The 112,475-nt window shown below is 65.4% G+C and carries 109 protein-coding genes, 4 tRNA genes and 15 pseudogenes (2 of these 128 cut by a window edge); 37 read left to right on the top strand and 91 right to left on the bottom strand.

Translation table 11 applies throughout. The annotated features are described in order from the left end of the window. The 8 genes and pseudogenes from N0A20_RS06465 to N0A20_RS06430 form a co-directional block, all read right to left on the bottom strand. Positions 1–593 carry the 5' portion of a hypothetical protein gene (locus N0A20_RS06465; protein WP_260583112.1) on the bottom strand. Its footprint begins 31 nt before the window's first position, so the window shows 593 of its 624 coding nt (coding positions 1–593); it begins with the start codon at positions 591–593; its stop codon lies off the left edge, out of view. Further along, a complete protein-coding gene (gene nuoF / locus N0A20_RS06460) occupies positions 590–1,882 on the bottom strand; it encodes an NADH-quinone oxidoreductase subunit NuoF (RefSeq protein WP_260583111.1) in 1,293 nt (430 codons plus the stop codon). The genes N0A20_RS06465 and nuoF overlap by 4 nt, the downstream gene beginning before the upstream one ends. Positions 1,883–2,006: 124 nt before the next feature. Further along, positions 2,007–2,675, bottom strand: coding sequence for a complex I 24 kDa subunit family protein (locus tag N0A20_RS06455; RefSeq protein WP_260583110.1), 669 nt, complete (start codon positions 2,673–2,675; stop codon positions 2,007–2,009). 17 nt (positions 2,676–2,692) lie between these two features. Beyond that, the gene (locus N0A20_RS06450; protein ID WP_260583109.1) at positions 2,693–3,016 is read right to left on the bottom strand and encodes a hypothetical protein; all 324 of its coding nucleotides are present in this window, start codon (positions 3,014–3,016) and stop codon (positions 2,693–2,695) included. Next, positions 3,013–4,230 carry an NADH-quinone oxidoreductase subunit D gene (locus N0A20_RS06445; protein ID WP_260583846.1) on the bottom strand — a complete coding sequence of 406 codons (1,218 nt, stop codon included), beginning with the start codon at positions 4,228–4,230 and terminating at the stop codon, positions 3,013–3,015. Before N0A20_RS06445 ends, N0A20_RS06450 begins: the two co-directional genes overlap by 4 nt. A 35-nt stretch (positions 4,231–4,265) precedes the next feature. Continuing rightward, positions 4,266–5,171, bottom strand: a complete 906-nt coding sequence (locus N0A20_RS06440; protein WP_260583108.1) for an NADH-quinone oxidoreductase subunit C — start codon at positions 5,169–5,171, stop codon at positions 4,266–4,268. Between the two features lie 117 nt (positions 5,172–5,288). After that, positions 5,289–5,822, bottom strand: coding sequence for a NuoB/complex I 20 kDa subunit family protein (locus N0A20_RS06435; protein WP_260583845.1), 534 nt, complete (start codon positions 5,820–5,822; stop codon positions 5,289–5,291). Positions 5,823–5,839: 17 nt separating this feature from the next. Beyond that, a pseudogene (locus N0A20_RS06430) lies at positions 5,840–6,215 on the bottom strand (NADH-quinone oxidoreductase subunit A). A 218-nt stretch (positions 6,216–6,433) separates the two neighbouring features. On the opposite strand from N0A20_RS06430, the gene N0A20_RS06425 reads away from it, so the two are divergent. Next, positions 6,434–6,889 carry a YbjN domain-containing protein gene (locus N0A20_RS06425; RefSeq protein WP_260583107.1) on the top strand — a complete coding sequence of 152 codons (456 nt, stop codon included), beginning with the start codon at positions 6,434–6,436 and terminating at the stop codon, positions 6,887–6,889. 7 nt (positions 6,890–6,896) lie between these two features. On the opposite strand, the pseudogene N0A20_RS06420 reads toward N0A20_RS06425, so the two are convergent. From N0A20_RS06420 to N0A20_RS06410, 3 genes and pseudogenes are all read right to left on the bottom strand, one after another. Beyond that, positions 6,897–7,716: pseudogene (locus N0A20_RS06420) on the bottom strand (inositol monophosphatase family protein). A 121-nt stretch (positions 7,717–7,837) separates the two neighbouring features. Beyond that, positions 7,838–8,401 (bottom strand): elongation factor P, encoded by a 564-nt coding sequence (gene efp / locus N0A20_RS06415; RefSeq protein ID WP_260583106.1) that lies wholly within the window; start codon positions 8,399–8,401, stop codon positions 7,838–7,840. Between the two features lie 113 nt (positions 8,402–8,514). Further along, a complete protein-coding gene (locus tag N0A20_RS06410; protein WP_260583105.1) occupies positions 8,515–10,473 on the bottom strand; it encodes an OPT family oligopeptide transporter in 1,959 nt (652 codons plus the stop codon). 160 nt (positions 10,474–10,633) lie between these two features. Between N0A20_RS06410 and N0A20_RS06405 the strand changes: the two genes are divergently transcribed. After that, complete coding sequence (locus N0A20_RS06405) at positions 10,634–10,804, top strand: hypothetical protein (RefSeq protein ID WP_260583104.1); 171 nt, start codon at positions 10,634–10,636, stop codon at positions 10,802–10,804. 3 nt (positions 10,805–10,807) lie between these two features. On the opposite strand, the gene N0A20_RS06400 is transcribed toward N0A20_RS06405, so the two are convergent. After that, positions 10,808–11,299 (bottom strand): M23 family metallopeptidase, encoded by a 492-nt coding sequence (locus N0A20_RS06400; protein WP_260583103.1) that lies wholly within the window; start codon positions 11,297–11,299, stop codon positions 10,808–10,810. 29 nt (positions 11,300–11,328) lie between these two features. Continuing rightward, complete coding sequence (thiE, locus tag N0A20_RS06395) at positions 11,329–11,964, bottom strand: thiamine phosphate synthase (RefSeq protein WP_260583102.1); 636 nt, start codon at positions 11,962–11,964, stop codon at positions 11,329–11,331. Between the two features lie 53 nt (positions 11,965–12,017). Here thiE and N0A20_RS06390 point away from each other — a divergent pair, with 53 nt between their 5' ends. Beyond that, positions 12,018–12,401, top strand: a complete 384-nt coding sequence (locus N0A20_RS06390; RefSeq protein ID WP_260583101.1) for a hypothetical protein — start codon at positions 12,018–12,020, stop codon at positions 12,399–12,401. A gap of 104 nt (positions 12,402–12,505) precedes the next feature. Here N0A20_RS06390 and N0A20_RS06385 read toward each other — a convergent pair whose 3' ends face one another. The 7 genes and pseudogenes from N0A20_RS06385 to N0A20_RS06355 form a co-directional block, all read right to left on the bottom strand. Further along, positions 12,506–13,045: an O-methyltransferase gene (locus N0A20_RS06385; protein ID WP_260583100.1), complete on the bottom strand. Its 540-nt coding sequence runs from the start codon at positions 13,043–13,045 to the stop codon at positions 12,506–12,508. A gap of 134 nt (positions 13,046–13,179) precedes the next feature. Beyond that, complete coding sequence (locus N0A20_RS06380) at positions 13,180–14,070, bottom strand: fructose bisphosphate aldolase (RefSeq protein WP_409574738.1); 891 nt, start codon at positions 14,068–14,070, stop codon at positions 13,180–13,182. 87 nt (positions 14,071–14,157) lie between these two features. After that, entirely contained in the window at positions 14,158–14,520 is a 363-nt protein-coding gene (locus N0A20_RS06375) for a hypothetical protein (protein WP_260583099.1), read from the bottom strand. 26 nt (positions 14,521–14,546) lie between these two features. Then, positions 14,547–15,743, bottom strand: coding sequence for a phosphoglycerate kinase (locus N0A20_RS06370; RefSeq protein ID WP_260583098.1), 1,197 nt, complete (start codon positions 15,741–15,743; stop codon positions 14,547–14,549). Positions 15,744–15,795: 52 nt separating this feature from the next. After that, positions 15,796–16,803, bottom strand: a complete 1,008-nt coding sequence (gene gap, locus N0A20_RS06365; RefSeq protein WP_260583097.1) for a type I glyceraldehyde-3-phosphate dehydrogenase — start codon at positions 16,801–16,803, stop codon at positions 15,796–15,798. Positions 16,804–16,839: 36 nt separating this feature from the next. After that, entirely contained in the window at positions 16,840–17,250 is a 411-nt protein-coding gene (locus N0A20_RS06360; protein WP_260583843.1) for a transketolase-like TK C-terminal-containing protein, read from the bottom strand. Between the two features lie 70 nt (positions 17,251–17,320). Then, positions 17,321–18,763, bottom strand: a pseudogene (locus N0A20_RS06355) (transketolase family protein); the annotation flags it as partial. 183 nt (positions 18,764–18,946) lie between these two features. On the opposite strand from N0A20_RS06355, the gene N0A20_RS06350 reads away from it, so the two are divergent. The 4 genes from N0A20_RS06350 (at position 18,947) to N0A20_RS20035 (ending at position 20,679) form a co-directional block, all read left to right on the top strand. Beyond that, positions 18,947–19,162 (top strand): hypothetical protein, encoded by a 216-nt coding sequence (locus N0A20_RS06350; RefSeq protein ID WP_260583096.1) that lies wholly within the window; start codon positions 18,947–18,949, stop codon positions 19,160–19,162. After that, positions 19,155–19,643 (top strand): cell division protein ZapA, encoded by a 489-nt coding sequence (locus tag N0A20_RS06345; RefSeq protein WP_260583095.1) that lies wholly within the window; start codon positions 19,155–19,157, stop codon positions 19,641–19,643. The genes N0A20_RS06350 and N0A20_RS06345 overlap by 8 nt, the downstream gene beginning before the upstream one ends. Before the next feature lie 220 nt (positions 19,644–19,863). Next, a complete protein-coding gene (locus N0A20_RS06340; RefSeq protein WP_260583094.1) occupies positions 19,864–20,457 on the top strand; it encodes a 5-formyltetrahydrofolate cyclo-ligase in 594 nt (197 codons plus the stop codon). A gap of 6 nt (positions 20,458–20,463) precedes the next feature. Continuing rightward, entirely contained in the window at positions 20,464–20,679 is a 216-nt protein-coding gene (locus N0A20_RS20035) for a DUF2842 domain-containing protein (RefSeq protein ID WP_312846638.1), read from the top strand. Positions 20,680–20,758: 79 nt separating this feature from the next. Here the strand turns inward: N0A20_RS20035 and N0A20_RS06330 are convergent. From N0A20_RS06330 to N0A20_RS06320, 3 genes are all read right to left on the bottom strand, one after another. After that, positions 20,759–20,836: transfer RNA gene (locus N0A20_RS06330), tRNA-Asp, on the bottom strand. A 43-nt stretch (positions 20,837–20,879) separates the two neighbouring features. Then, entirely contained in the window at positions 20,880–22,037 is a 1,158-nt protein-coding gene (locus tag N0A20_RS06325) for an AI-2E family transporter (RefSeq protein WP_260583841.1), read from the bottom strand. A gap of 72 nt (positions 22,038–22,109) precedes the next feature. Then, positions 22,110–22,277, bottom strand: a complete 168-nt coding sequence (locus N0A20_RS06320) for a hypothetical protein (RefSeq protein ID WP_260583093.1) — start codon at positions 22,275–22,277, stop codon at positions 22,110–22,112. Between N0A20_RS06320 and N0A20_RS06315 the strand changes: the two genes are divergently transcribed. From N0A20_RS06315 to N0A20_RS06300, 4 genes are all read left to right on the top strand, one after another. After that, positions 22,276–23,085 (top strand): hypothetical protein, encoded by an 810-nt coding sequence (locus N0A20_RS06315; RefSeq protein WP_260583092.1) that lies wholly within the window; start codon positions 22,276–22,278, stop codon positions 23,083–23,085. The two genes, N0A20_RS06320 and N0A20_RS06315, sit on opposite strands and share 2 nt — an antisense overlap. Beyond that, a complete protein-coding gene (locus N0A20_RS06310) occupies positions 23,082–23,282 on the top strand; it encodes a hypothetical protein (protein ID WP_260583091.1) in 201 nt (66 codons plus the stop codon). The genes N0A20_RS06315 and N0A20_RS06310 overlap by 4 nt, the downstream gene beginning before the upstream one ends. An 11-nt stretch (positions 23,283–23,293) precedes the next feature. Beyond that, positions 23,294–23,767: a hypothetical protein gene (locus N0A20_RS06305; RefSeq protein ID WP_260583090.1), complete on the top strand. Its 474-nt coding sequence runs from the start codon at positions 23,294–23,296 to the stop codon at positions 23,765–23,767. Between the two features lie 110 nt (positions 23,768–23,877). Continuing rightward, positions 23,878–24,891 carry a DUF11 domain-containing protein gene (locus N0A20_RS06300; protein WP_260583089.1) on the top strand — a complete coding sequence of 338 codons (1,014 nt, stop codon included), beginning with the start codon at positions 23,878–23,880 and terminating at the stop codon, positions 24,889–24,891. 272 nt (positions 24,892–25,163) lie between these two features. On the opposite strand, the gene N0A20_RS06295 is transcribed toward N0A20_RS06300, so the two are convergent. Further along, positions 25,164–25,634, bottom strand: a complete 471-nt coding sequence (locus N0A20_RS06295; protein WP_260583088.1) for a hypothetical protein — start codon at positions 25,632–25,634, stop codon at positions 25,164–25,166. A 56-nt stretch (positions 25,635–25,690) separates the two neighbouring features. Here N0A20_RS06295 and N0A20_RS06290 point away from each other — a divergent pair. Together N0A20_RS06290 and N0A20_RS06285 are read left to right on the top strand one after the other, a co-directional pair. After that, a pseudogene (locus tag N0A20_RS06290) lies at positions 25,691–26,119 on the top strand (hypothetical protein); the annotation flags it as partial. A gap of 61 nt (positions 26,120–26,180) precedes the next feature. Continuing rightward, the gene (locus N0A20_RS06285; RefSeq protein WP_260583087.1) at positions 26,181–30,065 is read left to right on the top strand and encodes a carboxypeptidase-like regulatory domain-containing protein; all 3,885 of its coding nucleotides are present in this window, start codon (positions 26,181–26,183) and stop codon (positions 30,063–30,065) included. Positions 30,066–30,177: 112 nt separating this feature from the next. Here the strand turns inward: N0A20_RS06285 and N0A20_RS06280 are convergent. The 4 genes and pseudogenes from N0A20_RS06280 to thyA form a co-directional block, all read right to left on the bottom strand. After that, positions 30,178–31,493 (bottom strand): annotated as a pseudogene (locus N0A20_RS06280) (dihydrolipoamide acetyltransferase family protein). Between the two features lie 4 nt (positions 31,494–31,497). Next, positions 31,498–32,502 (bottom strand): alpha-ketoacid dehydrogenase subunit beta, encoded by a 1,005-nt coding sequence (locus tag N0A20_RS06275; RefSeq protein WP_260583840.1) that lies wholly within the window; start codon positions 32,500–32,502, stop codon positions 31,498–31,500. Between the two features lie 32 nt (positions 32,503–32,534). Further along, a complete protein-coding gene (locus tag N0A20_RS06270) occupies positions 32,535–33,830 on the bottom strand; it encodes a 3-methyl-2-oxobutanoate dehydrogenase (2-methylpropanoyl-transferring) subunit alpha (protein WP_260583086.1) in 1,296 nt (431 codons plus the stop codon). 94 nt (positions 33,831–33,924) lie between these two features. Next, positions 33,925–34,818, bottom strand: a complete 894-nt coding sequence (gene thyA, locus N0A20_RS06265; protein ID WP_409574772.1) for a thymidylate synthase — start codon at positions 34,816–34,818, stop codon at positions 33,925–33,927. 170 nt (positions 34,819–34,988) lie between these two features. On the opposite strand from thyA, the gene N0A20_RS06260 reads away from it, so the two are divergent. Both N0A20_RS06260 and N0A20_RS06255 read left to right on the top strand, forming a co-directional pair. Then, positions 34,989–35,405 (top strand): JAB domain-containing protein, encoded by a 417-nt coding sequence (locus tag N0A20_RS06260; protein ID WP_260583084.1) that lies wholly within the window; start codon positions 34,989–34,991, stop codon positions 35,403–35,405. Positions 35,406–35,514: 109 nt separating this feature from the next. Continuing rightward, a tRNA-Pro gene (locus tag N0A20_RS06255) sits at positions 35,515–35,591 on the top strand. Positions 35,592–35,837: 246 nt separating this feature from the next. On the opposite strand, the gene N0A20_RS06250 is transcribed toward N0A20_RS06255, so the two are convergent. Beyond that, on the bottom strand, positions 35,838–36,572 hold the full coding sequence (locus tag N0A20_RS06250) for an N-formylglutamate amidohydrolase (protein WP_260583083.1): 735 nt from the start codon (positions 36,570–36,572) through the stop codon (positions 35,838–35,840). A 202-nt stretch (positions 36,573–36,774) separates the two neighbouring features. On the opposite strand from N0A20_RS06250, the gene cpdR reads away from it, so the two are divergent. Beyond that, a complete protein-coding gene (cpdR, locus tag N0A20_RS06245) occupies positions 36,775–37,152 on the top strand; it encodes a cell cycle two-component system response regulator CpdR (RefSeq protein WP_260583082.1) in 378 nt (125 codons plus the stop codon). A gap of 71 nt (positions 37,153–37,223) precedes the next feature. Further along, positions 37,224–37,298: transfer RNA gene (locus N0A20_RS06240), tRNA-Val, on the top strand. Between the two features lie 42 nt (positions 37,299–37,340). On the opposite strand, the gene N0A20_RS06235 is transcribed toward N0A20_RS06240, so the two are convergent. After that, a complete protein-coding gene (locus N0A20_RS06235) occupies positions 37,341–38,069 on the bottom strand; it encodes an FkbM family methyltransferase (RefSeq protein WP_260583839.1) in 729 nt (242 codons plus the stop codon). A gap of 86 nt (positions 38,070–38,155) precedes the next feature. Further along, positions 38,156–38,952, bottom strand: a pseudogene (locus N0A20_RS06230) (SDR family oxidoreductase). A gap of 100 nt (positions 38,953–39,052) precedes the next feature. On the opposite strand from N0A20_RS06230, the gene N0A20_RS06220 reads away from it, so the two are divergent. From N0A20_RS06220 to N0A20_RS06200, 5 genes are all read left to right on the top strand, one after another. Continuing rightward, positions 39,053–39,919 (top strand): alpha/beta fold hydrolase, encoded by an 867-nt coding sequence (locus N0A20_RS06220; RefSeq protein WP_260583080.1) that lies wholly within the window; start codon positions 39,053–39,055, stop codon positions 39,917–39,919. Between the two features lie 45 nt (positions 39,920–39,964). Beyond that, positions 39,965–40,492, top strand: a complete 528-nt coding sequence (locus tag N0A20_RS06215) for a hypothetical protein (protein ID WP_260583079.1) — start codon at positions 39,965–39,967, stop codon at positions 40,490–40,492. Further along, positions 40,476–40,673 carry an energy transducer TonB gene (locus N0A20_RS06210; RefSeq protein ID WP_260583078.1) on the top strand — a complete coding sequence of 66 codons (198 nt, stop codon included), beginning with the start codon at positions 40,476–40,478 and terminating at the stop codon, positions 40,671–40,673. The genes N0A20_RS06215 and N0A20_RS06210 overlap by 17 nt, the downstream gene beginning before the upstream one ends. Before the next feature lie 128 nt (positions 40,674–40,801). Beyond that, positions 40,802–43,165 carry a TonB-dependent receptor gene (locus N0A20_RS06205; RefSeq protein ID WP_260583077.1) on the top strand — a complete coding sequence of 788 codons (2,364 nt, stop codon included), beginning with the start codon at positions 40,802–40,804 and terminating at the stop codon, positions 43,163–43,165. Positions 43,166–43,266: 101 nt separating this feature from the next. After that, positions 43,267–43,950, top strand: a complete 684-nt coding sequence (locus N0A20_RS06200) for a Fe2+-dependent dioxygenase (RefSeq protein WP_260583076.1) — start codon at positions 43,267–43,269, stop codon at positions 43,948–43,950. On the opposite strand, the gene N0A20_RS06195 is transcribed toward N0A20_RS06200, so the two are convergent. The 8 genes and pseudogenes from N0A20_RS06195 to hutI form a co-directional block, all read right to left on the bottom strand. After that, complete coding sequence (locus N0A20_RS06195; RefSeq protein ID WP_260583838.1) at positions 43,947–44,891, bottom strand: FAD:protein FMN transferase; 945 nt, start codon at positions 44,889–44,891, stop codon at positions 43,947–43,949. The two genes, N0A20_RS06200 and N0A20_RS06195, sit on opposite strands and share 4 nt — an antisense overlap. An 11-nt stretch (positions 44,892–44,902) precedes the next feature. Then, positions 44,903–45,747, bottom strand: a pseudogene (locus N0A20_RS06190) (DUF4198 domain-containing protein). A 22-nt stretch (positions 45,748–45,769) separates the two neighbouring features. Then, the gene (locus N0A20_RS06185) at positions 45,770–46,207 is read right to left on the bottom strand and encodes a DUF2271 domain-containing protein (RefSeq protein WP_260583837.1); all 438 of its coding nucleotides are present in this window, start codon (positions 46,205–46,207) and stop codon (positions 45,770–45,772) included. A gap of 101 nt (positions 46,208–46,308) precedes the next feature. Beyond that, a pseudogene (locus N0A20_RS06180) lies at positions 46,309–46,951 on the bottom strand (PepSY-associated TM helix domain-containing protein). 98 nt (positions 46,952–47,049) lie between these two features. Then, positions 47,050–48,711 (bottom strand): urocanate hydratase, encoded by a 1,662-nt coding sequence (gene hutU, locus N0A20_RS06175; protein WP_260583075.1) that lies wholly within the window; start codon positions 48,709–48,711, stop codon positions 47,050–47,052. Next, complete coding sequence (gene hutG / locus N0A20_RS06170; RefSeq protein WP_260583074.1) at positions 48,708–49,511, bottom strand: N-formylglutamate deformylase; 804 nt, start codon at positions 49,509–49,511, stop codon at positions 48,708–48,710. Before hutG ends, hutU begins: the two co-directional genes overlap by 4 nt. Further along, positions 49,508–51,028 carry a histidine ammonia-lyase gene (gene hutH / locus N0A20_RS06165; protein WP_260583073.1) on the bottom strand — a complete coding sequence of 507 codons (1,521 nt, stop codon included), beginning with the start codon at positions 51,026–51,028 and terminating at the stop codon, positions 49,508–49,510. The genes hutG and hutH overlap by 4 nt, the downstream gene beginning before the upstream one ends. Beyond that, entirely contained in the window at positions 51,019–52,206 is a 1,188-nt protein-coding gene (gene hutI, locus N0A20_RS06160; RefSeq protein WP_260583072.1) for an imidazolonepropionase, read from the bottom strand. Before hutI ends, hutH begins: the two co-directional genes overlap by 10 nt. Before the next feature lie 66 nt (positions 52,207–52,272). On the opposite strand from hutI, the gene N0A20_RS06155 reads away from it, so the two are divergent. Next, the gene (locus N0A20_RS06155) at positions 52,273–54,279 is read left to right on the top strand and encodes a formimidoylglutamate deiminase (protein ID WP_409574737.1); all 2,007 of its coding nucleotides are present in this window, start codon (positions 52,273–52,275) and stop codon (positions 54,277–54,279) included. A 7-nt stretch (positions 54,280–54,286) separates the two neighbouring features. Here N0A20_RS06155 and N0A20_RS06145 read toward each other — a convergent pair whose 3' ends face one another. The 11 genes from N0A20_RS06145 to N0A20_RS06095 all read right to left on the bottom strand — a co-directional run bounded on the left by N0A20_RS06145 (position 54,287) and on the right by N0A20_RS06095 (position 67,114). After that, entirely contained in the window at positions 54,287–54,733 is a 447-nt protein-coding gene (locus N0A20_RS06145; protein WP_260583070.1) for a hypothetical protein, read from the bottom strand. Between the two features lie 155 nt (positions 54,734–54,888). After that, the gene (locus tag N0A20_RS06140) at positions 54,889–57,165 is read right to left on the bottom strand and encodes a glycoside hydrolase family 3 N-terminal domain-containing protein (protein ID WP_260583069.1); all 2,277 of its coding nucleotides are present in this window, start codon (positions 57,163–57,165) and stop codon (positions 54,889–54,891) included. Between the two features lie 197 nt (positions 57,166–57,362). Further along, on the bottom strand, positions 57,363–58,001 hold the full coding sequence (locus tag N0A20_RS06135; protein ID WP_260583068.1) for a hypothetical protein: 639 nt from the start codon (positions 57,999–58,001) through the stop codon (positions 57,363–57,365). Next, a complete protein-coding gene (locus N0A20_RS06130; RefSeq protein WP_260583067.1) occupies positions 57,916–58,452 on the bottom strand; it encodes an alpha/beta fold hydrolase in 537 nt (178 codons plus the stop codon). The genes N0A20_RS06135 and N0A20_RS06130 overlap by 86 nt, the downstream gene beginning before the upstream one ends. Before the next feature lie 98 nt (positions 58,453–58,550). Then, the gene (treF, locus tag N0A20_RS06125; RefSeq protein WP_260583066.1) at positions 58,551–60,074 is read right to left on the bottom strand and encodes an alpha,alpha-trehalase TreF; all 1,524 of its coding nucleotides are present in this window, start codon (positions 60,072–60,074) and stop codon (positions 58,551–58,553) included. Next, complete coding sequence (locus N0A20_RS06120; RefSeq protein WP_260583065.1) at positions 60,071–61,288, bottom strand: MFS transporter; 1,218 nt, start codon at positions 61,286–61,288, stop codon at positions 60,071–60,073. The genes treF and N0A20_RS06120 overlap by 4 nt, the downstream gene beginning before the upstream one ends. Next, positions 61,288–61,566 carry an alpha/beta hydrolase gene (locus N0A20_RS06115; protein WP_260583064.1) on the bottom strand — a complete coding sequence of 93 codons (279 nt, stop codon included), beginning with the start codon at positions 61,564–61,566 and terminating at the stop codon, positions 61,288–61,290. Before N0A20_RS06115 ends, N0A20_RS06120 begins: the two co-directional genes overlap by 1 nt. Continuing rightward, a complete protein-coding gene (locus N0A20_RS06110) occupies positions 61,455–62,321 on the bottom strand; it encodes an alpha/beta hydrolase (protein ID WP_260583063.1) in 867 nt (288 codons plus the stop codon). Before N0A20_RS06110 ends, N0A20_RS06115 begins: the two co-directional genes overlap by 112 nt. Further along, positions 62,318–63,289 carry an alpha/beta hydrolase gene (locus N0A20_RS06105; RefSeq protein WP_260583062.1) on the bottom strand — a complete coding sequence of 324 codons (972 nt, stop codon included), beginning with the start codon at positions 63,287–63,289 and terminating at the stop codon, positions 62,318–62,320. The genes N0A20_RS06110 and N0A20_RS06105 overlap by 4 nt, the downstream gene beginning before the upstream one ends. Then, positions 63,286–64,614, bottom strand: a complete 1,329-nt coding sequence (locus N0A20_RS06100) for a glycoside hydrolase family 1 protein (RefSeq protein WP_260583061.1) — start codon at positions 64,612–64,614, stop codon at positions 63,286–63,288. The genes N0A20_RS06105 and N0A20_RS06100 overlap by 4 nt, the downstream gene beginning before the upstream one ends. Positions 64,615–64,624: 10 nt before the next feature. Then, positions 64,625–67,114, bottom strand: a complete 2,490-nt coding sequence (locus N0A20_RS06095) for a TonB-dependent receptor (RefSeq protein WP_260583060.1) — start codon at positions 67,112–67,114, stop codon at positions 64,625–64,627. Positions 67,115–67,346: 232 nt separating this feature from the next. Between N0A20_RS06095 and N0A20_RS06090 the strand changes: the two genes are divergently transcribed. The 4 genes from N0A20_RS06090 (at position 67,347) to N0A20_RS06075 (ending at position 70,284) form a co-directional block, all read left to right on the top strand. After that, the gene (locus N0A20_RS06090; RefSeq protein WP_409574736.1) at positions 67,347–68,288 is read left to right on the top strand and encodes a substrate-binding domain-containing protein; all 942 of its coding nucleotides are present in this window, start codon (positions 67,347–67,349) and stop codon (positions 68,286–68,288) included. A 184-nt stretch (positions 68,289–68,472) separates the two neighbouring features. Beyond that, entirely contained in the window at positions 68,473–68,697 is a 225-nt protein-coding gene (locus N0A20_RS06085) for an epoxide hydrolase N-terminal domain-containing protein (protein ID WP_409574735.1), read from the top strand. 84 nt (positions 68,698–68,781) lie between these two features. Then, positions 68,782–69,699: an alpha/beta fold hydrolase gene (locus N0A20_RS06080; RefSeq protein WP_260583059.1), complete on the top strand. Its 918-nt coding sequence runs from the start codon at positions 68,782–68,784 to the stop codon at positions 69,697–69,699. 168 nt (positions 69,700–69,867) lie between these two features. Next, positions 69,868–70,284 carry a hypothetical protein gene (locus N0A20_RS06075; RefSeq protein WP_260583058.1) on the top strand — a complete coding sequence of 139 codons (417 nt, stop codon included), beginning with the start codon at positions 69,868–69,870 and terminating at the stop codon, positions 70,282–70,284. Between the two features lie 13 nt (positions 70,285–70,297). Here N0A20_RS06075 and N0A20_RS06070 read toward each other — a convergent pair. The 7 genes and pseudogenes from N0A20_RS06070 to N0A20_RS06045 form a co-directional block, all read right to left on the bottom strand. Further along, a pseudogene (locus tag N0A20_RS06070) lies at positions 70,298–71,579 on the bottom strand (glycoside hydrolase family 130 protein). Between the two features lie 9 nt (positions 71,580–71,588). After that, positions 71,589–72,617 (bottom strand): hypothetical protein, encoded by a 1,029-nt coding sequence (locus N0A20_RS06065; RefSeq protein ID WP_260583998.1) that lies wholly within the window; start codon positions 72,615–72,617, stop codon positions 71,589–71,591. Positions 72,618–72,780: 163 nt separating this feature from the next. Further along, positions 72,781–73,659 (bottom strand): annotated as a pseudogene (locus N0A20_RS06060) (glycosyltransferase); the annotation flags it as partial. Positions 73,660–74,034: 375 nt separating this feature from the next. Continuing rightward, positions 74,035–74,694, bottom strand: coding sequence for a hypothetical protein (locus tag N0A20_RS06055; RefSeq protein WP_260583057.1), 660 nt, complete (start codon positions 74,692–74,694; stop codon positions 74,035–74,037). Positions 74,695–74,800: 106 nt separating this feature from the next. Continuing rightward, complete coding sequence (locus N0A20_RS20575) at positions 74,801–75,103, bottom strand: uracil-DNA glycosylase family protein (protein WP_409574734.1); 303 nt, start codon at positions 75,101–75,103, stop codon at positions 74,801–74,803. Next, positions 75,019–76,221, bottom strand: coding sequence for a TIGR03915 family putative DNA repair protein (locus tag N0A20_RS06050; RefSeq protein ID WP_409574733.1), 1,203 nt, complete (start codon positions 76,219–76,221; stop codon positions 75,019–75,021). The genes N0A20_RS20575 and N0A20_RS06050 overlap by 85 nt, the downstream gene beginning before the upstream one ends. 8 nt (positions 76,222–76,229) lie before the next feature. After that, positions 76,230–77,480: a putative DNA modification/repair radical SAM protein gene (locus N0A20_RS06045; RefSeq protein ID WP_260583056.1), complete on the bottom strand. Its 1,251-nt coding sequence runs from the start codon at positions 77,478–77,480 to the stop codon at positions 76,230–76,232. Positions 77,481–77,685: 205 nt separating this feature from the next. Here N0A20_RS06045 and N0A20_RS06040 point away from each other — a divergent pair, with 205 nt between their 5' ends. Next, on the top strand, positions 77,686–78,690 hold the full coding sequence (locus tag N0A20_RS06040; protein ID WP_260583055.1) for an FAD/NAD(P)-binding protein: 1,005 nt from the start codon (positions 77,686–77,688) through the stop codon (positions 78,688–78,690). After that, positions 78,599–79,303 carry a hypothetical protein gene (locus N0A20_RS06035; RefSeq protein ID WP_260583054.1) on the top strand — a complete coding sequence of 235 codons (705 nt, stop codon included), beginning with the start codon at positions 78,599–78,601 and terminating at the stop codon, positions 79,301–79,303. Before N0A20_RS06040 ends, N0A20_RS06035 begins: the two co-directional genes overlap by 92 nt. 116 nt (positions 79,304–79,419) lie before the next feature. On the opposite strand, the gene N0A20_RS06030 is transcribed toward N0A20_RS06035, so the two are convergent. The 8 genes and pseudogenes from N0A20_RS06030 to N0A20_RS05995 form a co-directional block, all read right to left on the bottom strand. Continuing rightward, complete coding sequence (locus tag N0A20_RS06030; protein ID WP_260583053.1) at positions 79,420–80,040, bottom strand: hemerythrin domain-containing protein; 621 nt, start codon at positions 80,038–80,040, stop codon at positions 79,420–79,422. A gap of 11 nt (positions 80,041–80,051) precedes the next feature. After that, positions 80,052–82,200, bottom strand: a pseudogene (locus tag N0A20_RS06025) (catalase). 119 nt (positions 82,201–82,319) lie between these two features. Beyond that, entirely contained in the window at positions 82,320–82,589 is a 270-nt protein-coding gene (locus N0A20_RS06020; protein ID WP_260583052.1) for a GlsB/YeaQ/YmgE family stress response membrane protein, read from the bottom strand. A gap of 23 nt (positions 82,590–82,612) precedes the next feature. Next, positions 82,613–83,185, bottom strand: coding sequence for an opacity protein (locus tag N0A20_RS06015; RefSeq protein WP_260583051.1), 573 nt, complete (start codon positions 83,183–83,185; stop codon positions 82,613–82,615). Between the two features lie 76 nt (positions 83,186–83,261). Further along, the gene (locus N0A20_RS06010; RefSeq protein WP_260583050.1) at positions 83,262–83,618 is read right to left on the bottom strand and encodes a hypothetical protein; all 357 of its coding nucleotides are present in this window, start codon (positions 83,616–83,618) and stop codon (positions 83,262–83,264) included. 27 nt (positions 83,619–83,645) lie between these two features. Next, a complete protein-coding gene (locus N0A20_RS06005) occupies positions 83,646–83,891 on the bottom strand; it encodes a hypothetical protein (protein ID WP_260583049.1) in 246 nt (81 codons plus the stop codon). 63 nt (positions 83,892–83,954) lie between these two features. Beyond that, entirely contained in the window at positions 83,955–84,146 is a 192-nt protein-coding gene (locus tag N0A20_RS06000; RefSeq protein ID WP_260583048.1) for a CsbD family protein, read from the bottom strand. Between the two features lie 132 nt (positions 84,147–84,278). Then, positions 84,279–85,757 carry a helix-turn-helix transcriptional regulator gene (locus tag N0A20_RS05995; RefSeq protein ID WP_312846605.1) on the bottom strand — a complete coding sequence of 493 codons (1,479 nt, stop codon included), beginning with the start codon at positions 85,755–85,757 and terminating at the stop codon, positions 84,279–84,281. Between the two features lie 303 nt (positions 85,758–86,060). Here N0A20_RS05995 and N0A20_RS05990 point away from each other — a divergent pair, with 303 nt between their 5' ends. Next, entirely contained in the window at positions 86,061–86,387 is a 327-nt protein-coding gene (locus N0A20_RS05990; protein ID WP_260583997.1) for a hypothetical protein, read from the top strand. Between the two features lie 7 nt (positions 86,388–86,394). Here the strand turns inward: N0A20_RS05990 and N0A20_RS05985 are convergent. Continuing rightward, a tRNA-Ser gene (locus N0A20_RS05985) sits at positions 86,395–86,487 on the bottom strand. Between the two features lie 247 nt (positions 86,488–86,734). On the opposite strand from N0A20_RS05985, the pseudogene N0A20_RS05980 reads away from it, so the two are divergent. Further along, positions 86,735–87,506 (top strand): annotated as a pseudogene (locus N0A20_RS05980) (DUF1134 domain-containing protein). Between the two features lie 294 nt (positions 87,507–87,800). On the opposite strand, the gene N0A20_RS05975 reads toward N0A20_RS05980, so the two are convergent. The 4 genes and pseudogenes from N0A20_RS05975 to petA all read right to left on the bottom strand — a co-directional run bounded on the left by N0A20_RS05975 (position 87,801) and on the right by petA (position 91,073). Further along, complete coding sequence (locus N0A20_RS05975) at positions 87,801–88,355, bottom strand: adenine phosphoribosyltransferase (RefSeq protein ID WP_260583046.1); 555 nt, start codon at positions 88,353–88,355, stop codon at positions 87,801–87,803. Positions 88,356–88,379: 24 nt separating this feature from the next. Beyond that, positions 88,380–89,190: pseudogene (locus tag N0A20_RS05970) on the bottom strand (cytochrome c1). A gap of 31 nt (positions 89,191–89,221) precedes the next feature. After that, the gene (locus N0A20_RS05965; protein WP_260583045.1) at positions 89,222–90,502 is read right to left on the bottom strand and encodes a cytochrome b; all 1,281 of its coding nucleotides are present in this window, start codon (positions 90,500–90,502) and stop codon (positions 89,222–89,224) included. Between the two features lie 13 nt (positions 90,503–90,515). Beyond that, entirely contained in the window at positions 90,516–91,073 is a 558-nt protein-coding gene (petA, locus tag N0A20_RS05960) for a ubiquinol-cytochrome c reductase iron-sulfur subunit (protein ID WP_260583044.1), read from the bottom strand. 223 nt (positions 91,074–91,296) lie between these two features. Between petA and N0A20_RS05955 the strand changes: the two are divergent. Together N0A20_RS05955 and hemF are read left to right on the top strand one after the other, a co-directional pair. After that, positions 91,297–91,756, top strand: a pseudogene (locus N0A20_RS05955) (tRNA (cytidine(34)-2'-O)-methyltransferase). Beyond that, positions 91,753–92,613 (top strand): oxygen-dependent coproporphyrinogen oxidase, encoded by an 861-nt coding sequence (gene hemF / locus N0A20_RS05950; RefSeq protein ID WP_260583043.1) that lies wholly within the window; start codon positions 91,753–91,755, stop codon positions 92,611–92,613. Before N0A20_RS05955 ends, hemF begins: the two are co-directional and overlap by 4 nt. A gap of 55 nt (positions 92,614–92,668) precedes the next feature. Here the strand turns inward: hemF and N0A20_RS05945 are convergent, their stop codons facing one another. Further along, positions 92,669–93,550: a hypothetical protein gene (locus tag N0A20_RS05945; RefSeq protein WP_260583042.1), complete on the bottom strand. Its 882-nt coding sequence runs from the start codon at positions 93,548–93,550 to the stop codon at positions 92,669–92,671. A gap of 128 nt (positions 93,551–93,678) precedes the next feature. After that, entirely contained in the window at positions 93,679–94,323 is a 645-nt protein-coding gene (locus N0A20_RS05940; RefSeq protein WP_260583041.1) for a glycerophosphoryl diester phosphodiesterase membrane domain-containing protein, read from the bottom strand. Between the two features lie 304 nt (positions 94,324–94,627). On the opposite strand from N0A20_RS05940, the gene lipB reads away from it, so the two are divergent. Next, positions 94,628–95,281 (top strand): lipoyl(octanoyl) transferase LipB, encoded by a 654-nt coding sequence (gene lipB, locus N0A20_RS05935; RefSeq protein ID WP_260583040.1) that lies wholly within the window; start codon positions 94,628–94,630, stop codon positions 95,279–95,281. Between the two features lie 349 nt (positions 95,282–95,630). Here lipB and queE read toward each other — a convergent pair whose 3' ends face one another. The 8 genes and pseudogenes from queE to N0A20_RS05895 form a co-directional block, all read right to left on the bottom strand. Continuing rightward, positions 95,631–96,263 (bottom strand): 7-carboxy-7-deazaguanine synthase, encoded by a 633-nt coding sequence (gene queE / locus N0A20_RS05930; RefSeq protein WP_260583039.1) that lies wholly within the window; start codon positions 96,261–96,263, stop codon positions 95,631–95,633. Positions 96,264–96,265: 2 nt separating this feature from the next. Next, entirely contained in the window at positions 96,266–96,958 is a 693-nt protein-coding gene (gene queC, locus N0A20_RS05925) for a 7-cyano-7-deazaguanine synthase QueC (protein WP_260583038.1), read from the bottom strand. A 184-nt stretch (positions 96,959–97,142) separates the two neighbouring features. Next, on the bottom strand, positions 97,143–97,553 hold the full coding sequence (locus tag N0A20_RS05920; protein WP_260583037.1) for a hypothetical protein: 411 nt from the start codon (positions 97,551–97,553) through the stop codon (positions 97,143–97,145). A gap of 125 nt (positions 97,554–97,678) precedes the next feature. Next, positions 97,679–98,594: pseudogene (locus N0A20_RS05915) on the bottom strand (Hsp33 family molecular chaperone HslO). Continuing rightward, positions 98,591–99,517, bottom strand: a complete 927-nt coding sequence (gene argF / locus N0A20_RS05910; protein ID WP_260583835.1) for an ornithine carbamoyltransferase — start codon at positions 99,515–99,517, stop codon at positions 98,591–98,593. Before argF ends, N0A20_RS05915 begins: the two are co-directional and overlap by 4 nt. Beyond that, the gene (locus N0A20_RS05905) at positions 99,514–100,701 is read right to left on the bottom strand and encodes an aspartate aminotransferase family protein (protein ID WP_260583036.1); all 1,188 of its coding nucleotides are present in this window, start codon (positions 100,699–100,701) and stop codon (positions 99,514–99,516) included. The genes argF and N0A20_RS05905 overlap by 4 nt, the downstream gene beginning before the upstream one ends. 120 nt (positions 100,702–100,821) lie before the next feature. Then, entirely contained in the window at positions 100,822–101,808 is a 987-nt protein-coding gene (locus N0A20_RS05900; RefSeq protein WP_260583035.1) for an LLM class flavin-dependent oxidoreductase, read from the bottom strand. 136 nt (positions 101,809–101,944) lie between these two features. Beyond that, positions 101,945–102,397 carry an Lrp/AsnC family transcriptional regulator gene (locus tag N0A20_RS05895; RefSeq protein WP_260583033.1) on the bottom strand — a complete coding sequence of 151 codons (453 nt, stop codon included), beginning with the start codon at positions 102,395–102,397 and terminating at the stop codon, positions 101,945–101,947. 74 nt (positions 102,398–102,471) lie between these two features. Between N0A20_RS05895 and N0A20_RS05890 the strand changes: the two genes are divergently transcribed. Together N0A20_RS05890 and N0A20_RS05885 are read left to right on the top strand one after the other, a co-directional pair. Continuing rightward, positions 102,472–103,062 (top strand): LysE family translocator, encoded by a 591-nt coding sequence (locus N0A20_RS05890; protein WP_260583032.1) that lies wholly within the window; start codon positions 102,472–102,474, stop codon positions 103,060–103,062. Between the two features lie 49 nt (positions 103,063–103,111). Then, positions 103,112–104,128: an aldo/keto reductase gene (locus N0A20_RS05885; RefSeq protein ID WP_260583031.1), complete on the top strand. Its 1,017-nt coding sequence runs from the start codon at positions 103,112–103,114 to the stop codon at positions 104,126–104,128. 80 nt (positions 104,129–104,208) lie between these two features. On the opposite strand, the gene N0A20_RS05880 is transcribed toward N0A20_RS05885, so the two are convergent. From N0A20_RS05880 to N0A20_RS05860, 5 genes are all read right to left on the bottom strand, one after another. After that, complete coding sequence (locus tag N0A20_RS05880; protein WP_260583030.1) at positions 104,209–104,808, bottom strand: hypothetical protein; 600 nt, start codon at positions 104,806–104,808, stop codon at positions 104,209–104,211. A gap of 14 nt (positions 104,809–104,822) precedes the next feature. Further along, positions 104,823–105,059 (bottom strand): hypothetical protein, encoded by a 237-nt coding sequence (locus N0A20_RS05875; RefSeq protein WP_260583029.1) that lies wholly within the window; start codon positions 105,057–105,059, stop codon positions 104,823–104,825. Positions 105,060–105,069: 10 nt separating this feature from the next. After that, entirely contained in the window at positions 105,070–105,942 is an 873-nt protein-coding gene (locus N0A20_RS05870) for a dienelactone hydrolase family protein (RefSeq protein ID WP_260583028.1), read from the bottom strand. 292 nt (positions 105,943–106,234) lie between these two features. Next, a complete protein-coding gene (locus tag N0A20_RS05865) occupies positions 106,235–106,504 on the bottom strand; it encodes a hypothetical protein (RefSeq protein ID WP_260583027.1) in 270 nt (89 codons plus the stop codon). A gap of 23 nt (positions 106,505–106,527) precedes the next feature. Then, entirely contained in the window at positions 106,528–107,187 is a 660-nt protein-coding gene (locus N0A20_RS05860; protein WP_260583026.1) for an HAD family hydrolase, read from the bottom strand. Positions 107,188–107,246: 59 nt separating this feature from the next. Here N0A20_RS05860 and N0A20_RS05855 point away from each other — a divergent pair, with 59 nt between their 5' ends. Next, entirely contained in the window at positions 107,247–107,435 is a 189-nt protein-coding gene (locus tag N0A20_RS05855; RefSeq protein WP_260583025.1) for a hypothetical protein, read from the top strand. Between the two features lie 30 nt (positions 107,436–107,465). On the opposite strand, the gene N0A20_RS05850 is transcribed toward N0A20_RS05855, so the two are convergent. The 6 genes from N0A20_RS05850 to glmU all read right to left on the bottom strand — a co-directional run. Further along, on the bottom strand, positions 107,466–108,302 hold the full coding sequence (locus tag N0A20_RS05850; RefSeq protein ID WP_260583024.1) for a hypothetical protein: 837 nt from the start codon (positions 108,300–108,302) through the stop codon (positions 107,466–107,468). Positions 108,303–108,396: 94 nt separating this feature from the next. Continuing rightward, complete coding sequence (gene glmS / locus N0A20_RS05845) at positions 108,397–110,220, bottom strand: glutamine--fructose-6-phosphate transaminase (isomerizing) (protein ID WP_260583023.1); 1,824 nt, start codon at positions 110,218–110,220, stop codon at positions 108,397–108,399. Between the two features lie 18 nt (positions 110,221–110,238). After that, positions 110,239–110,499: a PIN domain-containing protein gene (locus N0A20_RS05840; protein ID WP_312846604.1), complete on the bottom strand. Its 261-nt coding sequence runs from the start codon at positions 110,497–110,499 to the stop codon at positions 110,239–110,241. A gap of 112 nt (positions 110,500–110,611) precedes the next feature. Then, positions 110,612–111,046: a ribbon-helix-helix domain-containing protein gene (locus N0A20_RS05835; protein WP_260583022.1), complete on the bottom strand. Its 435-nt coding sequence runs from the start codon at positions 111,044–111,046 to the stop codon at positions 110,612–110,614. A 31-nt stretch (positions 111,047–111,077) separates the two neighbouring features. Then, entirely contained in the window at positions 111,078–111,392 is a 315-nt protein-coding gene (locus tag N0A20_RS05830) for a hypothetical protein (RefSeq protein ID WP_260583021.1), read from the bottom strand. After that, positions 111,389–112,475 carry the 3' portion of a bifunctional UDP-N-acetylglucosamine diphosphorylase/glucosamine-1-phosphate N-acetyltransferase GlmU gene (glmU, locus tag N0A20_RS05825; RefSeq protein WP_260583020.1) on the bottom strand. 266 nt of this gene lie beyond the right edge of the window, so only the last 1,087 of its 1,353 coding nucleotides appear in the window; its start codon lies off the right edge, out of view — the gene reads right to left on this strand; the stop codon is at positions 111,389–111,391. Before glmU ends, N0A20_RS05830 begins: the two co-directional genes overlap by 4 nt.

The following is a 112,475-nucleotide window of genomic DNA, read 5'->3' as shown; positions in this document are numbered from 1 at the left end:
TGAAGAAGATTGTAGCTGAAGGTCAGGTCGCCAGCCTCGAAGGCGTCGAAACCGGCAAAGCAGGCGGTACCTGCGGCGGAATAGACGCCGTCGCGATATTTGGTGCGCAGGTGATCGCCGATCCCCTTGTAATCGGCAAGATCCGCGATGCTGGCGCGCACCGCGTCGGTATCGCGCTCCCAGATGCAGCTGGCGATGTAGCGGATGAGGGCGCCGCGGACATCCTGATAGGTCCATTCGCGCGGGAACAGCCCGGTGCCGTCGTTGAAACGCGGCTGCGCCGCAAAGGCATGGAATTTATCCATGCACGGCGACGGGTTCATTTCGATCGGCGTCTTGGTCAGGCTGTCCGCCCCCGCCGCGACCTGTTCGACGATGAAATCCGACGTCAGCTGCTTATTTTCTTCATAATAGCAATAGAGCGCCTGTGATTTAGCGTCGTAGAAATCGCTGCCGTCGAAGGTCGGCGTCCCCAGGATCTTGCGGACTTCCGGCGTAGACAGGACGGGCGCGTCCCCCAATTGCGCGTTGGCGGCGGTCAGCAGCAGCGTCATGGCTGTGACGGCGGCGACGATTTTGGACAGCAGCTTCACTCCGCCGCCTCCAGCGCGCCGCCGTTGTCGCGGATGCGGCGTTCGAGCTCGGGGCGGAAGTGGCGGATCAGGCCCTGGATCGGCCATGCCGCCGCGTCGCCCAATGCGCAGATGGTGTGGCCTTCCACCTGCTTGGTCACGTCGTGGAGCGTGTCGATTTCGCTGATATCGGCATCGCCGGTGCGCAGCCGTTCCATCACGCGCCACATCCAGCCGGTGCCTTCGCGGCACGGGGTGCACTGGCCGCAGCTCTCGTGCTTGTAGAAATAGCTGATGCGGCTGATCGCCTGGACGACGTCGGTCGACTTGTCCATCACGATCGCGGCGGCGGTGCCGAGACCCGATCCGAGCGCCTTCAGCCCGTCGAAATCCATCGGCGCGTCCATGATCTCGGCCGCCGGAACGAGCGGCACCGACGATCCGCCGGGGATCACCGCGAGCAGATTGTCCCAGCCGCCGCGGATGCCGCCGCAATGCTTTTCGATGAGGTCGCGGAAAGGAATGCCCATCTCTTCCTCGACGACGCACGGCCGCTCGACATGGCCGCTGATCTGGAAGAGCTTGGTGCCCTTGTTGTTCTCGCGCCCGAAGGAGGAGAACCAGGTCGCACCGCGCCGCAGGATCGTGGGGACGACCGCGATGCTCTCGACATTGTTGACCGTCGTCGGGCAGCCATAGAGGCCCGCGCCCGCCGGGAACGGCGGTTTCAGGCGCGGCTGGCCCTTCTTGCCCTCGAGGCTCTCGATCATCGCGGTTTCTTCGCCGCAAATATAGGCGCCGGCGCCGCGGTGGACGAAGACGTCGAAATCATAGCCCGACTTCGCCGCATTCTTGCCGAGCAGGCCGGCGTCATAAGCCTCCTGCACGGCGGCGAAGAGCGTTTCGGCCTCGCGGATGAACTCGCCGCGGATATAGATATAGGCCGCGCGCGCGCGCATCGCATAGCCGGCGATCAGCGCGCCCTCGATCAGCTTGTGCGGATCGTGGCGGATGATTTCGCGGTCCTTGCAGCTGCCGGGCTCGGATTCGTCGGCGTTGATGACGAGGAAGCTCGGGCGGTCGGCGCGCGGCTCCTTCGGCATGAAGCTCCACTTGAGCCCCGTGGGAAAGCCCGCGCCGCCGCGCCCGCGCAGGCCTGACGCCTTGATCTCCTCGATGATCGCGTCCTGACCGCGCTTCATCAGGTCTTTCGTCTTGTCCCAGTCGCCGCGCACCTGCGCCGATTTGAGGTTCCACGGCTGATAGCCGTAGAGGTTGGTGAAGATGCGATCCTTGTCGGCGAGGCTCATGCGACCCCTCCCGCATCGTCACCCCGGACTTGATCCGGGGTCCCGCTGCTTTCGACTGTGGCAGGGAAAAAGCGGGATGCCGGATCAAGTCCGGCATGACGAAGGAATGAGGCGTTGGTCACGGTCACCACTCCTTCCGATAGTCATGGTTGGCCTCGACCATTTCCTTCAGCGTCGATGGCCCACCTTCGGGCTCGCTGGTGTGACGCCTGGCGTTCTGGGTGCCGGTCTTGGGCTGCTTGCCCGCCGCCAGATCGTCGAGGATGCGCGTCATGCTGTCGTAATCGAGGTCTTCGTAATTATCGTCGTTGATCTGGACCATCGGCGCGTTGGTGCAGGTGCCCATGCACTCGACCTCGGTCAGCGTGAACAACCCGTCGGGCGTGGTCTTGCCCTTTGCCATGCCGCGGTTCTTGCACGCGGCCATGACATCGTCCGACCCGCGCAGCAGGCACGGCGTCGTCCCGCACACCTGCACATGATAGCGGCCGACCGGCGCGAGATTGTACATGGTGTAAAAGGTCGCGACTTCGTAGGCGCGGATGTAGGGCATATCGAGCTGCGCCGCGACATATTCGATCACCGGCACGGGCAGCCAGCCCTGCGTGTTCGTCTCCGCCCCGACCTGGCGCTGCGCGAGGTCGAGCAACGGCATCACCGCCGAACGCTGGCGCCCCGCGGGATAGCGCGCGATGACGGTCTTCGCCTTTTCGGCATTTTCGGCGGTCCAGGCAAACGCGCCCCAGCGCGCGCGGACTTCGGCCTCATCGGGGATTGGGGGTGCGTCAGCCATTTCCTTTTTCCAGCGGGCTAGTTTTCAACGGCTAGGCATTTCCAGCCTTCCATCGGTCCATCCATAACCGGACAAATATATTCGTAGGTCAGCGGTTTCTCGTCTGCATCCAACTTGCCGAAATAGAGCGCATCGAAGCCATCACCCGTGCACCCGTCACCGCAATCGAAGCCGACGCCATGATCGTCGACCCGCTGCAATCCGGTCTTCTGAAGATCAGAAATTGTCGGCGCATTTGCTTCGGCGACGGCCGCGATCTTCTGGCTATAGACGCTGTCATCCGACGGCGCGGAATTGCACCCTCCGACAACCAGCGCCAGAGCAAACAGAATCGCCCTCACCGGTCGCACTCCCCGAACACGACGTCGATCGCACCGATGATCGCGGTGGTATCGGCGAGCATGTGGCCCTTCGACATCATGTCCATCGCCTGCAGGTGCGAAAACGCCGTCGGACGGATCTTGCAGCGGTACGGCTTGTTGGTGCCGTCGCTGACCAGATAGACGCCGAATTCGCCCTTGGGGCTTTCGGTCGCGACATAGACTTCGCCCGCGGGAACGTGAAAACCCTCGGTATAGAGCTTGAAGTGATGGATCAGCGATTCCATCGAACTCTTCATCTCGGCGCGCTTGGGCGGCACGACCTTGCGGTCGAGGCTGGCGATCGGACCCGAGGGCATGTTGTTGATGCACTGCAGGATGATCCGCTGCGACTGATAGACTTCCTGCACGCGCACCATGAAGCGGTCGTAGCAGTCGCCGCGGGTGCCGACGGGAATGTCGAAGTCCATCTTCGCATAGGCGTCATAGGGCTGCGACTTGCGCAAATCCCACGCGATACCGCTACCGCGGATCATCGGGCCCGAGAAACCCCAGGCGAGCGCGTCTTCCTTGCTGACCGTCGCGATGTCGACGTTGCGCTGCTTGAAGATGCGGTTGTCGATGACCAGGCTCATCGCGTCGCCGAACAGCTTCGGCAGGCGCGTCTCGCACCATTGGCCGATGTCGTAGAGCAGCTTTTCGGGAACATCCTGATGGACGCCGCCCGGACGGAAGTAAGCGCTGTGCATGCGCGCACCCGACGCGCGCTCGAAGAAGTTGAGGCAATCCTCGCGCAGCTCGAAGATCCACAGGTTCGGGGTCATCGCACCGACGTCCATGACGTGCGACCCGATGTTGAGCATGTGGTTGCAGATGCGCGTCAGTTCGGCGAACAGGGTGCGCAGATATTGCGCGCGGTCGGGCACTTCGAGGTCGAGCAATTTCTCGATCGCCAGCACATAGCTGTGCTCCATGCCGAGCGGCGAGCAATAGTCGAGCCGGTCGAAATAGGGCAAAGCCTGCAGATAGGTCTTGTACTCGATCAGCTTCTCGGTGCCGCGATGGAGCAGGCCGACGTGCGGATCGACGCGCTCGATGATCTCGCCGTCGAGTTCCATCACCATGCGCAGCACGCCGTGCGCCGCGGGGTGCTGCGGGCCGAAATTGATCGTATAGTTGGTGACGACCTGATCGCCCGCCGTGTCGGCGGTATCGACCGGATAGCCCTCGAACATGTCGCTGCCGTGGTGCTTGACCTGAGGAGAGTCGGTCATGCGTCACCTCCTGCTTTGGGCTTGCGCGGCGCGCGCGGTTTGGCTGGAGCTTTTTCCGCCTTGGTCGTGGCAGGCGTCTTCGCGACCTTCGTCGCGCGCTTCGCACTTGCGCCATCGCGGCTCGTCTTTGCCGCTTTCGCATTGACCTTTGCGCCCGCGCCGGTCTGTCCGGCCTTTTCGGTGGTTTTCGGCGTCGGCGGCGGTGCCTTTTTTTCGGCCTTGTCGTCGGCGACCTTCACCTGCTGCGCGGTCATCGGGCTCGGCGCGCCCTTGCCCGGCCCTTCGCCCGTCCCGCCGGCTTTTTCGTCGCCGGGCAGCACATAGTCGGCGCCCTCCCAAGGGCTGAGGAAGTCGAAGTTGCGGAAATCCTGTGCGAGCTTCACCGGCTCGTACACGACGCGCTTGTCCTCTTCGGAATAGCGCAACTCGATATAGCCCGTCAGCGGGAAGTCCTTGCGCTGCGGGTGCCCCTGGAAACCATAGTCGGTCAGGATGCGGCGCAGGTCCGGATTGCCCGCGAACAGCACGCCGTACATGTCGAACACTTCGCGCTCGAGCCAGCCGGCGACCGGCCAGACGGGAACGATGCTGGGCACCGGCGTCGCCTCGTCGGTCGAGACGCGGACGCGCAGGCGATGGTTCTTCGTCACGCTGAGCAGATGATAGACGACCTCGAAGCGTTCGGCGCGGTCGGGATAGTCGACCCCGGCGATCTCCATCAGCTGCTGATAGTCGAGATTGTCGCGCAGCAGCACCATCACGCCAGCGATCGCCTCGCGACGCACAGTGATGCTGTCCTCGCCGACGAGGAAATCATGCGCAATCAGGTCGTTGCCGACGACCTTCTTCAGCGCGGCGGCGATGCCCTCGCGCGGCGCGACTAGAGGTGCGGGACTAGCCATTCCACTTCACCGTTTGTCCTGAGCTTGTCGGAGGACCGTTCTTTACCTTCGACACAGCGAGAAAGGACAGCCCTTCGACAAGCTCAGGGCGAACGGAATTAATGGCGATCATCAAACTCATCGTTCGATCGTCCCGGTGCGGCGAATCTTCCGCTGCAATTGCATCACGCCGTACAGCAGCGCCTCGGCGGTCGGAGGGCAACCGGGGACATAGATGTCGACGGGCACGATGCGGTCACAGCCGCGCACCACCGAATAACTGTAATGATAATAGCCGCCGCCGTTGGCGCAGCTGCCCATTGAAATGACATATTTCGGGTTCGACATCTGGTCGTAGACGCGGCGCAGCGCCGGCGCCATCTTGTTGCACAGCGTGCCCGCGACGATCATCACGTCGGACTGGCGCGGGGATGCACGTGGCGCGACGCCGAACCGCTCCATGTCGTAACGCGGCATGTTGACGTGGATCATCTCGACCGCGCAACAAGCGAGCCCGAAGGTCATCCACCAGAGCGAACCGGTGCGTGCCCAGTTGAACAGGTCCTCGGTCGAGGTGACAAGAAAGCCCTTGTCGCCGACTTCGCTGTTCAGGTCGTCGAAAAAGCCCGCATCGGGATCGGTCCCGGGCGCCACCGGCATCTGGCCGGGCATCAGGATGCTCGAATTGCTCATTCCCAATCCAGCGCCCCCTTCTTCCATGCATAGACAAGGCCGAGCGCGAGTTCGGCAAGGAAAATCATCATCGTCGCCCAGCTCGGCCCAGCCGATTTCCTTGAGGCTCACCGCCCAGGGAAAGAGGAAGGCCGCTTCGAGGTCGAAGATGATGAACAGGATGGCCACGAGATAAAAGCGCACGTCGAACTGGCTGCGCGCATCCTCGAACGCGGGAAAGCCGCATTCATATTCGGTCAGCTTCGCCGGATCGGGCTGGTGCGCGCCGGTCAGGCGCGCGACGCCCATCGGCAGGAACACGAAGGCCGCCGACAGGCCGACAGCCACGAACAGGAAGATCAGGATCGGCAGATAATGCGTCAGGTCGACCATGGGAGCTCGCAGTCTTTTTGGGACGCTTCAGCGCCCTGTTGTTGCGGGCGCTTTAGGCCAGCAAAGCCCGGCTCGCAAGCGCTGCGGGCAGGAAAATCGCCTGCCCCGTCCGCAAAGCGGCAAGCCGCGCTGGCGGCACCGGCAAAGAGCGTGGTAGAGCCCGCTTGGGACGCGTCGCGATCCGGAAATTTGGGGACGATATGCGAGGGATATGGGTTTTGGGAACGGCCGTTGCGGCATCGCTGACGCCGGTGCCCGCCGCCGCCGAACTGGTCGACGCCAAATCGCCCAAAAAGATCGCGGCTTTGCTCGAGTCGCAGGGCTGGCAAATCGAAGCCAGTGCGGACGCCAGACAGGACCCGGTCCTGAAAGCCAGCCGGCAGGGCGAGGTGTTCGCCGTCACCTTCCTCAACTGCGAGAACGGCGCGAATTGCCGGACGCTGCAACTGCTGATGGGCTTTGCCGATACCAAGCAGGTACCGCTCGACAAGCTCAACGAATGGAACCGCGACAGGAGGTTCGCGCGCGCCTATCGCGACGAGGAAGGCGATCCGGTGCTGGCGATGGACGTCGACCTCGATTTCCGCGGACTGCCGCGCGAGAATGTCGGCGAATTGTTCAAGACCTGGGCGGGGCTGATGGACAGCTTCCGCCGCCTTGTGCGCGGCAGTTAACCTGCCCTCAGGCGTTGCGGAGCGCGCCCGCGACGAGTTTCTGCAACTTCGAATGCACGGCGGCGCTGCCCGCGATGAACTCGCTGCGCTCGATCGCGCGATCGCCACCGCGAAAATCGCTGACGAAACCGCCGGCCTCGCGCACCAGCAAGATGCCGGCGGCGACGTCCCAGACCTGCAGGTCGCTTTCCCAGAAACCGTCGTAGCGCCCCGCCGCGACCCAGGCGAGGTCGAGGCTGGCGGCGCCGAAGCGGCGGATGCCCGCGACTTCGGGCGCGACCGCGCCGAACACGCGGCTCCACTGCGCCATGTCGCCATGGCCCATGAAGGGGATGCCGGTCGCGATCAGGCATTCGTTGAGGTGGCGGCGCGACGAGACACGGAGCCGCATGGTCGTGCAGCCAGGCGCCGCGGCCGCGCTCGGCCCAATAGCTTTCGTCGGTGACCGGGTGATAGATGAGGCACGAGGTGACGTCGCCCCAGCCGCCGCCGGGTTTCGGCTCCTGCACCGCGATCGAGATGGCGAAATGCGGGATCGCGTGGAGGAAGTTGGTCGTGCCGTCGAGCGGGTCGATGATGAAGCGCGGCTTGCCGGGTTCGCCGACGATCTCGCCCGCCTCTTCCATCAGGAACCCCCAGCCAGGACGGTCGCGGCCGAGTTCGTCATAGAGGGTGCGCTCGGCGGCCTGGTCGGCCTTCGACACGAAGTCGGCCGGGCCCTTCTGCGAGACCTGGAGATGCTCGATCTCGCCAAAGTCACGGCGCAGCTTGGCGCCGGCCTTGCGCGCGGCGCGTTCCATGACGGTGATGATGCCGGATACGGCCATAAAATAATCTCCCCCCTCCCGCTTGCGGGAGGGGTCGGGGGAGGGAATGTTTCCATCGGAGAGCTCCCGTCCCTCGACAGGCCCTCCCCTAGCCCCTCCCGCAAGCGGGAGGGGAACTCAATCAATCCGCGCGGCGGACATATTCGCGGTCGTAGACATGCACGACGATGCGGGTGCCGCTGGTGATGTGCGGCGGCACCATGACGCGCACGCCATTGTCGAGGATCGCGGGCTTGTAGGACGAGGACGCGGTCTGGCCCTTCACCACGGCGTCGGCCTCGACGATCGTGGCTTCGATATGCTCGGGCAGTTCGACCGAGATCGGGCGCTCTTCCCAGAGTTCCAGCACGACGTCCATGCCGTCCTGCAGGAATTCGTGGGCTTCGCCGACGACGTCCTTGGAAATGTTGATCTGTTCGAACGTATCCTTGTCCATGAACACCAGATCGTCGCCCTCGGCATAGAGGAACTGGAAGTCCTTGGTGTCGAGACGGACCTTTTCGACCGTGTCGGCGCTGCGGAAACGGTTGTTGAGCTTGCGGCCGTCGATCAGATTCTTGGCTTCGACCTGCATATAGGCGCCGCCCTTGCCCGGCTGGGTGTGCTGGATCTTGGTGACCTTCCAGATGCCGCCTTCATATTCGATAATATTGCCGGGACGGATTTCAACGCCGGTGATCTTCATCGCGCACACTCACAGTTCAAGGATGGAAAGAGCCGCCGAGCGCATCGCAACGCGCCGGTCACAGGAGCGCGCCCTTAGCCGCGAAGGCGGCGAAGGGCAAGCAGTGCGTGCGGTCAGGCGGTCGTGGTGACCATCTTGCGCGTCCGCGCATAGCTCAGCGCGATGAGCGCGGCGAACAGGCCGAGGCCGATGAAGATCGACGGCACATGAAATCCGTCGCCGACCACCGCAAGCGGCGCGTCGCTGTCGGTCGCATAGACGAGCCCCGCGTAGAAGACTCCGAACAGGCTTTCGCCGACGATCATGCCGGTCGCGGTCAGCACGCCCATGCGGTGCGCGAAGGCGGGGTTGGCGCGGCGTTCGGCCCAGCGGTCGTAGAACCAGCCGCCGACGGCACCGATCACCACGGGCAGGATCACCGCCATCGGCAGATAGATGCCGATGCCGATCGCCAGCGGCGGCAGGCGCAGCTTGCCCGCGCGGCCGAGCAGTTCGTCGACGAGGATGAAGCCGACGCCGGCGAGCGCGCCATAGCCGAGCATCGTCCAGTTGAGGTCGCCGCCAAGCACGCCCTTCGCGAGCGACGAGATCAGCCCCGCCTGCGGCGCCGCCAGCGCGTTCGGCCCGGCCCCCGGCACGCCGACGAAGCCGAGCGTCTCGTTGAGCACGTTGAGCACCGGCGGCACGACGAGCGAGCCGAAGAAGACGCCGATGATCAACGCCACCTGCTGCTTCCACGGCGTCGCGCCGACGAGCTGGCCGGTCTTGAGATCCTGCAGATTGTCGTTCGAGATCGTCGCGATGCCGAAGACGACGCCGGTGACGATCAGCGCATAGGCGACCATCGCCGCGCTCGCCTCCTCGCCGCCGCCGCGCCCGAGCAGGCCGACGAGCAGCAGCGACGAGGCGATGATCGCGAGAATGCCGATGCCCGACACCGGCGAGTTCGACGCGCCGATGAGGCCCGCCATATAGCCGGTGACCGACGCGATCATCAGCCCGACCACCACCACGAACACGAGCGCGCCCCCGACGAGGATCGCCGCCAACCCGGCGAGCGGACCGCCCGCGAGGATCGACCAGAGCAGCCAGGCGATCGGGATCAGGGTGAGCAGCGATCCGCCGAAAACCCAGCCGATCGGAATATCCTGTTCGCCGACCGCCAGTGCGGTTCCGGCGTGGCGTGCCCGGCTCGCCGCCATCGCCGATCGGATGCCGCCGATCACCGGTCCGGCGATCTTGATCAGCGTCCAGATCGCCGCGACCGCGATCACGCCCGCGCCGAAGAAGCGCACATCGGCGCGGAATACCGTATTCGCCAGCGTCTCGGCATCGCCCGGCCCGCCCTGCGTCAGGATCGGGAGCAATATCCACCAGCCGGTGATGAGACCGACAAGCTGCGCCATGCCGACCGAAAGCCCGACGAGATGACCGACGCCGAACAGCGCGAAGCCAAGGCCTCCCGCAATGCCTGTCGCTCCTGCCCCGACCTTGAACCAGCCCGCGACCTCGGCGGCGGCGACCTTCATCTGCGTCAGCAAGGTGAAGCCCGCGGCGACAAGGCTGTTCCAGAGCAGCGCGGACAAACCAGCCTTGTTCTCGGCCGCACCCTCGGCGCTGGCGGCGCCGACCTGCAGCACTTCGGCGGCGGCGCGCCCTTCGGGATAGGGCAGATCGGCATCGACGACGAGCGCGCGGCGCAGCGGCACCGAGAAAAGGACGCCCAATATGCCGCCGAGCATCGTGATCGCGGTGGTCTCCAGCAGCGGGAAGCCTTGCCAGTAACCGACCATGACGAGACCCGGCAGCACGAAGATGATCGCGGCGAGCGTGCCCGCGGCGCTCGCGATCGTCTGGACGATGTTGTTTTCAAGGATCGTCGCCCCGGTCATGAAGCGCAGCAGCGCCATCGAGATCACCGCGGCGGGGATCGAGGTCGCAAAGGTCAACCCGACCTTCAGCCCCAGATAGACGTTCGCGGCGGTGAACATCAGCGTCAGCAGGCCGCCGAGCAGGATCGCGCGCAGCGTCAGTTCGCGGACGCCGGTCTTGGGCATGGTGGCTTCGGTCATCAAAATCTCCCTCTGCGCTGTCTTGCGGCCCGCCGCGCCGGGCGCAAGCGAAAAGGCGACCGGCGAAGCGATTGGACCGAAACGCCAAAAGCGACGAAGCGAGAAACTTCTGACGCAACGATCCAATATGACCGCGCAAGATGGTGGCAGAGCGACCGCCATGATGACATGGACCCTTTCGGACGATATGCGCCCCTCGCGGCGCCCGCGAAACCGCCGCCGACGGCGCGGCGCGCCCTGTGCCGGATTGTTCGGCTGGCGCAAGGATGGCGACCCGCCACGCGGCAAGGACGACGATACCAAGGGAAAACCCAACGGTCCCGGCGGCTGACCGTCAGCGCCGCACGCGCTTTCCGGTGAGCAAAGGATAGGGATTGACCGGTTCGCCCGCGTTCCATGCGCTGCCCGGCACGGTCGACAGCATCTGGAAATGTAGGTGCGGAAAGGTGGGGTCGGCGTTGCCGCTCGTTCCGACGGTCGCGATCACCTGCCCGCGTTCGACGCGGTCGCCTTCGGACAGCCCGCGGCGATAGCCCTGCAGATGGGCGTAATAGAGCATCGTCCGGCCATCGTCGGACCGCTGATAGATGGTCAGCCCCCCGCGGTCGGAGGCGAAGAGCTTTTCGATCCGCCCGTCCATCGCGGCGAGCACCGGCGTCCCCACCGGCGCGGGGATGTCGATCGCGCGATGCGATCGCCCGCCGCTCCGCGCGCTGTTCCAGCTGTCGATCAGCTCGGACGGCTTGACGCCCTCGACCGGAATGGCGAGGACGACCTCGCCTGCTTCGCGCCCGTTCGCCGCCGCGGCCGCACCGATGGCGACCATCGCGGCAGCCGCCCGGAAGACCGCGCCATTCAACCCGCCAGCAGCGCGCCGAACCGCTTCACCGCAGCCGCCGGCCCTTCGGGATACGCCCAAACGCCGCCAGACACCGCCAGGAAATCGGCGCCCGCGGCAACCAGCTGCGCGCCATTGTCGACGGTGATCCCGCCGATCGCGACGCAAGGCAGCTCGAACATGCCCTGCCACCAGCTCAGGATTTCGGGGTCGGCGTGATGCTCGACGGTCTTGGTCGCGGTCGGAAAGAAGGCACCGAAGGCGACATAGTCGGCCCCCGCCTCCCCCGCTTCCATCGCGAGGTGGCGGCTGGCATGGCACGTCACGCCGATCTGCGCGTCGGGGCCGAGGATGCGGCGCGCCTCCTTCGGATCGCCATCCCCCTGCCCCAGATGCACGCCGTCGGCGCCGAGCCTCTTGGCGAGCGCGACATCGTCGTTGACGATGAAAGCGGTGTCGTGCGCGGCGCAGATCGCCTGCAAAGGTTCGGCGAGCCGCGCGGCCTCATGCTGGTCGAGCCCCTTGACCCGGAACTGAAACGCCGCGACCGGCGCGGCGCTCAGCGCCTCCTCCAGACGCGCAGGAAAATCGCCATCAACATCGAGCGGCGAGATGAGATAAAGCTGGCACGGGATACGGGTTGCTTGGGTCATGGCGGGTTCATAGCGACGCCGATAGGTCCTCGCAAATGCAGAACAGACGCCTCTTGGCCGCCCTTTCATTGGGTACCGCCTTCGCCCTCTCCGCCTGCGCCGCGACCGGCGGCGCCACTGCGCTGTCGGACGGCAGCAACGTCGCGCTCGGCCAGCGCGCGATGGTCGACGGCCCGATCGTCCAGCCGGTCGAAGTGCTGGAGGACAGCCGCTGCCCGATGAACGCTCGCTGCGTCTGGGCGGGCCGCGTGCGGGTAAAGATGATCTGGTGGCGCGGCAATGGCGAGAAGCAGGTGTTCGAGGTGACGCTGGGCGAAGCAACGCCGCTTGCCGACGGCGCGATCCGGCTGGAATCGGTGCGGCCGGAGAAGAGGACCGATGTGACGTTGAGCCCGCAGGATTATCGGTTCAGCTTCCGGTTCGATGGAGGAATTTAACCCGCTTCGTCATTGCGAGGAGCCGAAGGCGACGCGGCAATCCAGCATAGCGCACTCCGCTCTGGATTGCCTCGCTTCGCTCGCGATGACGAGGTTGGGACGATCTAGCGCACTCGCGCCAGCACGAAGCCGTCCCAGCCCTTAGCGCCAACGGTCTGCACCGCCGTGGCGTCAAGGCGCGGGTCGGTGCTCAGCATGTCGAACAGCGCCCGCGTGCCGACGATCCGCTCATCCCCGCTATTGGCGTCAAGGACCCCGCCCTCGCGCACGACATTGTCGACGACGATCGTCGTGCCCGGACGCCCGAGGCGGATCGCCTCCGACACATAGAGCGCGTTGCTCTGCTTGTTGGCGTCGATGAAGACGAAATCGAACGGTTCGCCCGTAGCCATTGCTGCGAGGCTGTCGGCGGCGGGGCCGGTGCGGATGGCGACCTTGTCGGATACCCCCGCCCGCTCCAGATTTTCCCGCGCGACCGCGGCGTGATGCGGTTCAAGCTCCAGCGTCACGAGTTGCCCGCCGTCGGGCAAGGCGCGCGCCAGCCAGATCGTCGAATAGCCGCCGAGCGTGCCGACTTCGAGGATGCGCCTGGCCCCCGCCATCTGCGCGAGCAGAAGCAGCATCTTGCCCAGCGCCGGCGACACGTCGATCGGCGGCAGTCCCCGTTTTTGATTGTTCGCGAGGGCGGCGGCAAGCGCGTCGCCGGCTGCCGAGCAATTTGTCGGCGATATAATCGTCGACGGCTTGCCACCCCCCAGTCATTTTAGGCGCCCCATCACTATGCGACCGAGGCCGCGTGAATTTCGTCGATCGCACCGCCGAGCGAGGCGTTGAATTCGTCGTCGCTCATCTGGTGGCGCAGGTCTTCGAGCAAAGCGCGGCTGAAGCTCGCGATGATGCCGGGATTCTTCGCGAGCTCGACGCAGGCTTCGGGGCGCGCGAAACCACCCGACAGTGCAACGACGCGCAGCACCTTGGGGTGATCGACCAGCGGCTGGAACAGCCCGGCCTCGGTCGGCAGCGACAGTTTGAGCATCACAGGTTCACCGGTCCAGGCGTCGAGCGCGGCCAGCGTTTCGTTCAGCAACAGGCGGTCGGCGGCATCGCGCTCAGCGCTCTTGATATTCACTTCGGGCTCGATGATCGGCACCAGCCCGTGCGCAGCGATGCGCGCCGCTTCGGCGAACTGCTGCTCGACGATCGCCTTCACGCCCGCCGGATTGGCCAGGTTGACGACGCTGCGCATTTTGGTGCCGAACACGCCCTTTGCCACCGCACGCTCGCACAGGCTTTCGAGTTCGGGGTTCGCCTTCATCAACTGGACGCCGTCGGCTTCGTCCTCAAGCCCCTTGTCGACCTTCAGGAAGGGTACCACGCCGCGTTCCCAGAGCAGCGCCGGCACCGGCTTGCCGCCGGCCTCTCCGTCCATCGTGCGCTCGAACAGGATCGCACCGATCACCTTTTCGCCGTTGAAGCAGGGCGCGGTGACGATGCGCGAGCGCATGTCGTGGATCAGCGCGAACATTTCCTCGTCGTTCGAAAAGGCATCCGCTTCGATGCCATAACCCTTCAAGGCCTTGGGTGTCGAACCGCCGCTCTGGTCGAGCGCGGCGATAAAGCCCTGCCCCGATTTGATCTGCTCCAGCATGGCGGCGTTGGCGGTCGTCATAACATCTCCGGTGGTTGCATACGTATGTCGCGGTGCGCATAGCCGCCCGGTCGGGGCGATGCAATGCGCGGGAAATCGGGCGAAAGCTCAGCAGCGCGTGAGCGTCGGCCCCTTGACGACCGTCGTCTTGCCGTCGCGCTTGTCGCGCGCATCGACGCGCACCGCCACACCGCCGTTGACCATGGCGCTGAGGTCGTCGTCACCGCACATCAGCCGGCGCATCTGCTCGATCGGCTGCAGGAAAGAGGTTTGCGGGTGGGCGTCGAGATCGCGGTCCATGATGAACACCTCGGTGCCCTGCTCATTCCCCTTGTACGACAGCGACCAGCCCTTGGGGATCGAGAATTCGGACATGTAGTATTCGGCGATCAGCGCGCCGGGAAAGGGCTCGGCGGCGGCGACCGGAACGGCGGCGCAAGCCATCATGAGTACAGCGACGATCTTCTTCATGTCCGAACACCCCCTTTGCTGGATAATCAGGCCCTGAGCGCATCGACGCCCGGCAGCGGCTTGCCTTCCATCCATTCGAGGAAGGCGCCGCCCGCGGTCGATACGAAGGTGAAATCGTCCGCCGCGCCCGCATGGTTGAGCGCCGCGACGGTGTCGCCGCCGCCCGCGACCGAGATGAGCGTGCCCTCGCGTGTCAGCGCCGCAGCGGTCTTCGCCAGCGCGACGGTCGCGGTGTCGAACGGCGGCGTCTCGAACGCGCCGAGCGGGCCGTTCCACACAAGCGTGCGGCAATTCTTGAGTACATCGGCGAGCGCTTCGGTCGCGGCGGGGCCGATGTCGAGGATCATCTCGTCGGCGGCGACTTCGTGGACGTTGACCGTGCGGGTCGGCGGATTGGCGGCGAACTGCTTCGCCACCACGACGTCATAGGGCAAATGGATGGTGCAGCCCGCCTTGTCGGCGGCGTCGAAGATCGCGTTGGCGGTCTCGACCAGATCATGCTCGCACAGCGATTTGCCGACATCGACCCCGCGCGCGGCGAGGAAGGTATTCGCCATGCCGCCGCCGATGATCAGATGATCGACCCGGCCGACGAGATTGCGCAGCACGTCGATCTTTGACGACACTTTCGCGCCGCCGACCACCGCCGCCACCGGGTGGACCGGATTGCCGAGCGCCGCATCGAGCGCCTTCAGCTCGGCCTCCATCGCGCGGCCGGCATAGGCGGGCAGCCGGTGGGCGATGCCCTCGGTCGAGCCATGCGCGCGGTGCGCGGCCGAGAAAGCATCGTTGACATAGAGATCGCCGATCTCGGCGAGCGCGTCGGCGAAGGCGGGGTCGTTGCTTTCCTCGCCCGCGTGAAAGCGGGTGTTTTCCAGCACCGCGACATCGCCCGCGGCGAGCACGGCAAGCCCCGCTTTCGCGCCTTCGCCGATACAGTCGGAGATGAACATCACCGAGTGGCCGAGCACGTCGGCGACGGCGTCGATCACCATGCTGAGCGACTGCGTCGAATTCTTCGCGCCCTTGGGACGCCCGAAATGCGCGAGCAGCAGGACGATCGCGCCCTTGTCGGACAATTCGCGGATCGTCGGCATCGCCGCCTCGATCCGCGTCTTGTCGCCGACCGCGCCGTCGATCATCGGGACATTGAGGTCGACGCGCACCAGCACGCGCTTTCCGGTGACGTCGCCGATGTCGTCGAGGGTCTTGAACGCGGCCATTTTAAACTCCGTTTCCCGAGTGTGCCCCTGCCTTCGCAGGGGCACAGGCAAATTACAGGAACTTGGCGATCACGCCTGCCGTGTCGACCATGCGGTTCGAGAAGCCCCATTCATTGTCGTACCAGCTGACGACGCGAACCAGCTTGCCTTCGAGAACCGCGGTTTCGAGGCTGTCGACGGTCGAACTCGCGGGGCAATGGTTATAGTCGATCGAGACCAGCGGCTCGTCCGAATAGGCCAGAACGCCCTTCAGCGCGCCTTCCGACGCATCTTTCAGGATCTTGTTCACTTCCTCGACGCTGGTGTCGCGCTTCGGGGTGAAGGTCAGGTCGATCAGGCTGACGTTGGGGGTCGGCACGCGGATCGCCGACCCGTCGAGCTTGCCCTTGAGTTCGGGCAGCACCTCGCCGACCGCGCGGGCGGCGCCCGTCGTCGTCGGGATGATCGACATGGCGGCGGCGCGCGCGCGGCGCATGTCGCTGTGGATCTGGTCGAGGATTTTCTGGTCGTTGGTATAGGCGTGGACCGTGGTCATCAGGCCGCGCTCGATGCCCAGCGTGTCGTTCAGGACCTTGGCGACCGGCGCGAGGCAATTGGTGGTGCAGCTCGCGTTCGAGACGATCTTGTGGTCGGCGGTCAGCTTGTCGTGGTTGACGCCGTAAACGACCGTCAGGTCGACGCCCTTGGCCGGGGCCGAGATCAGGACGCGCTTGGCGCCGGCGGCGAGGTGCTTGCCCGCGCTGTCGGCGTCGGTGAAGAAGCCGGTGCATTCGAGCGCGATATCGACGCCCAGTTCGGCGTGCGGCAGGTTGGCCGGATCGCGCTCGGCGGTGACCTTGATCGCCTTGCCGTTGACGATCATCGTGTCGCCTTCGGCCGAAACATCACCCGGGAACGGGCCGTGGACGCTGTCGCGCTTGAACAGCAGCGCATTGGCCTTGGCATCGGCCAGGTCATTGATCGCGACCAGTTCGAGACCGCTGTCGGGACGCTCGAGAATGGCGCGCGCCACGAGTCGACCGATGCGTCCGAAACCGTTGATTGCAACCTTCACTGCCATGTCGAAATTTCCTTTCTGCGTGCGGCGGCCCGGTCCTTAACTGCCGAGCTTTGCCAAAATCTGCGGAGCGATCGCATCGACGGTCAGGCCGAAATGCGCATAGAGGTCGTCGATCGGCGCCGAGGCGCCGAAGCTGTCGATGCCGAAACGCAGGCCGTCGCGGCCGGTATAGCGTTCCCAGCCGAAGGTCGTGCCCGCCTCGATCGAGACGATCAGCGCGTCGCACGGCAGGATCGCGTCGCGATAGGCGCCGTCCTGTTCGTCGAAGAGTTCGGTCGACACCATCGACACGACGTCGGCGCCATGGCCCGCCGCCTCGAGTTTCTCGGCAACGCCGATCGCCAGCGAGACTTCGGACCCGGTCGCGACGATCACGACCTTGCAGCCGCATGGCTGCCTCGCGAATGCGATAACCGCCTTTCGCGCAAAGGTTTTCCGTGACGTCATGACGCAGTGGCGGCAGATTCTGCCGCGTCAGCGCGAGGAGCGACGGACGGTCCTTCTGCGCCAGCGCCAGCGCCCAGCATTCGGCGGTCTCGACCGCGTCGGCGGGGCGCATGACGAGCAGGTTCGGCATCGCGCGGAGCGACTGGAGATGCTCGATCGGCTGGTGCGTCGGGCCGTCTTCGCCAAGCCCGATGCTGTCGTGGGTCATCACATAGACGACGCGCTGACGTTGCAGCGCCGACAGGCGGATCGCGGCGCGGCAATAGTCGGCGAAGACGAGGAAGGTGCCGCCATAGGGGACCACGCCGCCATGCAACGCCATGCCGTTCATCGCCGCCGCCATGCCGAATTCACGGATGCCATAATAGACATAGCGTCCCGAATAATCTTCTTTTGTCAGTGCTTTGGTAGACGAAGTTTTTGTGTTGTTCGAACCCGTTAAGTCGGCGCTACCGCCGATCAGTGATGCGATGTCGGCGGTCAGCGCGGTCAGCGTGTTCTCCGACGCCTTGCGCGTCGCGACCTTCGGCGGCTCGGCGACGAGACCGTACAGATAGGCATCGAACGCGGCACCCGGTACGACGTCGCCCGCCAGTCGCGCCGAAAATTCATCCTTCTTTTCGCTATTTGCCAGACGAAGCTTCCAAAGCGAATGACGCTTCTTGCCCTCGTCGCCAAAGGCTGCCCACGCAGCGGCGATGTCGGCGGGAATGTCGAACGGTTCGGCGCTCCAGCCCAGATTGGCGCGCGCCGCGGCGACCTCGTCGGCGCCGAGCGGCGAGCCATGCGTCGCCGAGGTGCCCTGCTTGTTCGGGGCGCCGAAACCGATCAGCGTGCGGCACGCGATCAGCGAGGGGCGCGGGTCGGCCAGCGCAGCGTCGATCGCGCGGCGGATGTCGGCGGGATCGTGGCCGTCGCAGCTTTCCACATGCCAGCCGGTGGCGGCGTAGCGCGCGGCAATATCCTCGCTCGTCGACAGGTCGGTCGAACCGTCGATCGTGATCTTGTTGTCGTCCCACAGCACCGTCATGCGGCCGAGGCCGAGATGGCCCGCCAGACCGATCGCTTCGTGGTTGATGCCTTCCATCAGACAGCCGTCGCCGGCGATCACCCAGGTGCGATGGTTGACGAGGTCGTCGCCATAGAGGCTGTTGAGGTGGCGCTCGGCGATCGCCATGCCGACCGCGGTCGCCAGCCCCTGTCCCAGCGGACCGGTCGTCGTTTCGATGGCTTCGAGCTCGAAATTCTCGGGGTGGCTGAGCGCACGGGCTGTGCAACTGCCGGAAATTGCGGATGTCGTCGATCGTCGGCCGCGCATAGCCGGCATGAGGTGCAGCGTCGCATAGGCGAGCATCGAGCCATGGCCCGCCGACAGCACGAATCGGTCACGGTCGGGCCAGCGCGGGTCGGTCGGGTCGAAGCGCAGATAGTCCGAATAAAGGACGGTCGCGACGTCGGCCATGCCCATCGGCATCCCCGGATGGCCGCTGTTCGCGGCCTGAACCGCGTCCATCGCAAGCGCGCGGATCGCGTTGGCGAGCTGACGTTCGGGCAGTGTCATAAGTCCCCCGGAAAGGATGAGCAGGTGGCGGGATTCGGTGGGGACAGCCCTTTGCGGGGGGATGCCGCAGAGTCAACCGCTGTGGGCAAGAAATGCGCGCTTGAGGGCGCAATATTGCGCTGCTACGCCTTGGTCATGGAACTCGACGAAGCCAGCCTCGCCATCGGCCGCATCGAGCGGGCGCTCAGCCGGATGGAAAAGGCGCTGACCGATCGCGCCGCCCGCCCTGCCCTCGCCCCGGGTGTTTCGGCCACCGCCCTGCCCGCTGCCGACCAGTCGGCGCTGAAGGCCGAAGTCGCCGCCGTGATCGGCGAACTCGACCGGCTGATCGCGGAGGCCGAACGTGGCTGACGTCAAGCTCACCATCGCCGGGCGCCCCTATGACGTGCATTGCGCCGACGGGCAGGAAGCCCAGCTCATTCACCTCGCGAGCCTGGTCGACGCCAAGGCGCGCGGCATTCAGGGCGGCACCGAAGTGCGCCAATTGCTGTTCGCGGCGCTGATGCTCGCCGACGAGACGCAGGAAGCGCAGACCAAGGCAGGCAGCGCCGAGCCGCAGCTCGACTCGCTGCGCGCCGCGATCGCGCTCGCCGAGAGCCGCGAAGCGGCGGCGCGCGACGAATTGCGTGCCGCGGTGTCGCGCGAATCGGCGGCGCTCGATCAGGTCAAACAGGCTGCGGCGCGCGAGGCCGCGCTGACAGCCGAGATCGAAAAATTGCGCCAGGGCCCGCCGGCCGCCCCGCGCCGCGCGGGCCCCGACCATGGCCGAGCGCTCGGCCAGATCGCCGACCGGATCGAGGAACTCGCGGCAAAGGTCGAGCAAATCCCTTGAGGAAGCTTAGCCGCGACCCTACATAGGGCGCGGCGGGTACTGCCCGGCACGAGCTTTTGCGAAAATCCCTGAGGCGATACATCATCCTAGGGAGCTGTCCCTGCCCGGACCCTGGTCTGACGCACATGGTTCCCACCTGACGTTACTGGCGTCAGAGGATCTTCCAGCAAACGACCCACGGTGGGCCCGCCAACCATCCGATGAAGGCAGAGAGAAGGCGATGACCGACACGTCCGCCGACCTGCCGAACCAGAAGCGGCATCTGCGCGAGAAGCTGCGCTTCCGGCGTCGTCATTTCGCCGCCAATCTTGACGAGTTCACCCGCTTTGCGGCCTTTCGCGCGCCGCCCGCGCCGCTGGCGGACCTGCTCGGCAGGCAGGCGATGATCGGCGCCTATGCCGCATGGGGCGACGAGCCCGACATCCTGCCGATGCTGGGCGGCTACGCCGGTGACGGAAAAATCGCCCTGCCCCATCATACGGACCGCATCGACACCATGGGCTTTCGCCGCTGGGCGCCCGCCGACCCGCTCGTGAAAGGGCCCTGGGGGACCCCGCAGCCCGCCGACGACGGCGAATCGGCCGTCCCGACCCTCATCCTGTGCCCACTCGTCGGCTTCGACCGCCAGGGCGGCCGTATCGGCCACGGCGGCGGCCACTACGACCGCTGGTTCGCCGCGCACGCGCACGTGCTGCGCATCGGAATCGGCTGGTCGGTGCAGGAGGTCGACGCCATGCCGCTCGAGCCCACCGACATGCCGCTCGACGCGGTGCTGACCGAACAGGAATTCATTGTGACCGGAGACCGTCTGTGACCCCCGATCCCCACCAGCCCAGCTGGCGCAAACCCGCTCGACATCTTCCTGATACTCCTGCTGATCGCCATCTGGGCGGCGCTGGTCGCCAGCCTGTCGCCCTGGGTCGGCGAGTGGCCGGTGCTGGTGCAGGCGATCTTCTATGTGGTGGCGGGGATCGTCTGGATCATGCCGCTGAAACCGCTGCTGCGCTGGATGGAATTGGGGCGGTGGCGCGGCTGAAACGCCGCGCCAATCCACAATTTTCGCTTCTGGAAGCTTCCCAAGCTGCGGTGGCCATTCCGTCCGGAAGATCGAGGAATGGCGCGAGTGACGGGGCTCGAACCCGCGACCTCCGGCGTGACAGGCCGAGCACTCTAACCAACTGAGCTACACCCGCGTGTGCTTGGGAGCAGCGCCAATATGCGCCGCGTCCCGGCCTGTCAACCGTCGCCGTGGGGCGGCGTGCGATTTAATCGGTCGCGCATCTCGTCAGTGGTGGTCAGCGTGCCGTGCTCGAACAGGAAACCCGCCAGATCCGGGGTTCCGGTCGACTGCAGGACCGTCTGGAGGATCAGCAGCAAGGGCACCGCGAGCAGCGCCCCCGGTGCGCCCCACACCCAGCCCCAGAAGCTGAGCGACACCAGAATCAGCAGCGGATTGATCGTCAGCCGCCGTCCGAGCACCAGCGGCGTGATCAGATTCGCCTCGATCATATGCACGCCGATGAAGATCAGCGCGGGGAGCAGCGCGAATCCCACCGCGTCGAAGGTCATCAGCCCCCCGAGCCCAAGCAGGCTCGCGGCAACGATCGGCCCCAGATAGGGCACGAAATTGCACAAGGAGACGATCCCGCCCCACATGAAGGGCGACGGCATGCCGAGCGCCCAGAGCAGGAGCGAGACCAGCAGCCCCAGGATCGCATTGATCATCGTGATCGTCGCCAGATAGTCGGCCGTGGCATCGACGACATTCTGGATCACCCGCGCGGTCTGCATCGCGCCGTCGAAGCTGCCGCGGCGCCGGATCGTGCCCTTGCGCAGCCGGGTCCAGCCCGCGAGGAAGAAGAAGATTACCAGCACCGCGAAAAACAGCTGGATCGCCGCCGCCGGGGCGGCCGAGATGAAATAGTCCACGATCGACGACGGCGCCTGCGCCGCGACCGCCTGCGCCGTCGCTTCGGTACCGCTGGCGACCGACATCAGGGTGCGATCGACGAATTTCTGCAGCGTCGAATAAAAGTCGATCAGCGGCGCCAGGTTGCTCTGGATACGCGGAATCGATTCGGGCAAGAGCGCGAACCAGCCCGTCGCGGGAACGACAATGATCGCAAGTGCGGCGTTGGCGAGGAGCAGAAACCCCGCCAGCGACAGCAGGGCCGCGAGCGCCGACGGCACTCCACGCCGTTCGAGCCATTCCAGCAGCGGCACCAGCGCGATCGCGATGACGATCGCGGCGGTCAGCGGCAGGAAAAATTCGGCGCCAGCCTTGAGCGCAAATGGCAAGGCCAGGCAGAAGGCGGCCCCGATAATCAGCGTCAGCGCCGCGAGCAGCCGGTCGCGGCGGAAATCGTCGATCTCGATCTGCGCGAGGGGATCAATGCGCGGCGCGCGCCTGTCCTTGGCCCCCTTGTCATCCGCCACGCCATCAGACTCCCTGTTAATCCGTTCGTCTTACGCGAGCTTCAACCGGGGCGCCAGACGGCTCGCAAAGAACGGCGCCGCGCGGCTTCTGTCCAGTTCTGGATCAGAATCGCACTTGGTCACCAGCATCTTAACCAGAAATTTCCCTTTTTCGTCGATTGACGGGTCACGGACCAGCCAATCGGAGTCAAAGATCATGATGAATGCGCCTGTGGGGGGCGCGCTGCATCGGTATCGCATCCCTGCCATTTCCACCCTCGCTCTCGCCATGGCGCTCGCCCTGCCCTTGCAGGCCGACGCCGCCGGCACCCGTGCGGGTTCGACCATCAGCAACACTGCCAGTGCCAGTTTCGACACCGGCGGCGGCACCCAGACGATCGATTCGAACCAGGTCGACCTGCGCGTCGACGAACTGCTCGACGTCACCGTCGATTCGAGCGACCCCGCCGACGTCCCGACGACGCCGGGCGCCACGGCACAGCTGCTGACCTTCTCGGTCACCAACAGCGGCAATGGCGAGGAAAGCTTCGCGCTCTCAACGATCGCGAACGGCGGCGGCGACGATTATGATCCGGCGGTCACCCAGATCTATATCGACAATGGCGACGGCGTTTTCGACGCCAATACCGACACGCTCTATACGCCGGGCGCCAACGATCCGACGCTCGATCCCGACGAAAGCGTCACGATCTTCGTGCTTTCGACGACGCCGGGAACCGTCGCCGACGGCAATCGCGGCACGGTGAGCCTGGTCGCCGCGTCGAAGACGGGCACCGGAACCCCCGGCACCAGCTTTGCTCAGCCAGGGCGAAGGCGGCGGCGATGCCGTCGTCGGATCGACGGGCGCCGACGGCCAGGACCAGGGCGCCTATATCGTCTCGGCCGCCACGGTATCTCTCGTCAAATCGGCGGTCATCGCCGACCCCTTCGGCGGCAGCGAGCCGGTGCCGGGGGCGACGATCACCTATACGATCGTCGCGACGGTGGCCGAGCAGCGGGTCGGTGAGCGGCCTCGCCATCACCGACAATATTCCGGCGGACACCAGCTATGTCGCGGGTTCGATCACCCTCGGCGGCACCGCACAGACCGACGCGGCCGATACCGACGCCGGCGATTACAACGGCACGCGGGTCAATGTCGCGCTCGGCACGGTTGCCGGCGGCCAGACCCGTACCGTCACCTTCCAGACCACGATCGACTGATGGAGCAGACTATGCGCCTGTTTTTCCTAGCATTAGCCGCGGCGATCCTGCCCGGTCAGGCTTTGGCGGCCAATCAGGTCGCGCTCGACAACAATGTGTTCGTCGAACGCGTCTCGACCGACGCCAACGGCAAGCAGCGCGTGCTGCTCGAAGAGCCGAAGGTCGTCGTTCCGGGCGACCGGCTCGTCTTCGTGCTCAACTATCGCAACGCGAGCGCGCAGCCCGCCGACAAGTTCGTCATCACCAATCCGATGCCCGCGGCGGTCAGCTTTGCCGACGCCGGGGACACCCGCCCGTTCGTTTCGGTCGACGGAGGCAAGACGTGGGGTCTGCTTTCCGAGATGACCGTGCGGATGGCCGACGGAACAACCCGCGCAGCCCAGCCCGCCGACGTCACCCACGTCCGCTGGGCGTTCCAGAAGCCGATCCCGGCCGAGCGGAACGGGCAAGCTGATGTTCCGGGGAATTGTCAAATAACCTCATAATAAAAGCCGCCTAACGGTCGCCGCAGCGGTGGGGAATGGCGACCAACCAAAGTCCAGGAGTTCAGCTATGACCAAGCTGACGCATATGGGCACCTTGGGTCTGGCGGCGATTGCAACTTTCGCCTCCGCGCCGGCTGTTCGCCGCCGGTACGACCGCGGGCAGCTCGATCACCAATACCGCGACCGTCGACTTTCAGGTCGGTGGCGTCGCCCAGGTTCAGCAAAGCGCGTCGGACACCTTCGTGGTCGACCGCAAGATCAACCTGCTTGTCGAAGAAGTCGGCACCGTGACGACCAATGTCGTTCCGGGGCAGGCCGGCGCGATCACGACCTTCCAGGTCACAAACCTGTCGAACGAGGGACTCGACTTCCTGCTCGCGGCCACCCAGATCACGGGCGGCACCGCGGTGCATGGCGGCACGGATAACTTCAACGCCGCGAACCTGCGCATCTATCGCGACAATCCGACGACCGGGACGGTCGGCAGCTGGGATGCGGGCGACGCGCTCGTCACCTATGTCGACGAACTGGCGGCGGACGCGACGGCGCGCATCTTCATCCTCGCCGACATCCCCATCGGCCTCGCCAACAACAGCGTGGCGGGTGTGCAGCTGCGCGCCACGGCGCGCGAGGGCGGCACGGCGGGTTCGCAGGGCTTACCTGTCACGCAGACCGCGGGCGCCAACACGGCGGCAAAGGACACCGTCTTCGCAGACGGCATCGGCGTCAACGACGCCAATCGCGACGCCGCACACAGCGCCGCCGACGATTATACGGTGCAAACGGCGACGCTGACGGTCACCAAGACCAGCCGCGTCATCTCCGACCCGTTCAACCTGACCTCGAACCCGAAGATGATCCCGGGCGCGACGATCGAATATTGCATCGCGGTGGCCAATACGGGCAGCGCCGATGCGACGAGCGTGGCGATCAGCGACAGCGTGCCGACGCAGCTGACCTATACCGCGAGCACGATCCTGCTGGGCGGTACGGTCACGGGTACGACGTGCAACGCCGATGGCTCGGCGGGGGGCAGCTATGCCGCGCCCGTCGTGTCGGGAACGATCGCCACGGTGGCGGCGGGCGCGACGCGCACGCTCGTCTTCCGCGCCACGGTCAACTGACCGCGGAAAAAGGAAAGGGCAGCGACGCCGGACCGGTTCCGGCGGCGCTCCCCCCTTGCCCAAGCGCCCATGACCTTGCTCCCGAAATGCCTGGCCTTTGCCACCGCCTTGTTCGCGGCAGCCGCGCCGCCCGCCGGACACGCGCATGCGCAGGTCATTTCCAATACCGCGTCTGCCGAATGGACCACGAGCGGCGGCAGCGCGCAGACGCAGTCGAACCGGGTCGATGTGACCGTTACGCCGCGTCCCCCCGAACCGGCGACGATCGGTACCTATCGGCTGACCAGCAACCTCGGTTCCCGGTCCGCGCCGGTCGTCCCCACCCGTTGCCAGGGCATGGGCGGCACCAGCCTGATCGAACCGGGCGGGGTTTTCGCCTCGCTCCCCACTAACCCCGCCTCGCTGCAGCCCAGCGAACGCTTCCAGGCGGGCGAAGTGCTGGTGGTGGGCGTCACGCTCGCCAGCGCCAACGCCGATCCCGATGCTCGCGACACACTCAACGTGACGCTCGAGCTCGAAAATGGCGATCGCGAGCGCATCACCCTGTCCGAAACCGCCGCGAACAGCGGCGAATTCGTCGGCATTATCAACACGATCGGCATTCCGCCGGCTGCTGGTGGCTCGAGCGATTGCCGCCTGTCGGTCGCGCCCGGATCGACGGTGACGATGCGCGTCAGCGACGCGGATAATGCCGGCCTGATCGCCACGGCGGAGATCAGCTTCCTCGTCGATCCCTTCGGCATCGTCTTCGACAGCGGCGACGGCGCGCCCGTCGCGGGCAGCCGCGTGACGATCGTCGATGCCGCGACCGGCCAGCCCGCGCGCGTGTTCGGCGACGACGGCGTCTCGACCTATCCGTCGAGCGTCATCACCGGCCAGCGCGTCACCGACAGCGGCGGCACCGTCTATGATTTCCCCGCCGGGGATTATCGCTTCCCCTTCGTCGCGCCCGGCACCTATCGCCTGGTGGTCGAGCCATGCGGCGCCCTTCACCGCGCCGTCGACCGCCGCCCCCGCCGCTCTGGCCGGTTTCCGGCGCCCCGACGACGGCCTGCCCTATGCGATCACGGCAGGAAGCTATGGCAACGCCTTCACGCTGACCGACCCCGCGCCCGTCCGGATCGACATTCCCGTCGATCAGCCCGGCGGCGGACTGATCCTGCGCAAGACGACCTCCACCCAGGTCGCGGTGCCTGGCGACGTGATCCAGTACCGGATCGAGGTCGCCAATCGCGATGCCCGGCGGAGCAGCGGCGTGGTAACGATCCGCGACGCCCTGCCAGGCCGGCATGCGCCTGCGCATCGACACGGTCCGTGCCGACGGCGTGCGGATCGACCCGATGGTGGCCGGCAACGGCCGCGAATTCAGCGTCACCCTGCCCGCGATCGCCCCCGGACGCACGATATTGCTCACCTATCTGGCCGAAGTCATCGTCTCGGCGCAGCCCGGAAACGCGCTTAACCGCGCGACCGCGACCGACAATCGCGGCGCGACCAGCAATGTCGCCGAGGCGACGGTGGCGATCAAGCGCGACCAGCTCGGTGACCGGATGACGATCATCGGCCGCATCACCGACGGCGGCTGCGGCGTCGATCCCGGCAAGGCCGTAGGGATCGGCGGCGTCCGCGTCATGCTTCAGGACGGCAGCTACACCGTCACCGATCAGGACGGCCGTTATCATTTCGAAGGCGTGCGTCCCGGGCTGCATGTCGTGCAGATCGACCCATCGACGCTGCCGCTCGATCGCGAGCCCGTCGACTGCGCGCGCTCGGCGCAAAGTGCCGGCAGCGCGATCTCGCGCTTCGTCGAGGGCCGCGGCGGGTCGCTGAAGCGTACCGATTTCCGTGCCATCGCCGGCAAACAGCGCTCCGCACCCGACGTCAGGACCGTCGCCGCGCCGACCGTGCTCAGCGACCCCGACGCCGCTGGCGCCAACCGAGACTGGCTGGCCGGCGAGGGTCCGGGCATCGCCTGGCTCTTCCCTGCCCCCGATCATAATCCGCGCGCGAAAGCGGTTCGCGCAGCGATCAAGCACGCGCCGGGACAGACGGTCACGCTGACCATCAACGGCAAGCCCGTCGATCCGCTCGCCTATGAGGGCGCGCGCAAGTCCGCCGACGGTCAGGTCGCGGTCAGCGTCTGGCGCGGGATCGAGATTCGCGAGGGCGAAAACCGCCTCGTCGCCACCGTCAAGGATGCCGGTGGCGTAACGGTCGAAACGCTGGAACGCAGCGTCCATTATTCGATCACCCCGATGCGCGCGACGCTGCTCCGCGAAAAATCGGTGTTGATCGCCGATGGCGTGACCCGCCCGGTGCTCGCCGTGCGCCTGACCGACCGCGACGGCAAGCCGATCCGCAGCGGCCTGACCGGCGATTTCAGCGTCCCCGCCCCCTATTATCCGGCCGTCGAAGCCGATGCGCAGCAGGCGCGCCAGCTGTCGGGCCTCGAAAAGGCCCGCCCGGTGTGGAAGATCGCGGGCGACGACGGCATCGCCTATATCGAGCTCGAGCCGACGACGGCATCGGGAACGCTGACGATGGATTTCAGCTTCCGCGACGACAAGGTCGAACGCAAGCAGACGATCGAAACCTGGCTCGATCCGGGCGATCGCCCGTGGACCGTGGTCGGCTTCGCCGCGGGCACGATCGGATACAACACGCTCGACGACCGGATGGAGCCGGTGGCGGAAACGACGGGCGACCTCAATGGCGACGCGCGCCTCGCGCTTTATGCGAAGGGCCGGGTGCGCGGCAAATGGCTGATGACGCTGGCGTACGACAGCGACAAGGAGAAGGACGATGCGCGCTTCGGCGGCGTGATCGACCCGCGTGCCTATTACACCATCTACGCCGACCGAAACGAGACGCGCTATGATGCCGCCTCGGTGCGCAAGCTCTACCTCCGCCTCGAACGCCCGCAATTCTACGCGATGTTCGGCGACTTCGAGACCGGCATTTCGGAACCGCAGCTCGCCCGCTATCAGCGCGCGCTGAACGGCGGCAAGGCCGAATATCGCGGGCCCAATGTCGCCGCGACCGCCTTCGCCGCCGATACTCCCTATCGGTTCCGCCGCGACGAGATCCAGGGCAGTGGCCTGACCGGGCCGTACCAGCTTGGCGCCAAGGATATATTGCCGAACAGCGAGCGGGTCGTCATCGAAACGCGTGACCGGCTGCACAGCGAGCGCATCATCGACACGCGCATGCTGACCCGCCACATCGATTATGACATCGACTATTTCGCCGGCACGCTGCGCTTTCGCGATCCCGTGACCAGCCATTCGTCGGGCCTCGACCCGCAGTTTATCGTCGCCGAATATGAGGTCGACGGCATCGGCGAGCGCGTGCTCAACGCTGGCGGCCGCGTCAGCTATCAGACCGACGACGAAAAACTGCGCGTCGGCGCCACTGTCATCCACGACGAGGACAGCGACGCCCGGACAAATCTGGGCGGCATCGACGCGCGCTATCGTCCGAGCGTCGATACCGAAATCCGCGCCGAACTGGCGGTGAGCGACGCATCGGCCAAGGCCGGCAGCGCGGTGGCCGCCGCAGGAAGCGCCAAGGCATGGCTGGTCGAAGCCGAGCATCACAGCAGCACGATGGATATCCTCGCCTATATCCGCGAGCGCGAGACGGGCTTCGGCGCCGGGCAGCTCAACCGCGGCGAGGACGGCACGCGCAAGTTCGGCGTCGACGCCCGGCTGCGCGCCAGCCGCACGCTGTCGCTGACCGGGAGCGCCTGGCAGGAGGATTATCTCGACCTCGGCTCGCGCCGCCGCGCCGCGCGCGCGCTGGTCGAATATGACAACGGCACCACCGTCGCCCGTGCAGGTATCACCCGCGCCGACGACCGGCTGTCGGACGGCACGCGCAACATATCGAACATCGTCCAGCTCGGCGCGACGCAGCGCTTGTTCGAAAAGCGGCTCGAACTCGACGCCCAGACCGAATTCGCACTCGGCGGAGACGATGCCAGCGTCGATTTCCCGACCCGCCATCGCCTCGGTGCCCGCTTCGCGATCACCCGCGACGTCAATCTGGTCGGCAGCTACGAGATCGCCGACGGCGACAGCATCAAGGCGCGTACCGCGCGGCTCGGCTTCGACCTAGCGCCCTGGGCCGGTGCCCGCCTGCTTGCCACCGCGAACCAGCAGGACATCGGCGAATATGGCCCGCGCAGCTTTGCCGCCTATGGCCTGTCGCAGTCGCTCCGGCTCGGCAAGAAACTGACGGTCGATCTCTCGGTCGACGGCAACCGCACGCTGGGCGGTATCCGCGCGGGCGATGTCCTCAATAGCGAGCATCCGGTCGCTTCGGGCGGTTTCCTTGGCGGAAACGGCACGCTGACCGAGGATTTCCTGGCGATCAGCACCGGCGCGACGTACCGCACCGAGCGCTGGACGCTCACGGGCCGTGCCGAATATCGCGACGGCGAGCTTGCCGACCGCTACGGCCTGACGCTCGGCGGGCTGCGCCAGCTCGGCGAGGGCCGCGCACTCGGCGCCCTCTTCACCTACACGCGGGCGAGCGGCAGCGGCACCGTTCCGACGACCGAGGTGATGAGCTTCGAGATGAGCTGGGCGCATCGCCCGATCGAATCGCGCGTGTCGTGGCTCAACAAGACCGAGTTCCGCTCGGACAAGGTCCGCGATGCGATCATCGGCCAGCCGGGCCCGATCGGCGGCGGCGCATTGACCATCGACGGCGATGCGACAAGCCGCCGCGCGCTCAACAGCCTGTCGGTCAACTGGACGCCGATGGGCAACCGCGAATTGGGGGATCGCCGCGGCGACAACCGGATTTGGTACGAACGCGGCGAATTCGGCTTCTTCTGGGGCACGCGCTATAATTTCGACAAGTTCGGGGTGGACGACGTCAAAGGCTGGTCGAACCTGCTCGGCGCCGATTTCCGTTTCAACCTTGGCGAGCATGTCGATGTCGGCGCCTCGGGTACGGTGCGCGTCGGCACCGGCGGCGATACCGTCAGCTGGGCGGGAGGCCCGACACTGACGCTGGCGCCGATGAAGAATGCGAATGTGACGCTAGGCTATAATTTCGCAGGCTTCCACGACCGCGATTTCGAGGACAGCCGTTATTCGCGCTCGGGCGCCTACATCACCTTCAAGCTGAAATTCGACCAGACGAGCTTCCAGGGGCTGGGGCTGTAAACCGACTCACGCTTCCCATTCTTCGTCATGCCGGACTTGATCCGGCATCCCGCTTTGCAACGTCGTTGAGCGGGACCCCGGATCGAGTCCGGGGTGACGACAAGAGAAGAACTTAATCCGCGAACAGCAGGACCGGCGTCTCGATCAGCTTCTTGAGCGCCTGAACATAGCTTGCGGCATCCCAGCCGTCGACGACGCGGTGGTCGCAGCTGATCGACAGGTTCATCAGCTTCGCGCGCCGGATATCGTCGCCGTCGAATATTGGGCGCTCGACGATCTTGTTCGGGCCGATGATCGCGACCTCCGGCCGGTTGATCACCGGCGTCGTCGCGATCCCGCCGAGCGGGCCGAGCGAGGTGACGGTCAGCGTGCCGCCGGTCAGTTCCTCGACCTTCGCTTTGCCGGTGCGCGCGGCTTCGGCGAGGCGGCTGATCTCGCTCGCGAGCTGCCACACATTCTTGTCCTGTGCATCGCGGATCACCGGGACCATCAGCCCCGCGTCGGTCTGCGTCGCCATGCCCAGATGCACCGCGCCGTAACGCGTCACCACGCTGCCTTCGTCGTCGTAGCGCGCGTTGATCATCGGAAATTGCGGGATGGTGCGGCAGATCGCGACGATCAGGAAGGGCAGCATCGTCAGCTTGGGCCGCCCGCCGCGATTGGCGTTGAGGTCGGCGCGCATGTCCTCGAGCGCGGTGACGTCCATTTCCTCGACATAGGTGAAATGCGGGATCGCGCGCTTCGAAGCCGCCATGTTCTCGGCGATCTTGCGGCGCATACCGATGACCTTGATGGGTTCGTCGGCGCGGGCGCGGCTGGCGCCCGGCGCGTGATAGCCCTGCCCCGCGCTGTAGCGCAGGAAGGCGTCGAGGTCGGCGTGGCGGATGCGGTCGCCCTCGGCGTGGACCTGCGACAGGTCAACGCCAAGGTCCCTGGCGCGGGCGCGCACGGCGGGGGATGCGAGGACCTTCATCTCCTCTCCCCTCCCGCTTGCGGGAGGGGTCGGGGAGGGCTTGTTTCTTTGACAACTGCTGCTGGAGCGGGCTCTACAGGCCCTCCCCCAACCCCTCCCGCAAGCGGGAGGGGAGCCTCTTCAGCCAACGAAACTTCCCCAGCCCCCGGCGTCTCCGCCTCGATCTGCTCTTCCACCGGCGTGTCGGCAGGCGGTGCTTCGACATCGCCCTCCCCGTCGGTCTCGATCACCGCCAGCGTCGAGCCGATCGGGATCAAATCCCCGACCTCGCCCGCCAGTTCGACGACGACCCCCGACACCGGCGATTCCATTTCGACGGTCGCCTTGTCGGTCATCATGTCGGCAAGCTGCGCATCCTCTTCGACGCGCTCGCCGACCTTCACGTGCCAGGCGACGATTTCGGCCTCGGCGATGCCTTCGCCGATGTCGGGCAGACGGAATGAATAGCGGGCCATGACGTCAGTCCTTCAGTATCTTGGTCAGCGCGGTCGCGATCCGCACCGGGCCGGGGAAATAGGCCCATTCGAGGCTGTGCGGATAGGGCGTGTCGAAGCCGGTGACGCGCTCGACCGGCGCTTCGAGATGATAGAAGCAGCGCTCCTGCACCAGCGCCGCGAGTTCGGCGCCGAAGCCGGAGGTGCGCGTCGCTTCGTGGACGATCAGGCAGCGGCCGGTCTTCTTCACCGACGCCTCGATCGCCTCGATGTCGAGCGGCAGCAGGGTGCGCAGGTCGATGATTTCGGCATCGACGCCCATTTCCTCGACCACCGTCCTGGTCACATGCACCATCGTGCCATAGGCGAGGATCGTCAGCGCCTCGCCCTCGCGCACCGTCGCGGCCTTGCCCAGGTCGATGCGGTAATGGCCCTCGGGCACCGCGCTCGCGTCATGTTTCGACCAGGGTTCGACCGGGCGGTCGTAATAGCCGCTGAACGGGCCGTTGTAGATGCGCTTGGGTTCGAGGAAGACGACGGGATCATTGTCCTCGATCGCCGCGATCAGCAGGCCCTTGGCGTCATAGGGGTTCGACGGGATCACCGTCTTGACGCCGCAGATATGCGTCATGATGCTCTCGGGCGACTGGCTGTGCGTTTGGCCGCCGAAGATGCCGCCGCCGAAAGGCGTGCGTACCGTCATCGGGCAGATGAAGTCGTTCGCCGAACGATAGCGGAGCCGCGCCGCCTCGCTGACGAGCTGGTCGAGACCCGGATAGATATAGTCGGCGAACTGGATTTCGGGGACCGGGCGCAAGCCATAGGCGCCCATGCCGACCGCGACACCGATGATGCCGCACTCGTTGATCGGCGTGTCGAACACGCGCGTCTTGCCGTGCTTTTTCTGCAGGCCCGCGGTGGCGCGAAAGACGCCGCCGAAATAGCCGACATCCTCGCCCATCACGACGACCTTGTCGTCGTGCGCGAGCATGACGTCCATCGCGCTGTTGATCGCCTCGATCATGTTCATGGTCTTGGTCGCGGTGCTGGACGAGTCTGGCATCATTCGGGCTTCCAGTTCGGGCCAAACTTGGCCTCTTGCTCGGCGAGCATCTGATCGCATTGTTCCTTGAGGTGCCAGGGCATCTCCTCGAACACGTCCTGGAACATCGTCTCGAACGGCTGGTGCATGCCGTGACCGAGAATACCGAGCTTTTCCGACTGTTTCTGGGTCGTCTTGATCAAATCGTCGAGTTCCTTGGCCTGCGCCTCATGGCGCGCCTCGTCCCACTCGCCCAGGACGATCAGATGCTGCTTCAGCCGCGCGATCGGATCGCCGAACGGCCAGGCCGTCGCTTCGTCGGCGGGGCGATAGGCGCTCGGGTCGTCCGAGGTGCTATGCCCTTCGCTGCGATAGGTGAAATGCTCGATCAGCGTCGGCCCGTTGTTCGTGCGTGCCCGGTCCGCCGCCCACTGCGTCGCGGCATAGACCGCGAGCGGATCATTGCCGTCGACGCGCAGCCCCGCGATGCCATAACCCACCGCACGCGCCGCGAAGGTCGTGCGCTCGCCCCCCGCGAAGCCCGAAAAGCTCGATATCGCCCACTGGTTGTTGACGACGTTGAAGATAACCGGCGCATTATAGACCGTCGCAAAGGTCAGCGCCGAGTGGAAGTCGCCCTCGGCCGACGATCCCTCGCCGCACCAGACGGTCGCGATGCGGCTGTCGCCCTTCGACGCCGACGCCATCGCCCAGCCCACCGCCTGCGGATATTGGGTGGCGAGATTGCCCGACACGCTGAAGAAGCCATGTTCGGGGGCCGAATACATGATCGGCAGCTGGCGCCCGAGCAGATGATCGCCGCGGTTCGAATAGATCTGGTTCATCATCTGGATCAGCGGATAGTCGCGCGTGATCAAAATGCCCTGTTGGCGATAGCTGGGAAAGCACATGTCGGCGCGGTCGATCGCCATCGTCGAGGCGACCGATGTCGCCTCCTCGCCCGTCGACTTCATGTAGAAGCTGGTCTTCCCCTGCCGCTGGGCGCGGAACATGCGGTCGTCGAAGGCGCGCACCAGCATCATGTAGCGCAGCATCGCGCGCAGCCGCTCGGCGGTCAGCTTCGGGTCCCACGGGCCCTTCGCAACCCCGTCGAAATCGAGCACGCGGACGAGGCCGTAGCAAAGGTCGCGCATCGCATCGGGCTTGCTGTCCTCGCTCGGGCGCGGCGTGGCGCCGACCTCCGGTACCTCGATGTCGCCGAAATCGGGCGTGTCGCCGGGGCGGTAGCGCGGCTCGGGGATATGAAGCGACAGCGGCGGCAGGTTGCTCGCCGGGCGCCGATGCGTTTCGGGCATATCGTCTTCCCTTCAGGCGCGAATCAACTCGCCTAGTTATATTTCATCGTGGCGACATATTATTACGGCCCCCATGTGAATGCAACGGCGGCGGTCAGACCGCGACAGGCGCGGAAATATGCGCCTGCGGGGCATAGTTCTCGACCGCGAAATCCTCGAACCGATAGTCGAAAATGCTCGGCGGCCGGCGAAGGATGCGCAGCTTCGGCGCGCCATCGGGGATCCGCCGCAACTGCTGTTCGACCAGGTCGGCGTGATTGAGATAGAGATGCACGTCACCGCCGGTCCACACGACCTCATGCGCGTGAAGCCCCGTCTGGTCGGCGATCATCCGGGTTAGCAGCGCCGCCTCGAAGATGTTGAAGGCGAAACCCAGACCCAGATCGCACGAACGCTGGAACAGCAGGCACGACAGCCCGCCGTCGCTGCGGACATGGAACTGATAAGTCATATGGCACGGCGGCAGCGCCATCCGATCGAGATCGGCGACGTTCCAGCCTGTGAAGATGTGGCGCCGCGATCCCGGATTGGTCTTCAGCGACTCGATCAGCGCCGCAATCTGGTTGTGACCCTGTTCGGCGTGGCGGAACAGCCCGCCGCCCGCGGGTTCGTAGCGCGGCCAATTGACCCATTGATGGCCGTAGACGGGGCCGAGATCGCCCCATTTCGCCGCGAACTCCGTATCGGCGACGATCCGCGCCTCGAAATCCTCAGCGCTGATCGCCTCGCCGGTCGCCGTGCGATATTTTTCAAGCGGCCAGTCGGTCCAGATCTTCACCCCCTGTGCCACCAGCGACCGGATATTGGTGTCGCCGGTCAGGAACCACAGCATCTCGCGCAGCGCGGTCTTCCAGTAGACGCGCTTGGTGGTGAGCAACGGGATCGCATCGCCGGCAAGCGAGAATCGCATCGTCTCGCCGAACAGCGAGCGGGTGCCGACACCGGTGCGGTCGACGCGCTCGTCGCCTTCGACCCATATGCGCCGCATCAGGTCGAGATATTGCAGTTCATAATGGATGGACTCGGACAAGATTCGCTCCCGGCTTTGGCCTATTGCTAGGCCGCACAAGGCCAAGCGGCAAGACTGGCTCCCCGATCCTCCATTGCGGGCCAATCCCGGCTTGGGCCTGCCATGCATAGGGCGCATGTAGGCTCGTCATGACCCGGTATGACCCCATCGAGGCGCCCGCCGCGCCCGGCTTTGTGCCGCGCGACGAGGAGGAAGAACTGGCGCGCCTGCTGCTGCGCCCCTGTTTTTCCGCCGACGCCGAGACGTTGCTGATCGCCGGTTTCGACCCGTTCGACCGGCTCTTGTGTCTCGAACGCGCCGAGGGCCACCGCAACGGACGCTGCGTCATTCCGCCGCGAAGCTGGCGCGCCGCGCTCGACGCCAAGCCCGCGCAGATCGTGCTGGCGCACAACCATCCATCGGGAATCGCCCGGCCGAGCGACGCGGATTTGACCGTTACGCGCGAGTCCGCCCGGTTCCTGACGCTGCTCGGCGTCACCTTGTCCGATCATCTGATCTTCACCGCCGAAGGACATTTCAGCTTCTGGCGCGCCGGATTGCTCTGACGCCGCCAATCGTCACTGTTATGCCGATTGGCGCTTGAAGTTCGCAAGATGCGCGTCTAGGGGACCGCTCTGCCTTCGCGACGGCCTCTGGCCGTTCGCAAAGATCGGTCGGGGAGTAGCTCAGCCTGGTAGAGCACTGTCTTCGGGAGGCAGGGGCCGGAGGTTCGAATCCTCTCTCCCCGACCAGTTTCTTTTGCAATCAACACCTCTTGTAACCAGCGGGCAGAACACCTAGATTGGTGTCACGCCGCTATGGTTTTCCCCCTTTCCATCGCGGCGAGTGTCCCACCGAGAGGTCGGGCACGTCCTCCCTGGACCCTGGCCACCTCGTACTTCGGTACGAGGTGGTTTTTTATTCGGCGGCCTGCGGCAGCGTGACGGCGCCCGGCCAGGCGCCTGCCACTTCCCCCAGCAGCGCATGAAACCAGTCGCTCAGCGGCCCCACCTTGTCCGAATCGGGCATCCGGTCACGGCGCAGATAGAGGCTGCGGTCGATTTCGATCTGCACCGCATGGACGCCGCGATCGGGCTCGACCATGAGTCCGGACGATATGGCCGCCGGCGATAGGGCAGGTTTCGCGACACGGGCACATCGAGTTGCTCGGCCGCCGCAATCACCGCATCGACGAGCCAGTGGTCGGCCGTGTCCCCGAAGCGGTCGCCAACGACGATCCGCGCGCCATGCCCCGCCTGCCCTGCCGGAATCGGCGGCATGCTGTGCAGGTCGATCAATATCGCGTGGCCGAAGCGTCTGCGCGCCGCTTCCAACGAGTCGGCGAGCGCGTCGTGAAACGGACGATGGAGCGAATCGAGCCGCCAGACCAGTGCGGCGCGGTCGATCGGCTTCTTCCACAAGGGCCCGACATCGGCGAGCCGCGTCGGCACCACGCCGAGCCCCGCGCGCTCCTTGCGTCCCGGCGCGGTGAATTGCGGTCGCAATGCGGACGCGACCTCGCCCGGCGCCATCTGTCCCTCGCCGCGGTTGCAGTCGGCGACGGCGCGCGCCCATAATGCCTGCACGACCGTCGCCCCCGCTTCGCCCGCGCGCGCGGCGATCAGGTCCGACCAGCCATCTTCGAGCCGTTCGAGTTCGGCGCGCGTCGCGCGTGCGGCCGCCAGCAGTTCGGGCGGATAGATGCGCCCCGCATGCGCGACCGATACGACCACGGGGATCGCCGCAGCGCCGGGGCGAATGACCGAAACGGCCTCTGGTGACGGAAAGGAACGCGCCATCGCCAAGGGGTGGCAAAAATCGGACGCAGAATCCAGCCCGCCTGAATTTGTTAAGTTTGTGGCGCTATGGGACGGTTTCGCTATATTCGACGGCGTTCAAGGGGCGCCGCCACGGGACCAGGGGGCTGTTATCCGCATGATTCGCATATTGCTGGCCGAAGACGACGACGTGATGCGTGAGTATCTCGCGCGGGCGCTGACCGGCGCCGGCTATCATGTGACGGCGGTCGATCGCGGGACGGCGGCGGTGCCGCTGATCGATTCGGGCACATTCGACCTGCTCCTTTCCGACATCGTCATGCCCGAAATGGACGGTATCGAACTGGCGCAGCACACCGCCAAGGCCGCGCCGCAGACGCAGGTCATGTTCATCACCGGTTTCGCGGCGGTGTCGCTGCGCGCCGAGGAAAATGTGCCGCAGGCGAAACTGCTGTCGAAGCCTTTCCACCTCAAGGACCTGGTGCGCGAGGTCGACAATCTGTTCGGCCGCGCCGACCGCTCGCACCAACAATAAGGGCGCTGGCTGCACCGAAGGGCTTGCCAAGCCGTTCGGGGGATATTAGGGGGCGCGTCACCCCAACGGATGGGCGTGTAGCTCAGTGGTAGAGCACTGTGTTGACATCGCAGGGGTCGCAAGTTCAATCCTTGCCACGCCCACCATTAAAAACGCCGCCTTCCCATCGGGTTGGCGGCGTTTTTGTCTCAGGCACGGCCGCTTTCATAGAGCGAATTGCAGCCGATCTCGCGCACGAAGCGATAGCCCTCCTCCTCGATCAGCTTCGTCGCCAGCGCCGCCGAGGAGGTGTCGCCGAAGAAATCGCGATTCTCGAACAGGATATAGCGCGGCCGCGCGACCGAAAAATCGAACGAGCGCAGCACGTCATGTTCGGCGCCCTCGACGTCAATCGACAGCAGGGTCAGGTCGCGGTAGACGAAATGGTCGCGCATGATGTCGGCGCCGCGCACGATCGGCACCGGATATTCGGCGATCAGGATGCCGTGGCCCTTTTGCGCGATGCTCTCGGCGGTCTCGCGCGAAGCGGTCGACAGCACGTCGGGATAGATTTCGTAGAAATGGAAACTGTCGCCGAGGCCCATCCCGGCGTTGATCGCCACATCGTCGGGCCGCCAGCGCCGGTGCATTTCCCACAGCCCGCGGATCGGCTCGACCGTGACGCCCCGCCAGCCCTTCTGGTACAGAAGATAGGTGTTGCTGAGCAGGAAGGGATGGCTCGCCCCGACGTCGAGATAGGTGCCGCTGGTCCCGACCAGGTCGAGCAGCACCTTGTCCTCGCCATGCTGAGCGAAGCTGCCGCGGCGCTCGATCCTTTTCCGCCGCGCTTCCCAATAGGGACGCGCGAGCGGACTCAGGCGGAGATCATGTTTCGCCCGAAGTTTCAGACTGTTCCATGCCGAGGCTTTGCGGGTCACGTCGCGCTCCAGTGAAAGAGAGGCCCTGATGCCCGAGCCGTCGCGCCGTGGCAACCGCGTCGCGGACGATGTGGCCCCGATGCGCTTCAAGCCATGCCGCGCGACAAGTCGCCGCGCGAGGCGTCGCCAATCTGGCTGCCGCCGTCGCAGTCGAGGATCGTGCCGGTGATATAGCCCGCCGAGGGGCTGCACAGGAACACCGCCGATTCGGCGACCTCCTCGACCTCGCCCCAGCGCTTCATGGCGATGCGGTCGAAATGCGACTGACGCGTCGCGGCGTCGGGCGCGAGCCGCGCCATGCCCTCGGTCCCCGCGATCGGCCCCGGCGAGATGCCGTTGACGCGCACCTCCGGCCCCCATTCGAGCGCGAGGACGCGGATCAGCTGGTTGATCCCGGCCTTCGCCGCACAGGCATGCGCCTGCAGTGCCGAGGCGTTGATCGCCTGTCCCGCGGTGATCGCGATGAGCGAGGCGCCGGGGCGATTGAGCAGGTCGTGGCAGCCGCGAAACACGTTGAAGGTGCCGTTGAGGTCGATGTCGACGACGGTGCGGAAGGCATTGGCCGACATGCCTAGCACCGGCGCGAGGAAATTCCCTGCCGCACCCGAAATGACGATGTCCATCGGTCCGAGCTTGTCGGCGACCGCCTCCATCACCCCGCGAGATCGCGGCATAGTCGCGCACATCGCCCGACAGGCCGATCGCGTCATGGCCGATCTCGGCGGCGGCGCGCTGCGCTTTTTCGGGGTCGCGCCCCGCGACAGCGACTCTGGCGCCCAGTTCGGCGAAGCGCCTGGCGATGCCAAGGTTGATGCCGCTGGTCCCGCTCGGCAACGAACGCCGTCTTGCCCGCCAGCAGATTGTCACGAAACGCACTCGTCATGCTCTTCTCCCTTTGCGGCTTCTCCTTCCCGCTTCACACGGGGTTGACGGAAAGGAACCGGTGGCCTTTTGAAACGCGACAAGACAGCAAGGATGACACGATGGCAAGCGGCCCCACCTCGAACAGCTTCATCTCGCAGCGGCTGAAGCTTCACTATGCCGATTGGGGCAATGAAGATGCGCCCCCGCTTCTGCTCGTCCACGGCGGACGCGACCATTGCCGCAGCTGGGACTGGGTCGCGGAGAAGCTGTGCGACCGTTACCATGTCATAGCGCCCGACCTGCGCGGCCACGGCGACAGTGCCTGGTCGCCCGATGGCAATTACGAGATGGGCGCCTTCGTCTACGATCTCGCGCAACTGATCCATCAGCTCGACCTGGCGCCAGTGACGATCGTTTCGCACTCGATGGGCGGCAATATCTCGACGCGTTACACCGGCCTTTATCCCGACAAGGTCAGGAAGCTGGTGTCGATCGAGGGCCTCGGCCCCTCGCCCGCGGTGCAAGAGGAACGGAGCAAGACCCCGTTCGACGAGCGGATGCGCCAATGGATCGAGGACAAGCGCCAGGCGGCGGGACGCCAGCCCAGGCGATACGCGACGCTCGACGACGCGCTCGCCCGCATGGCCGCGGAGAACGCCTATCTGACCCCCGAACAGGCGCGCCACCTGACGATCCACGGCATCAACCGCAACGAGGACGGCAGCTGGAGCTGGAAGTTCGACAATTATCTGAACATCTGGACGATCTTCGACATGCCGCAGGACGATCTGCATCGGCTGTGGTCGAGCATCACCTGCCCGACGCTGCTTCTTTATGGTGCCGACAGTTGGGCTTCGAATCCCGAAAAGGACGGACGCATCCAATATTTCAACAATGCCAAGGTCATCGAGTTCGAGAATGCGGGCCACTGGCTGCATCACGACCAGTTCGACCGGTTCATGTCCACGCTAGACGCCTTCCTCTAAAAGCGCCGAGCAGTGGCGCGCCAGGGCGCGCGGTGAGACGGTGGCATGGCATATTCGGGACGGTTACCGGCAAGGCAACGGGCGATTGCGGGCGGCGCAGCGCTGGTCGCCGCGCTGGCCGTCGGCGTCGGTCTGCTCGGCGGACTCGATCTGACGGTGGTGCGGAAGACCGGCGATGCGATCACCGCTTTCGCGCTCCCCATGCCGCCGCCCGAGCCGCAAGCGGTTCCCGAGCGCAAGCCGTCCGAAGCCGCCTCCGGCAAGGCATCGGCCGCCAACCTGCGCGCCAGACCGGCCCCCGTCGAGGCTCCCAGGCCTGTCGTGCTGCCGGTCGCCGCGGCCCCCAAGGCGGGCGATGGCAGCGAGGCATCGGCTGGCGCCTCGGCGACCGCAGGCCCCGGTTCGGGCGCGGGCGGCCGTGGCGACGGCTTGGGCGCCGAGCGGTGCGGGAAATGGTGCGGGCGGCGCTACCCGGCCCGTCTGGCGCAGCGGAACCATCGCCGACCGCGACTATCCGAAGGCGGCGCGGCGCGCGCGGGTCGGGGGCGAGGTCGAGGTGCGCTTCACCGTTGAAACCAGCGGCCGGGCAACGCGATGCCGCGTGTCGCGATCGAGCGGCGACGCCTCGCTCGACGCCACCACCTGCCGCCTGATCGAGGAGCGTTTCCGCTTCAGACCCGCGACCGATCCGGCCGGGCGCGCGATCGCCAGCGATTATGGCTGGCGCCAGACCTGGTGGCTGGAGCGGCACTGACGTCCTGGAAACCTCCCGCGATGCGACAAAAATGCGACACATCGCGAATGATTCTCAATAGTGATTGACTCTGCGAATAACTCTCAATAGCGGGCGAGCAACAAAGCCGCAATAAAAGGGGGTTCTCCATGAAGACGTCATCCGCCGCATTCCTCGCTCTCTCCTGCGTGGGAAGCCTCGTCACCGCGCCCGCACTCGCCGCCGAATCCGGCGCCGACGCGACCGACCAGCAGAGCGAACGCGACCGCAGCGACGAACGCGAGCAGATCATCGTCACCGGCCAGCATTACCAGACGCAGCAGGAATCGCCGAAGTCGACCCGGTCGGTCCGCGACACGCCGCAGACCGTCACGGTGATCACCGGCGAGACGATCGAGCAGCAGAATCTCCTGACCCTCCGCGACATGCTGTCGACCGTCCCCGGCATCACCTTCGGCGCCGCCGAGGGCGGTTCGCCGCCGGCCGACTCGATCGCGCTGCGCGGCTATTCGGCGGGCAGCGACATCACCCAGGACGGTGTACGCGACAGCGGCGCCTACAGCCGCTCCGACTCATTCAACCTCGAACAGCTCGAAGTCGTCAACGGGGCCAATTCGGTCTATGGCGGTTCGGGCAGCGTCGGCGGCTCGATCAACCTGGTGACCAAACGCCCGCTCACCGAAACCCGCGTCGTCGTGACGGGCGGCATCGGCACCGACAATTATTATCGCGGAACGATCGACGCCAACATCCGCGCCAGCGAATTGATCGCATTCCGTATCAACGCCATGGCGCACAAGAATGACGTGCCGGGCCGCGATGTGGAAGATTACAAGCGCTGGGGCGTTGCGCCTTCGGTCACGCTTGGCGTTGGCGGCCCCACCAGCCTAACGGCGCAATATCTCCACCAGGAGGACAATAATATCCCGCAATATGGCGTTCCCTATTATCAGAACGCGGTCAACAGCGGGCTGCTCGCGGGCGTCGATCGCAGCGACTATTTCGGCTATCGCAACGTCGATACGCAGGAAATCACCGTCGATCAGGCGACGCTGACCTTTGAACACAGCCTCAGCGACACGGTGTCGATACGCAATCTCGCCCGCTGGCAGCAGGTGACGCAGCTGACTATCGTCGGCCCGCCGCAAGGCACATATTGCCTCGCGAACAATGTGCTGCCGACGGGCCTTCCCTGCCCCGCCACGGTTCCTGCCGGCTATTATCTCATCGGCGGGCCGCGCGGCACGTTCCGCGATTCCAAGAACGAGATCATGTACGATCAGCTCGACCTGCGGGCGGTCTTCAACACCGGCGCGATCGAGCACACGCTGGTCGCGGGCGCCTCGGCGAGCTGGGAAAAATATACGCTGGGGAACGGCAACCTGTACCGCAACGCGGACGGCACGCCGGCTTTCACAACATTCCCGCTGGTCAACATCGCCAACCCGAACGAAGTCGTTCAGGGACCTCCGGGCTTCGTCTATGGCAGCAACGTCTATACCGGCCCGATCAACTTCTTTGAAAGCGCCCGCCAGCGCGGCGAAGTGAACAACTACGCCGTCTATCTGTTCGACGCGATGAAGATCGGGAAGTTCGAGCTCAACGGCGGCGTACGGTGGGAAAACAACAGCGGCAATTATCGCACCGATGCCGTGTCGCCGCAGCGTGTCGTCACGACCGGCCCGGTCCTTCGCAACGAAGCCGATCTTTTGTCCTATCGTATCGGGCTGGTCTATAAGCCGGTCGAGAGCGTCACGCTCTACGCCGCTTACGGCAATTCGCGGACCCCTTCGATCAGCGCGGTCAACGGCGCCTGCGTTGCCGCCACCTGCAACGTCGATCCCGAAAGCGCGCGCAACTACGAAATCGGCGCGAAAGCGGAAGTCGCGGGCGGCAAGCTGCTGCTGGCAGCCTCGGCGTTCCGCAACGAGCGCAACCAGTATAAGGTGCCGTCGAACGACATTTCGATCCCCGACCAGGTACTCGATGGCAAGTCGCGGGTCGATGGCATCGCGCTGAGCGTCGTCGGCAAGATCACGCCGCGCTGGTCGATCACCGCCAACTACACCTACCTCGACAGCAACCTGCGTCAGTCGGTGTCGGATTTCTGCATCGCTAATCCGGGATCGACCGGTTGCAACAACAGCGTGGCCTTGCCCGACCCGGCACGCGGTGCTCAATTGCAGAACACTCCGAAGCATTCGGGCAGCCTGTTCACGACCTATGAATTCCCGTTCGGCGTGACGCTGGGCTATAGCGCGACCTATCAGGGCAGCTTCGCCCTGAACCTGCCAGCACTGGCGACGCCGACCACGTTGACTCAGGTCTTCCGTTCGGACGATTATCTCGTGCACAGCGCCTATGTCGCCTATGCGTTCAACGACAAGCTGAAGGCGCAGCTCAACGTGAAGAACTTCACCGACAAGCTGTACTTCACGCGCATCCGCAACAATGGCTGGGCGACGCCCGGAGACGGTCGCGCCGCGGTCTTCTCGCTCAGCTACACCTACTGATCGCTGGTTGGGGGCGGAAGCATCCGCTTCCGCTCCCGCCATTGATTAGCGTTTGAACCTATGGCAGCGCGAAGCGGTCGTATCCGAGGGGATGTCCCGCCATGCTGATTGCCATTCCCGACCTTTTGTCCGCGGACGAAGTCGCTGACATCCGGGCGCTGATCGACGCCGCCGAATGGATCGACGGCAATGCGACCTCCGGCCCGCAATCGGCGCTCGCCAAGCGCAACGAGCAGCTCCCCGAAGATGGCGACACCGCCAAGCGCGCGGGCCGCATGATCCTCGAAGCGCTGGGCCGCTCGCCGCTCTTCTTCGCCTCGGCGCTGCCGCTCAAGATATTTCCGCCGCTTTTCAACCGCTATGGCGCGGGACAGGAGTTCGACACCCATGTCGACAATGCGATCCGCCTGAAACGCGGCAGCGATTTCCGCATTCGCAGCGACCTGTCGATCACCGTCTTCCTGGAAGCGCCCGAAAATTACGATGGCGGCGAGTTGCTGGTCGAAGATCATTATGGCGTGCAGCGCGTCAAGCTCGCGGCGGGCCATGTCGTGCTTTATCCTTCGTCGAGCCTGCACCGGGTGACACCGGTCACGCGCGGGACGCGCGTCGCCTCCTTCTTCTGGCTGCAATCGATGATCCGCGATGCCGAAGAGCGGCGCATCCTGTTCGACCTCGACCGCTCGGTGCAGCGGCTGACCGGCGAACTTGGCGGCAAGGACCGCTCGGTGATCGAACTCACCGGCGTCTATCACAATCTGCTGCGCCGCTGGGCCGACGCCTAATCGAGCATCGCGCGCCAGGCGCACGATACATGTTCGCGGCCGTTGGCGAGGATGCAGGCGGCAATGTCCTGCTCCTCGGCGAGCGCAATCCCACACTCCGCGCCCAGCACGGTCAGCGCCGTCGCCCAGCCGTCGGCCATCATGCAGCTGCGGTGGACCACCGTCACCGACCGCACGCCGTTGGCGATGGGGCGCCCGCTGCGCGGATCGAAGCTGTGCGAATAGCGCTTGCCGTCGATCTCGACGCCGCGGCGATAGTCGCCGGAGGTCGCGACCGACAGATCGTGGAGCGCGAGGCGCCAGGATGCGCCAGACCACGACGGCGGCAGTTCGACATCGACCCACCACGGCTGGCCGTCAGGGCGAATCCCTTCGCCGCGCAATTCGCCGCCGACTTCGAGCAGGAAGTGGCGCACGCTTTGGGCGAGCAGCCAGTCGGCAGCGAGATCGACGCCATAACCCTTGGCGATGCCCGACAGGTCGAGCAACGCACCCTTGTGGCGGCGAATGCGCCGGCTGTCGGGATCGAAGTCGATGCCACCGGGCTTCAGTGCCGCGATCGCGGAAACGGTGTCGGCGGGCCCGGACGCACCGAAGCCCCACGCCTCGCTGAGTTCGCCGACCGCGAGGCTGAAGGCACCGTGGCTGATACGCCCAATCTCTTGTCCCGCCGCGACGACGCTAGCGAACTCGGGCGGAATGACGCACCATTCACCTGCGGGCGCGCGGTTGAAGCGAGAGAGGTCGGACTCTGGTTCCCACTGGCTCATTTGCCCGATCACATGATTGAACGCGGCCTGCACGCCCTCGATCACCCCGGCGGGCGGCGCGACGGCGTGCAGGGACCAGACGGTCCCCATGGTTTCGCCGACGAAGCTTTCGATGACCGCCCCGGCGCCGCGCCCGGCAAAAGCGGCGGGCGTCAGCGCACGGGGAATCAATATGCGGTCGGTCAGGGCGCGAGCACTTCCAGCGTCGTGACATAGCTTGCGCGACGCTGCGGCGTTGCGCTCATGCCGCATGGCGGGCCTTCGCCCTCACCCTCGGCGCGCGGCGTGGTGACATTGACCCAATAGAGACCGGGTTCGGCCCAGTTAATCAAGACCTTGCCCTCGGCATCGGTCTTGAGGTCCATCTGGCCGAGGTCATTGCGATAGCGGATGCCGCCGGGAATGACCGTCACCGGCAGGCCGGCTGGTCGGCTTGCCGTCGAGCAGGAACTGAAACGTCGCCGTCTCGCCCGCGATCAGGTCGTTGGGGTGCGTCACCGGGACCAGTTCGATGCCCTTGCCGGTCGGCTTGAAAAGCGTGTCGGTCGGTTCGCCCACCGTCACGAAAATCTGGTTGCGGTTGCTCATCTCGGCGGTCTTCACATTGGTCGCGCCTGGCCGGGATGCGTTCGGCGAGGTTGGCGGTGGTCGTCCCGCGCGGCAGGCGCTCGGTCTTGCCGCCCAAATCATAGCTGCCCATCACGCCATCGACCGCCGATTCGATCTTCCACGTCCCCTTCTGCGTCAGATGGACGTCGAAGGTGCTGCGATAGCGGCCCGTGGCCTTGTTCTCGATCTGCACTTGGGTGCCGTCGGGCGCCCAGGCCTTCACCGCGTCGAGGCGCAGCGGCTGATGCTCGAAATAGAAGAGGTCGTTCGACACCGCGGCATCGACGGTCACCCAAACATCATCGCCCGACAGGACGGTCGAGGACGGCATCATCCATTGGCGGTGCGCGCTGGCCGGAACCGCGATCATCGCCGCGAGCGCGGCGGTCGCCGCAAAACCCCAAAGCTGCTTTTTCATCGTCCTGCCCTCTTCTGATCAATCAACGGAAAGAAATCGAAACGGTACCAAGCTCGGCCTTGCCCGCGGCCTTGCCGCCCACCCCGGCCTTGCCCGGCCAGGTAAAGGGAATGCGGAGCATTTCGCGCCCGCCGACTTCGCGCGCGGCTTCGACCACCAGCACATATTCACCCGCCGCCGCGGCGCCGAGCTGGGCACGGGTGAAGCTGATCTTGTGGGTGCCGGGCGCGCGCGTCGCGCCGGTGATGCCGTTGGCCGGAAAGGTCATCGAACGGCCCGACACGCGCCACCACTGGCGCACGTCGCGCAGCCATTTGGTGCCTTCGTTGCCCTTCATGTCGTGATCGTACCAGACCGCCACGGTCTTTGCCTTGGCGCCCGCCTTTTCGACCCAGAAGGCGACATAGGGCCGGTGATATTCGGCGACCTTCAACTGCGGAATGGTGACGGTGACGTCCATCGTCGCGGGCTGTGCGGCGGCGAGCGTCGGCACCGCGAGCGCGACGGTGAGAGCCCCCCGGTCAGGATCGTACGCGTGGCTGGCTGCATGGTCGTGGCTCCCTAGTGAATATAGATGATGGCGATGGCGGCGGGAATCGCGAGCCCGGCGCCGACGAGCGGCCAGGTGCTCTTGCGCTTGGCCGAATGGAGCCAGAGCAGGAACAGGCCGGTAATCCCGAAGACGAGGCAGGCGAAGGCGAAGACATCGATGAACAGGCTCCACTCGCCGCCCGAATTGCGGCCCTTGTGGAGATCGTTGAGATAGGAAATCCAGCCGCGGTCGGTGACTTCGCCAGTGACTTCGCCGGTCGCGCGGTCGATATCGACCCAGGCGTCGCCGCCAGGACGCGGCGCGGGCAGATAGACATTCTCCGGCGCCCATTCGGCCTCACCCGCCTTCACGGGAAAATGAGCCTCAACCCAGTCGGCGACGGGTTTCGGCAGTGGCCCCTTGGCATCGGCGGGTTCGGCCTTGGCGAGCTGGGCGAGAAGTGCCGAGCGGAATTTGCGCGGTCTTTTCGCTGACCACCGGCGTGCCTTCGATGTCGGCGGCATGGTTCAGCGTGAATCCGGTGACCGCGAACAGGACCAGCCCGATCAGGCTGACCGCCGAACTCATCCAGTGCCACATATGCAGCTGCTTCAGCCAGAAGGCTTTCCGGCTTTTCTTCGTCGCCGGGCGTTTGGGAGAGGGAGCGTGCATGAGATCAGTCTGATAGAGGCTGTTGCACCGCCACTATCGAGAACGATTCTCAATTACAACAACTAATCCCGCTTTTCCGGTCGCTTCGTGGCGGAGCGTCAAAGGCTCGGCAGGTCGAGGCCCTTTTCGCGCGCGCAGTCGATCGCGATGTCATAGCCCGCGTCGGCGTGGCGCATGACGCCCGTGCCGGGATCATTCCAGAGTACGCGCTCGAGCCGCTTCGCTGCCGCCTCGCTGCCGTCGGCGACGATGACCATCCCGGCATGCTGCGAATAACCCATGCCGACCCCGCCGCCATGGTGGAGCGACACCCAGGTCGCGCCGCTCGCGGTGTTGAGCAGTGCGTTGAGCAGGGGCCAGTCGGACACAGCGTCGGAGCCGTCCTTCATAGCTTCGGTCTCGCGATTGGGCGAAGCGACCGATCCCGAATCGAGATGGTCGCGGCCGATCACCACCGGAGCTTTCAATTCGCCCCGCGCGACCATTTCGTTGAATGCGAGGCCGAGCCGATGGCGGTCGCCCAGCCCGACCCAGCAGATACGCGCCGGCAGACCCTGAAATTGAATCCTCTCGCGCGCCATGTCGAGCCAATTGTGGAGATGCGCGTTGTCGGGCAGCAATTCCTTCACCCTGGCGTCGGTCCGATAGATGTCCTCGGGATCGCCCGATAGCGCCGCCCAGCGGAACGGCCCGATACCGCGGCAGAAGAGCGGGCGGACGTAGGCTGGAACGAAGCCGGGGAAATCGAAGGCATTTTCGACCCCCTCGTCCTTCGCCATCTGGCGGATATTGTTGCCATAATCGGTCGTCGGTACGCCCGCGGCCTGCAGGTCGAGCATCGCGCGGACATGCACCGCCATCGACGCCTTGGCGGCCTTGGCGACCGCGGCGGGATCGCTCTCGCGCTTCGCGAACCATTCGTCGAGGCTCCAGTCGGCGGGCAGATAGCCGTTCACCGGGTCGTGTGCCGAGGTCTGGTCGGTGAGCAGGTCGGGACGAATACCGCGGCGGACGATTTCGGGCAGGATTTCGGCGGCGTTGCCCAGCAGGCCGACCGAAATCGCCTTGCCCTCGCCGTGGGCCTCCTCGATCCTCGCCAGCGCCTCGTCGATGCTCGCCGCCTGCCTGTCGAGGTAGCCGGTGCGCAGGCGCATTTCGATGCGGCTCGGCTGGCACTCGATCGCGAGGCACGACGCGCCTGCCATCACCGCCGCGAGCGGCTGCGCGCCGCCCATGCCGCCAAGCCCGGCGGTCAGCAACCAGCGCCCTTTCAGGTCGCCGCCATAATGCTGGCGCCCCATCTCGACGAAGGTTTCGTAGGTGCCCTGAACGATGCCCTGGCTGCCGATGTAGATCCAGCTGCCGGCGGTCATCTGGCCGTACATCATGAGGCCCTTCTTATCGAGGGCGTTGAAATGATCCCAATTCGCCCATTCGGGGACGAGGTTCGAGTTGGCGAGCAGCACGCGCGGGGCGTTTTCGTGGGTACGAAAGACGCCGACGGGCTTGCCCGACTGGATGAGCAGCGTTTCGTCATCCTCCAGCCGCCGCAACGTCTCGACGATGCGGTCGTAGCTTTCCCAGTCACGCGCGGCGCGGCCGATGCCGCCATAGACGACCAGTTCCTCGGGCCGTTCGGCGACATCGGGGTGGAGGTTGTTCATCAGCATGCGCAGCGGCGCCTCGGTGAGCCAGCCTTTCGCGGTCAATTCGGTCCCGGTGGCGGGGCGGATGACGCGGCTGTTGTCGATACGGGTCATGCTGGTCCTTTCGCAAATTCGAGACATGCGGCGATGACCTGTTCGAGCACAGGCCGGATCGCGGGGTCGGGATCGAGGGGAGGCGGCCAGTTGGCGGGAGCAATCACGGCAGGCTCGGCCATATAGCCACGCTGCGCCAACTCCATCTGGATCGCGTGGATGCCGTTCTCGGGGCGACCATAATGTCGCGTCGTCCAGCCGCCTTTGAAGCGGCCGTTGACGACATGGCTGTGCCTGCTGGCGGCGCAGATGCTGGCGACGATGGTTTCGAGTTCGGGGGCCGACGTCGCGCGGCCGTTGGTGCCGATGTTGAACTGCGGCAGTTCGCCGTCGAACAGGCGCGGCACGCGGCTTCGGATCGAATGGGCGTCGTACAGCACAGCCCTGCCATGCAGCGCCTTCAGCCGATCGAGCTCCGCCGCCAGCGCCTCGTGATAGGGGCGGTGATAGAGGTTGAGCCGCTGCGTGATCGACGCCTCGTCGGGCTCGCCGAAGCGATAGAGCGGTTCGCCGTCGAAGGTCGTCGTCGGACATAGCTCGGTCGTCGCCTGCCCCGGATAGAGCGACGCGCCCGACGGGTCGCGGTTCATGTCGATGACGCTGCGCGAAATGTCGGTTGCGACCAATGTCGCGCCAAGGTCGGCGGCGAAAGCGTAGAGATCGGCGATCCACCAGTCGGTGTCGATCTGCGCGTGCCAGGGCGACACGAACTGGTCGTCGAAACCTGCGAGATCGGTCCCGCCGTGCGGGAAGGCAATGACGAGCGGCGCGTCGCCGCGATGGACGCGCAGCCAGCTCACGCCACGATGCCGGGCAGTTCCCCGACGAGGTCGACGAGCTTGCCGCAGCGGATCATGTCCTGCGCCGCCGCGATGTCGGGCGCCATATGGCGATCCTCTTCGAGCGTCGGGACATAGGCACGCAGCAGCCCGCGAACGCGCTCGATCGCCTCGCTCGACTTCAGCCCACCGTGGAAATCGCACCCCTGCCCCGCCGCGAGCAGTTCAATCGCAAGGATCGCGTCGACGTTCCTCGCCATCTCCGACAGCCGCCGCGCGCCATGCGCCGCCATTGACACATGATCCTCCTGATTCGCCGAGGTCGGGATCGAATCGACGCTCGCCGGATAGGCGCGCTGCTTGTTTTCGGACACCAAAGCCGCCGCCGTAACCTGCGGAATCATGAAGCCCGAATTGAGGCCAGGCTTTGCGACGAGGAAGGCAGGCAATCCCGACAGGGCCGGATCGACGAGCATCGCGGTACGGCGTTCGGACAGGCTGCCGATTTCGCACAAGGCCATGGCGATCATGTCGGCGGCGAAGGCGACGGGTTCGGCGTGGAAATTGCCGCCCGACAGCGCTTCGTCGGTCTCGGGAAAGATCAGCGGATTGTCCGACACGCCGTTCGCCTCGACCAGCAGCGTCGCCGCCGCCTGCCGCAGCAGGTCGAGTACCGCGCCCATCACCTGCGGCTGGCAGCGCAGGCAATAAGGGTCCTGCACGCGCACGTCGCCGAGCACATGGCTGGCGCGGATTTCGGACCCAGCCATCAGCGCGGCGAGCGCCGAGGCGGTCTCGATCTGCCCCTGGTGGCCGCGCAGCGCATGGATGCGCGGATCGAACGGCGTGTCGGAGCCTTTCGCCGCTTCGGTCGAAAGGATGCCAGTGACGAGCGCGCTGCCATAGAGCCGATCGGCCTCGAATAGCCCCGCGAGCGCATAGGCAGTCGAGAATTGCGTGCCGTTGAGGAGCGCGAGTCCTTCCTTGGGGCCAAGCACCAATGGCGCCAGCCCGGCATCCGCAAGCGCATCGGCGGCCGGAACGCGCGCGCCCTCGACCCAGATTTCGCCCGCACCGATCATCGCCGCCGCCATGTGCGACAAGGGCGCGAGGTCGCCCGACGCGCCGACCGAACCCTGCGCCGGAATGACCGGGATCAGATGCCGATCGAGCGTCGCCTCGAGCATTTCGATCGTCGCGGGGCGCACGCCCGAAGCTCCGCGCGCGAGGCTCGCGAGCTTCAAGGCCATCATCAGACGCGCGACCGGCACCGGCATCGGGTCGCCCACGCCCGCCGCGTGGCTGAGCACGATATTGCACTGGAGCGTTTCGAGGTCGTCGGCCTCGATCCGTACCGTCGCCAGCTTCCCGAAACCCGTGTTGATCCCGTAAACCGCCTCGCCGCGCCCGAGGATACGCTCGACCGCCGCCGCGCTTTCAGCAATGGCGGCGCGGCATTCGGGCGCCAGCTGCACCGGCGCGCCACGATACACCTCGCGCCAGTCGGCGAGGCTGATCGATCCGGGGGTCAGATACATGTTCCGTCCTTGATGCGCGTGCAAAGCGGGTTGAAGCCGATACGATAGACGAGCTCGGCGGGTTCGGTGCTGTTCCAGATCGCAAGATCGGCGGCCTTGCCGACCTCCAGCGTGCCGACGTCGCCGTGCAGGCCGAGCGCCCTCGCGGCATTCACCGTCACCGCGCGCAGGCATTCGGTCACCGACAGCCCGAACAGCGTCGCGCCCATGTTGAGCATCAGCAGCAGCGAGGTCGTCGGCGAGGTGCCGGGATTGCAATCGGTCGCGAGCGCCATCGACACCCCCGCCTCGCGCAGCGCGGCGACCGGCGGCTTGTGGGTCTCGCGCATGAAATAGAAGGCGCCGGGCAGCAGCACCGCCACCGTCCCGGCCTCCGCCATCGCCGCGACATCGGCATCATTTATATGTTCGAGATGGTCGGCGGAGAGCGCATGATAGGAGGCCGCGAGGCTGGCTCCCGCCAGATGCGACAGTTGCTCGGCGTGCAGCTTGACCGGCAGGCCGGCGGCTTTCGCGGCGTCGAACACGCGCGCGATCTGTCCGGGCGTGAAGCCGATGCCTTCGCAGAAACCGTCCACGGCATCGGCGAGGCCCGCTGCCGCGGGGATGATCCGGTCGCAGACCAGATCGACATAGGCGTCGGCATCGTCCCAATATTCAGGCGGCACCGCATGCGCCGCGAGCAGAGTTGCCACAACCCGCACACGGCGCGCCTGCCCAAGCGCCCGCGCGGCGCGCAGCATCTTGATCTCGTCGTCGAGCGTCAGCCCGTAACCCGACTTGATCTCGATCGTCGTGACGCCCTCGGCGATCAGCGCATCGAGGCGCGGCAGGGCCGTCGCGACCAGCCCCGCCTCGTCCATTTCGCGCGTCGCGCGCATCGTCGAGACGATACCGCCGCCGGCGCGCGCGATCTCCTCATAGGTCGCGCCTTCGAGCCGCATCGCCCATTCGTTGGCGCGGCTGCCGCCGTGGACCAGATGGGTGTGGCAGTCGATCAGGCCGGGGGTGATCAGCCTGCCTTCGCAGTCGATGGTGTCGGTAGCCACCGGGGCATCGGCGGCATCGCCGACCCAGGCGATCCGGCCATCGGCGACCCCGATCGCGCCATGTTCGACCAGCCCGAGTCCGTCGCCGGTCAGCGTCGCGATTCGGGCGTTGGTCCAGAGTCGATCCATGGCTCCAACTTGCCAGCTTGGAACATTATGTCTAGACATAATGTCAACAAGCGGAAGGAGCGCGGCGTGGCGGCACTTTGGTTCGAACAGGTACTGCTGCCGGACGGCTGGGCGCAGAATGTCCGCGTCTCGGTCGAGGCCGGGCGCATCGACCGTGTCGAAACGGGCGTTGCCACGCAGCCGGGCGACGAGCGCCACGCCATTGTTCTGCCCGGCCTTGCCAACCTCCATTGCCACGGTTTCCAGCGCGGCATGGCCAGCCTCTCCGAATTTCGCGGCGCGCCCGACGACGATTTCTGGAGCTGGCGCGACATCATGTACCGCTTCCTCGACCGGCTGACGCCCGAGGATGTTGCCGCAATCAACGCCCTCGCCTTCGTCGAGATGATGGAAAGCGGCTTCACCCGCGTCGCCGAATTCCATTATCTGCACAATGACGCCGATGGACGCCGTTACGCTGATCCCGCCGAAACCGCGGGCGCAGTGATCGCGGCGGCGGAGGAGAGCGGCATCGGCCTCACCCTCCTCCCCGTCTTTTATGCGCATGGCGACTTCGGCGGTGCTCCGCCCGCGCCGGGGCAGCGGCGTTTCCTGTCCGACATCGACGGCTTCGCGACGCTTGTCGAAGCAAGCCGGTCGAAGCTGCCGGCCGATGCCGGTTTCGGTATCGCGCCGCATTCGTTGCGCGCGGTGACCGCCGGGGAACTCGCCGCGATCCTGCCGCTCGCGGGCGACGGACCGATCCATATCCATGCGGCCGAACAGATGCGCGAGGTGGACGCGTCGCTCAAATGGAGCGGCCAGCGTCCGGTCGAATGGCTGCTGAACAACGCCGATGTCGATGCGCGCTGGTGCCTCGTCCATGCGACGCATCTAACCGACGACGAATGCGACCGGCTCGCGGCGAGCGGCGCGGTCGCGGGGCTGTGCCCGGTCACCGAGGCCAATCTGGGCGACGGCATCTTTCCCGCGACGCGCTACCTCGCCGCGGGCGGCGCCATCGGGATCGGTACCGACTCCAACATCCTGATCGATGCGGCGGGCGAGCTTCGCGCGCTCGAATATAGCCAGCGCCTGCGCGACCGCCGCCGCGCGATGCTGGGCAGCGAAGCGGTGCGCAGCATCGGCGAACGGCTGTTTCGCGAAGCCTTGGTCGAGCGGCGCGCGCGCCACCGGCGCGGGCACCGGAATTGCAGCGGGCCAGCCTGCCGACCTCTTCACACTGGCGACCGCCGACACCGCCTTCGCCGGTGCCGATACAAGCACGATCCTCGACCGCTGGGTCTTCGCCGCGCGCGGAAACTCCGTCGACTGCGTCTGGCGCGCCGGGCGCAAATGGGTTTCGGGCGGGCGCCATGTCGCGCGCGACGCCGTCGCCGAGCGCTACCGCCGCACGGTCGCCGCCCTGCTCGCATGAGTTTCGACGCCCGCATCCGCGCCGCGATCGAGGGCGATATCCGCTCGGGTACGCTGCGCCCCGGCGACAAATTGCCGTCGGAACATGAGCTGGCGGCGCTGCACGGCTGCGCGCGCGCGACGGTGAGCAAGGCGATGGCGGCGCTGCATCGCGCGGGGCTGATCGAACGGCGGCGCAAGGCGGGTTCGTTCGTCGCCGATCAGCACGTTCATTCCGCGGTGCTCGAAGTTCCCGACCTGGCGCAACTGATCGAGGCGCGCGGACACGTCTACCGCTGGCAGCTTCTGTCGCGCGAGCTGGCGGGCACCGAGGTTCGCATTCGAGGCCTGCATTGCGAAGGGGATACCGTCATCGCCATCGAAACCCGGTCGATCGTGGTCGAGACAGTCCCCGATGCGGCCACCGAGCGCTTTGACGATGTCGCCCCCGGCACCTGGCTGCTCGCACACATCCCCTGGACCTCGGCGCGCCATCGCATCCGGGCGGCGGGGGCATCGGCAGAAGAGGCTCATGCACTCGGCATCGCCGAAAACACCGCCTGCCTGATCCTCGAACGCAGCACCTGGCGCGGCGAGGCGGCGGTCACCACAGTCCGTCAGATATTCCGCGGCGACATGTTCGACATGGTCGCCCATTTCGAGCCCAGCCGCGGCTGAACCGCCTTCATCGCGCCATTCGCGCTTCCCACGCCAGCATCGTCGCCCGCAGCGCCGCCGCATCGTGCAGCGCATTGTGCGGCACCGCGCTCACCGCCGCGGGGCCGATGATATCGGGATCGACCAGTTCGAAGCTGATACTGCGCACCGGCTTCATATAACCCGGCCCGGTAATCAGCAGCCGCGCCGCCAAGGCGATGTCTTCGGGCCAATCGGCGACGAGGTGCGGTGCGGGATCGTTCATCAGATAGGCGGCGAACAGATCGCGCACCACGTCACGCGACCGCGGCTCGGCATCGAGTACGGGCAGCGCGTTGGCGCGCACCCACTCGGTTGGCTGCTCGATGAGGATCGCTTCATAGAAAGGCGCGACCGCTTCGTCTTCCGGCACCAGCGCGATCGAAATTAGTTCACCGCAGAATCCATTGAACTCTGTATCGAGAAAATAGCGCATCGGTCGCCCCCCTGTCGTCACGCATCCTCATAGCGGGAAAGGGGGCGGAGACGCAGTGTTTGCAAGCGCCCATTTCGATCGACTTGAAAATCGCCGTCCCGCACCAGCGCCTGATCGCGCGGATCGTTCTGCCGGTCGCGCCCACTTTCGTGCCTCTACTGAGCCCCGAACGCGTGAACGGCGTCATCGCAGCCGCCGAAGCGGCGGCCGCCGCCACGATCGCCTGCGATGATGAATCGTCCCTCCAGCACAGTCGCAGAACTGCCGCCGACCAGGAGGGTAAAGCTTCCCGCTTCAACAATGGGGGCCAGATTCTTATCGAGCAATTCGAAATCGCTGCTTCCGAGCGTGAAGCGCACATGTTTGCGCTCGCCGGGCGCAAGCGGAATACGGGCAAAACGCTTGAGCGCCTTCACAGGACGCGTCGTGCTCGCAATATCGTCGCGCAAATAGAGTTGGACGACCTCTTCAATGACGTATCGGCCCTCGTTTGCGATCCAGAACCCAACCTCCAGCGTGTCGTCGGCAGAAATCCGCTCGGAAGATAATTGCAGCGCTTCGTAACGGACAGCCGAATAGCCGAGACCATGTCCAAAGGGATAGAGCGGAGTCCGCGGCGCATCCACATATTTGGCACTGTTCCGCTCGGTTTCGCTCGCCGGGCGCCCGGTGCTGCGATGATCGTAATGGACGGGGATTTGCCCGACGTGGCGCGGCATGCTGATCGGCAGCCGGCCCGAAGGGCTCACGTCGCCGAACAGGATATCGGCGAGCGCCGATCCCGCCTCGACTCCGGGGTACCAGGCCCACAGAATTGCGGGTGCGCGCGCCGCAAGCTTCCCAATCGTCAGTGGGCGGCCAGCGAAAACCACCGTTGCCACCGGCTTGCCGAGCGCCAGTATCGCATCGGCGAGCGCCTGCTGATCGGGGGCGAGGTCGAGCAGGACGCGGCTGCGGGCCTCGCCGCTCATGTCCCAATCCTCGCCGATACAGAGAATGACGGCGTCGGCTGCGCGCGCTGCCGCCAAGGCCGCCTCGCCGCCCGCGCCATGCAGCACCCGCGCGGCGGACCCGAGCGCCGCGGCGATTCCCTCACGCGGCGTGACGGCATCGGCGGCGACGCCGGTCGGCGCCCAGCTTCCCAGCATCGAACGACGATCGTCGGCGAGCGGCCCGACGACCGCGACCGTGCGTAGAGTCTTGGGCAGCGGGAGAAGCTGACCTTCATTCTGGAGCAGGACGAAGCTTTTGCGTGCGAGATCACGCGCGACCATACGATGCTCGCGGCGAAGCGTCTCACGCCTCGCGCGCACGGGGTCGCAGTTGCGATAGGGATTTTCGAACAACCCCAGCGCCGCCTTGGCCTGAAGCACCCGCCGCACCGCCGCATCGACGAGCCCGACATCGAGCCGGCCCTCGTCGATCGCCGCAGGCAAAGCCCCGGTATAGATAGCGCTGACCATGTCGACATCGACACCCGCCTCCATCGCGAGCACGCCGGCATCGAGGTCGTTCGCCGCGACGCCGTGCGCGACGAGTTCGCGAATGCCCGTATAGTCGCTGACGATCAGGCCGTCGAAATGCCATTCGCCGCGCAGCACATCCCGCAGCAGCTCACGATTGGCGTGCATCGGCACGCCGTTGACCTCGTTGAACGCGACCATCACGCTCCCCGCTCCCGCCGCGAGCGCGGCGCGGAAAGGGGGATAATGATATTCGGCGAGGCGCCGCGCCGACACATCGGCGACGTCATAGTCGCGCCCGCCCTCGACCGCGCCATAGGCAACGAAATGCTTGGCGGTCGCAAGCATCGCGTCAGGATCCGACAAACGCCTGCCCTGAAATCCCCGCACCCGCGCTTCGGCGAAACGGCACGCGAGTTCGACATCCTCGCCCGCGCCCTCGACGACGCGGCCCCAGCGCGGATCGCGTGCCATGTCGACCATCGGGGCATAGGTCCAGTGGAGACCATTGGCGGTCGCCTCGATCGCCGCGATCCGCGCGGCCCTTTCGGCCGCCGCAGGGTCGAAGCTCGCCGCTTCGCCGAGCGGCACGGGGAAGATAGTACGAAAGCCGTGGATCACATCATCCGCAAAAAGCAGAGGAATGCCGAGGCGCGTCTCCTCCACCGCGATGCGCTGAAGGCGCCGGGTAGTTTCGGCGCCATAGACGCTGAGGAAGGAACCGACGCGCGCCGCGCGCACATCGGCTTCGCTGCCCGCTGGAACATGGGGTCCGGTGTCGTTGCGCTCGCCGCGCGCCTGCACCAGCTGACCGAGCTTTTCAGCCAGCGTCATCCGCGCCATCAGGGCGTCGATATCGGCCGCGGCGATACGCGGCGCCGCCTTCGCTCCGATGCCGGCGAGAACTGCGGCGGCAAGGGCCCCTGCCCGCAGGAAATAGCGGCGGCTCAGGCCATGCCCGTCGGACATGCTGCATCCTCCTTGCAGGTTATCGAACGGCGTCCGTAGCGGGGCGCGTGCCTGTCTCGACCCAGCCCTTCAGCGCGTTCCAGGTCGCCGTCATCTGTTCGGGCGTGAAGCCGCAATGCGTATAGCCTTCGACCCCGCCGACCGGCAGCGGAGCTTTTGTGCCCGGGACCGTGTATTGCGCGAGCCGCTTTCCGTTGCTAGGCCGCCGCGACGATACGTCCCAGTGCCTCCGACTGCGCATAGGGAACGAGCGAGTCGATGCGGTTGTGGATCGTGACCAGCGGCACGTCGAACCGGCCGGTCGCCTGATGCCAGCGGCGCGCGTTGGCGACCGCAGCCGGGCCCGCCGTGATCCGCTGGACCTTGGCGTTGAAGGCGGCCGCCTCCTCGCCCGTCATCTCGGGACTCGCATAGGTCTTGCCGATATTGCCGTAGATGTTGCCGCCCAGCGTCGCCTTGAGGTCGTCCATTCCGAGCGCCACGGTGACGAGCGGAAAGGCGATCGACGCCACTTCCGGTTCGAAACCGCCGATCGAGGCGACCTGCTTCAGGATGCGCGCTTCACGCCCGTCGGGGTTCGCCGCGGCCGCCTGCGCCAGCATCAGCACTGGCATGGCGATCTGCACGATACGTCCGTTGCGGAAGGCGTCGCTGCTCGCCGCTTCACCCGCAGGCGGGTCCATCGGGAATGCCGACTTGAGCAGGTCGTGCTCGCCTGGCAGGGCATAGGGCGTGCCTTCGGTCAGCACATTATAGGCCGCACGCATGTCGATGAGCTGCGCGAACAGGCTTTCCCAGCCGTCGGTGACGCCGCACGCCGAAATCGCGCCTAGCAAAGGCTTTCGGATGCTGTTCGATCAGCGACATGACGATATTGCCGCCCATTGACCCGCCCGCGACGAGCACGCGCTTCGCACCGAGTTTCACCAGAAAATTGCGCAGGCGCAGCGTATTCTCGCTTGCCGTTTCGACCCCCATGCCCGCCTTGTCATAGGCGCTGTGTCCCGCCGCATAGCCGTCCTGGTAGACCTTCAACATCATGCCGTTGGTGCCGACCGCCGCCGACAGCGGGTCTTCGGCGACGGCAACAGGCGATCCCGGCGCGGAATAGCCGTGCGCAAAGAGCAATGCGCCGCCCTTCCAGCCCGCCGGGAAAGCGACCGAAAACTGGTCGCCTTCAAGCCTCCCCGCGAGGACGAATCCGCCGTCCGGCGCAGGAAGCGTCTTGAGATCGGTCGCGCCCAGTTTCGCCGCCCGCGCGATGAGGCCCGACTGCGCTGGCGTCAAGGCTGCCGCGGGCGCATCCTGGGCGTGGAGCGCCGCCGCACGTGGCGCATGCCAAAAGCGCCGTCGCCAGCCGCATCGCGAAAAATTTTCCAATCCCGTCACGCATCGCCGCCTCCACCCTTTCTCGCTTCGTTATCCCGCATCGCCAGCAGTTCCAGCGTCACGCCGTTGGTCCAGCCAAAGCCGGTTTCTGTCCCATATTCGCCGCCCGAACCTGCCGAGCACGCGACCACATCATATTTTTCGAGAAGCTGTCCAGTCGCGACATAATGCGCTTCGACCATCGCCACCCAGCGGTCAGCGATCAACCCTGCAAGCCGTGTCTCGCCGTACCGGCGCAGGCCCGCAATCGCGATCCATTGCAGCGGTGCCCAACCATTCGGTGCGTCCCATTGCTGCCCACTGTCGCACAGGGTCGTCATCAATCCGCCCGGACGCAGCAATTGCTGAAGCGCCGCCGCTGTCCGCGTCGCACGCTCGGGTGTAGCGATCCCTGCAAAGAGCGGAAAGGCCGCGGCGGCCGTCAGGCGGGCCGATGGCTCCCCGAAATCGAGATCGAAATCGGCGTAATAGCCGGCAGCTTCGTGCCATAAATGATCCGCGATAGCCTGCTCGCGCGCCTTGGCGCTCGCCGTGAAGGCGATGGCGACGTCCTGCTTGTCCAACGCCCCGGCTTCGGCCGCAATGGCCTGTTCAAGCCCGAAAAGCAGCGCGTTGAGATCGACCGGTATCAACCGCGTGGTGCGGATCGAACCGAGGCTCCGCCCGTCGGCGAGCCAGCGCGAACTGAAGTCCCAACCGCTTTCGGCCGCCGCGCGCAGATCACGCCACAGCGCGCCAGCATCGCGCGCTTCGGCCTCGGCAGCGAGCGTGACGTCTTCACGCCAGCTTTCGTCGCGCGGACGGTCGCTGTCGTCCCAGTAGCGATTGAGCAAGGCACCATCGGCAAGTCTAACGACCCGGCGCGTCTCGCCGCCGGATGCCAGATCCGCCGCTCCCGCCATCCAGAAATCATGTTCCTTGACCATCCAGCCGAGACGGCGGCTACGGGCCTCGACGCTGTCATCGCGGGACAGTGCCGCCATCAGGTGGAAGAATGGCGGATGCGAGCGACTGGCATAGTAGCTGCGCGTGCCGTTAGGAATATGGCCGATGCGGTCGAGGAGGCTACCAAAATTGGCGATCATATTTTCGACGAGCTGCTGCTGCCCCGACCGCGCGAGGCCCAGCATGGTGAAATAGCTGTCCCAATAATAGAGCTCGCGAAAGCGTCCGCCGGGAACGACATAGCTGTGCGGAAGCCACATCTCCGACGATCCGGGCGCCGGATCCCCCGCGATGCGGGTCAGAAGTGGCCACAGCGCTTCGATATGCGCGGCGAGCGGGCGCTGGTCGATGGGCGGGTCGGACCAGTCCTGCGGCATGTCGAAATTGGCGAGAACGAAACGGTGCAGCCCCTCCCTGCCCTCCGGCCGCTCGGCCTGCCAGTCGGCGAGGATCGCGGCGGGCGCGCGGCGCGGGCGTGCGTCGGCGAAGGTCTTGGAATCGGGGAACAGCCCGAATTCCTGTACCGCTGCGAACAGCGGGCCGAACAGCCCGGCAGGGGTATCGACGGCGATCATGCGGCCGGTCCCGCGATCCGCCGCCGCACGAGCGGGAGCGCGAGCGCGACCAGCGCGATCGGAAGCAGCAGCAGATAGAAGGCGGTCGTCCCCGGCAGCGTCTGGAACAGCAACCCGACCAGAAACGAGCCGATCGTACCGCCGAGGGCGGAAAAAATCACGATCAGCCCGATCATTGCCGCATGGCGGTATTGGGGCAGCGCGCTCAGGGCCACCGAACAGACGGTCGGATAGATGGGGGCAAGGAAGAAGCCGATCAGAGGGAACAGCCAGGCGGCCAGCGGCGCGTTGCCCCACGCGATCCCGGCACGCGGCCCCACGCCTTCGGCCAACGGCAGCGCTGCGACGACGAGCAGCGCAAGCGCGGCCAGGCAGGAGAGCAGCACCGGCAACCATCCGACGCGGCGAAGCAAGGCGCCCGACAGCAACCGGCCGAACGCGATCGACGCGACGAAAAGGCTCGACATCTGAACGCTCATCGCGGCGGGCAGATGCAATATCTCGCGATTGAAGGTTGGCAGCCAGGTCCCGACGCCTTGTTCGACCAGCACGTAGAGAAACAGGACGACGAGTACCGTCGCCGTAGCGGGAAGCGCCGCGAGCGCAAGCATCGCCCTCCATCCCGCTGCCGCGGAGGCTCCCGTATTTTCCGTCACCGCCGCGCTTTCGTCGAGCCGGATGCCGAGCCAAGCAAGCGCCGCGAGCACGCAGATCGCCGCGAGCAGCCAATAGACGCGCAGCCAGTCGCCCGTGTCGATGAACCAGCCGAATATCCACGCACCGGCAAGCACACCGCCCATGAACACGCCCTCGATCAGGCCGGTTATGCTGGCATGATCGGCGGGGTCGCGCGCAACGAGGCCGATCGCCGAATAGGTTGCGATCTTGGTGATTCCGAACGACAGACCCGTCATCACGAACAACGCCTGCATCGCCGTGAAGCCGGTTGCGAAGGAAACGAGCAGGCAGGTTACCGCCATGGTGGCGAGAACCCCGATCAGCGAACGGCGGAAGCCGATCGCAGGCACCGCCGCGACGAGCAGCAGCGATGCGACGACAACCGACAGATCCTTGCACGCCTCGAGCGTCGAGCCCATCGGCTTGCTGACACCGAACAGCGCAATCGATTGCAGGATGACGATCCCGACACTGTTCATCAGCAGGCCGAGCAGCGCGTAGGTCAGCGCGAGCGCAAGAATGATCCGCTTTCGCATCAGTGCGCGTTTCGTCCCAGATGCCGGTCAAAGAAGGACGAGATCAACCGATAGGCCTCCATCGATTCGGGCATGTCGGGCCAGACAAAAAAGGCGTGCGGCAGGCCATCAAAGAGATAGAGTTCGCTATCGACGCCCGCCGCGGCGAGCCGCCGGTGCGCGAGCGTCAGCGCGCTGACCGCGAAATCACGACCGCCTGCGAGCAGCAGCGTCGGTGGCATCGCCTTTGTCTCGGCTTCGGATGTGAGCGGATAGGCGGCGCCGTCGCCCGCCTGCACGCCCTCCATATAGGGAAGCGGCAGGACGTCGGGCAATGCTCAAGCACGGGCAGCGCCGCACCTCCGGTAATCGGTCCGGCCAGATAGGGGCTGTCACCCGAATAGGGCGCGCCGGTGCCACAAAAAGAGCCGATCGCGCCGGGGCGCGGCAATTCCGCGCGACGGATCCACGCGGTCGCCTGCGCGGTGATAACCCCGCCCGCCGAACAGCCGTAGATGCCGATATTCTCGGGCCGATACTTCTTGAGCAGTGCTTTGTAGACCGCCGTCACATCTTCCGAGGCGGCAGGATAGCGATGCTCGGGCGCGAGGCGATAGTCGACCGTGACCACCTTGATCCCCATCGTCGCGGAAACCGGGATCGCTTCCACCAACGCCCCACTGCCCGATCCCCACATGAAGGCGCCGCCGTGGACGTTGATCAGCACGCGTCCGGCATTGCCGCGGGAGATTCCCTCCGCAGGTTCGACGATATCGACCGTAACGCCGCTCATCGTCGTCCGCTGTTCGCTGGTCCTGAAATGCCGCCGCATCTCGGCAAGGCGATCATCATTGTAGCGGTCGTAGTAGGCACGTTGCTTCAGAACATCGGTGGCGATTTCTGCGGGCGCGGTCGCGGCGGCCATGCGATCGAGGACAACCCGCGCCTCGTCGCTGAGCTGGCTCGAAGCCGGCAGCGTGAAGGCAGGAACGGCGAGCTGCGCCGCTGCCGGCGATGCGGCCACGAGAGCGGCCAGCCCGAGCAATCTCCTCATGGCTTTTCTCCCAGCCGTTCGGTGAAGAAACGCGCCATCACCGCAAAGGCGGCGTCGCTTTCGGGCGCATCGATATAGGCCCAGAAGGCATGCGGCAGCCCGTCGAACACGACGAGCTTCGCGGGCGCGCCCGCCGCTTCGATCGCACGGCAAAAGTCGGCCGTCCCGCTCAGCAGGAAATCGCGCGTGCTCGCGAGGCACAGCGTCGCGGGCCAGTCGGCCAGATCGCCGCGCTGCGGCGAAACGAGCGGATCGTCGAGCGTCCGCCCCCCGGCATAAAAGCGGGCGAGCGCGTCCACCCCCGACGCATTGGCGAACAATCCGGCGCTGTCGCCAATCCGCGAAAGGTCGGCAGCCCCCGAAAAAAAGCCGAGCGCTGCGGGCTGGGGCAATTTCGCGGCGCGCAATCGCGCAACAAGCTCGGCCGACAGGATCGCACCGGCCGACGTGCCGTAAACCGCGATATGCGCGGGATCATGCTTTTCGAGCAGCGCACGGTACACCGCGAGCGCATCATCGACCCCGGCGGGAAAGGGATGTTCGGGGATTAGGCGATAGCGCACAGCGACGACGCGATAGCCGGTGAGGGCCGCGACCGCCGCATTCTCGCTGATCGACCCCGCATCGACGATGAAGCCGCCGCCGTGGAGGTTGAGGAGGACCGGCGCCTTCGCCGCGCCGTTGGCGGGGGTGAAAATGCGGACCGGAATCCCGGCGATCACATCGTCCTTCATCGTCACCCCGTAACGCGCGAGCCGCGGCATCCCAATTTCCTGCTGGATCGCGTCGATGCGCGCGCGGCGTCCCGCGATGTCCGCGGGTTCGGGCGGACGCGCGGCGTCGGCGGCGAGCCCCGCCTTCGCCTCGGGGGACAGAAAGTCGGGCCAGGGCGCCTTGACCGCTTGCGCTTGGGCCACTGCGGAGGCGAGCCCCGCTGCGAGCAGCGGCATCAGAAGAGGCCGGATCATCCTTCCTGGACTCCGCCTGCCCGCGCGATCGCCCCGAGCTGTTTTGCACTCGGTTTGACCGTCCGTTTGAAGGTCTGCCGGTCGACCGACACCAGTCCGAATTTGGGACCATAGCCCGACATCCATTCGAAATTGTCGAGCAGCGACCAATGAATATAGCCGAGCACCGGAACCCCGTCGCGCCGTGCCGCTTCGACCGAGGCGACGGCTTCGGGGATGAAGCGTTCGCGTTCGGTGTCGTCGGCGGCGTCGATGCCGTTCTCGGTCACCATCACCGGCAGGCCCGTCGCCTCGTGGGCATAGCGCACGACATTGCCGACGGCAGCGGGGAACCACTCGCCACCGCCGGGCCGTTTCGGCGCATCAGCGGGCGGATCGACGTCGCTGTCCGCACCGACATAAGCGCGGCCATAGGTCTGCACGCCGATGAAATCATCCTTGTCCATCACCGCAAAGAAAGGGCCATAGACTTCGGCGCGCTTGCGCTCGATCGCGCTGTCCTTGCCGACGGCGACATTGTCGGGGATGGCGAGGCTCATCCCGATCGGCAGGTCGGAGCGCGCCGCGCGGATCGCCGCGCGCGCGGCGACATGCGCGGCGGTCACGCCGGGGATCATCGGCGCGGGGTCGCCCGCATTGAGCAGCGAGAAACGATCCGACCCGCTTGCCTTCGCTGCCGCCGCACAGCAGGCGGCGACCGCGTCGAGCATCGCCTGCGGCGGTGGGTGGATCGCCCAGCGTCCGCCGAGCGCGAGATTGGGCTCGTTGAAGGTCAGCGCATGACTCACCCCTGCCGCTATGGCCCGCGCGACGCGACCGCAATAGCGCGCAAAGAGATCGGGCGCATCGGGGTTCTCCCAGCCCCCCGCCGCGGCGAACCAGCGCGGCGTGGTGAAATGATTGAGGGTCACGACCGGCGCCAGCCCTTGATCGCGGCAATGATCGACGATGCGCGCATAATGATCGAGGCAGGCTTGGCTGAACTGTCCCGGCGCCGGCTCGATCCGCGACCATTCGACCGAGAAGCGATAGCAATTGAGGCCGAGCGCCTTGACGATTGCGACATCCTCGCGCCAGCGGTGCAGGCTGTCGCATGCATCCCCCGACGGTTCGGCAAAGATGGTCGGCTTTACCTGTTCGAGCAGCCAGATGTCAGCGTTTACATTGTTTCCTTCGACCTGATGCCCCGCAGTCGCAGCGCCCCAGAGGAAAGGCGCCACCGCCGGGGCGGCGCGTAGCGGGGCTGCCGCAGCGACAGCGACCGTCGCGGCGGCGCCGAGGCCGATCATCTGGCGCCGGTCGAGCGCAGACAAGGAGCGCGTCATCCCCCGATTCTCAGAAGCGATAGCGGACCTGCACGCCATATTGCGCCGGCTCCCCGTAGATCGAGTTGATGAAACCCGAATTATTATAGCTGGGATTGGCGGTGACCCGATACGCCTTGTCGAATATATTGGTGCCAAAGACCGCCGCATCGACCGGCGCGCCGAACATATTGTTCCACTCGAACCGCAGGTTGACGAGGCCGTAGCCCGCGATCGTGTCGAAGGGCTGCGCCTCGGGCGTGACGCGCTGGCTCGACTGATAGGTCCAGTTCGCGTTGAAGGCCATTTCGCCCACCCCTTCGACGGTCGGCAGGTCGATGCGTCCGTTGAGGCTGAACTTGTGCTTCGGCACGAAAGAAAAGGGTGTTCCCGACAAGTCGCGGCTTGGCTGCGCCGCAGTCAGCGCCTGCGGGATAGCCGGGATCGCGATCGAGTCATATTCGAGATATTTCGCCGAATTGTATGAATAGACCGCGCTCAGCGTCAGCCCGCGCACCGGCACCAGCTGGCCTTCGAATTCGAGCCCCATGACCCGCGCCTTTTTGGCGTTGGTCAATATGTCGGAGCCCGCGATCGTCGCGCGCTGAATCACCTGAATGTCATTGTACCAAGTGTAGAAGGCGGAAATATTGGTCCGCGCGCGCGCTTCACCACCAAGATTCCAGTCCTTCTTCATCCCGACTTCGAGGTCGGTGACCTTTTCGGGGCGCACCGCGAACAGCGGATGCTGCTCGCCGAGGAAAAGCGAGACGATCGGGTTGGTCGCGCCCGATTTATAGCCGCGCCGCGATACGATGTAGAGCAAGGTGTCCGGGTTCGCCTGCCAGTCGAGCCCGAACTGCCAGGTGGGCCCGTTACTCTTGCCGTTGAAGCTCGGCGTCGTGCAGTTCGGATAATAGAGCGTCGGGAACCCGCCCGCAGCCACCGCCTGATAGGCATCATAGGTGCAAAGGTCCGCGTTGAGCCCGATCACCTGCGCCGCCTGCGTCGGCGTGATCACGCCAAGCGCCGCAAGCTGGTTGAAAACGTCATAGCTCTCGGCCGCCTGATACCCCTGAATCTCGCCGCCGAAACGGTCCCAGGTCCAGCGGAATCCGGCCGTCGCGGTCAGATCGGGTGTCAGCTTGTATTGCGCCTGCGCATAGATCGCCTTGCTCTGTGCATCGACATGGGCGGTCGGTTGCAGGCTCAGCGCGGGAAGCAAGGGTCCGTCGACGCCAAGGGCCGCTTGCAGCGCAGGCGGCAGGATGATCGGTCCGCCGCCGAGGATGCCCCCGAATTGCATCGGATTGACGGTCTGGAATGTCAGCGGCGACGGTGTTTTCTGGTCCAGGAAGAATCCGCCAGCCTGGATCCGTAACGTGCCATCGTCGTAACGGAGCTGCAGCTCCTCCGTGATCGTGCGTAAATTGTTGTTGTAGCTGCCGGGATAGGCGCCGAGCAGATCGGCGATCGGCAGTGGTGTCGAATCGCGGTCGGTCGCGCTCGTGGAACGGGTGCGCGCATAGCTGAAGACATTCTTCAGCGTCAGCGCGTCCGAAAGGTCGATCTCTGTGTTGTTGAGCGCGAGAAGGCTTTTCGCGACCTCCCGCGTCGGCACGCTGAGAGCGGTCTCGCGCGGTCCGCGCGCCTGCTGTTCGAGCAGATAGGGCTGGAGGAGCGCGGCATAGGGACGCTCCGGATTTACGGCGAGCAGGATGCTGCCACCACCATGCTCCTTCACGTCGACATAGGTGACCGCAGTATAGCTGCGGATCGCGTCGGTCGGATTGAACTGCACCCCGAAGCGCAGGCTGTAATTGTTGCGATTGAGATAGTCGAAGCCGGTGACGGCATCGCGAACATAGCCGTCGCGCTTGTCGAACTGACCGGCGATGCGGATTGCCAGCACATCATCGACCAGCGGAATATTGAGCGCCGCCTGCCCGCTGCGGCGGTCATAATTGCCCAGCGTCAGATCGGCATAGCCTTCGACCACACCCATCTTCGGCCGCACCGGTTCGAGCAGCACGGCGCCGCCGGTAGTGTTCCGCCCGAAGAGCGTGCCTTGTGGCCCCTTCAGCACCTGGAGCGACGCAAGATCATAGAAATTGCCCGGACCGCTGACGCTGGTGGGCACTTCGGCAAAATAACCGACGACGCCCGGGCCGCTACCCGTGCCCTGGCCGGTGCTGCCGCCCATACCGCGGATCGAATAGGTCTCCTGATTGCGCGCGACGTCGCCGACAACCGACAGCGACGGCGTGTAATTCTGAAGATCAGTGCCGTTGTTGACGCCCTTTTCGCGCAGATTGTCCTGGCTGAAAGCCGTGATCGCGATCGGAACTTGCTGCGCGCGCTCGTCAACGCGCCGCGCGGTCACGATGATTTCCTCGATCCCGCCGCCCGCGGCGTCGGCCTGTGCCGATTCCTGCGCCATGGCGTGCGACGGACCGAATGCGAGTGCTATCGGTGCGGAACTCCAGCAAAGCGACATCAGATATTTGCGCATGATTGCCATCGTCATCCTCCCTTAGCGGGCTGTGTCGCCCGTTCGCCGAATCTGATAGATATTTATGAAATGCATTTCAACAACAAGTTTCATAGCCGCGTGATCGACGATTGCACCCAAGCCGCCAGTGCCATATGAACAGCCTATGGCGGGAAAAAACGGCGATATGATAACGATGCCGCGCACGACGCGACCGACGATGGAAGATGTGGCGCGCATTGCAAAAGTTTCAAAGCCGACCGTGTCGCGCGTTCTGAGCGGCAGTCCGCTGGTCAGCGCCGAAACGCGCGAGCGCGTGCTCGCAGTCGCGCGTGAACAGGGTTATGCGCTCAACCGCCACGCACAAAAACTGCGGCGCGAACGTGCCAATGCGATCGCCGTCGTGCTCGATTTCGGATCGCACCGCCAAGGCGCGATCGGCGATCCGTTCATCTTCGAATTGCTCGCCGGCATTTCGGAGGCGCTGTCGGTGCGCGACCTCGACCTCCTCCTGTCGCCCTCGGGCCTCGAAACCGTCGAAGGCTTCGTCGACCTCTATCAATCGCGCGGCGCCGACGGCTTCATTATACTGGGACAGGGAACGCGCGACGCCCTGCTGCAAAAGGTCGCGCGCCGGAATATTCCGATGGTCGTGTGGGGTGCGGTCAGCGAGGCGAGCACCTATTGCGCGGTCGGGAGCGACAATAGCCTGGGCGGACGGCTGGTCGACGAGCGCTTCCTTGCGCACGAACGTCGCCGCTGGCTGTTCGTGGGCGACTGTCAGCATGAGGAAATCCGCTTGCGCTTCGAGGGACTCCAGACGGCCGCGCGAGCGAGAAAGGACGTCGAAATTGACGTTCTTTCGATTGAATCAATGGCCTTTTCCGCGATCCATGATCAGGCGAACGCCTATCTGAAAGCTCGCCCGGAGCGCCCCGACGCGGTCTTCGCCTTCTCCGATACGGCAGCCATGGCGGTCATCGGCGCATTCGCCAAGGAGGGGCATCTGACGCCGCGCGATTATTCGCTCGTAGGCTATAACGACATTCCCCCCGCAGCCCACTTCACCCCGTCGATCACCACCATCGCGCAGCAAACCGGAGTCGCTGGCGCTCTGTTAGTCGAGAAACTGATGCAGGTGCTGGACGGACGGCGACCTCGATCCGCAATGCTGCCGACCCAGCTTGTGACCCGACAGACCTAGCGCGCCGAATGACTGCCGCGCTCCGCAAAGCGGGGCCTGCCCTTCGCCTCGTCGAACGACCGCTTGCAGGCGACTTCGGATCCCGGCTCCAAAGACCGGTATGCGAGCGCGGAGCGACCTTTTGGAATGGGCAATTATATCCTTTGCAAACATGGCCGCCGGTCGGGCAGGTAGCGGGCAGGAGTTGGGAACGGATTATGACTGGCGAAAGGCGGAGGCCAAATTCAACGCCCTGCCGCAGTTCATCACGACGATCGACGGCGTCGATATCCAGTTCATCCACATCCGCTCGAAGCACAAGGGTGCGATGCCGCTGCTGATGACGTACGGCTGGCCGGGCTCGCCCCCACCGACGCGGCGCACCAGACCTGCCCCTATTCGAAAGCGACGCGCGGCAATATCGATGTGACAATCAACCTGGTGTAAGATGGGTCGTCAGACCCTAATCGACGCGCGGGCGCGGTGGCGCATGAGGCTTTAGAGGAGAATGTTCATGACCGATCGCAGCGCCGCCGATCGCCGGCTCTTTCTCCGGGCAGCCGGGCTGAGCGCGGCCGGCATGGCTATGACCCGCTACGGTCTTGCCGGCGTCGCGCAGGCTGCCGCACCGACCTCTTCCACGCAGGCGGGCGCGTCACCTACGATGGGCCCGCTGCGGCAGGTGCGCGCCGAGGAACTCGAGATCGCCTATGTCGAAATGGGTCCGGCCAAGGGGAAGGTCGCGATCCTTCTGCACGGCTGGCCCTATGACATCCATTGTTATGAAGAGGTCGCGCCGCTGCTGGCCAAGGCGGGCTATCGCGTGATCGTTCCCTATCTGCGTGGTTACGGCGCGACGCGTTTCGTTGCCGCCGACGCGTTCCGCAACGGTCAGCAGGCGGCGCTGGCGCAGGATGTGATCGCGCTGATGGACGCGCTCAAGATCGAGAGCGCCACGATCGCGGGCTGCGACTGGGGTGCGCGGACCGCTTGCATCGTCGCCGCAATCTGGCCCGAACGCTGCACCGCGCTGGTGTCGGTCAGCGGCTATCTGATCGGCAGCCAGCAGGCCAATGCCATGCCCTTGCCACCGCAAGCCGAGCTGTCCTGGTGGTATCAATTCTACTTCGCGACCGAGCGCGGTGCACGCGGTTATGACGCAAACCGCAGGGAATTCGCGAAACTCATATGGCGCACTGCGTCGCCGCAATGGGCCTTCGACGATGCGACCTTCGAACGCTCCGCGCAGGCGTTCGACAATCCCGACCATGTCGCGATTGTGATCCACAATTACCGTTGGCGCTTGAGCGCGGCGGCGGGCGATCCGAAATATGACGCACTGGAGCGGCGTCTGGCGGAAGCACCGACCATCGGCGTGCCGACGATCACGCTGGAAGGCGACGCGAATGGCGCGCCGCATCCCGAAGCCTAAGCCACTTATGCCGGGAAATTCTCCGGTCGATACTCGCACCGATCGATCGGCGGGGGGATTGGGCACAACCTTCCTCAGGAAGCGCCCAAAGCCTTTTCCGAAGCCGTTATCGAGGCCGCAGCTATTGGCTAGGTTTGGTTAGTCAGTTCAAAAAGCGGGCGATTTGGGTTGTCGCTGGAGCGCCGAAATGCGCCATTGGCGCGGCGATATACCGAACATCTGGCTGTGCCAGCGGGTGTAAGCTCCGATCGATCCATAGCCGAGCATCTCGGCGACAATCTCACCAACACCCATTATCGCCCGCTCGCGGTCTATCAGACGCTCGGTGCCGCGCTCGGACTCAACAACGGCGCGTTTCCGGGCAGCACCGCGAACCGAATTCTCGCGAATGAGCCTCGAACCTACGATGTCAGTGCAACTTTCCACTTTGCGATATCGGACGCGCAACGCTGCCCTAGGCTGTATCGACATTCAGAAGATGGCGAGCTGAAAATGGTGGTTTTCCGTGACCCGGAGCGCAGCGCACTCGATGTGCGTGAGCACCGGAAGCGCGGAAAGCCGCCATTTGCAGGCCGCCAGGGCTGAATGTCGATACAGCCTAATCCATAGCCGCCAGTATCTCGGCAATCGCCACAAAGGCAAAACATACCGAACTGTCGGCGACGCCATAGGGCAGGAAGATATCGTCTCCGACCCGGATCGCACCGCAGGTGTAAACGACATTGGGAACATAGCCTTCGCGATCCTCGTCGGCGGCGGAGAGGATCGGATTGGGGGTGCGGCCGATCACTTTAGACGGGTCGGCCTTGTCGAGCAGCGCCGCGCCGATCGCATATTTGCGCATCGCGCCGACGCCGTGGGTGAGCACCAGCCAGCCTTCGTCGAGCTCGATCGGTGCACCGCAATTGCCGATCTGGATGAGTTCCCAAGGATAACGGGGTTCGAGCAGCAATTCGCCGCCTTCCCATTGATCGATCGCGTCCGAGCGCAGGAGATAGAGATTTTTCCCGTCCTGCTAGGCCGATCATGCAGAACTGCCCCTCGATCTTGCGCGGGAACAACGCCATGCCCTTGTTGCGTCCCGCGCCGCCCTTGATCGGAGTCAGCGTGAAGTCCTTGAAATCGCGCGTGCGCAGCAGTTCGGATTGGATGTCGCGGCCGCTATAGGCGGTATAGGTGCCGATCCACTCGCTCTTGCCGCTGTCGCGACGGAATTCGACGAGGCGCAGATCCTCCAGCCCGTTGCGCTGCGCCTCGGTGATCGGGAAAATCACCGTGCCCGACAGGCTGCTGTCGGGGTGGCGATAGAGCGAGACGACATCGTCGGGCTTGTCGTCGCGATGCGGACCCAGCATCGCCGCGGTGGCGAAGGCAGGCTGAGGCAGCAGCGTCATCTCGCGCTCGTGCGTGATGATCCCCTCGCGAAACGCGATCGTCGAGATATGCCCCTCGCCGACGGCACGCAGCGACAGCAGGATGCGCACGCTGCCCTTCTGCAGCCCGCTCTGGTCGGGATGACGCACGACGCTGGGGTTCATCAGCGCCGCCGCCGCATAGCTATATTCGTGGCAGAAATAGGCGCCAATCAGCAGCCGCATTTCGCGTTTGAGCGCGACATCGTCGAGCCCGAGCTTGGGTTCGATTTCCTCGAAGCGGTCGGCGAACACCTTCTCGATCTGCCAGTGCCGGTCGGCGAAATCGCGCAGCACCACGCCGAGTTCCGCCCGCACGGTGCGCGGATTGAGCGCGACGATCTCGCGCGCCAGCCTTTGCACCCGCTCCAGATCGGGGCCCGACGCCTGCCACGCGAGATGAAAGGGCCGCACGACGACACGCGTCGGGTCGGCATGCAGCCGCAATTCGTGCTGGACGAGATCCATGGGAGTTCCCTACCCGACTTTGGCGATAAAGTCCCAGATGGCATAGCTTGCATGCTGATAGGCCAGCACCGACTCGGCCCCCTCGTTGAGATTCAGTCCGCGCGGGTTGATCCCGTCGCGGCTGGTGCCGCTCGACGGGTCGGCGACGGCCACCCCGCGATCGTTGCAGCCCGCGAACCAGTCATAGGCGCGGCGCGCGTGCGTCAGCCAGATGGCGTCGCCAGTGACGTCATAGGCGGCCGACGCGGCATCGATGGAGGCCCAGATTTCGACCGGCTGCTGGTCGAACGGCCGCGGAGGCGCATAGGCATGCCCGAAGCTACCCGAACCCACCGGGCGAAAATATCCGCGCGGGGTAATTTGAATGTCGTTGATCCAGCGCAGCGTTTCCAGCCCGCATGCGGTCAGGTCGGCACGCCCCAGCCGCACGCCCGCGCGCAGCATCGCCTCGGGCAGGCGGGCGTTGTCATAGGCGAGGACGCTTTCATACCACTGCCAATCGGGCCGCGCCGTAGCGGCGTGCAGCGTCAGCAGCCGGTCGGCACCTTGCTCTAGGATTTGCAACGCAAGCGTCTGTTCCTCGTCCGTGCCGAGCAGATAGTCCGCCCCAAGCATCGCAAAGGCGATCGCGCGCGGCGACTGGAAATCGAGAGCAGAGGGCGCAGTGCACGCGAACAACTTGCCCGCCCACTGGCGCAGACCCGGCATCTTGCCTTCGCGCGCCGTCGCGCCGAGCGCCCATAATGTCCGCCCGCAACTGTCTTCGGAACCCACCTCTTCCAGCCAGTTCCGTCCGAACCCCATGAAGTTCCGGAATTCGCCCTTGTCGGCGTTCCACGCATGCTGGACGAAGGCCGCGAAAACCCCGAGCAGTCGGCCGCATTGGCGCAAGACATCGTCGGGCAGCCGGTTCATCAGCATCAGCGCGCGCGCATTGTCGTCGACGCAATAGCCGTGCGCGCGGTCGGGCACGCTGTGGATGCTGTGCTGCAGGATGCCGGTATCGTCGCAGAGGCGCAGCAGGCCGTCGATACCCACCCGGTCGGGAAGACCGGCGGCGACGGGGCTGATCCGGCTTGCCTCGATCAGATCGTGGGTCCGCGCGGCAAAGGCTGAGCCAGATCATGTCCCTTCCCCGGTCATAGGCGCGCCTCTGCAGCGTCAGCAGCCGGTCGGGATCGTCGAGCAGGCCGGCGATGGCCTTCGCGACCGCCGCGCTGTCGCCGAAGGGGACCAGCACCCCATGATCGCCGCCGAGCAATTCGGCGGCGTGCACATAGGGCGTCGACACCACCGCCTTGCCGAGCGCCATCGCATAGGACAGCGTCCCCGAGGTCGATTGCTGGGCGCCGGTATAAGGCGTCACGTAGATGTCCGCCGCCTCGATCAGGTCGAGCAGTTCGTCGGTCTCGAGAAAGGCGTCGATCCAGCGGACATGCGCGTCGACGCCGAGCGAGGCGGCGAGCCCCTTCAGCCGTTCGCGATAGGCCTCGCCTTCGCGTGCCAGAAGATTGGGATGTGTCGCGCCCGCGATGCAATAAAGGACGCCGGGACGATCCGCGACGATCGCCGGAAGCGCCTCAATCACCACCTCGATCCCCTTGCCCGGCGAGAGCAGCCCGAAGGTCAGCACCACCTGCCTGCCGTCGAATCCGAACTTGGATTTGAACCGGAGCGAGCGGCCGAAGGGCCGGTCGGGCACGCCGTGCGGGATGAGGACGATCTGATCCGCGTCGGCGCGATACACCGACCGCAGCAGATTGCGCGACCGTTCGGACATCACGACCAGCTTGCTCGCACGCGCGATCAGACGCTCCATCACCCGCCGCTGATCGGCATCGGGCTCGTCGAGGACGGTGTGGAGCGTGACGATCAGCGGCGCGCTCACCCGGTCGAGGAGTTCGAGGATCATGTCGCCGGCAAGGCCGCCGAACAGCCCGAATTCGTGCTGGAGCCAGATGACATCGGCGCGGCTCGCCTCGATCCGCCGCGCCGCATCGATAAAGCTCGCCGCATCGCCTTCGGTAATGGCGGCGCGGACCACGGGGTCGAACGCGACCGGCGCCTTCGCCGGCGCCATCGCATAGATGTCGATGGCAAGGTCGGGAACGGCCGCCTTGAGCGACGCGTGAATGTCAGTGGTAAAGGTCGCGATGCCGCAGCGCCGCGGCAGATATCCCCCGATCAGCGCCAGTCGGACCGGCGCCTCGACCTTGGGTCGCAGGGCCGGGTGTGCCTCACGGCTTTCTTCGAAGGATATGCGGTCCGGGGCTTCGTACACAGGAAAATACCTTCCAAAATGAAGCGACAGAAGGCCTCGCCCGGTTGAATTTTTGCTTGTTTTGGGACGCGCGCCGTTTCGGGTGCGACCGGAAATAGAACAAATCAGCGGCGTTCTGGTTCCCTCACCCGCCCGGCATGCACGGGCAGCGCAGGTCGTTCCCGCGGGGGCGGATCAGGAACCGGCCATCTCCGCCAGCCGCATCGCCTCCCGTTCCCGCCGCGCGGCCGCCTTGGCGTCGACCAGATTGGAATAGCGGTAATTTCCCACGCTGAACTGCTCGACATAGGTGCGCGTAATGCCATCTTCCTCATCCGGAGCCGAAGGGCGCAAGCTGCCCCCCTCATCCTCCCACGCCCGGCGCTGTTCGCTTTCCTCGGCGAGCGAAACATCGTCGAAACCAAGCGAGCGATAGACGTCCTGCCCTGCGGCGAGCAGCATCGCGCGGATGTCGACCGGCGGATCGACCGGCCCGCCCGGCTCACCGGCGCCCGGTTCGTGCTTCGCCCGCTCGAGCGCCTTCGCGATCAGCAGTTCGGCGATCAGAATGTCCCCGACGAATTCCTCGGGCGCGGCGGCGCTTTCGGCAGGAGTCTCCATACTCCCGCTAAGGCGAGCGATGGCTTCGGCATCGCCGTTCAGGCCGCGGCGCTCACGATATTCGTTGATCCGCTTCGCGTAATAACGCGGCAGGTCGAAATCGGGCGCCGCTCCGCCGTGGCGTTCAGCTTGGCTGACGGCCATCAAGGCCATTTGATGATGGTAGAGAAGTTGATTGAGATCCATATCAGCGCTCCTTCTGCGGGAGCGCGACGGTCTCTCAGCCGCCGGCATGCATGAAAAGCCCGGCGATGGAGCATATATGGAGTGCGAAGCGCGATTTACAATCGCGGCCAGCGATCAATCGGCCCCCAAAAGCGATCCGGCCTTGCAGCGGGCATCACGTCACCAGCTTCCGTGCGTCCACCAGATCGGCAACGAAGGCTGCGCGCTCTTCGGCGGCGCGTTCGCGGTCGGGCATGCGGAGCAGGAAGGAGGGGTGGATCGTCGCGATCAGCTTCGTGCCGCCTGCGAGCGCATGCACCGCACCGCGCATCGACCGGATGCTCGCGCTCCTGCCCGTCACCCCGCGCAGCGCGCTCGCGCCGAGCGTCACGATCAGCGCGGGCTGGACAAGCCGGCGTTCCTTGTCGAGCCACCAGCGGCATATATCGATCTCGGCCGCGGTCGGATTCTGGTGCAATCGCCGCTTGCCACGCGGCTCATATTTGAAATGCTTGACCGCGTTGGTGAGGAACAGGCGCCGCAGCGGTCAAGGCCCGCCTCTTCGAGCGCCTCGTTCAGCACCTGTCCCGCGGGCCCGACGAACGGTCGTCCCTGCAGATCCTCCTGATCGCCCGGCTGCTCGCCGACCAGCATGATGCACGCCGATTTCGGCCCCTCGCCCGCCACGCCCTGCGTGGCGTTGCAATAGAGCGGGCAACGCTTGCAACGGTCGATCGCGCGCGCAAGCTCGTCGAGCGTCTTCACATCGTCATCGAGAGCCAGTTCGTCGGGCACGCGCGTCCGCCATTTCCCGCTTCGCGGGTTCGCCAGAGAAACGGCCGCTTCGCGCATGCGTTCCACCCGCGCCCCGGCGCCCGCGAGCAGCGGCGCGATATTCTGCGCCTCGGGCAGGTTGTGCCAATATTTCTTCGGCATTTCGGCGCGCATCGCGTCGATCTTGACCCGCGCCGGATTGAAGATCGCGCCATAATAGGTGCGCCACTGGTCCTCGACCACATCGCTATCCGGCACCTCGTGCCTCGTTCCACCGGGGCCAAGGGTCAGCGTCTCATTGTGCCAGATCGCGCGTGCGTCAGGGGTGACGATCGCCCAGTCCATCCCGAAGAAGCGCCGCTGAAAGAATGGGGCAGTCAACCGCAATATTCGGTGCGACGGCTCGAACCAGGCGGCGAAACTTTCGCGCCCGCCCGCATCCTCGCCCAGGCGCCGGAAACGCACGAAGGCGTGCATCTTGTGCACGTCGCGGCGGATCGCCTTGTCGGCCTTGCGCAGCCAGTCGACATCGGCGTCGGTGGTACGCGCAAGCAGATGCCGGTCGCGCGCCCCGCGCCAGACGACGCGATAAAGCCGGGCCGGAACGTCCGGATCGCGGTGGCAGATCACCCGGTCGATCATTCCGAGCAGTTGGCGCGGCAGCGCTACCGCCGCCGCCGATGCAGGCGGCGCGTCGTCGCCGAACAGCGACGCACCTTGCTCGCCGTCCCGCCAGCTGACATCCTCGGGCGCCACCCCGCCCGCGAGCAGACCGCGCGCCGCGTCGCGCCATTCGGCGAAATCGCCCGCGGTTTTCAGCACAACCTCCCTCATAGCGCGAGCGCCAGTTGCTCCGCCGGCGGCGCGAAGCGCGCGCGCAGGTCGGCGCTGTCGGTAAGTTTTCCCGGCCGCCAGTCGGGGGTCACGACGAAGGGCAGCAGCTTCTTCACCGAAGCGGTCAGCTTCGCGAGGTCGCCGAGCCGCAACATCCCGAGCCGCCGCGCCGCGACGATGCGGTCGACCGCGCGCGTCCCCAGCCCCGGCACGCGCAGCAGCAGTTCGCGCGGGGCGCGGTTGATATCGACCGGAAAGGCCTCGCGTCGCTGGAGCGCCCAGGCGAGCTTGGGATCGATATCGAGGTCAAGCATCCCGCCGCTGGCCCCCTCCATGATCTCGGCGCGCGCGAAACCATAGAAGCGCAGCAGCCAGTCGGCCTGATAGAGCCGGTGCTCGCGCATCAGCGGCGGCCGCATCGGCGGCAGGTCGCTGCTCGCATCGGGGATCGGACTATAGGCCGAATAATAGACGCGGCGGAGTTGGTAGCCCGAATAGAGGTTCGTCGCGGTCGCGAGGATATCGTCGTCGCGCGCCGCGTCGGCCCCGACGATCATCTGCGTCGATTGACCCGCGGGGGCGAAGTGCGGCGGCAGCGCCTTGCCGATCAACCGGCTCTTCGCGGCGTCGATCGCATCCGCCTCCCCGACACGCACCGACGCCATCGTCTTGCGGATCGTCTCTGGCTTCTTCTCGGGCGCGAAGCTTGCGAGGCCCGCCTCGGTCGGCAGCTCGACATTGGTCGACAGCCGATCGGCATAGAGCCCCGCGAGCGCGACCAGGCCCGGATCGGCCCCCGCGATCGTCTTCAGATGAATATAACCCTGAAAGCGATGCTCCTCGCGCAGGAGGCGCGCGACCTCGACAAGCTGCTCCATCGTATAATCCTCGGAGCGGATGATGCCCGAAGAGAGGAACAGCCCCTCGATATAGTTGCGCTTGTAGAAATCGAGCGTGAGGCGGACGACCTCCTGCGGGCTGAACCGCGCGCGCTCGACGTTGCTCGACGCGCGGTTGATGCAGAATCGGCAGTCGTAGATGCAGAAATTGGTGAGCAATATCTTCAGCAGCGAGATGCACCGCCCGTCGGGGGCATAGCTGTGGCAGATACCCATCCCCTCGGTCGAGCCGATACCCTTCGTGCCGGTCGAGTCGCGCTTCACCGTTCCCGACGAAGCGCAGGAGGCATCATATTTGGCCGCGTCGGCAAGGACTGCAAGCTTCTGAAGAATCGGCTTTTCTGTCATCCTCCCTGTCTAGCATTAAGAACAAATAAGGAACATATCCGGATATCGCATCGCCCGCTCGCTTCGGCGCGCTTGGCCGGAACAATTCGTGCGGGCACGGGGAGCCATGCCGTCGTTCGTTCGTTGTTCCCGATAACCGAGGCGGCGGCTCGCAGGCCGCGAGCTGAGCAGAGTGGATGATCGGGCTGCAACCCGTGGTGAGGGGATGACCTTGAAGCGTGTCGCGATCATCGGCGCCAGCCCGACCGGCATCTATACGTTCTCCGCCCTGCTGGGCGGCGAAACGCCTCTCGCCATCGCCATCTATGAAGAGGCGGACGAGGCGGGCGTCGGCATGCCGTACAGCGACGAACTCAACAGCCGCTTGATGCTCGCGAATATCGCCAGCATCGAGATTCCACCGCTGACTTCCACCTATCTCGAATGGCTGCGCGACCAGCCCGCGGCATTTCTCGCCCGTTACGGCGTCGAGAAAGCCGCGCTCCACGACCGGCAATTCCTGCCGCGCATCCTGCTCGGCCAATATTTCCGTGACCAGTTCCTCGAACTCGTCAGCCAGGGCAAGGAGAAGGGTCACCTGATCGCGGTGCATGAGACCTGCCGCGTGACCGACCTCGAAGCCCGGCCGGACGGGGTCGCGCTATGGACGGACGGCAAGTCCTCGCCCGCACTCTACGACCTGGCGGTAATCGCCACCGGTCATGTCTGGCCCGAGGACGACGAGAAGCCGCGCGCCTATTTCCCGAGCCCCTGGTCGGGGATGCTCGATGCCGAGATTCCCGCCTGCCGCGTCGGGATCATGGGAACATCGCTCAGCGCGATCGACGCGGCGATGGCGGTCGCCGCCCAGCACGGCGATTTCGTCGAGGAAGCCGACGAAGGCCTGCGTTTCGACCTGTCCGACGCCGAGTCCGGTCTGACCATCACGCTCATGTCGCGGTCGGGAATATTGCCCGAGGCCGATTTCTATTGCCCGATCCCCTACGAACCACTGCGCGTCGCGACGAAAGAACGGATCGCCGCCGAAATCGCGGCCGAGCCCCGAAGGGCTCCTCGACCGCATCTTCGCGCTCGTCGCGGACGAGATCGCGGCGAGCGACCCCGACTGGGCGGCCGGCGTGTCGCTTGCGACGCTCGACGCCGACAGCTTCGCCGACGCCTATTTCGCCGATCGCGCGACGCACGATCCGTTCCGCTGGGCGGCCTATAATCTGCGGGAGGTCGAGCGCAACAAGCGCGACCGGCGCACCATCCCCTGGCGCTACGCGATCCTGCGCCTTCACGAAGCGGTGCAGGAGGTCGTACCGCATTTCTCCGACGCCGACCGTGACCGCTTCGACGCGGGGCTGAGCCGCGTGTTCGTCGACAATTATGCGGCGGTCCCGTCCGAATCGATCCGCCGCCTGCTGGCGCTCCGCGCCGCAGGCGTGATCGGCGTCCTCGAACTCGGTCCCGATTACGACATGACGGTCGAGGACGGACGCACGACAATGGAATGCGCGGGCGAAACGCATGATTTCGACATTTTTATCGACGCGCGCGGCCAGAAACCCCTCGCCACCCGCGACCTCCCCTTCCCGAAACTGCGCGCGCAATTGCTGGCGACAGGCGACGATATTCCGGACGTCAGCGACGATTATACCCTCACGGCGCCCGAGGTCGCCAAGGGCCGGATCGCGCTCGCCGCGCTGCCCTATCTGATGCACGATCAACCCTTCGTCCAGGGCATCACGGCCAGCGCGGAGATCGGCCGCGCCGTCGCCGCCGCCGCGACGAAGCCCGCATCGAGGCTCCGCCGCAGGCTGGCTTGGTCCGCATTCTGACGGACGGACGGGAAACCTGGCGTCTTTCCGACGTTGATTGATGCCTGTCTGAAGCCCCTCCCCTTCAGGGGAGGAGTGATTCAGGGCGAATGGTTCATATTGGAGACCTGACGCCTCTAATCCTTCAGCTTGATCTTCTTCTCGATCTTCGCGGCGGCTTTCTCCGCCTTCTTGCGCCGGTTGAACACCTTGCGCATGTAATGCACATCGCTCGCGCCCAAAGTCTTCTCGGCGGCGACGAACTGCTCCTGTTCTTCCTCTCGGATGTGGTGGAGATATTCCTCCTTTGCCGAAGCGAAGCGCTTGAGCCAGCCGGGCGACGCCATGTCGCGCGCGGCCAGGTCGGCGAACATCTCGTCGATTTCCTTATGCTCGGCTACGGCGTGGCGCGCGAATTCGGTCGTTTCCGGATTGCGCAACACTGTCGACCACAGCGCCTGCTCCTCCGCCGCGGCATGCGCCTGCACCTCGAGCGCCAGTTCGCGGAACAGCGTCTGCCGTTCGGTCGATTTCCCTTCGGTCTCCTCGATCATCGCAAAGAGCGCGCGGTGCCGGTCATGATCCTCGACCAGCCGACCGAAAATGTCGGGGTTGCCGCGAAATTTGGTCCGCGGCGTGCTGCCGATCCGCGCCGCGACATCGGGCTCGATCGCCTTCGCCTTGGCGACCGCGTCGGCCTTGGCCTGCTTCTCCGGCTTCCGCTTTGCTGCGGGCCTACTCTTCGTCTGCGTTGCCATTGTCGTCTCCCTCACGCCAGATCGCGGACTTTGGGTTCGCGCGCCCAGTGACGCAGCACGCCCGTCTTGATGAACGCCTCGAGCGGAACGACGCCGTCGTCGGCTTCGACATTCGCCTTGTCGAGCAGCACCTGCGTCGCCGCGTCATGCGCGATCGTCTTGCAGTGACCGAAGGCGTCCATGAACCATTGCACCGCGGCGCCATCGTTCGCGAGCGCTTTTGCCTGCGCCTCGGTCAACACCGACGCGACCGCGTCGAACAGCACCGAGGGCGACCCGGCAAGTTGCCCATCGGCCTTCAGCGTCCCGCCCTTGACCGCGATGCCGCCGACTTTGGGCGCGACCAGAAAAGCCGTGCCGCCAGCCCTTTCGATCGTGTTCGTCAGCTTGTCGATCACCGCCTTGTCCGACCCTTCGGCAAACAGAATCGCGACCTTGCGGCCCGCCATCGTCTCGCTGGCGCGCTTCTGGATCGACAATGCATCGGACGGCGTGAGGTCGACCGGCGCCCGCGCGGCCTTTTCCTTCGCCGGCAGGTCGATCGCGAGCCCGGCGGCGACGCGCTTCGCCAGATCCTCGTCGATATTGCGAAGCTGACCGACGACGCGCGCGCGGACATGACCCAGCGTCACCTTCGACAGCTCGAACACCAGCGCCGAGGCGATATGCGCCTGCTCATTTTCGGTCTGCGAGAGGTAGAACATCCGCGCCTGGCTGAAATGATCGGCGAACAGTTCGGCGCGGACGCGCAGCTTCGCACCCGGATCGTTGCGCTCGTCGTTGGCTTCGAAGGTCGTGAAGCCCGTAGCAACGCTCGCGCGCGGCCCGCCATTCTCGCGCGGCTTCGGCCAGGCTGTTGGGCTCGTAGTTGGCGCGGCCCGTGGGGACGAGCGTCTGCATCATCCCGTCGCGCTGGAAATTGTGGAACGGGCATTTGGGCGCATTGATCGGGATCTGGTGGAAATTGGTCGTCCCCAGCCGCGATTTCTGCGTGTCGAGATAGGAAAAGAGCCGCCCCTGCAGCAGCGGATCGTTGCTGAAATCAACTCCGGGAATGATGTTCGACGGCAGGAAGGCGGCCTGCTCGGTCTCGGCGAAGAAATTGTCGACATTGCGGTTGAGCGTCATGCGGCCGACGATCTCGACCGGAATATCCTCCTCGGGGATCAGCTTGGTCGCGTCGAGCACGTCATAGGGCTGCTTCGCCGCAAAGGCTTCGTCGAACACCTGCACGCCCAGATCCCACGCCGGGAAGTCGCCCGCGTCGATCGCCTCGAACAGGTCGCGGCGATGGAAATCGGGATCGGCACCGGCGATCTTCACCGCCTCGTCCCACGTCGTCGACTGGATGCCGAGCACCGGCTTCCAGTGGAATTTGACGAACCTGCCCTCGCCCTTGGCATTGACGAAGCGGAAGGTGTGGACGCCGAAGCCTTCGATCATGCGAAAGCTGCGCGGGATCGTGCGGTCGGACATCGCCCACATGATCATGTGCATCGCCTCGGGCATCAGGGAGATGAAATCCCAGAAGGTGTCGTGCGCACTCGCCGCCTGCGGATAGCCGCGGTCGGCCTCCATCTTGACGCTGTGGACGAGGTCGGGGAATTTGATCGCGTCCTGGATGAAGAAGACCGGGATATTGTTGCCGACGAGGTCCCAGTTGCCGGCTTCGGTATAGAATTTGACAGCGAAGCCGCGCACGTCGCGCGGCGTGTCGACCGATCCCGCACCGCCGGCGACGGTCGAGAAGCGCACGAACACGGGGCAGGTCTTGCCGGTCTCCTGAAAGATGTCCGCCTTCGTTAGTTCAGGGATCGCGCGTGTGCATTCGAAAGTGCCGTGCGCGCCCGACCCGCGCGCATGGACGATGCGTTCGGGAATGCGCTCATGGTCGAAATGAAAGATCTTCTCACGCAGAACGAAATCTTCGAGCAGCGTTGGGCCGCGTTCGCCGGCGCGGAGCGAATTCTGATTATCGGCAATGCGGTGACCGAAGTTGTCGGTCAGAAAGGAGGCGCCTTGGGCGCCCTTGTCGCTGGCGTTCTGATGAAGCTCGCCTCCATCGCCAATGGCGCTTTCGAGCGCGGTCGAACCGGCGCCCGGGCGATGGTCATGGAGAGAATTTTTTGCGGCAGGCGACGATGGGGGCACTTTAGCCATTGATCTCTCCAATTTTTTGAAACGCTGACAATCCTACAATTCCCGGCTCGGCACACAGTTGCCTCGGGCCAATGACGGTCGGCGCGGCCAGACCCTCGTCTGGCCGCGCCGGTCGCCATTCAGCGAACCGAATTTCTCCGGATCAGGTTGACGATCGCGAGCAGGATCAGCGCGCCAACGAACGATGCGATCAGCGAGCGAGCGTCGAACGCGCCCGAGGTGATCGGAGCGCCGCCGATGAGCGGCGTGACGATCCATCCCGCCAGCACCGAGCCGACGATGCCGACGACGATGTTCAGGAAAATGCCCTGCTGGCCGTCGGTGCGCATGACGATGCTCGCCAGCCAGCCGATGATGCCGCCGACGATCAGAAGAATGATGAGGCCCATGATAATATCCTTTGCCGATAGGGTCAGAAGTGGACAATGACGCCCGCCATCGGGCGGAGGCTGTCGAAGTCATAAGTGTCGACCTGAAGCCGCAGGCGGACGCCGCTGTTGCTCGTGACGCCGCCGAGCCCGATGTCCCTGGGCCCGACCTCGACGCCGAGACCATAGATCCAGTCCTTCCGGTCGCTGAAGCCGCGCTTTCCATTGACCCACTGATAGCCAGCCGAGGCGTAGATCAGGCCGCTGTCGCCGGCGCGCGCGCCGAGCCGGCCCTTGACGCCATATTCCCATTCGATGTCGTCGAAGCCTTTGGCCGCATTGCCCTCGACCCCGACGAAGGCGGCACCGAGCGGGATGTTGAGGCCCGCAACGCCGCTGACCAGCGCCCCGTTCATCTTGCCGCGGCCCGGCAGCACGCCGAACTCGCTGTCGCGGTCGAACGAATGATAGCCCCCGAGGACGCCGACATAGGGCTCGATGCCATAGGCCGGGCTTCCGTCGGGCGCCGTCGCTTCGGTTCCGGCGCCGTCCTGCGCGAACGCCGCGACCGGCGATGCGGCGGCGAGGAAAGCCGCGATAAACAGATGTTTCTTCATAATAATAGTCCTTCCTTGGCCGGAGAAATCCCCGGCGCTCATGGGATCGTGCGTGAAGTATCGGCGGGACACCGCGCTATTTGCGCTGCGCCTCCGCCTGCGCGTCGAAGGCGGAGGCGCGTTCGTCGGCCTCCTTGCGAAGGGCCTTGGCCTTCTGCTCGAGCCGTTCGGCCTCGACATCGGCCTGGCGGCGGATGCTGTCGCCCTGCCGTTCGAGCCCCGCGGCGGCGGCCTCGCGCGCCTCCTTCGCGGCGTTCGCCGCGCGGTCCTGCGCGGCGCCGATGCGCTCGTTGGGCCCGTCACCGCTATAGGTCTGGCCGGCAGCCTCTGCGGCCGCCTTGTCCTTTTCGGCGCCGGCTTTCGCCTGCGGTCCCTCGCAGGCGCCCAGCGTCAGCAACAGCAGCATCGCGCCGATAGGAGCATGTTTCATCATGGAAGCCTCCTTCCCGATCATCGTTGTTCAAAACTCGCGGGGCCTGCTCCGCGGCAGCGTCTTATTGGCGACCTGCCGGACCGTGCCGGACACCGCGCCCGGTTCATCGCTCGCCAGGGGTTCGGCGCCGAGCGCCACAAGCTTTTCCCGGTAGAGCCGCGCGAGAGCCTCGTGGGCGCGGCGCGCCGACAGCGATTCGGCGCGGCCCGCCTGTTCGGTGCAGGCGTCGATGCGGCGCCTGTAATAGGCTATGTCCTCTTCTGTCGTGGGCATGCGAAAACCTTCTGCGGGGTCATCATCGGCGGCGAGCTAGCGCTGCCAGCCAGGCAGCGCCGATCACCCGATCATTTGCGGGTGGCGTCGCGCACCTTGTCGGCCGCCTTGCCGGCGGCGGACTGCACGGAGCTCGGCCGCCTTTTCGGCGATGCCCTCGGCTTCCAGCGAGCGGTCGCCGGTGATCTTGCCGGCGGCTTCCTTGATCGAGCCCTTGACCTTCCTGGCCTCGCCCTTGATGCGATTGCTGTCCATGACCGTCTCCTTCGAGCATAATGCCGGCGCGCTCACCGCGAGCGGCGCCACGGCCTGCATGTGAGGCGGACGAAGCAATCGACAAAGATGCAGAAGCACCAAATCGTCTGGTAGTGCAGGACTAGTGACGGGTCAGCGGATGGGCCGGGTAAGCGGGAAACCGCGCTCGCGCGCCCACAGGATCGCGGCGGCGCGGCGGTTGACCCCGATCTTCTGATAGACGCGTGCGATATGGTTGCGGAGTGTGTTGCGCGACACCCCCATCTCCTTCGCGATCGCGGCGTCGTCGCCGCCCTCGCACAGCAGGCTCAGCACCTCCTTTTCGCGGCGCGTGAGTTCGCTGACCTCGACCGGAGCGGCGTGCGCATGCGGCGCGCGCAGATTGGCGAGCTTTTCGACGACGGTGCGGCTGAACCAGTTGGTATCCTTCATCACCGCCTCGATCGCAGTGATCAGCTCGAGCTCGCTATGCCGACGCTCGTGAATGTCCTGGATCACCCACAGCACGCACATATCGTTATGCAGCGGCATGACCTCGGCGGAGATGAGGCAGTCGACGAATCCACCGTCCGCAGTGCGGACCCGCGCGTCGCGGGCACGAAAACCGCTACGCTCGGTCAGCAACCCCTCGGCCTCCTTGAGGAAGGAGGCTAGCTCCCACAGCTTGAGTTCGGCCATGCCTTTCCCGACGACCTCGTCGCCCGAATAGCCGGTGAGCTGGTGAAACGCCTCGTTGACGTCGCACAGGCTGTGGTTTTGCTGGATAGTGATCGCCATGCCGACGGGCGCGAGGCGAAAGGTCTTCACGAACCGTTCCTCGCTGTGGCGCAGTTCATTTTCCGCCTGACGCCGCGGTTCGAGATCGGCGAAGGAGAAGAGGATGCAGGCCTGCTCGTCGAGATCGATCGGCTGCCCCGCGACGATAACCAGCTTGCGGCCGCCATCGGGAAGCGAAAGATCAGCCTGCATCTGCGGGATCGTCTTGCCCTCGCGCAGCCGTTCCTTGGCAGTCTCCAGATCCGACGCGTCCTGCAGCACGTCGATGTCGTAGAGCGAGCGGCCGAGGACCTCGTCGCGCGTGTAGCCGGTGAGGTCGAGGAACCCCTGATTGACCTTCACATAGCGATGATCGGACAGGCGGCATATCACTGCCGGGGCGGGATTGACGTTGAAGGTCTGCTCGAAGCGCTGCTCGGCCTCGAAGCGCAGCGACACGTCCTGCATCACCAGCACGAACAGGTCTGGCTTTCCCTTCTCGTCGGCGAGGACGAGGCTCCGAACCTGATGGATCCAGCACGGCTCCTCCTCAACGGCCAGCGTCACTTCGACGATGACTTCGGAGAATTCCTCGCCCGCGACGACGCGGGCAAGCGGATAGTCGCTCTTTCCGAGGAAATGATTGTTACGATAGCGGAGCTGGAAGCGCTTTCGATACCCGTCGGCGTCGCCGCCGAGACCCTCGACGCTATCCACCCCGTGGATGCGCAGCGCGGTGTCGTTCGCCCACAGGATATCGCCCTCCTCGCCGATCAGGATGACGCCTTCGGACAGGCTTGCAACGATCTGGCGCAGGCGGCCGAGATCGACCGACTGGCTGCGGAGCGAGGTCAAGCCGGGTGTCCACGCCATTTCGGCGAACCGGACAATTCGCCCAAGGAGTTTCTATTTGCCTTCACGTTCATCTTCATTACCGCCCCGACCTGCCGGCTGCCGAGCGCGGCGGCATTTGCGATTTCGAACTTCCCGACATCGACTGGCGGTACGTCCGAGGCCGATCGAGGTTCCCGAGGTCGCTCGAATCCATCACGCCGATTTGTCGCCCGTTTTGTGGACCTGATTGTAGCTGGCGGCCGGTTGCGGACCCATGCCAGACCCCAGTCCCAGACGACTTGCGAGGAGCAGCGCTCGACCCGTGTGGTCGCCACCATCGGCGCCGCCGCCGCGGTCGGCGGCGTGCTCGGCAATGTCGTCGCGGGTCAGGGCTACAAGACGCTCGGCACGGTTATCGGCGCGGTCGGACGTGCGGTCATCGGCAACCAGATCGCAAAGCCGGGCCGCGATTGCCGTGATACCTATGGCTATTACGACACGGACAGGGTCTGTCGACTTGCCCCTGCAATGCGGTTCCATCTTCGCCCATTGGGCGTCCATCAATACAAAGCGATCCATCCAAAGTGTGAATCGCATCTCGCCACAAATGGGAATCCTGAATCCCCACAAGCCTTAAACTACAGAAAATAAGGGGAATTGGCGGAGACGGAGGGATTCGAACCCTCGGTACCGGATTTACCAGTACGACGGTTTAGCAAACCGTTGGTTTCAGCCACTCACCCACGTCTCCGCATGGTCCGTCGCGCTAACGACAGGCTGGCCTAGGCGGGTCGCTATAGCCAGCCGTCTCGCGCCCCGCAACGCCTAACATTGCCATTTTTGACGTCCCGGCTTCCGCTCCCTCCGCAATATGATTCGGTCTGGCGCAAAATCGACTCGGGTCATCGCCGGTTCATTGCCCACCGCCCATTTGGAGTCATGGTAAACACAGGTTCGCAGCGCATCTGCCATCGCGGACCCCGAATTTGGGGGAATATATGCGTCAGTCTTTTTCCACTCTCGCTCTGGCGGCCCTCGCGTCGCTCGGGCTCGCATGCGCGCCGCTGCCCGCGACGGCGCAGATGACGGAAATCGATCCCAACACGGCGATCGACGCCGACCTCGACAATCCGCCCTCTCCTCCGTGCGGCCGGAACCGCGACCGGCGAAACCTCCTATGACAGCGACCTCGCCACCGGCGACCAGGTCACTTCGTCCGATACGACGTCGACCGTCGCAACCGATCCCGCCAGCCCTGAAACGGCGGCGACCACCGCGGCGCCCGGCACGACGTACAAGAAGGACGATCTGATCGGCGCCGCGGAGGGCGTGTTCGGCAAGGGAGCGCAGGGCCTCGCCGGCCTGATCGAGGACATCCTCAAGAAACAGGGCGAGCCCAACGCCTATATCGTCGGGCGCGAGGCGGGCGGCGCGCTGGTACTCGGCGTCCGTTATGGCTCGGGAACGCTGTTCCACAAGATCGAGGGCGAAATGCCCGCCTATTGGACCGGGCCGTCGGTAGGCTTCGACGCGGGCGCCAACGCCGGCAACACCTTCGTCCTCGTCTATAATCTCTTCGACACGCAGGATCTCTACAAGCGTTTTCCTGCGGGCGAAGGCGCCGCCTATCTGATTGGTGGCTTCAACGCGTCGTACCTCCGCCGCGGCGATGTCGTGCTGATCCCGATCCGCGTCGGCGTCGGCGCCCGCCTTGGCGCGAACGTCGGCTACATGAAGTTCCGCAAGAAACAGAACTGGGTCCCCTTCTAAGAAGCGTCGCCCCCCTTCAGACGCTGCGACGCCCGCACCGAAAGGTGCGGGCGTTTTGCTTTGGGTGCTGAGCTGTTGGCAGGTAGCAGGCGAAATATCACCTCAAATGGCATCGTCATGAACTTGTTTGGCGATTATCCCCTTGAGGCACGCAAGATCCCGTTCCCTGGCGAAAGCCGGGGTCCATGACAGGTCTTGCCGTTTCCTTCCGTGCAGCGTCAACTTCGAGCTGTGGCCATGGATGTTGAAGACGAGCGTTGAAGGAACCGCAATCCACCTCAAAGCCGGCTCGCATCAATCGCCGTCGAAGGCGATCAGCGTCTCGCAGGCTAGGCCGCCCGCCGCCAGCCGCGCCGACCCTCCGAGATCGGGCAGGTCTATCACGAACAGCGCCGCAGCAACCTCCGCCCCTGCGCTCCGTATCAGGTCGGCGGTGGCGAGGATCGTGCCGCCGGTCGCGAGCAGGTCGTCGATCAATAGGACGCGATGCCCCGGCAGCACCGCGCCTTCGTGCAGTTCCAGCCGGTCGGTGCCATATTCGAGTTCGTAGTCGACACCGATGGTGACGCCGGGAAGCTTGCCCGCCTTGCGCACGGGGACGAGGCCAAGTCCCATCGCAGTCGCCATGGCGGCCCCGAACAGAAAACCGCGCGCCTCGACCGCAACGATCAGGTCGGGCGAATAGCTAGCAGCCCGAACGGCCAGACGCCGCACGGCTTCGGCAAAGCCGGCGGCATCGCCGATGAGCGTCGTGATGTCGCGGAACTGGATGCCCGGCTTGGGAAAGTCCGGAATGGTACGGACCAGAGAAGCGAGGTCGAGGTCCGGTTGCGGCGGGAGGGCGATCAATGTCGGTCGCCCTCCCCGCACCGCTCAATGCTTCTTGTCGGCCCAGATGTTGCGGTACGACAGATAGGCGAGGACGCTGAACATTGCGAGGAACAGCACCGTTGCCCAGCCAACCTGCACGCGCTTCACCAGTTTGGGTTCGGCGGTCCAGACGAGGAAGGCAGTGACGTCCTTGGCCATCTGATCAACCGTCGAGGGCGTGCCATCGGCAAAGGTCACCTGGCCTTTGGTCAGCGGCGGCGCCATCGCGAGATTGAGATTCGCAAAATAGGGGTTGTAATGCAGCCCGGTGCCCGGCTTCAGTTCCGCGGGCAGGTTTGCCGGCGGATTGCGGAACCCGGTCAGCAGCGAATAGACATAGTCCTTGCCGCCTTCGCGCGCCTTGGTGATCAGCGACAGGTCGGGCGGCAGCGCGTTGTTGTTCGCGGCGCGGGCGGCGGTTTCATTCGGATAGGGTGACGGGAAATAGTCCGACGGCAGACCGTCACGCGTCGCCGAGCTCGCCCGTATCGGGGTTGATCGACGGCACCTGGAAGCCCTTCGCAAACGTCTTCACCTGTCCCGGCGTGTAACCCAGCGCCTCGATGTCGCGGAAAGCGACGAGGTGCAGGCTGTGACAGGCCGAACAGACCTCCTTGTACACCTGCATGCCACGCTGCAGCTGCTGCTTGTCCCAATGGGGCAGCAAGCCGTCGCTCGCGAGCTTCAGATGCTTGGGGTGTTCGTGAAACTTGTGGGCGATATTTTCTTCGTTGCTGAGCGGCGTCGTGAAAATCGCGAAAACCAGCGCGGTGATGAAACCGAGACCGACGAGAAATCCGAGCGGGCGAACCATGGCTGTATCAGCTCCTGTTAAAGTCCGGCGCTCAGGCCGTGGCTTCCGACGGCGCGTCGGCATGCTTGGCGAGAACCGCCTCGGTGATCGAATTGGGCATCGGAAGCGGACGCTCGATGCGCGAGACGATCGGCAGGATCACCAGGAAGTGAGCGAAATAATAGATCGCGCCCACCTGGCTGAGGATCACATAGGGCTGCTCGGCCGGCTGCATGCCACAATAGCCGAGCACCAGCACGTCGACCACCAGGATCCAGAAGAAGATGCGGTACAGCGGGCGATAGTTGGACGACTTCACCGGCGAGCTGTCGAGCCAGGGCAAGAAGAACAGTACGGCGATCGACGCGAACATCGCGATCACGCCCCACAGCTTCGCATCGACCCAAAGGAAGTTGAAGGTGAAGGCCTTCAGGATCGCGTAGAAGGGCAGGAAATACCATTCGGGAACGATGTGCGCCGGGGTCGAAAGCGAGTTCGCCGGGATATAGTTGTCGGCGTGTCCCAGCGTGTTCGGGCTGAAGAAGGTCAGCAGCGCGAAGATCAGCAGGAAGATGCCGAGCCCGAAGCCATCCTTGGCGGTGTAATAGGGGTGGAAGGGGATCGTGTCCTGCTCGTCCTTCACCTCGATGCCGGTCGGGTTCGACGAACCCGGGATGTGCAGCGCCCAGATGTGCAGGATGATGACGCCCGCGATCACGAACGGCAGCAGATAGTGCAGCGAGAAAAAGCGGTTGAGCGTCGCATTGTCGGGCACGAAGCCGCCGAGCAGCCATTCGCGCACCGGTTCGCCGACGAGCGGAATCGCCGAGAAGAAGCCGGTGATCACCTGCGCGCCCCAGAAGCTCATCTGCCCCCAGGGAAGCACATAGCCCATGAAAGCGGTCGCCATCATGAGAAGGAAGATGACGACGCCGAGCAGCCACACCATTTCGCGCGGCGCCTTGTACGACCCGTAATAGAGACCGCGGAAGATGTGCAGATAGACAACGATGAAGAACATGCTCGCGCCGTTCATATGCGCGTAGCGGATGAACCAGCCGGCATTCACGTCGCGCATGATATGCTCGACCGAGTTGAAGGCGACGCCGGCATTGGCGGCATAGTGCATCGCCAGCACGATGCCGGTGACGATCTGGATCGCCAGAGCGGCGCAGGCGAGCACGCCGAAGTTCCAGAAATAGTTGAGGTTGCGCGGCACCGGATAACCCGCACCGACCGCGTTGTAGACGAGGCGCGGCAGCGGCAGTTTCTCGTCCAGCCACTTCATCAACGGCTGCTGGGGTTCGTAGTTCTTGGCCCAGGGAAAGCTCATCTTATCTCGCTCCTCAGCCGATCATCACGACGGTGTCGCTGGTGAATTCATAAGGCGGCACGACCAGATTCTTGGGCGCCGGGCCTTTGCGGATACGCGCCGCCGTGTCGTAGTGCGACCCGTGACACGGACAGAAATAGCCGCCGAAATCGCCCTTGTTCTCGCCTTCCGCAGCGCCGAGCGGCACGCAGCCGAGATGGGTGCAGACGCCCAGCGTGATCAGCCAGTTCTCCTTGCCGGGCTTGGTGCGCTGGTCGATCGTTTCGGGATCGCGCAGGTCGCTCAACGGCACCGCCTTGGCTTCGGCGATCTCCTTGGCGAACAGGTTGCGCACGAACACCGGCTGCTTGCGCCAGCTTGTCTTGATCGCCTGGCCCGGCTGGATCGCCGAAATGTCGATTTCGGTCGTCGACAGCGCCAGCACATCGGCCGACGGGTTCATCTGGGCGATCAGCGGCAACACCACCACGCCCGCGCCGACCCCGGCGAAGCTGACCGCCGCGATATTGATGAAGTCGCGGCGGCGCACGCCGTCTTCGATGACTGCGGCGGGTTCGGTTTCACTGGCCATTCGATTGCCCTTGCCTGGCTGAACTGACAAATTATCCCGGATCGAAGGCCACCCCGTTTGCGCGCGCACGACAGCGGGCGCCCCGGCGGCCCCTCCGGGAATTGCGGGCCTGATAGCGGCACATCCGGGGCTTGCCAACAGGCAATTTCCCCTTTGCGATCGCGTCGCGGGCGCTCCCCTCGAGGCCCTCGATTTGCGCGGGCTTGCGGCCTATGCAGCGGGCATGGAAATCGCTCTGTTTCAGCCCGACATCGCGGGCAACGTCGGCACCACGCTGCGCACCGCGGCCTGTTTCGGCGTGCCTGGCGCATATCATCGAACCCTGCGGCTTTCCTTTCTCCGACACCGCCTTGAAACGCGCGGGCATGGATTATGCGGTGCGCGCCAATGTACGGCGCCACCCGGACTGGACCGCGTTCCGGCAATGGTCGCGGATCGGCGGCCAGCGCCTCGTGCTGCTGACGACCGCGGGAGCCACGCCGCTGCCCGATTTTGATTTCGATCAAAGCGATGTGCTATTGTTCGGATCAGAGAGCGCGGGTGTTCCCCATCATGTCCATCAAACGGTAACCGCGCGCGTCGCGATTCCGATCGCCCGGGGCTTTCGTTCCTTGAATGTCGCGGTCGCGGCTGGCATCGCGCTCGCCGAGGCGCTCCGGCAGACGAAAGGCTTTCCCGCATGATTTCGCTCGACCCCCAGCAACAGACCGCCCGCGACTGGTTCGAATCGCTGCGCGACCGGATCTGCGCCGAGTTCGAGGCGATCGAGGCCGAAGCGGGCAGCGACGCCCGCTTCGCCTATACGCCGTGGGACCGCGAGGCCGAGGGGCTGGCCCCCGGCGAGGGCGGCGGCGGGGTGCGCGGGGTGATGACGGGCCAGGTGTTCGAAAAGGTCGGGGTGAATGTCTCGACCGTCGGCGGCCAGTTCGCCCCCGACTTTGCCGCGTCGATCCACGGCGCGTCCGAGGATCCGAGCTTCTTTGCGACCGGGATCAGCCTCGTCGCGCACATGGCGAACCCGCATGTTCCCGCGGTGCACATGAACACGCGCTTCCTCGCCACGACGCGGCGGTGGTTTGGCGGCGGCGCCGACCTCAACCCGCCGATTCCCTACAGCCAAGACACCGACGCCTTTCACGCGCGCTTCCGTGCCGCCTGCGCGCCCTTCGGTCCCGACGTCTATGAACGCTATGCAAAATGGGCCGAGGATTATTTCTTCATCCCGCATCGCGGCGTGCATCGCGGGGTCGGCGGCATCTTCTACGATCATCTCGAATGCGGCGACGATGCCGAGTTCGACCGCAATTTCGCGCTGACTCGCGCGGTCGGCGAGGCGTTCCTCGACATCTTCCCGCAGATCGTGCGGCGGCGCATGGGCCAACCCTTCACCGACGCCGAGCGCGAGGCGCAGTTGATCTGGCGCGGGCGTTATGCCGAATTCAATCTCGTCTATGACCGCGGCACGCTGTTCGGGCTCAAGACCGGCGGCAATATCGACGCGATCCTGATGAGCCTGCCGCCGCTCGCCAAATGGAATTGAAACAAAAAAGGCGCCCCGTTTCCGGAGCGCCCCTTCTGGCTCGCCTTTCTTGCGGTTAGGCGAAAACGTCGCCCGACGCGCGCGGCGCGAGCGCCCGATAGACTCCGACCGGCATCGAGAAGGACACCATCAGGATCGGCAGATAGACGACCGCCGCGGTGATGATCATCGAAATCAGCGCGGCCACGATCGAGCCGCTGCCCGCGATGCCGCCCAGGATCGCGCCGAAAATCAGCCCGGCGATGAAGGCATAGACGACGAGCAGGATCGTGAAGAGCAGGTAGAAACCCACGATGATCCACTGCGACGCCTGCGTGAGTTTCCAGGATTCGCTGAGCCCCGTGATCGGATTGCGGGTCAGGCGGTCCGCCATCACCGGCCCGGCGACGATAAAGCGGCCCTGCACCCACAGCATGAATACGAGCAGGCCGATGTAGAGGATCGCGCCTATCGCCATCGCACCGCCGCCGACCGCGCCCGCCGAGCCGGCGTCCATGCCGCTGCCGAAGCCGCCCAGTCCGCCCAGTGCGGCACCGAAAATCAGGCCGAAAATCAGCATCACGATGAAAACGACGATATAGGCGGCGATGAACACCACGAACATGCCAAAGGCGAAAGCCAGCCCAGCCTGCAGCGCCCAGCCGAAATTGGGCGCTTCGCCCGGATGCAGCCCGCCGCGCCAGATCAGCATGCAGGCCGCATAAAGGATGACCGCGGCGATCAATGCGAACAGGCCGATCTTGCCAAAGGCTCCCATCATGATCGTGGGGTCGTTAGGGGCCATCGCCAAGGCGGAAAAGGTCGATCCCAACAGCAGGTAACCGAGCAATCCGACCACCACCAACGCGCCGCCGACCCATATCAGCATTTGCGTCCAATTGGCCTTCAGAAACGCGAAGGTTTCCGAAAAAGCCACACCGATACTCATCTTGACCATGATATTTCCCCCTTGCTGAATTCGTTCCTTATTCCTTCTTGTGCGTCCCCAATGTGCCTGCTTAACGCGTTATCATCTCTTTTGCGATCATTTCCTGCCCTCACGGAAATCCGCGATTTCCGTGCGGATTACGAAAATATGTCATTTCCGCCGCGTAGCGCGAGCTGGCGATAGGCCGCGGCGCTGACCGCCAGCGAGACGAACCCCACCACCGCGGTGAAGCCGCCGTCGACGACCCCTTTCAGGAATCGTTCGACGCCCTCGCCCGCTCCCGACAGCACAGCGACGATGAAATAGGCGATCAGTGCCGCAACGACGATGACCAGGATCACAAGGAAGAGGAAAAGGAAAATGCGCCAGCCATTGTCCTTCGTCAGCTGCCAGCTTTGCTGGATCGCCGTGAAGGGATTGTAGGTCGCCCGATCGGCGACCACCGGCGATATGACCGAAAGCCGGCCCCACAAATAGAAGAGCAGCGCAAGCAAGCCGACAACGCCGACGAAGGCGAGCAGGATGCCGATGGCACTGCTGCCCGCAGCCAAGGCCGGCATCAGCGCCAGAAAGGCAACAGCGACGGCCGCTACGCCGAGCAGGAGCTGGATCGCGATCATCGTCGGCAGCAACTTGATCGCGAAGACCAGCGCGTCGCCCACGCTCGTGCTCACACGCGACAGCCACAGACGCAGGACCGCCGTCCCGCCGATCATGCCCAGCACGCTGACCAGCAGCTGAAAGCCGACCATCTGCCGCATGCTTTCGCGAAAGGTCGCCATGATCTGGTCGAAGGTCGCACCGGCCGAGCGGTTCGATCGGCGCCGGGCCGAACCAGCCGAGCGCCAGCGTCGGCAGGAACAAGAAAACGGCGACGATGACGAGGGTCAGCGCACTGTGCGACTTCAGCAGGACCACCGTGTCTTCCCATGCCGCGCCCATGTCGAATTTCGGCATCGTGACTCCGTCGCTTGATCGTCGTTGGGCGTCGGAGACTGGCCCGCCCGGCCCCGCTTGTCCAGCCTTGTTAACCATTTAACCCTCGCCCCTTGCACTCTGTCTCGCACAGGGGCAACAGGCGACGCGATGAGCCCTCTCCCGCAGCCCGAATGGATCGTTTCGCCCGGCCTGACCGACTATCCCGCGACGCTCGCCGACATGGAGGCGCGGGCCGCCGCGATCCATGCGGGCGAGGCGAGCGAGCGCATCTGGCTGCTCGAACATCCGCCGCTCTATACCGCGGGCACCAGCGCCGACCCGGCCGAGTTGCTCGACCCGCGCTTCCCCGTCTATGACGCCGGGCGCGGCGGGCGTTACACCTATCACGGCCCCGGCCAGCGTGTCGGCTATGTCCAGCTCGATCTCGCCAAACGCGACCGCGACATCCGCGCCTATGTCTCGGCGCTCGAAGGCTGGGTGATCGACGCGCTAGCCGAACTCGGCGTCGCCGCGCGCCGCGCCGAGGGGCGCATCGGCATCTGGACCGACGATCCGCAAGGCCGCGAGGCCAAGATCGGAGCGATCGGCGTGCGGGTGAGGCGGTGGGTGACGCTGCACGGCGTGTCGCTCAACGTCGCGCCCGACCTGTCGCATTTCGGCGGCATCATCCCCTGCGGGATCGCCGAATTTCCCGTGACCAGCCTCGCCGCGCTCGGCAAGGCGGCGGGCTTCGCCGAAGTCGATGCGGCGCTCGAACGCGCGCTTCCCGCCTTTCTCGACAAAATTTCGGCCAGCGGTTAGGATGCCACCATGACGCGCATCCTCCTCCCCTCGCTCCTGATCCTCGCCCTCGCCGCCTGCGGCAGCGAACCTTCGGGCAAGACCACGACCAAGCTCGACGCGGTCGAGGTGGAACCCGGCACGATCAGCGATTCAATGATCATCCTCGACAACGCGAGCGGCGACGGCACCGCGATCGACAACAGTGTCCCCGACGACGGCAGGGCCAAGCCCGCCGAGAAGAAGGAAGAGGAAGCGACCGGGGAAGGCGACAGCGAGGACAGCCGGCGGCGAAGGCGAGGTCATTTCGTCGCCGGTCGCCAAGAAAGCGGAAGCGCCCGCGCCCGCAAAGAAGGCGGACGAATAGGGCTCAGCGCAACCCGAGGCTCTTGTGCGTCTGGAGCGACAGACGCCAGCGCGGATCGGCCATCACCAGATCGATGCACGCTTGAACATTGGCCGCGGCGTTCGGGTCGTCGAGCGGCTGGACGAGCAAGTGGCCGAAATCGAGCCCCGCGAGCCGTTCGACATCGCTGCCCGGTTGCGGCCAGACCAGCTTCAGTTCGTCGCCGCTCGTCTGCACCAGGTCGCTGCCCGCCTTGGGGCTGATGCAGATCCAGTCGATGTTGCGCGGCACCGGAAACGTGCCGTTGCTCTCGATCGCGATGGTGAAACCCTGGGCATGGAGCGCGTCGATCAGCGCATCGTCGACCTGGAGCATCGGCTCGCCGCCGGTCAGCACGACATAGCGGTCGGCCGTTCCCGCGCCCCAGCTTTCGGCGATCGTCGCGGCAAGCGCCGCGGCATCGCGATATTTGCCGCCCGACGTGCCGTCGGTGCCCACGAAATCGGTATCGCAGAATTGGCAGATCGCCTTGCCCCTGTCCTTCTCGCGCCCCGTCCACAGGTTACAGCCCGCGAAGCGGCAGAACACCGCGCGGCGCCCGGCTTGCGCCCCCTCCCCCTGCAGGGTGAGGAAGATTTCCTTGACCGCATAGCCCATGATCAGCCCCGCGCGGCGTAGCGGGTCGGGTCGGCGAGGCCCGCGTCGGCGAAGCCCTTCCTGCGCAGCCGGCAACTGTCGCACAGCCCGCAATGCTCGCCCCCCGGCGCCGGGTCGTAACAGGACCAGCTCATCCCCGCATCCATGCCCAGCCGCGCCGCCTCGGCGGCGATATCGGCCTTGGTCATATGCTGCAGCGGCGCGTGGATGCGGAAATCGACGCCCTTGTCGCCGTCGCGCGTCGCGAGCCGCGCGAGTTGCTCGAACCCGGCGATGAATTCGGGGCGGCAGTCGGGATAGCCCGAATAATCGAGCGCATTGACCCCGATGACGATGTCCCGCGCAGCCCGCGCCTCCGCGAGCCCCAGCGTCAGCGACAGAAAGATCAGGTTGCGCGCGGGCACATAGGTGACGGGGACGTCGGGGCCCACGCCCTCCTTGGGCACCGCGATATCGTCGGTCAGCGCCGAGCCGCCGAAGCGGCGCAGGTCGAGCGGCAAGACGATATGCTCGGCGGCTCCGACATGGGCGGCGATGCGCGCGGCCGATTCGAGTTCGACGCGGTGGCGCTGGTTATAGTCGATCGTCAGCGCGACGATCCGCGCCCCGGCTTCGCGCGCGAGCCCGGCACAGACCATCGAGTCGAGCCCGCCCGACAGGAGGACAATCAGCGTCTTTCCGGCAAGATCCTGCATCGCCGCGAGATAGGCCTGCGCCCGCGGGGGCGCAAGTGCTGCGCCGCGGCAAAGAAAGCGGGCCGCACGGCCTTCGCAGTACGGCCCAGTTCGGCATGAAAGCCGTTAGGGAGAAGGACACACATCGGTGCGTCGTGTGTCGGCGATAGCAGCCTATGGTTAACGAACCGTTACGGTCCGGCGATCAGTTCGTGCAGGCCCCGCTCCGTCGCGCCTCATAGGCCTGCGAAAAGGGTTTGCCGTCGGCGATGCCCTGCGTGTCGATCTGGACCAGCCGGTTGGTTTCGGAGCGGATCGTCGTGCGTCCGTGCCCGGCGCCCGGGCAGGTATAATGGACTGTCACCGACTTCGGGCTGTCCTCGATAACATAGCGCGAGCAATTGGCGCGCGGATGGAATATCTGGATGAGCCGCCGCGGATCGCCGAAGCACAGGGTTTGCGCCACCGTCATATTGCCGCGTTCGCGCAGTTGCCAGCTGCCCTTTTCGAGCTGGTCGAGCATCGCCAGCGACGGCGCCTGCGCGGGCACGGCCGGGGCTGCGGACACGGCGGCAACCGCCAGCAGCGCTTTGATCGGGTGGGAGAAGATCGCCATGTACACCTATCCAACGATTGCCCATGTCGCGGGCAAACATGCGACCCTGTTGTGATGAAATAGCGTTTCGATGCCGCGATTTCAACCGCTTGGCGCCAAATCGCTTCGTTTCGTCGCGCATCGGGTCAGTCGGGAGCGGCGATCTCGGCCAGCGGGATCGGGAAAATCCGCGAGCAAAAGGCGCAATCGACGACGATATCGCCCGCCTCGTCGGCCATGTCGGCTCGCTCGGCCTCCGGGAATTGCCGCAGCACCCCGGCGAAATATTCGGTGCTGCAGCGGCAGCCGCGCGACACCGTGGCACCGGATTCGACCCGTACCTCATCCTCGTGGAACAGCCGCCATGCGAGAGTTTCGAGCGAGGTCGCCGGATCGGTCAGTTCCTCGGGCTTCAGCGTCGCGGCGATAGTGCGCGCATGCTCCCATTCGGGGTGATCGTGACGGACATGCAGCCGGTCGCGCCCGACCTCGCCCTCGGGCAGGTGCTGGAGCAGCAGCCCGCCGGCGACGCAGCCCGCCTCCGCATCGTGGCGCGCGGCGAGCGTGATGAGGCTCGGAATCTGCTCGGACTGCTCGAAATAATGTTCGGCGGCATCGCCGATCGACGATCCTTCGAGCGGCACGATGCCCTGATAGCGCTCGTCGGTCGCGCGGCTGGTCGAAGGTGATCGCGAGAAAACCCTCACCGAACAGCGCGAAGAGCGTCGGATCGGAACCAACCTCGGCCAGCCGCTCGGCGTCGAATTTCAGATAACCGCGCAGTTCGCCGCCGCGATAGTCGCACACCAGCAGCTCGACCGGCCCGCCGCCGGTCTGCGCCTGCAAGGTCAATTGCCCGCCGTCGGTCTTGAGCGTCGAGCCGAGCAGCACGGTGAGCACCAGCGCCTCGGCCAACAATTTCTCCGCCACCGGCGGATAGCTGTGTGCGCTCAGGATTGTGTTGAGCGTCGGCCCGAGCCGCACCAGCCGCCCGCGGACGTGACGCTCGGCGATGGTGAAGACCAAGGGCTGGTCGAACCAGGTTTCGACGGTATCGCTCATAATTTCCCGAGCGTCCACAGCAGCACGGATTTCTGGGCATGGACGCGGTTCTCGGCCTCGTCCCACACGCGCGATTGCGATCCGTCGATCACCGCATCGACGACTTCCTCGCCGCGGTGCGCGGGCAGGCAGTGGAGGAACAGCGCATCGCCCTTCGCCGCGCCCATCAGCCGCTCGTCGACCTGGTAGGGCGCCATCGCCGCCAGCTTGTTGTGCGCATGGTCCTGCCCCATCGACACCCAGGTGTCGGTGACGACCAGATCGGCGCCCGCCACGGCTTCGCGCGCGTCGCGGACGATGTCGATGCGGGCGCCCTTCGCGCGCGCCGCCTCGACGAAGGCCGCATCGGGTTCATAACCCTGTGGCACGCCCGCGCGGACGTTGAAGCCGAACAGCCCCGCCGCCTCGATCAGCGATGCCAGCACATTGTTGCCGTCGCCGAGCCAGGCGAGCTCGAGCCCCGGCAGCGCCTTGCCGCTTTCGACGATGGTCAGCAGGTCGGCGACGATCTGGCACGGATGCGACAGGTCGGTGAGGCCGTTGATGACCGGCACGCTGGCGAAATGCGCCAGTTCCTCGATCTTGTCGTGATGATCGGTGCGGATCATGATCGCGTCGGCGTAGCGCGACAGCACGCGCGCGGTGTCGGCAATCGTCTCGCCGCGGCCGAGCTGGCTGGTGCCCGCGTCTAGGATCATCGGCACGCCGCCGAGCTGACGGATCGCGATGTCGAACGAGCAGCGCGTGCGCGTCGAATTCTTTTCGAACACCATCGCCAGCACATGGTCGGCGAGCGGCTTATCGGCGTCGGGCTTTGCCTTCGGCCAGCCCGCGCGCGCTGCCTTGCGGTCGATCGCGTCCGCCAGCATCGCCGCGACGGCGTCGCCGCCCGCGTCCGACAGGTTCAGAAAGTGCGGCATCAGGCTTCGGGCGGCGTATAGCTCGCCGCGCCCGCCGACAGTTTCTCGATGCATTCGTTGATGTGCGATTCCTCGATGTTGAGCGGGGGCAGGACGCGGATGACATTGTCTCCCGCCGCCACTGTCAGCAGCCCATGGTTGTCACGCAGATGCGCGACGAAGGCACGGCTGTCGCTTTTCATCTTGATGCCGAGCATCAGCCCCATGCCGCGCACGCTCTCGAAGAGATTGTCATGGTTCGGGATAAGCTGTTCGAGCGCCCCGCGCAGCCGCTCGCCGGTCGCCCTGACGCCTTCGAGGAAGCCGTCCTCGAGCACCACGTCGAGCACCGCCTGCCCGGCCGCCATCGCGAGCGGGTTGCCGCCATAGGTCGAACCGTGCGTGCCGATCACCATGCCGCGCGCCGCCTTTTCGGTCGCGAGGCACGCGCCCATCGGGAAGCCGCCGCCGATACCCTTGGCGCTCGCCATGATGTCCGGGGTGACCCCGAACTGTTCATGGGCATAAAGCGTGCCGGTGCGCGCGACCCCGCACTGAACCTCGTCGAATATCAGCATCAGGTCGCGTTCGTTACAGATGTCGCGCAGCGCCTGCAGGAAGGGCTGCGACGCCGGACGGATGCCGCCCTCGCCCTGCACGGGTTCGAGCAAAAAGCCCGCCGTGTTGTCGTCGACCAGATCGAGCGCCGCGTTGACGTCGTCGAACGGCGCGTAGGCGAAGCCGGGCAGCAGCGGGTCGAAACCCTTGCGCAGTTTCTCCTGGTTGGTCGCCGAGATCGTGCCGAGCGTGCGGCCGTGGAAGGCGTTGTTGAAGGTGATCAGCGTGTGCTTGTGCGCGTTGCCCGCGCTCGAATGATAGGCGCGCGCGGTCTTGATCGAACATTCGACCGCCTCGGCGCCCGAATTGGTGAAGAAGACGGTATCCGCGAAGGTGTTGTCGACCAGCCGCTGCGCATAGGCCTCGCCCTGCGGGCTGCCATAGAGGTTCGACACATGCATCAGCGTCGCGGCCTGATCCTGGATCGCCCTGGTCAGATGCGGGTGGCCGTGGCCGAGCAGGTTGACCGCGATGCCGCTCGCGAAGTCGAGATAGCGCTCGCCGCGCTCGCCGATCAGATAGGCGCCCTCGCCTCGCACCGGACGCACGCCGCACCGGGGGTAAACGGGCATCAGCGGCGTGATCGACATGTCGGGCACCTTTCCAGAACCAAGAACGTCCGGCCAAAGCAAAAAGGCGACCCCTCATGGGCCGCCCTCGGTCGGGCGGTCCCTATACTGCCGCCGCCCGATCCGCGTCAACACGGCGCCTCAAAGCGACTTCGCGGCCTCCATCGCCAGCGCGACCGAATGTTTGCGCGCGCCGTGATCGTACATCGAGGACGCCACGACGACCTCGTCGACGCCGGTGCGCGCGACGAAGGCCTTGAGCCCGTCGCGAATATCGTCGGCGGTGCCGACCGCCGAACATTGCAACACATGGTCGAGGATCGCGCGCGCATTGGGCGGCAGGCTGTCCTTGTAACCCGCGAGCGGCGGCTTCATCCGGCCGGGGTTGCCGGTGCGCAGCGCGACGAACGCCTGCTGCTGCGACGAGGCGAGCAGTTCGGCCTCTTCGCGCGTGTCGGCGGCAAAGATGTTGAACGCGGCGGCGGCATAAGGCTCCGACAATTGCTCCGACGGCTTGAACTGGCGGCGATAGAGTTCGAGCGCCTCGTCCAGCGCATCGGGCGCGAAATGGCTCGCAAAGGCATAGGGTAATCCGAGCATCGCCGCCAGCTGCGCGCCGAACAGGCTCGACCCGAGGATCCAGATCGGAATATTTGTCCCCTCCCCCGGCACCGCGCGGATGCCGAGCCGCTCGTCGCCGGCGAGGAAGGCCTGCAGTTCGACGACATCCTGCGGGAATTGCCGCTCGTCGCTGGCGAGGTTGCGGCGCAGCGCGCGGGCGACGACACCGTCGGACCCCGGCGCGCGGCCGAGGCCAAGGTCGATGCGGCCAGGGAACAACGCTTCCAGCGTGCCGAACTGCTCGGCGATCACCATCGGCGCATGGTTGGGCAGCATGATGCCCGCCGACCCGATGCGGATCGTCGAGGTCGCGTGCCCGATATGCGCGAGCACGACCGAGGTCGCTGCGCTGGCGATGCCCGCCATGCCGTGATGCTCGGCAACCCAATAGCGACCATAGCCGAGTGCCTCCGCGTGCCTCGCAAGATCAGCTGCGTTGGCGAGCGATTGAGCAATCGTCCCTGTGTCGGTGACGGGGACGAGGTCGAGCAGGGAGAGTTTCAGCATGAAACGGATATGCGGTCGCGAGGGGTGAGGTTCAAGCACCTCGTCGCCCCCGCGAAGGCGGGGGCCGCAATCGGTTTGCGCAGCGGCGAAGGAGAAGGCTGATAGCGGCCCCCGCCTTCGCGGGGGCGACGTGTCGTTATGCCCGCTCGTCCTTCGGTGATCCCATCAGCACATAGGTGGTGATCGCATTCACCTGTGGCAGCACGCCCAGCACCTCGGTGTGGAAATGCTTGTACGCCACTAGGTCCGCCGCCTCGACGCGCAATATATATTCGATCGTGCCGGTGATATTGTGGCATTCGCGCACTTCGGGCGCCACCGCCATCGCTGCCTCGAAATCGGCCTGCGACTGTTTGGTGTGCGACGACAGGCCGACGGTCACATAGGCGAGGAAGGTCAGCCCGAGCTTCGCGGGATCGATCACCGCGCGATAGCCCTTGATGACGCCGCTGCGTTCGAGCTCCTGCACGCGGCGCAGACAGGCCGAGGGCGACAGCCCCACGCGCTCGGCGAGTTCGAGGTTCGAGATTCGCCCGTCGCGCGACAGTTCGTGCAATATCTTGCGGCCAATGGCATCCATCTTGGTCATAGGTTGCAGAGTTTACCCGATCAAAGCCGATCTTTGCAATCCGCCGCGGATCGAAACGCATTATATTGCGCTGTATGGAACAGACCACTCTCGCCGCGCTCTCCGCCTTCGCGCTTGTCTCGTCTATCACGCCGGGACCGAACAACATGATGCTGATGGCATCGGGCGCCAATTTCGGCCTGCGCCGCACCGTGCCGCACGCGCTGGGGGTCGGCATCGGCTTTACGCTGATGATCGTCCTCGTCGGCGTCGGGCTGATGGGGCTGTTCGATCTGTTCCCGGTCCTGAACAGCATCCTCAAGGTGGTGAGCGTCGCCTATCTCCTCTGGCTCGCGTGGAAGATCGCCAACGCCGCCGCTCCCGATACCGGCGGCACCGCGCGCGGCAAGCCGATGAGCTTCTTCCAGGCCGTACTCTTCCAATGGGTCAATCCGAAGGCGTGGACGATGGCGCTCTCCGCGATCGCGCTCTACGCGCCCGACCGCAATTTCGCGGCGGTGCTGCTCGTCGCCTTGATCTTCGGGATCATCAACCTGCCCTCGACCAGCCTGTGGGCGGTGATGGGACAGGTGCTGCGCGGCTGGCTGTCGAGCCCGGCGCGGCTGAAGGCCTTCAACTGGACGATGGCGGCGCTGCTCGTCGGATCGCTTGCGCTTCTGATCTGATCGCCTATGCACCGGCGCGCCCCTCCCCTCGCGACCGGAGAAATGAAACATGCAAAGCCGCCGTCTCGGCAAGAGCGCCATCCATGTGTCCGATATCTGCATGGGAACGATGACCTTCGGCAGCCAGACCGACGAGGCCGAAGCGTTGCGCGTCCTCGACCGCTGCTTCGACGAGGGCATCAATTTCTACGACACCGCCGAGGGCTATCCGGTGCCGCCCGATACCAAATGGGTCGGCCGCACCGAGGAGATCGTCGGGCGCTGGCTGAAGACCAAGCCGCGCGACGCGATCATCCTCGCGACCAAGGTGTCGGGGCCGAGCCATGTCTGGTTCAAATCGCCGTGCCGGGGCGGCATGACCGCGCTCGACCGCAAGAACATCTTCCAGGCCATCGACGACAGCCTGACGCGGCTGCAGACCGATTATGTCGACCTCTACCAGACGCATTGGCCCGACCATGACGCCCCCTATGACGAGATGATGGACGCGCTCGACGAGCTCGTCCGCGTCGGCAAGGTGCGCATCCTCGGCTGCTCGAACGAGACGAGCTGGGGGCTGATGAAGTCGCTCGCGGCGTCGGAGCGGCTGGGCGTCGCCCGCTATCACACGATCCAGAATAATTTCAGCCTCAACAACCGCCGTTTCGAGGACGAGCTGAAACAGGTATGCCGGCAGGAAGGCGTCAGCCTGATCCCTTATTCGCCGCTCGCGGGCGGGGTGCTGTCGGGCAAATATCAGGGCGGCGCGACGCCGGAGGGCGCGCGCTTCTCGCGCTACCTGCAGATGCCGGGGCGCCAGGCCGCGATGGGGCGCCGCTTCGTCAACGACCGGAGCCTCGCCGCGACCGAACGCTATCTCGCCATCGCCGAAGAGGCCGGGCTGCACCCGGTGACGATGGCGACCGCCTGGTCGAAGCAGCATGATTTCGTCGCCTCGACGATCGTCGGGGTCAGCGCCTATGACCAGGTCGATCCGATCCTCGCGGCGAAGGAGCTGGTGCTGAGCGACGAGGTGATGACCGCGCTGCACCAGGTGAGCCGGGATATTCTCTACCCGATGGGGTGACCCACCTGCCTACTTCCGTTCGTGCTGAGCTTGTCGAAGCACCGTCCTTTCCTTTAAGAAAGAACGGCCCTTCGACAAGCTCAGGGCGAACGGGTTCGGGAAGCAGCATCGCTGATCCGCCGCAACGTCGGCCATTCCAGCACCAGCGCCTCGCCCACCCGCAGCGCGCGCCATTGCGCGGCCAACGCGTCAAAGGCCGCGAACACCGCCGGTCGCGCCGCGTCGATCGCCGCTTGCTCCCCATCGCTCAGCGTCCGCCTGACGCGCGCGGCCTCGCCCAGCGCGGCGCGCCGTTCGGCGCCGTCGGGCCGGTTCGCACTGCGCCAGCCGATGTCGAGCAGGAAGGCGGCCAATTCGGACAACTCGCCTTCGCGCCCCTGTCCCTCGATCAGCTTCTTTCCCTTGGCGACCTGTTTGCGCACCGTCCGCCGCTGTTCGCGTGCATCGGCCTTGCCGGACGCCGCCTCGACATGGAAAGACCCCGCGGTTCCGCCCGCCGCGATCTGCCCGAACACCCCGCCCTTCAGCCCCAGCACCGCCTCGACGACGAAATGCACCATGTCGTGTGGCACGTCGGCGTCGAACCCCGGCGCCGGGTCCATGACGAGCGTGGGGAGCCCCGCCCGCTCGATGCGCATCGAATAGCGGCGCGCGCCCGACCGGATGAAATGGACCTCCATATGCGCAGAGGCATTCAGCCGACGGACGGCGGAGGCCCCGCCTTGTCGTGGGGAATGGCGTCATGAATGACACCATGAGGCTTTTCCAAGCGAAACCCCTTGTCGTCGCCGACAATATCCGAATAGTCCGGCGTACCCGAACCGGCCGGAGCGACGTCGATCGTTCGCCGATGCACCCGCCTGGAAAGGCGTGGCACGGCGAATATCAACACAAAGGTGCCAGTTGCAACGAGGAGGAACAGGCCGGTCATATGCCCGCGCTCAGGCCAGTTCGGCCTTGAACAGTTCGAGCATCCGGCCCCACGCCTTTTCCGCCGCCGCCTCGTCATAGGCGCGGCCGTCGGGCGGGCACCAGCCGTGCATCGCGCCCTTGTAGACCTCGACCTCGTGCCAGTGCGGCGAGGGTGCGAGTGCGTCGTTCAGCCGGTTCTTCTCCTCGGGATCCTTCTGATCGTCATTGTCGGCGATCGCGAACAAATAGCCGGCATTGGTGTCGCCGATCAGCAGGTGCGGGCTGTCGGGCGCGTCGGTGGCGACGCCGCCGCCATGAAAGCTCGCCGCCGCGCCGACACGATTGGGATTCAGCGCCGCCGTATAGATGGTCATCGCACCGCCCATGCAATAGCCGGTGGTCCCGATCCGCCGCTTGGCATCGACCTCCTTCTGCGCGTCGAGGAAGGCGAGATACGCGGCCGCATCGGTGGTGACGAGCGTCCTGTCGAGCTGCTTCAGATAACCGAACAGCTTCTTCTGTATCTCGGGATCGCTCCAGTCGTTCGCCGCATCGACGACCGGCGATTTCTGCCAGCGATAGAAGGGATTCACGGTCAGCACCGCATAGCCCTCGCCCGCCAGCCGGTCGGCCATCTGGCGGAAGGCGGGGCGCAGCCCGCGGATGTCGGGCCACACCAGCACGCCCGGATGCGCACCCTCGGCGGGCGCGACGAAATAGGCGTCGGCGGTGCCGTCGGCGGTCGTGATCGCGACATCGCGCCGGGTCAGCACCCTGCCCGCGATCGCCCGCGCGGGCAGCGCCGCCAGCAGCGCGCCGGCACCCGCGAGCGCGGCAAAGCTGCGCCGCCCGACGGGCAGACCGGCTCGGTCGAGGTCAGCTTCGGTATCTTCGCTGCACATGGCATCTCTCCTTGGGGGGAAGTGACGGAAAACTGCGTAACTTTACACTGAATTCACATCGTCAGCTGCCGTTCCCCGGCGAAAGCCGGGGTCCAGCAGTTACGGCGCGCCATTCGTCCCTGGACCCCGGCTTTCGCCGGGGAACGGCAAAAAGGGTTCGCGCGAAAAGCGGCTGAAAACTAGGCAACTTTATACGGAAACGATGCGGGAAATGCGATCGAAGGGCGTCCATGGCGTAGACGCTAATGCGGCGACCTTTTTTAGGACAGCGGTTTTTCCGGTCGGGATGGAATCAGCGGCGCCCCTCCAGATCCTTGAAGATGTCGGGGGCCGACAGGTCGCGCGACGCCTTGTCCAGCACCGGATCGAAGTTATGCGCCTTGCCATAGCTTAGCCCGTCGCCGCCGACGGCCGCCTCTTCCCAGCGCGAGCCATCGCGCTCCGGCGCGTCGTCGAGCGCGTCGCGCGCGATCCGTTGTACCTCCTTCATTCGCCGCCACAGCCACACCGGCCACACGACGACCGCGCCGAACAGCATCAACGGCCACAGGATCGTCCACATCGCGCCTTCCCCTCGACAAATGGTCAGGCGGCGATGCTAATCTCTTCGAAAGCCATTGCAAGCCGATGCACCCCGACCGCGCGCAGCATGTCGCCATGCGCGGCGCGGTCGATGATATGCCCGGCGCCGCAGAAGCCGATGACGGTCATCCCCGCCGCCAGCGCCGCGCGGGCGCCGGTCGGCGAATCCTCGATGGCGAGGCACGAGGCCGGATCGACGCCCAGCCCCTTCGCGGCGGCGAGATAGATGTCCGGGTGCGGCTTGCCGCGATCCCAGCCGTCGGCGCTGTACACATGCTCGCCGAAATGATGGCCGAGCCCGAACAGGCCGAGCGCCCAGCCGATATAGTCCGCGCGGCTCGACGAAGCGATGGCGCGCGGCATGGTGCCGAGCGTATCGAGAAAAGCGGCTGCGCCTGGCACCGCATCGAACCCCTCCATGAAACGCGCCCGCGCCCGTGTCCGATGCCGCTCGCGAAAATCGGCGGGCAGCGACCGCCCGAAACGCGCCTCGATCCGCCGCTGCGTCTCCTGCCAATTATGGCCGTAATAGTCGCGCAAGCTCTCGTCATAGGTCGTCGGCATGCCGGCCGCGGTCAGGCTCTCGGCCAGCGACAGGTTCGCGCGCACCTCGCTGTCGGCGATCACGCCGTCGAAGTCGAAGATGATCGCGGCGAAAGTCATGCGAAACTCACTATCTTCATATTTGGCGCCCAAGCCTTGCGGGGACAGGAGACGGCATCATGAAATTCATTTCCCTGAAATCGCGCGGCGGCAATTATCTGGTGATCGCCGAAAATGTCGCCTGGCTCCGCGACCATGAAAACGGCCAGACGCAAGTCGGCATGGTCGGCGGCGCACCGTTGCTGGTCGCCGGCAGGATGGAGGACATCGCGGCAGCGATCCTGGAGCAGGCCAACGGCGCGGGTTAAGCCGCGAACGAACGCGGTGCGATCAAGCGATCACCGGACACGCGCCGACGACCGAACCTGGCTGGCGGGACACCAGCGCAGGCTTTCGTCGCCGGCGATGTCGTCCGAGGCGAACACGCGTTCGACCCCATCGACGCGGATGGTGGCGCCAAAGCCGGTATCCCAGACCGCGCCCCGCTTTTTCAAACCGCTCACCGGGTCCATCGCGTTGGGATTGAAGGGGTCAAGATCGATCCAGCCATAGCGTCGGCCGTCGAAATAGAAGATCATCTCGCTCGCACTGGAGCATGGAGCCGCGACCGGCACATAATGTCCCGGCCGAATGTTGAAGGGCGCGACCGGCGCTGGAAGCGCGGCGGGTTGCGCCGCCTCCGGCGCGACCGTCGGCGCCGCCAGCGGCGCGCGCTGGCGTACCAGTTCCTGCGTCCTGGCGGGCAGAACGGCGAAGTCGCATTTCTTGAACCGGCTTTCGCTCACCTCGACCCGGCCGCCGATATATCCGCTGCCATAGCTAACAAAGCGGGTCATGAAGCTGCCCGGGCCGAGCGATTTTACCGACAGGTCGCCATCGACCGACGTGTTGTCGTCGAACCAGGCGTTGGTGTAACCATTCTTTCCGGCCGCCGTCCGCAGGATCGTCTGCAGCCCGCCGGTCGGACCGGCGCCGTCGAACCCTATCGAACCATAGCCGACCCCGTCGTAAACCGTGACGAAGGTGGCCGTGCTGCACACGTCCCCGGCGTCGATCCAGACGCCCTTTTCGATCGGCAGCTTGCCCGCGGCCGGAGGCGGGGCGGCCGCCGCCGCGGTCGCCATCGCCGCGGTCGCCATCGCCGCGGTCGCCATCGCCGCGGTCAAAATGCCCATCCACCGCATCGCCAGTTCTCCCCGTTCCTCGCCGATCGTACCGGGATAACGGCGGCGGAAGTGATTGTGAAGTCAATATATCTTTTGCCAGGCTCTACTCCACCGTCACCGACTTCGCCAGATTGCGCGGCTGATCGACGTCGGTCCCCTTCGCCACCGCCACATGATAGGCGAGCAGTTGCACCGGCACCGCGTACACCAGCGGTGCGATCAGCGGGTGGACCTTGGGCATCTCGATCGTCGCCATGCAGCCGTCGCCGGCTTCGGCGAGGCCCTCGGCGTCGCTGATCAGGACGATCTTGCCGCCGCGCGCCATGACCTCCTGCATGTTGCTGACGGTTTTTTCGAACAAGGGCCCGCTTGGCGCGAGGACGATCACCGGGACCGCCTCGTCGATCAGCGCGATCGGCCCGTGCTTCATCTCGCCCGAGGCATAGCCTTCGGCGTGGATGTAGCTGATTTCCTTGAGCTTGAGCGCGCCTTCGAGCGCGAGCGGATAGTCGGGGCCGCGGCCGAGATAGAGCACGTCGCGCGCCGGGGCGACGAGATGCGCCATCGCCGCGATCTCCTCGTCATGGCTCAGCGCGGCGTTGAGCGCGGCGGGCGCCTCGATCAGGTGGCGGACGATGTCGCGTTCTTCCTCGGCGCTGAGCTTGCCCTTCCTGAGCGCGAGATGCGCGGCGAGCGCGGCGAGCACCGCGAGCTGGCAGGTGAAGGCCTTGGTCGAGGCGACGCCGATCTCCGGCCCCGCGTGGGTCGGCAGCAGCAGGTCGGCCTCGCGCGCCATGCTGCTCGTCGGCACGTTGACCACCACCGCGATCGTCTGCCCATTCGCCTTGCAGTGGCGCAGCGCCGCGAGCGTATCGGCGGTCTCGCCCGATTGCGAGATGAAGAGCGCGAGCCCGCCGGGCTGGAGCACCGGGTCGCGGTAGCGGAACTCCGACGCGACATCGATATCGACCGGCACGCGCGCGAAGGTCTCGAACCAATATTTGGCGACCATGCCGGCGTAGAAGCTGGTGCCGCACGCGACGATGGTGATGCGGTCGATCTTGCTGAGGTCGAAATCCATCTGCGGCAGCGCGACCGTCTGTTCGAGCGGGCGGATGTAGGAGGAGAGCGTCTGCGCGACCACGGTCGGCTGCTCGAAAATCTCCTTCTGCATGAAGTGGCGGTAATTGCCCTTCTCGACCGCCGCCGCGGTGACGCCGCTGGTCGTGATCTCGCGCGTGACGGGGTTGTTCGCGCTATCGTAGATTTGCGCGCCGTCGCGGGTGATGACGACCCAGTCGCCCTCGTCGAGATAGGCGATCTTCTGCGTCAGCGGCGCGAGCGCGAGCGCGTCCGAGCCGAGATAGGTCTCGCCTTCGCCGTAGCCGACGACGAGCGGCGAACCGAGCCGCGCGCCGATCAGCAGGTCGGGGTGCCGGCGAAAAGCGATGGCGAGCGCGAAGGCGCCGCGCAGTTGCGGCAGCACCGCCTGCACCGCCTCCTGCGGCGACTTGCCCGCCTCGACCTGTTCGCTGACGAGGTGCGCGACGACCTCGGTATCGGTCTCGCTCTCGAAGCTGCGCCCGCGCGCCTGCAATGCTTCGCGCAGCGGCTTGAAATTCTCGATGATGCCATTGTGGACCAGCGCCACCTCACCCGTCGCGTGCGGGTGCGCGTTGCTCGTCGTCGGCGCGCCGTGGGTCGCCCAGCGCGTGTGTGCGATGCCGACGAGGCCGGGCGCGGGGTTGCCCGCCAGCTCCTTCACCAGATTGTTGAGCTTGCCCTCGGCGCGGCGGCGGACGAGCTGGCCACCCTCGACGGTGCACACGCCCGCCGAATCATAGCCGCGATATTCCATGCGCCTGAGGCCATCGACCAGCCGGTCCGCGACCTGATCCTTGCCGACAATTCCGATGATTCCGCACATGTGGGTCTGGCTTTCGTCCTAGAAGCTGTAGGGAACGCGAATGCCCGGCATCGCTGCCGGGAAATCCTTGGCATTTCGTGTCACAAGAACGCGGCCACGGGTGAGCGCGGTTGCCAATATGATGGCGTCCATCGCCTTCAATCGCGGCCTTTCCCGCCTCAACGCTGCGGCGCGCTCACTGATTTCGGCATCGATTTCGTCCACGCCGAACCCCAACAAAAGCGTTTCGACGCGCCGAAGGCCATCGCCTTCGCCCTTGGACATGACTTCGATCCACACGGCGCGGCTGATCCAGACACGGCCTCTTTGCGCCGCGCGCTCCAGTTCCGCACGTGCTTGAGGAAACCCCTGAGCAGGTCGATTATGATATTGCTGTCGAAAGCGAAGCCGCTCACTTTTTCTGGCGCTTCTTCGGCTTCACTTTCGGATCGCCATCGGAGAACAGCTCAAGAGCCTTTTCCAGCCCGGGATAGCCTTCACCCAATTTCATTCCATACTCGGCCATCCACGCTTTGTGAATCTCATGCTCGCGATCATCCCGCTCGTCGAAGAGATCGGGAAATTCGGCCCGCACTTCGGGGTAATCTGGATCCCAAGGTCGCGTAGACCCCGCCCGTTCCCGCCGCTGCCATTCGACAGCGTCGCCGATATCCGTGCGGTCCTTCCATGCTCCGAATCCCGCCTCGATCCAATCCAACGGCGCCTGAGGACGATAGGCCGATACCGCGTCGCGCAGCACTGCGGCACGCGACTTGCCCTGCTCGGCCGCGAGCTGGTCGAGCCACTTGATGTCCTCGTCGGGCAGGTCGGCAAGAATGCGCGTCATTGATATATTGATATCATATCATGATATCATGTCAAGGCCTGCCGAAATTCCGATCCACAAAGTACATCGCAAATTGCACCGGATCGGGCGCTTCGCCATTGCCGGCCTCGAACCGTGCCTTGCCGTCGGTCCAGATTTTCAGGATCTGCGCCGGAAGATCGGGCGCGAATTTCATCTGCTTCGCGACGATCTGCGGCCATGTGCCCTTGATCCCGAAGCTCTTTTCGAGGCTCGGCACCATCGCCGTGCAATAGGCGTCGGTCGCCTCATCGAGATGCCCGATCGCCTTCAGCACATAGGCATCGACGAAGCGCAGGAAGGGCTTTCCGGTATAACGGTCGGTCATTTCTTTTCCGCCGCCTTCTTCTTGCGCATCGTGTCGTGGAAGCGGTCGGCCCAGCCGGGCTTCACGAGCTGCTCGGCGCGGACCATGCGCAGGTCGCCGTCGCCGACGTCGCGCGCCACCGCGCTGCCCGCGGCGACGATCGCGTCGCGGCCGATGGTGACGGGGGCGATCAGCGCGCTGTTGCTGCCGATGAAGGCGTTCTCGCCGATCACCGTCTGATATTTGAAATAGCCGTCATAATTGCAGGTGATCGTGCCCGCGCCTATATTCGCGCCCGCGCCGACGATCGCGTCGCCGAGATAGGTCAGATGGTTCGCCTTGGCGCCCTTGCCCAGCACCGCCTTCTTCATCTCGACGAAATTGCCGACCTTGGCCTTTTCCTCGAGCACCGCACCGGGGCGCAGCCGCGCGAAGGGGCCGACCTCGCAGCCCGCGCCGATCGTCGCGCCCTCGATATGGCTGTTGGCGCGGATCTTCACGCCGTCCGCCACCGTCACGCCGGGGCCGAAGAAGACATTGGGCTCGATCAGGACGTCGCGGCCGAGCTGCGTATCCCAGGCGAACCAGACGGTCTCGGGGGCGATCAGGCTGGCGCCGTCCACCATCGCCTGCGCCCGGCGGCGCGCCTGCCACTCGCCTTCCATCGCGGCGAGTTCGCCGCGGCTGTTGATGCCCGCAACGTCATAGGGGTCGGTGACGACGACCGCGCAATGCCGCCCGTCGGCGTTGGCGATATTGACGATATCGACGAGGTAGAACTCCCCGGCCGCATTGTCGTCGGTGACGCGTGCGAGCAGCGCGAACAGATCGGCCGACTTCGCCGCCATCAGCCCCGAATTGCACAGCGTCACCGCGCGCTCCTCGGGCGTCGCATCCTTGTGCTCGACCATCCTGGTCACATAGTCGCCCTCGGTAATGACGCGGCCGTATTGCTGCGCATCGGCGGGCTCGAAGGCGAGCACCACGACCGCGGGCGCGTCCGGGGCGTTCAGCCGGTCGATCATCGCCTGCATCGTCGACGTGGGGACAAAGGGCACGTCGCCGTAGAGGATCAGCACATCGCCGTCGAAGCCGGCGAGCGCC

Source organism: Sphingopyxis sp. PET50, assembly GCF_025244705.1.
Taxonomy (GTDB): domain Bacteria; phylum Pseudomonadota; class Alphaproteobacteria; order Sphingomonadales; family Sphingomonadaceae; genus Sphingopyxis.
Note: the sequence above shows the minus strand (reverse complement) of the source record. Positions and strands in the feature narration are given on the sequence as shown.

Bases quoted from the DNA above. Each gene is read 5' to 3' on its own strand.
- N0A20_RS05855 (WP_260583025.1), top strand. From the start codon at position 107,247: ATGAAATTCATTTCCCTGAAATCGCGCGGCGGCAATTATCTGGTGATC.
- N0A20_RS05965 (WP_260583045.1), bottom strand. From the start codon at position 90,502: ATGAGCTTTCCCTGGGCCAAGAACTACGAACCCCAGCAGCCGTTGATG.
- N0A20_RS06105 (WP_260583062.1), bottom strand. From the start codon at position 63,289: ATGATCCGGCCTCTTCTGATGCCGCTGCTCGCAGCGGGGCTCGCCTCC.
- thyA (WP_409574772.1), bottom strand. From the start codon at position 34,818: ATGCGGCGCATATGGGTCGAAGGCGACGAGCGCGTCGACCGCACCGGT.
- N0A20_RS06360 (WP_260583843.1), bottom strand. From the start codon at position 17,250: ATGACGTCACGGAAAACCTTTGCGCGAAAGGCGGTTATCGCATTCGCG.
- N0A20_RS06205 (WP_260583077.1), top strand. From the start codon at position 40,802: ATGAAGACGTCATCCGCCGCATTCCTCGCTCTCTCCTGCGTGGGAAGC.
- N0A20_RS05875 (WP_260583029.1), bottom strand. From the start codon at position 105,059: ATGACCGGCCTGTTCCTCCTCGTTGCAACTGGCACCTTTGTGTTGATA.
- N0A20_RS06140 (WP_260583069.1), bottom strand. From the start codon at position 57,165: ATGTCCGACGGGCATGGCCTGAGCCGCCGCTATTTCCTGCGGGCAGGG.
- N0A20_RS06185 (WP_260583837.1), bottom strand. From the start codon at position 46,207: ATGGACGTCACCGTCACCATTCCGCAGTTGAAGGTCGCCGAATATCAC.
- N0A20_RS05835 (WP_260583022.1), bottom strand. From the start codon at position 111,046: ATGACGCGCATTCTTGCCGACCTGCCCGACGAGGACATCAAGTGGCTC.
- hutU (WP_260583075.1), bottom strand. From the start codon at position 48,711: ATGACCCGTATCGACAACAGCCGCGTCATCCGCCCCGCCACCGGGACC.
- gap (WP_260583097.1), bottom strand. From the start codon at position 16,803: ATGGCAGTGAAGGTTGCAATCAACGGTTTCGGACGCATCGGTCGACTC.
- N0A20_RS06275 (WP_260583840.1), bottom strand. From the start codon at position 32,502: ATGAACATGATCGAGGCGATCAACAGCGCGATGGACGTCATGCTCGCG.
- N0A20_RS05885 (WP_260583031.1), top strand. From the start codon at position 103,112: ATGCAAAGCCGCCGTCTCGGCAAGAGCGCCATCCATGTGTCCGATATC.
- N0A20_RS06315 (WP_260583092.1), top strand. From the start codon at position 22,276: ATGATGAATGCGCCTGTGGGGGGCGCGCTGCATCGGTATCGCATCCCT.
- N0A20_RS05900 (WP_260583035.1), bottom strand. From the start codon at position 101,808: ATGCTGAAACTCTCCCTGCTCGACCTCGTCCCCGTCACCGACACAGGG.
- N0A20_RS06055 (WP_260583057.1), bottom strand. From the start codon at position 74,694: ATGCCGGCGGCTGAGAGACCGTCGCGCTCCCGCAGAAGGAGCGCTGAT.
- N0A20_RS06215 (WP_260583079.1), top strand. From the start codon at position 39,965: ATGGCATATTCGGGACGGTTACCGGCAAGGCAACGGGCGATTGCGGGC.
- N0A20_RS06445 (WP_260583846.1), bottom strand. From the start codon at position 4,230: ATGTTCGAGGGCTATCCGGTCGATACCGCCGACACGGCGGGCGATCAG.
- N0A20_RS05865 (WP_260583027.1), bottom strand. From the start codon at position 106,504: ATGTGGACGATCCTGTGGCCGTTGATGCTGTTCGGCGCGGTCGTCGTG.
- N0A20_RS06015 (WP_260583051.1), bottom strand. From the start codon at position 83,185: ATGAAGAAACATCTGTTTATCGCGGCTTTCCTCGCCGCCGCATCGCCG.
- N0A20_RS06440 (WP_260583108.1), bottom strand. From the start codon at position 5,171: ATGGCTAGTCCCGCACCTCTAGTCGCGCCGCGCGAGGGCATCGCCGCC.
- N0A20_RS06350 (WP_260583096.1), top strand. From the start codon at position 18,947: ATGGAACTCGACGAAGCCAGCCTCGCCATCGGCCGCATCGAGCGGGCG.
- N0A20_RS05945 (WP_260583042.1), bottom strand. From the start codon at position 93,550: ATGGTCAAGATGAGTATCGGTGTGGCTTTTTCGGAAACCTTCGCGTTT.
- N0A20_RS05860 (WP_260583026.1), bottom strand. From the start codon at position 107,187: ATGACTTTCGCCGCGATCATCTTCGACTTCGACGGCGTGATCGCCGAC.
- queE (WP_260583039.1), bottom strand. From the start codon at position 96,263: ATGGGCTATGCGGTCAAGGAAATCTTCCTCACCCTGCAGGGGGAGGGG.
- N0A20_RS06145 (WP_260583070.1), bottom strand. From the start codon at position 54,733: ATGCGCTATTTTCTCGATACAGAGTTCAATGGATTCTGCGGTGAACTA.
- efp (WP_260583106.1), bottom strand. From the start codon at position 8,401: ATGAAGATCACCGGCGTTGAAATCCGTCCCGGCAATATTATCGAATAT.
- hutH (WP_260583073.1), bottom strand. From the start codon at position 51,028: ATGTATCTGACCCCCGGATCGATCAGCCTCGCCGACTGGCGCGAGGTG.
- glmS (WP_260583023.1), bottom strand. From the start codon at position 110,220: ATGTGCGGAATCATCGGAATTGTCGGCAAGGATCAGGTCGCGGACCGG.
- N0A20_RS06405 (WP_260583104.1), top strand. From the start codon at position 10,634: ATGATGACATGGACCCTTTCGGACGATATGCGCCCCTCGCGGCGCCCG.
- treF (WP_260583066.1), bottom strand. From the start codon at position 60,074: ATGATCGCCGTCGATACCCCTGCCGGGCTGTTCGGCCCGCTGTTCGCA.
- N0A20_RS06000 (WP_260583048.1), bottom strand. From the start codon at position 84,146: ATGGACAGCAATCGCATCAAGGGCGAGGCCAGGAAGGTCAAGGGCTCG.
- N0A20_RS06305 (WP_260583090.1), top strand. From the start codon at position 23,294: ATGCGCCTGTTTTTCCTAGCATTAGCCGCGGCGATCCTGCCCGGTCAG.
- N0A20_RS06295 (WP_260583088.1), bottom strand. From the start codon at position 25,634: ATGCCGAAGGGATCGACGAGGAAGCTGATCTCCGCCGTGGCGATCAGG.
- N0A20_RS06010 (WP_260583050.1), bottom strand. From the start codon at position 83,618: ATGATGAAACATGCTCCTATCGGCGCGATGCTGCTGTTGCTGACGCTG.
- N0A20_RS06120 (WP_260583065.1), bottom strand. From the start codon at position 61,288: ATGCGAAAGCGGATCATTCTTGCGCTCGCGCTGACCTACGCGCTGCTC.
- petA (WP_260583044.1), bottom strand. From the start codon at position 91,073: ATGGCCAGTGAAACCGAACCCGCCGCAGTCATCGAAGACGGCGTGCGC.
- N0A20_RS05895 (WP_260583033.1), bottom strand. From the start codon at position 102,397: ATGACCAAGATGGATGCCATTGGCCGCAAGATATTGCACGAACTGTCG.
- N0A20_RS05940 (WP_260583041.1), bottom strand. From the start codon at position 94,323: ATGGCGACCTTTCGCGAAAGCATGCGGCAGATGGTCGGCTTTCAGCTG.
- N0A20_RS06095 (WP_260583060.1), bottom strand. From the start codon at position 67,114: ATGGCAATCATGCGCAAATATCTGATGTCGCTTTGCTGGAGTTCCGCA.
- cpdR (WP_260583082.1), top strand. From the start codon at position 36,775: ATGATTCGCATATTGCTGGCCGAAGACGACGACGTGATGCGTGAGTAT.
- N0A20_RS06020 (WP_260583052.1), bottom strand. From the start codon at position 82,589: ATGGGCCTCATCATTCTTCTGATCGTCGGCGGCATCATCGGCTGGCTG.
- N0A20_RS06220 (WP_260583080.1), top strand. From the start codon at position 39,053: ATGGCAAGCGGCCCCACCTCGAACAGCTTCATCTCGCAGCGGCTGAAG.
- N0A20_RS06435 (WP_260583845.1), bottom strand. From the start codon at position 5,822: ATGCCCGGCCAGATGCCGGTGGCGCCCGGGACCGATCCCGATGCGGGC.
- N0A20_RS06380 (WP_409574738.1), bottom strand. From the start codon at position 14,070: ATGACGACCGCCAACGCCGCCATGCTGGAGCAGATCAAATCGGGGCAG.
- N0A20_RS06285 (WP_260583087.1), top strand. From the start codon at position 26,181: ATGCGCCTGCGCATCGACACGGTCCGTGCCGACGGCGTGCGGATCGAC.
- N0A20_RS05830 (WP_260583021.1), bottom strand. From the start codon at position 111,392: ATGACCGACCGTTATACCGGAAAGCCCTTCCTGCGCTTCGTCGATGCC.
- queC (WP_260583038.1), bottom strand. From the start codon at position 96,958: ATGCAGGATCTTGCCGGAAAGACGCTGATTGTCCTCCTGTCGGGCGGG.
- N0A20_RS05880 (WP_260583030.1), bottom strand. From the start codon at position 104,808: ATGGAGGTCCATTTCATCCGGTCGGGCGCGCGCCGCTATTCGATGCGC.
- N0A20_RS05905 (WP_260583036.1), bottom strand. From the start codon at position 100,701: ATGTCGATCACGCCGCTGATGCCCGTTTACCCCCGGTGCGGCGTGCGT.
- N0A20_RS05920 (WP_260583037.1), bottom strand. From the start codon at position 97,553: ATGGCGATCTTCTCCCACCCGATCAAAGCGCTGCTGGCGGTTGCCGCC.
- N0A20_RS06005 (WP_260583049.1), bottom strand. From the start codon at position 83,891: ATGCCCACGACAGAAGAGGACATAGCCTATTACAGGCGCCGCATCGAC.
- thiE (WP_260583102.1), bottom strand. From the start codon at position 11,964: ATGACCCAAGCAACCCGTATCCCGTGCCAGCTTTATCTCATCTCGCCG.
- N0A20_RS06410 (WP_260583105.1), bottom strand. From the start codon at position 10,473: ATGACCGAAGCCACCATGCCCAAGACCGGCGTCCGCGAACTGACGCTG.
- N0A20_RS06375 (WP_260583099.1), bottom strand. From the start codon at position 14,520: ATGAAGAAGATCGTCGCTGTACTCATGATGGCTTGCGCCGCCGTTCCG.
- N0A20_RS06200 (WP_260583076.1), top strand. From the start codon at position 43,267: ATGCTGATTGCCATTCCCGACCTTTTGTCCGCGGACGAAGTCGCTGAC.
- N0A20_RS06370 (WP_260583098.1), bottom strand. From the start codon at position 15,743: ATGGCCGCGTTCAAGACCCTCGACGACATCGGCGACGTCACCGGAAAG.
- N0A20_RS06455 (WP_260583110.1), bottom strand. From the start codon at position 2,675: ATGGCTGACGCACCCCCAATCCCCGATGAGGCCGAAGTCCGCGCGCGC.
- N0A20_RS06045 (WP_260583056.1), bottom strand. From the start codon at position 77,480: ATGACAGAAAAGCCGATTCTTCAGAAGCTTGCAGTCCTTGCCGACGCG.
- hemF (WP_260583043.1), top strand. From the start codon at position 91,753: ATGATTTCGCTCGACCCCCAGCAACAGACCGCCCGCGACTGGTTCGAA.
- hutI (WP_260583072.1), bottom strand. From the start codon at position 52,206: ATGGATCGACTCTGGACCAACGCCCGAATCGCGACGCTGACCGGCGAC.
- N0A20_RS06260 (WP_260583084.1), top strand. From the start codon at position 34,989: ATGACCCGGTATGACCCCATCGAGGCGCCCGCCGCGCCCGGCTTTGTG.
- N0A20_RS05850 (WP_260583024.1), bottom strand. From the start codon at position 108,302: ATGGGCATTTTGACCGCGGCGATGGCGACCGCGGCGATGGCGACCGCG.
- N0A20_RS05890 (WP_260583032.1), top strand. From the start codon at position 102,472: ATGGAACAGACCACTCTCGCCGCGCTCTCCGCCTTCGCGCTTGTCTCG.
- N0A20_RS06110 (WP_260583063.1), bottom strand. From the start codon at position 62,321: ATGAGGAGATTGCTCGGGCTGGCCGCTCTCGTGGCCGCATCGCCGGCA.
- N0A20_RS05870 (WP_260583028.1), bottom strand. From the start codon at position 105,942: ATGTGCAGCGAAGATACCGAAGCTGACCTCGACCGAGCCGGTCTGCCC.
- nuoF (WP_260583111.1), bottom strand. From the start codon at position 1,882: ATGAGCCTCGCCGACAAGGATCGCATCTTCACCAACCTCTACGGCTAT.
- N0A20_RS06400 (WP_260583103.1), bottom strand. From the start codon at position 11,299: ATGGTCGCCATCGGTGCGGCCGCGGCGGCGAACGGGCGCGAAGCAGGC.
- lipB (WP_260583040.1), top strand. From the start codon at position 94,628: ATGAGCCCTCTCCCGCAGCCCGAATGGATCGTTTCGCCCGGCCTGACC.
- N0A20_RS06100 (WP_260583061.1), bottom strand. From the start codon at position 64,614: ATGACGCGCTCCTTGTCTGCGCTCGACCGGCGCCAGATGATCGGCCTC.
- N0A20_RS06340 (WP_260583094.1), top strand. From the start codon at position 19,864: ATGACCGACACGTCCGCCGACCTGCCGAACCAGAAGCGGCATCTGCGC.
- N0A20_RS06040 (WP_260583055.1), top strand. From the start codon at position 77,686: ATGACCTTGAAGCGTGTCGCGATCATCGGCGCCAGCCCGACCGGCATC.
- N0A20_RS06320 (WP_260583093.1), bottom strand. From the start codon at position 22,277: ATGATCTTTGACTCCGATTGGCTGGTCCGTGACCCGTCAATCGACGAA.
- N0A20_RS06030 (WP_260583053.1), bottom strand. From the start codon at position 80,040: ATGGCAACGCAGACGAAGAGTAGGCCCGCAGCAAAGCGGAAGCCGGAG.
- N0A20_RS06270 (WP_260583086.1), bottom strand. From the start codon at position 33,830: ATGCCCGAAACGCATCGGCGCCCGGCGAGCAACCTGCCGCCGCTGTCG.
- N0A20_RS06080 (WP_260583059.1), top strand. From the start codon at position 68,782: ATGACCGATCGCAGCGCCGCCGATCGCCGGCTCTTTCTCCGGGCAGCC.